This is a genomic window from Anabaena azotica FACHB-119 (genome assembly GCF_014697625.1).
In the GTDB taxonomy this organism is placed as follows: domain Bacteria; phylum Cyanobacteriota; class Cyanobacteriia; order Cyanobacteriales; family Nostocaceae; genus Trichormus; species Trichormus azoticus_A.
The window spans coordinates 1-115,343 of sequence record NZ_JACJSG010000017.1; the positions used below are offsets into that span (position 1 = coordinate 1).

86 protein-coding genes, 1 other RNA gene and 1 pseudogene (1 of these 88 running past the window's edge) are annotated in these 115,343 nt (G+C 40.5%); 40 read left to right on the plus strand and 48 right to left on the minus strand.

Annotated features, from left to right (window positions below; translation table 11 throughout):
* Positions 1-92: 92 nt before the first annotated feature.
* From H6G83_RS36400 to H6G83_RS13970, 3 genes and pseudogenes are all read right to left on the minus strand, one after another.
* A pseudogene (locus tag H6G83_RS36400) lies at positions 93-137 on the minus strand (hypothetical protein); the annotation flags it as partial.
* A 108-nt stretch (positions 138-245) separates the two neighbouring features.
* Positions 246-614, minus strand: coding sequence for a four helix bundle protein (locus tag H6G83_RS13965; RefSeq protein ID WP_190473043.1), 369 nt, complete (start codon positions 612-614; stop codon positions 246-248).
* Between the two features lie 45 nt (positions 615-659).
* Complete coding sequence (locus tag H6G83_RS13970; RefSeq protein ID WP_190473046.1) at positions 660-2,102, minus strand: RecQ family ATP-dependent DNA helicase; 1,443 nt, start codon at positions 2,100-2,102, stop codon at positions 660-662.
* Positions 2,103-2,575: 473 nt separating this feature from the next.
* Here H6G83_RS13970 and H6G83_RS13975 point away from each other — a divergent pair, with 473 nt between their 5' ends.
* Positions 2,576-3,235 carry a PEP-CTERM sorting domain-containing protein gene (locus tag H6G83_RS13975; protein WP_190473048.1) on the plus strand — a complete coding sequence of 220 codons (660 nt, stop codon included), beginning with the start codon at positions 2,576-2,578 and terminating at the stop codon, positions 3,233-3,235.
* A 959-nt stretch (positions 3,236-4,194) separates the two neighbouring features.
* Here the strand turns inward: H6G83_RS13975 and H6G83_RS13980 are convergent.
* Both H6G83_RS13980 and H6G83_RS13985 read right to left on the minus strand, forming a co-directional pair.
* Positions 4,195-5,790, minus strand: a complete 1,596-nt coding sequence (locus H6G83_RS13980) for a 2-isopropylmalate synthase (protein WP_190473051.1) — start codon at positions 5,788-5,790, stop codon at positions 4,195-4,197.
* Between the two features lie 89 nt (positions 5,791-5,879).
* Positions 5,880-6,401, minus strand: a complete 522-nt coding sequence (locus H6G83_RS13985; RefSeq protein WP_011318899.1) for a LabA-like NYN domain-containing protein — start codon at positions 6,399-6,401, stop codon at positions 5,880-5,882.
* Positions 6,402-7,159: 758 nt separating this feature from the next.
* Here H6G83_RS13985 and H6G83_RS13990 point away from each other — a divergent pair.
* The gene (locus tag H6G83_RS13990; protein WP_190473053.1) at positions 7,160-9,493 is read left to right on the plus strand and encodes a CHASE2 domain-containing serine/threonine-protein kinase; all 2,334 of its coding nucleotides are present in this window, start codon (positions 7,160-7,162) and stop codon (positions 9,491-9,493) included.
* A 187-nt stretch (positions 9,494-9,680) separates the two neighbouring features.
* On the opposite strand, the gene H6G83_RS13995 is transcribed toward H6G83_RS13990, so the two are convergent.
* Positions 9,681-10,400 carry a rhomboid family intramembrane serine protease gene (locus H6G83_RS13995; protein ID WP_190473057.1) on the minus strand — a complete coding sequence of 240 codons (720 nt, stop codon included), beginning with the start codon at positions 10,398-10,400 and terminating at the stop codon, positions 9,681-9,683.
* Between the two features lie 488 nt (positions 10,401-10,888).
* Here H6G83_RS13995 and H6G83_RS14000 point away from each other — a divergent pair, with 488 nt between their 5' ends.
* The 4 genes from H6G83_RS14000 to H6G83_RS14015 all read left to right on the plus strand — a co-directional run bounded on the left by H6G83_RS14000 (position 10,889) and on the right by H6G83_RS14015 (position 23,369).
* Positions 10,889-11,509, plus strand: a complete 621-nt coding sequence (locus H6G83_RS14000) for a tetratricopeptide repeat protein (RefSeq protein WP_190473060.1) — start codon at positions 10,889-10,891, stop codon at positions 11,507-11,509.
* A 570-nt stretch (positions 11,510-12,079) separates the two neighbouring features.
* A complete protein-coding gene (locus H6G83_RS14005) occupies positions 12,080-16,735 on the plus strand; it encodes a WD40 domain-containing protein (protein ID WP_190473063.1) in 4,656 nt (1,551 codons plus the stop codon).
* A gap of 318 nt (positions 16,736-17,053) precedes the next feature.
* Positions 17,054-18,355, plus strand: a complete 1,302-nt coding sequence (locus H6G83_RS14010; RefSeq protein ID WP_190473066.1) for an ATP-binding protein — start codon at positions 17,054-17,056, stop codon at positions 18,353-18,355.
* Positions 18,356-18,488: 133 nt separating this feature from the next.
* Positions 18,489-23,369 carry a WD40 domain-containing protein gene (locus H6G83_RS14015; protein WP_190473069.1) on the plus strand — a complete coding sequence of 1,627 codons (4,881 nt, stop codon included), beginning with the start codon at positions 18,489-18,491 and terminating at the stop codon, positions 23,367-23,369.
* A gap of 175 nt (positions 23,370-23,544) precedes the next feature.
* On the opposite strand, the gene H6G83_RS14020 is transcribed toward H6G83_RS14015, so the two are convergent.
* Entirely contained in the window at positions 23,545-24,909 is a 1,365-nt protein-coding gene (locus tag H6G83_RS14020; RefSeq protein ID WP_190473072.1) for a cytochrome P450, read from the minus strand.
* Between H6G83_RS14020 and H6G83_RS35925 the strand changes: the two genes are divergently transcribed.
* Together H6G83_RS35925 and H6G83_RS14025 are read left to right on the plus strand one after the other, a co-directional pair.
* Positions 24,908-25,030 carry a hypothetical protein gene (locus H6G83_RS35925; RefSeq protein ID WP_277876339.1) on the plus strand — a complete coding sequence of 41 codons (123 nt, stop codon included), beginning with the start codon at positions 24,908-24,910 and terminating at the stop codon, positions 25,028-25,030. The genes H6G83_RS14020 and H6G83_RS35925 overlap by 2 nt on opposite strands.
* A gap of 33 nt (positions 25,031-25,063) precedes the next feature.
* The gene (locus tag H6G83_RS14025) at positions 25,064-26,362 is read left to right on the plus strand and encodes a cation:proton antiporter (RefSeq protein WP_190473074.1); all 1,299 of its coding nucleotides are present in this window, start codon (positions 25,064-25,066) and stop codon (positions 26,360-26,362) included.
* 118 nt (positions 26,363-26,480) lie between these two features.
* Here H6G83_RS14025 and H6G83_RS14030 read toward each other — a convergent pair whose 3' ends face one another.
* Positions 26,481-27,419: an NAD-dependent epimerase/dehydratase family protein gene (locus tag H6G83_RS14030; protein ID WP_190473077.1), complete on the minus strand. Its 939-nt coding sequence runs from the start codon at positions 27,417-27,419 to the stop codon at positions 26,481-26,483.
* A 293-nt stretch (positions 27,420-27,712) separates the two neighbouring features.
* Here H6G83_RS14030 and H6G83_RS14035 point away from each other — a divergent pair, with 293 nt between their 5' ends.
* From H6G83_RS14035 to H6G83_RS14055, 5 genes are all read left to right on the plus strand, one after another.
* On the plus strand, positions 27,713-28,858 hold the full coding sequence (locus H6G83_RS14035; protein ID WP_190473080.1) for a glycosyltransferase: 1,146 nt from the start codon (positions 27,713-27,715) through the stop codon (positions 28,856-28,858).
* Positions 28,859-28,967: 109 nt separating this feature from the next.
* Complete coding sequence (locus tag H6G83_RS14040; protein WP_190473390.1) at positions 28,968-29,726, plus strand: sugar transferase; 759 nt, start codon at positions 28,968-28,970, stop codon at positions 29,724-29,726.
* Between the two features lie 818 nt (positions 29,727-30,544).
* On the plus strand, positions 30,545-31,624 hold the full coding sequence (gene gmd, locus H6G83_RS14045; RefSeq protein ID WP_190473082.1) for a GDP-mannose 4,6-dehydratase: 1,080 nt from the start codon (positions 30,545-30,547) through the stop codon (positions 31,622-31,624).
* Between the two features lie 22 nt (positions 31,625-31,646).
* Entirely contained in the window at positions 31,647-32,591 is a 945-nt protein-coding gene (locus H6G83_RS14050; RefSeq protein ID WP_190473085.1) for a GDP-L-fucose synthase family protein, read from the plus strand.
* A gap of 219 nt (positions 32,592-32,810) precedes the next feature.
* On the plus strand, positions 32,811-33,389 hold the full coding sequence (locus tag H6G83_RS14055) for a 5-formyltetrahydrofolate cyclo-ligase (protein ID WP_190473088.1): 579 nt from the start codon (positions 32,811-32,813) through the stop codon (positions 33,387-33,389).
* A gap of 234 nt (positions 33,390-33,623) precedes the next feature.
* On the opposite strand, the gene H6G83_RS14060 is transcribed toward H6G83_RS14055, so the two are convergent.
* Positions 33,624-34,373 (minus strand): cupin domain-containing protein, encoded by a 750-nt coding sequence (locus H6G83_RS14060; protein WP_190473091.1) that lies wholly within the window; start codon positions 34,371-34,373, stop codon positions 33,624-33,626.
* Between the two features lie 382 nt (positions 34,374-34,755).
* Between H6G83_RS14060 and H6G83_RS14065 the strand changes: the two genes are divergently transcribed.
* Positions 34,756-35,595 (plus strand): carbohydrate ABC transporter permease, encoded by an 840-nt coding sequence (locus H6G83_RS14065; RefSeq protein ID WP_190473094.1) that lies wholly within the window; start codon positions 34,756-34,758, stop codon positions 35,593-35,595.
* Here H6G83_RS14065 and H6G83_RS14070 read toward each other — a convergent pair whose 3' ends face one another.
* Positions 35,596-36,303 (minus strand): sugar transferase, encoded by a 708-nt coding sequence (locus H6G83_RS14070; protein WP_190473097.1) that lies wholly within the window; start codon positions 36,301-36,303, stop codon positions 35,596-35,598. It abuts the gene before it with no gap.
* 1,160 nt (positions 36,304-37,463) lie between these two features.
* On the opposite strand from H6G83_RS14070, the gene H6G83_RS14075 reads away from it, so the two are divergent.
* Positions 37,464-38,744: a serine hydrolase gene (locus H6G83_RS14075; protein WP_190473100.1), complete on the plus strand. Its 1,281-nt coding sequence runs from the start codon at positions 37,464-37,466 to the stop codon at positions 38,742-38,744.
* A 265-nt stretch (positions 38,745-39,009) separates the two neighbouring features.
* Here the strand turns inward: H6G83_RS14075 and H6G83_RS14080 are convergent, their stop codons facing one another.
* Complete coding sequence (locus H6G83_RS14080) at positions 39,010-40,068, minus strand: DUF1350 family protein (protein WP_190473102.1); 1,059 nt, start codon at positions 40,066-40,068, stop codon at positions 39,010-39,012.
* A gap of 684 nt (positions 40,069-40,752) precedes the next feature.
* Here H6G83_RS14080 and H6G83_RS14085 point away from each other — a divergent pair.
* Complete coding sequence (locus H6G83_RS14085) at positions 40,753-40,980, plus strand: hypothetical protein (RefSeq protein WP_190473104.1); 228 nt, start codon at positions 40,753-40,755, stop codon at positions 40,978-40,980.
* A 450-nt stretch (positions 40,981-41,430) separates the two neighbouring features.
* The gene (locus H6G83_RS14090) at positions 41,431-43,344 is read left to right on the plus strand and encodes a GTPase family protein (RefSeq protein WP_190473107.1); all 1,914 of its coding nucleotides are present in this window, start codon (positions 41,431-41,433) and stop codon (positions 43,342-43,344) included.
* A 13-nt stretch (positions 43,345-43,357) separates the two neighbouring features.
* Here H6G83_RS14090 and H6G83_RS14095 read toward each other — a convergent pair whose 3' ends face one another.
* The 6 genes from H6G83_RS14095 to H6G83_RS14120 form a co-directional block, all read right to left on the minus strand.
* Entirely contained in the window at positions 43,358-43,690 is a 333-nt protein-coding gene (locus H6G83_RS14095) for a Txe/YoeB family addiction module toxin (protein WP_190473109.1), read from the minus strand.
* A gap of 146 nt (positions 43,691-43,836) precedes the next feature.
* The gene (locus H6G83_RS14100; protein WP_190473112.1) at positions 43,837-44,115 is read right to left on the minus strand and encodes a type II toxin-antitoxin system Phd/YefM family antitoxin; all 279 of its coding nucleotides are present in this window, start codon (positions 44,113-44,115) and stop codon (positions 43,837-43,839) included.
* 78 nt (positions 44,116-44,193) lie between these two features.
* The gene (locus tag H6G83_RS14105; RefSeq protein ID WP_190473117.1) at positions 44,194-44,439 is read right to left on the minus strand and encodes a Txe/YoeB family addiction module toxin; all 246 of its coding nucleotides are present in this window, start codon (positions 44,437-44,439) and stop codon (positions 44,194-44,196) included.
* The gene (locus H6G83_RS14110) at positions 44,426-44,791 is read right to left on the minus strand and encodes a type II toxin-antitoxin system Phd/YefM family antitoxin (protein ID WP_190473120.1); all 366 of its coding nucleotides are present in this window, start codon (positions 44,789-44,791) and stop codon (positions 44,426-44,428) included. Before H6G83_RS14110 ends, H6G83_RS14105 begins: the two co-directional genes overlap by 14 nt.
* Before the next feature lie 259 nt (positions 44,792-45,050).
* Positions 45,051-45,290: a hypothetical protein gene (locus H6G83_RS14115; RefSeq protein ID WP_190473123.1), complete on the minus strand. Its 240-nt coding sequence runs from the start codon at positions 45,288-45,290 to the stop codon at positions 45,051-45,053.
* 155 nt (positions 45,291-45,445) lie between these two features.
* A complete protein-coding gene (locus tag H6G83_RS14120) occupies positions 45,446-46,033 on the minus strand; it encodes a hypothetical protein (RefSeq protein ID WP_190473126.1) in 588 nt (195 codons plus the stop codon).
* A 1,116-nt stretch (positions 46,034-47,149) separates the two neighbouring features.
* Here H6G83_RS14120 and H6G83_RS14125 point away from each other — a divergent pair.
* On the plus strand, positions 47,150-47,389 hold the full coding sequence (locus H6G83_RS14125; protein ID WP_190473129.1) for a hypothetical protein: 240 nt from the start codon (positions 47,150-47,152) through the stop codon (positions 47,387-47,389).
* A gap of 98 nt (positions 47,390-47,487) precedes the next feature.
* Here H6G83_RS14125 and H6G83_RS14130 read toward each other — a convergent pair whose 3' ends face one another.
* On the minus strand, positions 47,488-47,631 hold the full coding sequence (locus H6G83_RS14130) for a hypothetical protein (RefSeq protein WP_190473132.1): 144 nt from the start codon (positions 47,629-47,631) through the stop codon (positions 47,488-47,490).
* Between the two features lie 176 nt (positions 47,632-47,807).
* Between H6G83_RS14130 and H6G83_RS14135 the strand changes: the two genes are divergently transcribed.
* Positions 47,808-49,991 carry a DNA cytosine methyltransferase gene (locus tag H6G83_RS14135; protein WP_190473135.1) on the plus strand — a complete coding sequence of 728 codons (2,184 nt, stop codon included), beginning with the start codon at positions 47,808-47,810 and terminating at the stop codon, positions 49,989-49,991.
* 99 nt (positions 49,992-50,090) lie between these two features.
* Here H6G83_RS14135 and phoU read toward each other — a convergent pair whose 3' ends face one another.
* The 3 genes from phoU to H6G83_RS14150 are packed head-to-tail and all read right to left on the minus strand — an operon-like array spanning position 50,091 to position 52,925.
* Positions 50,091-50,759, minus strand: coding sequence for a phosphate signaling complex protein PhoU (gene phoU / locus H6G83_RS14140; RefSeq protein WP_190473140.1), 669 nt, complete (start codon positions 50,757-50,759; stop codon positions 50,091-50,093).
* A 49-nt stretch (positions 50,760-50,808) separates the two neighbouring features.
* On the minus strand, positions 50,809-52,113 hold the full coding sequence (locus H6G83_RS14145) for a sensor histidine kinase (protein WP_190473143.1): 1,305 nt from the start codon (positions 52,111-52,113) through the stop codon (positions 50,809-50,811).
* A 59-nt stretch (positions 52,114-52,172) separates the two neighbouring features.
* Positions 52,173-52,925: a winged helix-turn-helix domain-containing protein gene (locus tag H6G83_RS14150; protein WP_190473146.1), complete on the minus strand. Its 753-nt coding sequence runs from the start codon at positions 52,923-52,925 to the stop codon at positions 52,173-52,175.
* Between H6G83_RS14150 and H6G83_RS14155 the strand changes: the two genes are divergently transcribed.
* From H6G83_RS14155 to H6G83_RS14170, 4 genes are all read left to right on the plus strand, one after another.
* Positions 52,918-53,070 carry a hypothetical protein gene (locus H6G83_RS14155; protein WP_190473148.1) on the plus strand — a complete coding sequence of 51 codons (153 nt, stop codon included), beginning with the start codon at positions 52,918-52,920 and terminating at the stop codon, positions 53,068-53,070. The two genes, H6G83_RS14150 and H6G83_RS14155, sit on opposite strands and share 8 nt — an antisense overlap.
* A 451-nt stretch (positions 53,071-53,521) precedes the next feature.
* Positions 53,522-54,505: a coiled-coil domain-containing protein gene (locus H6G83_RS14160; protein ID WP_190473151.1), complete on the plus strand. Its 984-nt coding sequence runs from the start codon at positions 53,522-53,524 to the stop codon at positions 54,503-54,505.
* A gap of 52 nt (positions 54,506-54,557) precedes the next feature.
* On the plus strand, positions 54,558-55,637 hold the full coding sequence (locus H6G83_RS14165; RefSeq protein ID WP_190473153.1) for a hypothetical protein: 1,080 nt from the start codon (positions 54,558-54,560) through the stop codon (positions 55,635-55,637).
* A 56-nt stretch (positions 55,638-55,693) separates the two neighbouring features.
* Complete coding sequence (locus H6G83_RS14170) at positions 55,694-55,837, plus strand: hypothetical protein (protein WP_190473158.1); 144 nt, start codon at positions 55,694-55,696, stop codon at positions 55,835-55,837.
* Between the two features lie 34 nt (positions 55,838-55,871).
* On the opposite strand, the gene H6G83_RS14175 is transcribed toward H6G83_RS14170, so the two are convergent.
* The 4 genes from H6G83_RS14175 to H6G83_RS14190 form a co-directional block, all read right to left on the minus strand.
* The gene (locus tag H6G83_RS14175) at positions 55,872-56,627 is read right to left on the minus strand and encodes a class I SAM-dependent methyltransferase (protein WP_190473161.1); all 756 of its coding nucleotides are present in this window, start codon (positions 56,625-56,627) and stop codon (positions 55,872-55,874) included.
* A 54-nt stretch (positions 56,628-56,681) separates the two neighbouring features.
* A complete protein-coding gene (locus H6G83_RS14180; protein ID WP_190473162.1) occupies positions 56,682-58,247 on the minus strand; it encodes a metallophosphoesterase family protein in 1,566 nt (521 codons plus the stop codon).
* 87 nt (positions 58,248-58,334) lie between these two features.
* Positions 58,335-60,167 (minus strand): ABC transporter ATP-binding protein, encoded by a 1,833-nt coding sequence (locus tag H6G83_RS14185; RefSeq protein ID WP_190473165.1) that lies wholly within the window; start codon positions 60,165-60,167, stop codon positions 58,335-58,337.
* A gap of 138 nt (positions 60,168-60,305) precedes the next feature.
* Complete coding sequence (locus H6G83_RS14190; RefSeq protein WP_190473167.1) at positions 60,306-60,818, minus strand: hypothetical protein; 513 nt, start codon at positions 60,816-60,818, stop codon at positions 60,306-60,308.
* Between the two features lie 823 nt (positions 60,819-61,641).
* Here H6G83_RS14190 and ndhL point away from each other — a divergent pair.
* From ndhL to H6G83_RS14220, 6 genes are all read left to right on the plus strand, one after another.
* The gene (ndhL, locus tag H6G83_RS14195) at positions 61,642-61,854 is read left to right on the plus strand and encodes an NAD(P)H-quinone oxidoreductase subunit L (protein WP_190473170.1); all 213 of its coding nucleotides are present in this window, start codon (positions 61,642-61,644) and stop codon (positions 61,852-61,854) included.
* Between the two features lie 25 nt (positions 61,855-61,879).
* Complete coding sequence (locus tag H6G83_RS14200; RefSeq protein ID WP_190473173.1) at positions 61,880-62,188, plus strand: DUF3007 family protein; 309 nt, start codon at positions 61,880-61,882, stop codon at positions 62,186-62,188.
* A gap of 217 nt (positions 62,189-62,405) precedes the next feature.
* Positions 62,406-63,206 (plus strand): tryptophan synthase subunit alpha, encoded by an 801-nt coding sequence (gene trpA / locus H6G83_RS14205; RefSeq protein ID WP_190473176.1) that lies wholly within the window; start codon positions 62,406-62,408, stop codon positions 63,204-63,206.
* A 241-nt stretch (positions 63,207-63,447) separates the two neighbouring features.
* The gene (locus H6G83_RS14210) at positions 63,448-64,098 is read left to right on the plus strand and encodes a heterocyst differentiation related protein (RefSeq protein ID WP_190473179.1); all 651 of its coding nucleotides are present in this window, start codon (positions 63,448-63,450) and stop codon (positions 64,096-64,098) included.
* Between the two features lie 475 nt (positions 64,099-64,573).
* Complete coding sequence (locus H6G83_RS14215; RefSeq protein WP_190473182.1) at positions 64,574-66,799, plus strand: WD40 repeat domain-containing protein; 2,226 nt, start codon at positions 64,574-64,576, stop codon at positions 66,797-66,799.
* A complete protein-coding gene (locus H6G83_RS14220; RefSeq protein ID WP_190473185.1) occupies positions 66,762-69,092 on the plus strand; it encodes a COG1470 family protein in 2,331 nt (776 codons plus the stop codon). The genes H6G83_RS14215 and H6G83_RS14220 overlap by 38 nt, the downstream gene beginning before the upstream one ends.
* A 40-nt stretch (positions 69,093-69,132) precedes the next feature.
* Here the strand turns inward: H6G83_RS14220 and H6G83_RS14225 are convergent, their stop codons facing one another.
* Complete coding sequence (locus H6G83_RS14225) at positions 69,133-70,479, minus strand: lipid-A-disaccharide synthase-related protein (protein WP_190473188.1); 1,347 nt, start codon at positions 70,477-70,479, stop codon at positions 69,133-69,135.
* Positions 70,480-70,845: 366 nt separating this feature from the next.
* On the opposite strand from H6G83_RS14225, the gene H6G83_RS36235 reads away from it, so the two are divergent.
* The 5 genes from H6G83_RS36235 (at position 70,846) to H6G83_RS14250 (ending at position 76,512) form a co-directional block, all read left to right on the plus strand.
* The gene (locus H6G83_RS36235; protein ID WP_190473192.1) at positions 70,846-71,094 is read left to right on the plus strand and encodes a hypothetical protein; all 249 of its coding nucleotides are present in this window, start codon (positions 70,846-70,848) and stop codon (positions 71,092-71,094) included.
* A gap of 98 nt (positions 71,095-71,192) precedes the next feature.
* The gene (locus H6G83_RS14235) at positions 71,193-71,705 is read left to right on the plus strand and encodes a hypothetical protein (protein ID WP_190473194.1); all 513 of its coding nucleotides are present in this window, start codon (positions 71,193-71,195) and stop codon (positions 71,703-71,705) included.
* A gap of 7 nt (positions 71,706-71,712) precedes the next feature.
* Entirely contained in the window at positions 71,713-72,135 is a 423-nt protein-coding gene (locus tag H6G83_RS14240; protein WP_190473196.1) for an NUDIX domain-containing protein, read from the plus strand.
* Between the two features lie 466 nt (positions 72,136-72,601).
* The gene (locus H6G83_RS14245) at positions 72,602-76,039 is read left to right on the plus strand and encodes an HD domain-containing protein (protein WP_190473199.1); all 3,438 of its coding nucleotides are present in this window, start codon (positions 72,602-72,604) and stop codon (positions 76,037-76,039) included.
* A gap of 146 nt (positions 76,040-76,185) precedes the next feature.
* The gene (locus H6G83_RS14250) at positions 76,186-76,512 is read left to right on the plus strand and encodes a hypothetical protein (RefSeq protein ID WP_190473404.1); all 327 of its coding nucleotides are present in this window, start codon (positions 76,186-76,188) and stop codon (positions 76,510-76,512) included.
* A gap of 198 nt (positions 76,513-76,710) precedes the next feature.
* On the opposite strand, the gene H6G83_RS14255 is transcribed toward H6G83_RS14250, so the two are convergent.
* On the minus strand, positions 76,711-78,783 hold the full coding sequence (locus tag H6G83_RS14255; protein ID WP_190473202.1) for an SPFH domain-containing protein: 2,073 nt from the start codon (positions 78,781-78,783) through the stop codon (positions 76,711-76,713).
* Between the two features lie 304 nt (positions 78,784-79,087).
* Between H6G83_RS14255 and ssrA the strand changes: the two genes are divergently transcribed.
* The 4 genes from ssrA to H6G83_RS14275 all read left to right on the plus strand — a co-directional run bounded on the left by ssrA (position 79,088) and on the right by H6G83_RS14275 (position 83,114).
* Positions 79,088-79,475, plus strand: a transfer-messenger RNA (tmRNA) gene (gene ssrA, locus H6G83_RS14260).
* Positions 79,476-80,593: 1,118 nt separating this feature from the next.
* On the plus strand, positions 80,594-81,280 hold the full coding sequence (locus tag H6G83_RS14265; protein ID WP_190473206.1) for a hypothetical protein: 687 nt from the start codon (positions 80,594-80,596) through the stop codon (positions 81,278-81,280).
* 102 nt (positions 81,281-81,382) lie between these two features.
* The gene (locus H6G83_RS14270; protein WP_190473210.1) at positions 81,383-82,549 is read left to right on the plus strand and encodes a hypothetical protein; all 1,167 of its coding nucleotides are present in this window, start codon (positions 81,383-81,385) and stop codon (positions 82,547-82,549) included.
* A 163-nt stretch (positions 82,550-82,712) separates the two neighbouring features.
* On the plus strand, positions 82,713-83,114 hold the full coding sequence (locus tag H6G83_RS14275) for a carboxymuconolactone decarboxylase family protein (protein WP_190473213.1): 402 nt from the start codon (positions 82,713-82,715) through the stop codon (positions 83,112-83,114).
* Positions 83,115-83,209: 95 nt separating this feature from the next.
* On the opposite strand, the gene H6G83_RS14280 is transcribed toward H6G83_RS14275, so the two are convergent.
* The gene (locus H6G83_RS14280; RefSeq protein ID WP_190473215.1) at positions 83,210-83,851 is read right to left on the minus strand and encodes a class I SAM-dependent methyltransferase; all 642 of its coding nucleotides are present in this window, start codon (positions 83,849-83,851) and stop codon (positions 83,210-83,212) included.
* Between the two features lie 128 nt (positions 83,852-83,979).
* Between H6G83_RS14280 and H6G83_RS14285 the strand changes: the two genes are divergently transcribed.
* Entirely contained in the window at positions 83,980-84,441 is a 462-nt protein-coding gene (locus H6G83_RS14285; RefSeq protein WP_190473217.1) for a DUF1392 domain-containing protein, read from the plus strand.
* Positions 84,442-84,481: 40 nt separating this feature from the next.
* Here H6G83_RS14285 and H6G83_RS14290 read toward each other — a convergent pair whose 3' ends face one another.
* The 10 genes from H6G83_RS14290 to H6G83_RS14335 all read right to left on the minus strand — a co-directional run bounded on the left by H6G83_RS14290 (position 84,482) and on the right by H6G83_RS14335 (position 94,621).
* Positions 84,482-85,417, minus strand: coding sequence for an ABC transporter permease (locus H6G83_RS14290; protein WP_190473220.1), 936 nt, complete (start codon positions 85,415-85,417; stop codon positions 84,482-84,484).
* 293 nt (positions 85,418-85,710) lie between these two features.
* Positions 85,711-86,763, minus strand: a complete 1,053-nt coding sequence (locus H6G83_RS14295) for an ABC transporter permease (protein WP_190473223.1) — start codon at positions 86,761-86,763, stop codon at positions 85,711-85,713.
* A gap of 98 nt (positions 86,764-86,861) precedes the next feature.
* Entirely contained in the window at positions 86,862-87,083 is a 222-nt protein-coding gene (locus tag H6G83_RS14300; RefSeq protein WP_190473394.1) for a type II toxin-antitoxin system RelE/ParE family toxin, read from the minus strand.
* Between the two features lie 242 nt (positions 87,084-87,325).
* Positions 87,326-87,547, minus strand: a complete 222-nt coding sequence (locus H6G83_RS14305; protein WP_190473226.1) for a hypothetical protein — start codon at positions 87,545-87,547, stop codon at positions 87,326-87,328.
* A gap of 95 nt (positions 87,548-87,642) precedes the next feature.
* Entirely contained in the window at positions 87,643-87,840 is a 198-nt protein-coding gene (locus tag H6G83_RS14310; protein ID WP_190473230.1) for a hypothetical protein, read from the minus strand.
* The gene (locus H6G83_RS14315) at positions 87,833-88,408 is read right to left on the minus strand and encodes a zeta toxin family protein (protein ID WP_190473234.1); all 576 of its coding nucleotides are present in this window, start codon (positions 88,406-88,408) and stop codon (positions 87,833-87,835) included. Before H6G83_RS14315 ends, H6G83_RS14310 begins: the two co-directional genes overlap by 8 nt.
* Positions 88,409-88,410: 2 nt before the next feature.
* Positions 88,411-89,886 carry an ABC transporter ATP-binding protein gene (locus H6G83_RS14320; RefSeq protein ID WP_190473238.1) on the minus strand — a complete coding sequence of 492 codons (1,476 nt, stop codon included), beginning with the start codon at positions 89,884-89,886 and terminating at the stop codon, positions 88,411-88,413.
* Between the two features lie 102 nt (positions 89,887-89,988).
* Positions 89,989-91,038 carry a BMP family protein gene (locus tag H6G83_RS14325; RefSeq protein ID WP_190473241.1) on the minus strand — a complete coding sequence of 350 codons (1,050 nt, stop codon included), beginning with the start codon at positions 91,036-91,038 and terminating at the stop codon, positions 89,989-89,991.
* Between the two features lie 52 nt (positions 91,039-91,090).
* Positions 91,091-91,519 carry a hypothetical protein gene (locus tag H6G83_RS14330; protein ID WP_199328434.1) on the minus strand — a complete coding sequence of 143 codons (429 nt, stop codon included), beginning with the start codon at positions 91,517-91,519 and terminating at the stop codon, positions 91,091-91,093.
* A gap of 45 nt (positions 91,520-91,564) precedes the next feature.
* A complete protein-coding gene (locus H6G83_RS14335; RefSeq protein WP_190473244.1) occupies positions 91,565-94,621 on the minus strand; it encodes a HEAT repeat domain-containing protein in 3,057 nt (1,018 codons plus the stop codon).
* 255 nt (positions 94,622-94,876) lie between these two features.
* Between H6G83_RS14335 and hetI the strand changes: the two genes are divergently transcribed.
* Positions 94,877-95,584 carry a 4'-phosphopantetheinyl transferase HetI gene (gene hetI, locus H6G83_RS14340; protein ID WP_242044588.1) on the plus strand — a complete coding sequence of 236 codons (708 nt, stop codon included), beginning with the start codon at positions 94,877-94,879 and terminating at the stop codon, positions 95,582-95,584.
* Positions 95,585-95,620: 36 nt separating this feature from the next.
* Here hetI and H6G83_RS14345 read toward each other — a convergent pair whose 3' ends face one another.
* The 10 genes from H6G83_RS14345 to H6G83_RS14390 form a co-directional block, all read right to left on the minus strand.
* Positions 95,621-96,484, minus strand: coding sequence for an SDR family NAD(P)-dependent oxidoreductase (locus tag H6G83_RS14345; protein WP_190473250.1), 864 nt, complete (start codon positions 96,482-96,484; stop codon positions 95,621-95,623).
* A 743-nt stretch (positions 96,485-97,227) separates the two neighbouring features.
* Positions 97,228-97,380 (minus strand): hypothetical protein, encoded by a 153-nt coding sequence (locus H6G83_RS14350; RefSeq protein ID WP_206758990.1) that lies wholly within the window; start codon positions 97,378-97,380, stop codon positions 97,228-97,230.
* Positions 97,381-97,630: 250 nt separating this feature from the next.
* On the minus strand, positions 97,631-99,151 hold the full coding sequence (locus tag H6G83_RS14355) for a thioester reductase domain-containing protein (RefSeq protein ID WP_190473257.1): 1,521 nt from the start codon (positions 99,149-99,151) through the stop codon (positions 97,631-97,633).
* Positions 99,152-99,319: 168 nt separating this feature from the next.
* Entirely contained in the window at positions 99,320-100,978 is a 1,659-nt protein-coding gene (locus H6G83_RS14360; RefSeq protein WP_190473261.1) for a PfaD family polyunsaturated fatty acid/polyketide biosynthesis protein, read from the minus strand.
* Between the two features lie 124 nt (positions 100,979-101,102).
* Positions 101,103-104,462 (minus strand): PfaB family protein, encoded by a 3,360-nt coding sequence (locus H6G83_RS14365; protein WP_190473264.1) that lies wholly within the window; start codon positions 104,460-104,462, stop codon positions 101,103-101,105.
* Positions 104,463-104,553: 91 nt separating this feature from the next.
* Positions 104,554-105,903 (minus strand): beta-ketoacyl [acyl carrier protein] synthase domain-containing protein, encoded by a 1,350-nt coding sequence (locus H6G83_RS14370; RefSeq protein ID WP_190473267.1) that lies wholly within the window; start codon positions 105,901-105,903, stop codon positions 104,554-104,556.
* 348 nt (positions 105,904-106,251) lie between these two features.
* Entirely contained in the window at positions 106,252-107,976 is a 1,725-nt protein-coding gene (locus H6G83_RS14375; RefSeq protein WP_190473270.1) for an SDR family NAD(P)-dependent oxidoreductase, read from the minus strand.
* A gap of 133 nt (positions 107,977-108,109) precedes the next feature.
* Positions 108,110-113,383, minus strand: a complete 5,274-nt coding sequence (locus H6G83_RS14380; RefSeq protein WP_190473272.1) for a type I polyketide synthase — start codon at positions 113,381-113,383, stop codon at positions 108,110-108,112.
* Positions 113,384-113,643: 260 nt separating this feature from the next.
* A complete protein-coding gene (locus H6G83_RS14385) occupies positions 113,644-113,922 on the minus strand; it encodes a hypothetical protein (RefSeq protein WP_190473275.1) in 279 nt (92 codons plus the stop codon).
* 896 nt (positions 113,923-114,818) lie between these two features.
* A protein-coding gene (locus H6G83_RS14390; protein ID WP_190473278.1) for a ParB N-terminal domain-containing protein crosses the window boundary here: on the minus strand, positions 114,819-115,343 show its 3' end. It continues 804 nt past the right edge of the window; the window shows 525 of its 1,329 coding nt (coding positions 805-1,329); its start codon lies beyond the right edge, outside the window; its stop codon occupies positions 114,819-114,821.

The window sequence follows — 115,343 nt, forward strand, 5'->3', positions numbered from 1 at the left end:
TTGGTAATTGGTAATTGGTAATTGGTAATTGGTAATTGGTAATTGGTAATTGGTAATTGGTAATTGGTAATTGGTAATTGGTAATTGGTAATTGGTAATTGGTAATTGGTAATTGATTTTTTACTATTACCTATCACCCATTAACCATCACCCATTAACTATTACCCATTAACTATTACCCATCACCCATCACCCATCACCCATTACCCATTACCCATTACCTATTACCAATTACCTATTACCTATTACCTATTACCACCCCTTATTGAGTTTAAGTAAGCATTCAGTTTAGGTGATAGTTCGTCAATGATTGGTTTAAGAATATTCACTTGCTCAACAGTAAAAAGGTTGCGAGCATAAGCCAGTCGCATCCAATGTATTGTTTCGTACATTGAGCCTCTAGCAATTTTTATAAAACGTTTATTATCTTGATAATTATAACGCCCGCGACCTTCAGCAATATTAGCACCAATACTATCTGCTGCACGGATAATTTGCTTACCAATTGTATTTTTGGCAATATATTCCCAAGTCATAACTATTTTCCAAATTTCATTTGCTAATTTCTCTGCCAACTTATAGACTTGCAACTCTTCAAAATCAGGTCGGCTCATTCCACTCTCCAAACCAATTACCAATTACCAATTACCAATTACCAATTACCTGCAATTATCGCAATGTCCGCAACGCCAGTTAGCAGCTTCTTGTGTAAAACCAAAGGCGTTTAATAAAAATTGCCAACGACATTGTTTAGTATTGAGATATTGAGTCATTTGTTGAGTAGCCTGTAATTGTGTAGATGGCTGACTTTTGGCTTTGTGTTCTATTTTGTAGTTGAAAGGGTCAAGCCAATTTAATTGCCCGCTACTATGGAGTAAAGCTAGAGCGATCACACTATCGGGGAATTGTTTAGTTACAGCGTTAATTTCCCCTTGTTGTGGCAGTTTTTTGATTAATTGCTGGGCTTTTTGTAGTTGCGATCGCATTTTCTCGTGAAAAAATTCCTGTCTTTGTTTATCCTCTGGATCTAACCAACCTGTAGGTTCACTTACCAATGTCAGCGCCTCGGCTGGTTTACCATCCCGTCCCGCACGCCCGATTTCTTGCACATATTCAGATAATAGATGTGGCGCATGATAATGGATAACCCAGCGCACATCAGGCTTGTTTATCCCCATCCCAAAAGCACAGGTACACACCACAAAGGGGATTTTTCCACCTAACCAGCTATTTTCCACCTCTCGACGTTCTGTCGCGCCCAAACCTGCGTGATAGCTAGCTGTGGCGTAACCCATCTGGGACAACCAAGCGGCTAAATCTTCACTATCTCGTCTGGTACGGACGTAAATTAAGCCAGCTTGTTGGGGTCGATTTTGGATAAATTTGATTAATTGCTGTTTCCTACCCCTTGGTGTCCATGCGATGCGGACGGTAGGATGTAAATTAGGACGATAAGGATTAAGGCGGAATATTTCCGGTTGCTGTAATTGTAAAACTGTTTGAATAGTTTTTTGCGCTAGGGGGTCAGCCGTGGCGGTAAATGCGGCGATACTGATTTTGGTTCCTGGTGGCTTATGTTGAAGTAATGCAGGTCTAACTGCCCCTAATCTGCGGTAAGCTGGGCGAAAGGTTTCACCCCACTGCACTAAACAATGGGCTTCATCCAAGATTAAGCCGTTGATTTGCAATTGCGGCTGACATAATCTTTCCCAAACGGGCGGACTTAATAGTGTTTCGGGAGATAAATATAGTAATCTTAACTGTTGTTTTTCTAATGCTTGCAGTGTCGCACGGCGTTGAGATGATGATAGTTCACTGTGCAGTAATGCAGCTTTTTGCTGGCGTTGGCGTAGTTCTTGTACTTGATTTTCCATCAATGCTACCAACGGGGAAACTACCAAAGTCAAACCTGTTTGTAGTAGTGCGGGTAGCTGAAAACAAATTGATTTACCTCCTCCTGTAGGCAGAATTATTATGGTATCTTTTTGGGATAATAAACTGTTGACTATTTCTCCCTGGGGTGGACGGAAATCCTCATAACCCCAAATTTGTTGAAAAGCTGCACGGACTTCTTGCCAAGATTTACTTACAGGTTGATTCATAATATATAGTTAATACACGGTTTTTTTTTGACTACATAATATATAACCTAGTAATATGAGATAAAAGTTCAGTACTTTTATCCATTACTGCAATTACTGCTCTGGTAATTTCGCCAAAATTACTAAATTAGGGAATTAATTCTATTAAGTAAATACACGTAAAAGCAAGAAATTCGTGATATAAAAATTGACTTATAATTTACGCTAATTCACCAATTGTTTATATAAAAGCCAGCAATAATCCGCTAATTTGATATTAAGCGGTTAGCAACTGTAGGATTCCTGCACTGTATGAATGAAATATCTGGTATCTTGTCATTCTGAAGTAATACTTGATGTTTTGTTTGTGTCAATGGGTAATTCCTATGCAGACTCAGAAATTGACATTGTTTGTTTACAAGCTATGTCAATTGAGAAACGCCATCTTTAACTGATACAAATTGTCAACAAATTTATCCTTAACGGAGACAACAATGACTATTAACAAATTAGGTCTGGGATTAGCGTTAGCTTGTGGTACTTTGGCTGTAGGAGCTAACTTTGCTGCACCTGCTCAAGCGGCTAAACTAACAGGAACCGTCAATATCACTGGCGTATCAGATTTTAAAAGCACAAGCTTCGTACCACCTGCAAATGACGTAGTAACATTCAGTCATGCTAAAGTGCAAGCTAGTTCAACTGGTATTTTTTCCAGCTACATCGGACAAGGTGTAACTTTATCTGACATAAAACTTACTTCGCCCACCAATGTCTCGATCACTCCTCAAAAAACACAAGCAACCTACGTCGCCTCAGCACCTAACCCATTTATTACATTTAGCGATGATCTAAAATTTATTGTTGACAACCCATTTGAGTTTCAAAGAACAGCCACGAGGTTATCTGGTGTGAATATCTTAACAGGCAGCGCTGTATTCAGTGGACTCTTTCAGAACGCATCTGGTAAAAATGTGGGCATAGGTATTGTAAGTATACAGGAAATCAAAGAAAATGGTAGCTTTGCACTAACTTTAGATGCAACTTCAGTTCCCGAACCTGCAACTGTGTTTGGCTTAACTACTGTTTTAGCGGCTGGATACTTATCTAGAAAGAAGCTAGTCAAAAAACAACTCACACAAAAAACACACCCTTAATTACTCAGTCTGCAAGGACAGACAAAAGTCGGTGTGTTTAAGTACTTAAATTCAATATGATTATCATAGCATACAATCTTTGAATGTGTGTTATGTGATAAAGTCATCACAAAACCAACTGTAGGGTGCGTCAGACCCAACAATTTCTTACAAATTAAGAAATTTGCCACATCTGACGCACTCCACTAATGTGCCTGCTAACAATTTTCCCTTGTGGTAGACGGAAATCCTCACAACCCCTGATTTTTTTAAAGTTAGCCTGAACTTCTCGTCAAGCTTTTATACTTTGAAGATTCTTGAACAGTAGTAGATAGGATATTTTGGAATTGACACTCTACTACCTAAATATTGGGTAATTATAGCAGGGGACAGGTGATAGGTGACTCTTGACAGGGCTGAAAGCCTTTGAAACTAAAGGTTTTAAAATTGTATGATGCCCTAACCTATCAGACGACTGCTATATCTCATATATTGTTGAGTCTATCTAGTAACTGTATGGTGCGTCAGCCCCCATAATTTCGTACAGATTCAAGGATTTTCCAAATCTGACGCACCCTACCCCAAGTGCCAGTTGCGAAAGTCCTGTATTGTTGAGTCCATAGGATTACTACTTGATTTTTGAAACATACGTAGTGGCTTGTCTAGGCTAAAAGGTTGCAAAAAATTTTCTTGTGGTGTGGGCATCCTGCCCGCACTGGACGGGCAAGATGCCCATCCCACAAGAGTTTGCTAATGCAACATTTTAAGCTTGCCAGTCCAGTAGTGGCGTGGCAAGGCTAAAATAGTGCAATAAGTTTCCTCTCTAACCTCTGTGTCTCTGTGCCTCTGTGGTTAATTAATGCAACATTTTAAGCTTGCCACGCTAGTAGGCCGATGCACTGCTCACCCTACAGGTACTACAGTATTTCACGAATAGCGAAACTGCTATATTTTCAATAGAGTTGTGTTTTGTTTAGTTTCTATGCAGTGACTTCTGTTTGCTTGTCTTGAGTCTGCAAGGCTGCATATAAACGGTTCAGCGCGTTAACGTATGCTTGCGCGGAAGCGACGATGATATCTGTGTTAGCTGCATGACCGGAAAAAACTCTCGATTCATACCTTAGACGGATGGTAACTTCACCAATTGCATCTATCCCGGCTGTTACTGACTGCACAGAAAATTCAATCAATTGGTTAGGTACATTGACAACGCGATTAATTGCCTTATACACTGCGTCTACTGGGCCTGTACCAATGGCTGCGTCTGTGAGTTCTTCGCCGTCTGGGGTGCGGAGGGTGACTGTAGCAGTGGGACGGGCGTTGCTACCGCAGGAAACTTGTACCAATTCTACCTTAAATAAATCAGGTGCTTGTTGGATTTCATCGTTGACGATCGCTTCCAAGTCCCAATCAGAAATTTCTTTCTTTTTGTCAGCAACTTCCTTAAATCTCACAAAGGCTTTATTTAACTCAGTTTCTGATAGTTCAAAGCCTAATTCTTTCAAGCGGGTACGGAAAGCATTCCGCCCAGAATGTTTACCCAAAACTATTTGATTGTCTGTTAAACCAATCAATTGGGCATCCATGATTTCGTAGGTGAGTTTATTTTTTAACACCCCGTCTTGGTGAATACCTGATTCATGGGCAAAGGCGTTAGCACCGACAATTGCTTTGTTGGGTTGGACTAACATTCCTGTGAGGTTAGAAACCAAGCGGGAGGTTTTATAAATTTGCTTGGTGTCGATATTTGTTAGGGGTTCTTCGGAATCTGCTGCTCTACCTAAGAAAGGATTAAAATATTGACGGCGGACGTGTAACGCCATGACTAATTCTTCTAAGGCGGCATTTCCTGCCCGTTCACCGATGCCGTTGATGGTACATTCTAATTGTCTTGCACCATTTTTGACTGCTTCTAAGAAGTTGGCAACCGCCAAGCCTAAATCGTTGTGTCCGTGAACGGAAATAATGGCTTGGTCGATGTTGGGGACGTTTTCTTTAATGCCCTGAATAATTGCGCCAAATTCGCTGGGTGTGGTGTAACCAACGGTGTCGGGAATGTTAATTGTTGTTGCACCTGCGGCGATCGCTCGCTCTAAAACCTGATACAAAAATTCAGGGTCGGAACGTCCGGCATCTTCTGGGGAAAATTCTACATCATCGGTGAAACTCTTGGCATAGGCTACCATTTCTTCGGCGATCGCCATCACTTCTGGTCTGGTTTTTTTCAGCTTGTACTTCAGATGAATATCCGATGTGGCAATAAAGGTGTGGATTCTGCCTTTAGCGGCTGGTTTAATCGCCTCGGCGGCTGCTTTAATATCATCATGCCTTGCCCTAGCTAAACTGCAAATTACGGGGCCTGTTTGGGTACCGACAGTTTGGGCTATTTTGTGAACAGCTTCAAAATCTCCAGGGCTAGCAAAGGCAAAACCTGCCTCTATGATATCTACACCTAAACGGGCTAATTGTTTGGCGATCGCTAGTTTTTCATCTATGTTGAGTGTTGCCCCTGGACACTGTTCACCATCGCGGAGTGTTGTATCAAAAATAATGATTCTTTCTGGGTTTGTGGTCATTTTGCTTATTTGTTTAGAGGGACTTTTGCTTAAAATATCTAGAAACTAAGTTTTTGTAGTTTTAATCTTGTAAATAACTGCTCAGGATATTAACCTTCAGCTTTTTCTATTCTGTCTCTAATATCATTTAAGTCTATATATCTGTCCGTAGCATTACGCAATTCTCTGGCAATCATTCCTTCCGTTGATACTACTGTAATATGTGTATTTTTGGAACGTAATAATTCAATTGCCCTTTCAAAATCCCCATCACCACTAAATAAAACTACTCTGTCGTACTGGTCAACCGTATTAAACATATCTACAACAATTTCAATATCTAAATTAGCTTTTTGTGAGTAACGACCGGAGGAATCATCATAATATTCTTTCAGTATTTTCGTCCTGACCGTATATCCTAAGCTGATGAGCGCGTCTCGAAAACCTCGTTGGTCTTGTGGGTCTTTTAAACCAGTGTACCAAAATGCGTTGATTAGTGTTGTTTCTGATTGCTCATTTTTGAAGTATTCTAAAACCCGTCTGGGGTCAAAAAACCACCCATTTTTTTGTTGAGCATAGAACATATTGTTTCCGTCTACAAAAATAGACAGACGATTCATTGGGGAACCCATAGAAAAATACACCTAAATAATAGTAAAGAAATTAGAATGGACAATAGATTATAGCAATACTCAGTTGATAAATTGACTAATAGTGCTAGCGTAACTTTTCATGTATAGCTTTTATCTTACCTCTGACAATGCCTAAAATTAGTGGCAATATAGGAATTTATTTGCTGGTTGTTAAACATTTTAACTCCCAACACTATGAGAAACACCCTGTAATCAAAATCTACCAATAAAATCGATGCAGTAACAGGATGATTGATAATCCATCTATCAATTTTACTTCTAAAGAGGTAAAACATAGGTCTCAAGATAGGAGGTTGCGTAATTACCATATATCGGTTTTGCAATTAACAATTAAGTTTAGTGAAATATACGAGTTTTGTATAAGCGGTGTAAGCAAGAGGCTAGAGGTTAGAGGCAACAGACTAGTATTCTTTACTCGATATGAGCTAGGTTAACAGCAATTTTCCTAGTTAGCCATTGAGAGAAGAATCCTCTATCTCAGCATGAAAAACTCTCTCTTCTGGCTGGAAACTAGGCAGTAGGGAGTGGGGAAAGAAATTTTTAGTTTCTCATCCCTGGCCCAATCGCTGCTCTATTACCTTGACATAGTTGAGATTGTTTAACACAAGTTCGGCGCACAATAAGATTTTGATTACAAATGTATAAGATTATCATCTAAGTTCTGATTTGAAGATGGTTGTAGTATAAATGAAACTAAATAAATAAAAAAAAGTACTTAAACTAATTATTAACATGATATGGCAGATGAACCTACAAAACACGAAAATAAAAAATATGAGTCTACTGCCAATATAGCGTCTACTAAAACAACAAAAGCCTCTCTAACAGCAGCTTCCCGCCAGTCTCAGCGTTTGCTGCGCTTAGGAAACCTACTCACCATTGTGCTAGCAATGGGTGCGGCTTTACTGACAAGTTCTGGCTTAAGTTTAGTGCAATTGCTGGAAAATCAAGTGCTGAGTGCATTTTTGCAAATACGCGGGCCGCTTGTTCCTCCAGAAGACATAGTAATTTTAGCAATTGACGATCAGTCCATATCAGTACCCGAACAATACTATAAAACAGATCCACAGAAGTATGCCTACCTAAAACCACTGAGTAAGTTTCCTTTTAAGCGTACTGCCTATGCCCAAGTAGTGCAAAAATTGATGCAGGCTGGAGCTAAATCTGTCGCTTTAGATGTGGTTTTTGATTTACCTGGTAGCTATGGTGAGGAGGACGATCGCCAACTGCAAGCAGTATTACAAAAATACGGCAGCAAAATCACTTTAGCCGCAAAATACGACATTTCTCAATCCCACCAGGGAGTATTTACGCAGTTAATATTACCCTACGAAAAATTTCGGAACACAGGAGTATCAATCGGAACGGTAAATTTTCCGGTGGAGGTAGATGGAAAAATACATAGTTTAGCTGGGGAATTTAACAAGTTATTGAGCGAAGATGATAGTCTGGCAGATAAAGTACCTCCTTTTGAGGAAGCAGTATTAAGGGCGGCGCAGGTAAAATATCCACAATTGGCAGGTGGAGGCATCAATTTCTGGGGGCCAGCTGGTACATTTGAAGCTATTCCCTTGTGGTATGTGCTTGATCCGCAAAACTGGCATAATTATTTGCAGCAAGGCAAAGTATTTGAAGACAAAATTGTGATTATTGGCGCTACTGCTCAGTTGGCTAATGATTATCATCCGGTAGCAGTGGCTAATAGTTGGTTGGCTACCGAAGAGATGGCGGGAGTAGAAATTCACGCCAATGCGATCGCCACTATTATGGAAGGTAAAGCGATCGCGCCTGCAATTAAAAGTCGATCTCTGCAAGGTTTATTTGTGTTGCTGTTGGTTGGGGGAACATCTGGGTTGATTACCAGAAGCAAAAGCGGCTCCAAGAGATTTATGCTGAGTATGGCGGTTGCTAGTGTTTGGGGCAGTATAAGCTATATCAGCTTTGTATATGCACATAGTTTATTTCCTACCGCTATACCGATATTGGCGATCGCATTTTGTGGACTCTCTTATTTAGGGACAGAAATAGCTAGAGACAAAATTAGAACTCAGCAAATAGTCGATGTTTTTCAGAAGTATAAAACTTCTCCTGTTGTGCAAGAAATTATTAGTCAACAACAGGAATTACAAGACTTATTACAACAACGAGACATAGCAGTAGCCGGAAAAATCCTCACTGGACGCTACAAAATAGTCAAAGTGCTGGGTTCCGGCGGATTTAGTGAAACCTATATCGCCGAAGACACCCAACGTCCAGGGAACCCCCAATGTGTGGTGAAACAACTAAAACCAGCCAACACCGAAGCCAAAGGCTTGGAATTAGCTAGGCGTTTATTTCGTTCCGAAGGACAAACATTAGAAAAATTGGGTTCCCATCCGCAAATTCCCCAGTTGTTGGCTTATTTTGAAGAAGATGCAGAATTTTACCTAGTTCAAGAATATATCATCGGTACTCCTTTGAACCGGGAGTTACCATCAGGTAGAGGCATCAGCGAGGCTGAGGTAGCAGCAATTGTCAGAGAAATATTACAAATATTAGTATTTGTTCATGAAAATGGTGTCATCCATCGAGATATTAAACCCAGCAATATCATTCGCAGACAATCAGACGGCAAACTAGTATTAATTGACTTTGGTGCAGTCAAAGACATTTCCTTACTGCAAACAGAAAATCAAGAACCATCCCCTTTTACTATCGGTATTGGAACTAGAGGTTACGCACCCAGCGAACAATGTTTTGGTCGTCCTCAGTATAATAGTGATATCTATGCAGTCGGAATGATTGCAATTAAAGCCTTAACAGGTATCGCCCCCCATGATCTTCCCAGAGATGCTAATGAGGAAGTGAAATGGACTCATAAAATAGTCGTCAGCCAAGGCTTCGCCGAAATTTTAAGTATCATGGTGCGGGATGACTATAAACAAAGGTATCAGTCGGCATCAGAAGTTTTAGCAGCCCTTGATCAATTAGCCAGTGAGTCAAATAAAAGCTTACTACAACAAGGTGACTCATCAATGAGTACAGAAATCTCCATAGATGAGTCAGATTTGCCTACTAGACGCTGGATTTGATTTAGGAGGGGACTGGGGAGATGGGGAGATGGGGGAGATGAGGGAGTGGGGGGAGTGGGGGGAGATGAGGGAGTGGGGGGAGTGGGGGGAGATGAGGGAGAAAAGAAACAACTGTCAACTGATAACTGTCACCTGTCACCTGTCAACTGATAACTGACAACTGACAACTGATAACTGTCAACTGCCGCTAACTATACCAAGTTTCTTCCCTTGCTTTATCGCTAAATAAACCCAAAACAGGGCCGAGAAGTGCGCCGAAGATAAAACCGCCAGCGTGCGCCCAGTAGGCGATACCGCCACTTTCCATGCCGATGTTAGTGCGGGTTTGTAAACCAGCAATTCCGTAGAAAGATTGTTGGAGAAACCAGAAACCTAAGAAGAAGTAGGCGGGAACGCGGAAAGTTGGGAAGAAGAAGCCTAAAGGGACTACACCAATAATTTCTGCTTGGGGAAAACGCAGAATGTATGCACCCATCACACCAGCGATCGCACCACTAGCACCTAAAGAAGGAATGCTAGAATTTTGTGAGAAATACCATTGGGTGAGCGACGCTAAAACACCACAAGCTATATAAAATATAAAATATCTAATATGACCCAATCTATCTTCAACGTTGTTACCAAAAATCCAGAGGAACAACATATTACCTGCTAAGTGCAGAAAACCACCATGCAGAAATTGGGAAGTAATTAAAGTTATCCATTCTGGTACAGGCTGATGCACAGACACACCAGCAAAGCTCAAGCTAAGTTCTCGCGGAACCACAGCCGCTAAATGTAAAAAGCCATCCAATGCTTGCGGAGGTAGGCTAGATTCATATATAAAAGCAAGCACATTAGCAGCAATCAGCCCATAAGTCACATAAGGCGTAATTGTTATCGGGTTATTATCTCTAATGGGAACCACTGGCGTTTTTCCTAATTTTTAAATCACTAGACTCAACATTAGTGAATTTTGCTATAGTTTTCTTCTATCTGCTGGATAAATGTTGCTATCTCTTCGAGGAGACAGGGGACAGTAAGTATTAAGTAGGGTGTGTTACGGCTATGTCAGAATTTGAGCGTTGGCGAAATTATGAACTAGCCGTAACGCACCAGCAAATACGGTGCGTTAAGCGCTGCTTTAACGCACCCTACAATTTAAGGTTTACTGTTCTACTTAAAATCAAGTAACATCAAGTTCGGCTAATTACTTATAATATGGTTGTTTTGGTCGGTAATGGGTAATAGCTAATAGGTAATTGTTTTCTACCATTAGCAATTACCAATTACCAATTACCAACCCCGAAGATATGATAAGTGATTAAGCGGACATGATATAACATATATCAACCTTAAAACACTTCTCCAGTCTGAATTTAATATTTTGAATGAGCGAATTTTGAATTATAACTTATGTGGTTTGCCAAATCTTTAGAAAATCAACTCAAGCAATGGGACGAAGTTCTTCGTAAACAACCTAATCACCCTAATGCTTATATTCGCCGGGGTATGGTGAAATTTCAGCTAGCGAAAATTAATGAATCTATTGATGATTTTGACATAGCCGAGAAACTAGATTCAAGGCTGAAACCATACCTATGGCAAAGGGGTTTATCTTATTATTATGCCGATAGATTTGCCGAAGGCGCTCAACAGTTTGAAATAGATTTAACAGTCAACTCTCAAGATGTGGAAGAAACAGTGTGGCGCTATCTGTGCATGGCGCGTTTAGTAGGTGTAGCAGAGGCGCGTCATCAATTATTAACTGTGAAAAATGACCCCCGGCGAATTATGCTTGCTGTCTATGATTTGTATGGGGGGAATTGTACAGTAGATGATCTGTTGAATGTGGGGAAAGCAGAAGGTGTTAAAGGTTTATTTTATAGCCATCTTTATATAGGGCTATATTATGAAGCTGAAAATAACATCGATTTGGCTCAAGAATATATAGTTCAAGCTGCTAATAAATACAAACTTGATGATTATATGTGGTCTTTAGCGCGGGTACACAAAAGCCTGCGGGGTTGGGCTTAGTTGTGATTTCTTCCTTACCAATAGAAAACTTAAGTTAAATAAATCTTTGATCAGTAATTTCCAATTATTGGTGATGAGATTTGTATAATCCTCAAATATAGGACTATTATCAGGCTAGTTTAGGATAATTGTTGATGAAGTTAGATGGCTCGGTTTTTTTCTGGCTTGTAACCCTAATGAGACTTTGGCTGTCAGTAAAGCGGAGAATAGACAATCTTATAGGACTTACGTACTAAGGTTGTCTGTTGAGACTGAGTGTAAGACTATCACAACAACTGCATAAACTGGCGATCGCTCAACCTAAATCATAACGTATAGCAGTAGCCACATAGGTTAGGACAATCTCTGAATCATCAAATCTTTACTGCAAGAGCTTTCTCTTGCCTATCCCCTGTAACCTATCACCTGTCCCCTGCTATATCACAAGATTAGTCATCATTATTGACAATCTTCACCGTATTGATAATTCGTTAAAGCCAAGCTTTGTTAATATCAATGCGATTTTGGCAAAAACTAAATAATTTCAATTTCCCAAATCATTGTAAATCTTCTCCCCAGCTTGCTTACACTATGACTAATCAACCTAATGCTCATCATTTAATGCCGGAAAACGAAAAATCATTACAAACCCTATTGCGGGCAATTACCCTATCTCAGGGAGAATTTTCTTTAATTTTTTTGCGTTGTAATTATGCAGCTTTACGTAAAAGTATTACACAACGACTCCATCAACTCTGTCCTGTGAAAATACATGAAATAACCTTAGATGAATCAGTTATCACAGTTTACACTAATATTCATGAACAATTAGGATATAAACACCCACCTGCATTAATTGTCTTTGGGCTAGAGTCTGCCAAAGATATTGATACAGCTTTGATTGCAGCTAATCGAGTCAGAGAAGAGTTTAGAAAAAATTTCCCTTTTCCTGTAATTTTGTGGGTTAATGACAAAGTTATTCAAAAGTTCATCAGATTAGCAACTGATTTAGAAAATTGGGCGACTACTATTCATTTTGAAAGTAGTAATCATGAATTAATGAGCTTTATTCAGAAAAAAACTGATGCAATATTTTTGGGTGATACCATTCCTAATTCTCAGATATGCTGGGAATTAGATAGAGCTATCCAAGATTTGCAAAGCCGAGGAACAGATTTAAACCAAAGATTACAAGCTAATTTAGAGTTTGTTCGAGGCGTACATAATTATTTACAAGATAATGTAGATATTGCTTTAGTTCATTACCAAAATAGTTTAAAATATTGGCAAATCAACAATAATATAAAAAAACAAGGTATATTATTATTTAATATTGGTTCTGCTTATGTGCGACAGGCACAAAAGAATCAGGTAGACAATCAGGAATATTATCAACAAGCTAGAAGATATCTTCAGCAATGTATTGCGATTTTAGAACAAGGACGATTTGACAGTTTAGTTGCTAAATATATTAATCGACTGGGTGAAGTGCTGAGGCAGTTAAATGCTTGGTCAGATTTAAAGAATCTTGCTATCAAAGCTTTAAAGCTACACAGAACTCATCATAATTTGCCACAATTAGCCCAAGCCTATGGCTTTTTAGCTGAAGTTGCTTTAGAAAACGCTCAATATGATGAAGCTAAACTACTGGCTCAAAAAGCCCTACAAAGACTGAAAAATATTTCTCAGCAAAAAATTCATGAACGGAGTTTATATTTATTCATTTTAGCTCGTTCTCAACAACAGTTAAAAGAAATGACAAATGCTATTACTAATTTAGAAATAGCTAAAAATGAAACTCATGCTTCTTATAATCCTCAGCATTATATTGATATTTTAGAAATGCTCAGAAACCTCTATTTTGAACAAGGTCGGTATTTAGCAGCTTTTCATATTAAACAAGAGCAACTCCAAATTGAACAACAGTATGGTTTTCGGGCTTTTGTTGGTGCATCCTATCTTAATCCACAACGACAGGTAATTAATCCCTTACAACAAGTAGATTATAAAGGAACAATTGCTCAAGAAATTACGGCTTCTGGTCGAGAAATAGATGTTCAACGTCTACGAGAGAGAATTAGTAGTACTGAACATAAGCTGACTGTAATTCATGGTCAATCAGGAGTAGGCAAAAGTTCTATTTTGCAAGCAGGCTTAATTCCAGCTTTGCAAGAAAAGCCTATTGGTGAACGTGATGCTTTACCTATATTATTGAGAGTTTATACAGATTGGGTAGGAACATTAGGACAGAACTTAACTCAGGCTTTTGAGGAAGTTAGGGGCTACAAATTATCTGTTAATCTTGATTCAGCAGTAGCCATAAGAGAACAATTACAAAGAAATTCTGAACACAATCTTTTAACAGTGTTAATTTTTGACCAGTTTGAAGAGTTTTTCTTTGTTTATACAGACAAATATCAAAGAAAATATTTTTACGAATTTTTACATTTTTGTTTAGATATTCCTTATATCAAGATTGTGCTTTCTTTGCGCGAGGATTATTTACATTATTTACTAGAATTAGAACGGCTGTTTAATTTAGGAGCCATCAATAATAATATTTTAGATAAGAACATCCGTTATTACTTAGGTAATCTTTTGCCAACAGATGCTAAGGCAATTATCAAAAATTTAACAGAAAAAACGCATTTTTATTTGGAACCTACACTCATTGATAAGCTAGTTGAAGATTTAGCAAGCCAGTTGGGAGAAGTGCGTCCAATCGAATTACAAATTGTAGGAGCGCAACTCCAAACAGAAAAAATTAATACTTTGCAGCAATATTGTCAGTTTGGGACTAAAGATAAATTAGTTGAGAGATTTTTAGAAACGGTTCTGCAAAATTGTGGTCAAGAAAATGAACGTATGGCGCGGTTGGTACTATATTTACTCACAGATGAAAATGGTACTCGTCCTCTAAAAACTCGTACTGATTTGGCATCTGATTTAACGCCAGAGGCAGAAACACTAGATTTAATATTAGAGATTTTTGTGAAATCTGGGCTAGTGTTACTTTTACCAGAAGTACCAGCCGATCGCTATCAATTAGTGCATGATTATTTAGTACCCTTCATCCGTCAACAGCAGGGGAATGAGTTATTAGCAGAACTCGAACAGGAACGCCAACAAAGAAAACAGATTGAAAAAGAGTTAAAACTTGTAGAAACCATACTGGTGCAAGTAAACACAGAATTAGATAAACAACAAGTCGCTCTTAAAGAAGCGCAAGAAGGTACAAGGCTAGAACAGGAAGGCGTTAGCGCTTTACGACAGTTTGAGTTTACCCAATTAGAATCACTCATATCCGCAATGCACAGTGGCAAAGCATTGCAAGCTTTAGTCAAAGATGGTCGCCCTTTAGTCAAGTACCCAGCTACTAGTCCTCTGCTGGCTTTGCAGACTATCTTAGACAACATTCAAGAACGCAACCAATTCCAAGGGCATCAAGGCTGGATTAGGACTGTAAGTTTTAGTCCTGATGGTCAGTATATTCTCACAGCTTCTGATGATTGTACAGCCAGATTATGGAACCTCAAAGGCAAACAATTAGTGAAGTTGCAAGGACATGAAGATACAATTTGGTGTGCCAGTTTGAGCCAGGATGGTAGATATATTGCCACAGCTTCCTCTGACCAGACAGCTAGGTTGTGGAACTGGCAAGGTCAACAATTATCGATCATTACAGGGCATCAGGGCTGTGTGCGGAGTGTCTGTTTTAGCCCTGATGGTCAGTACATTGTTACGGCGGGTGATGACCGCACAGCTAGGTTGTGGAACTTTAGCGGTCAGCAGCTAGCGCAATTTTTGGGACATCAAGCTACAGTCTGGAAAGTGAGTTTTAGTCCCGATGGTAAATATATTGCTACGGCAGGTGATGAGCGCATAGTCCGGTTATGGAACATCAAGGGTAAACTACTGGAGCGCTTTTCTGGGCATCAAGACTGTGTATGGGATGTGGCTTTTAGCCCCGATGGCGAGTATATTGCAACTGCTTCCTCTGACGGTACAGCCCGGTTATGGAACCTGGGCGGGGAACAGCTAACTCGCTTCCGGGGACATCAAGATGTGGTTTGGGCTGTGAGTTTTAGTCCCGATGGTAAGTATATTGCTACAGCTTCCTCTGACCGCACAGCTAGACTATGGAATTTGAATGGTCAGCAACTAGCTCAATTCTCAGGACATCAGGACTATGTGAGGAGTGTGAGTTTTAGCCCTGATGGTAAGTATATTGCGACTGCTTCCTCTGACCGTACCGTTCGCTTGTGGCAGGTTGACAAGCGGCAGTTTCTCAAATTTAGCGGACATCAAAGTACAGTTAGGAGTGTAGCTTTTAGCCCTAATGGGCAACAAATTGTTACAGCTTCTGATGACCGTACTGTCCGCCTGTGGAATATCCAGGGCGAGGAAATTAGGCAGTTCCTTGGTCATCGGGGAAAAGTCTGGACTGTGAGTTTGAGCAAGGATGGCAAATATATCGCCACTGCTTCCTCTGACCGGACTGTGAGATTATGGGATATGACAGGGCAGTTGTTAGGGCAATTCCCTGGACATCAAGGTACAGTTTGCCATCTCAGTTTTAGCCCTGATAGCCAGTATATCGCTACAGCCTCCTCTGACCGGACAGCGAGATTATGGCAACTCGACGGTGAGGAGTTGCGGCAATTTCAAGGGCATGATAAATGGGTGAGGTATGTCAGTTTTAGCGGTAATGGTAAGTATCTTGTCACTGCTGCTGATGACTGTACCGCCAGGTTGTGGAATCTTCAAGGAGAGCAACTTGGGCAATTTTTGGGGCATCAAAGTAGTGTCTGTAGTGCGAATTTTAGTCCTGATGGTCAATATATTATTACGGCATCGGAAGACCATACAGCTAAATTGTGGAGTTTGGATGGACAGTTACTGACCGAATTTAGGGGACATCAAGCCCCGGTGAGCTGTGCAGTTTTTAGTCATGATGGACAGTATATTGCTACTAGTTCTGATGACCGGACAGCTAGGTTATGGAACTTAAATGGACAGCAATTAGCACAATTTAAAGGTCATAAAGGTGCGGTCAGGTGCATTAGTATGAGTCCTGATGCTCAGTATATTGCTACGGCTGCTGACGATCGCACCGTCAGACTATGGCCCATAGAAAATCTCGACCAACTACTGCGGCGTGGGTGTAATTGGCTACAAGATTATCTAGAAAATAATCCTCATGTGCATGAGAGCGATCGCCGTCTGTGCAATATAGTAAAGTGCTGAATAAGTAAATATAGTTTTATCCCATTTACGATTGACTGCACAACAGGTTTTTGCGTCTGAACAGTCTGGTAAAAATTAATCTTTTATAATCAATTACCCAGTAATTATACTAGTAATATCAAGTTCGGCTAATTACTTATAATATGGTTGTTTTGGTCGGTAATGGGTAATAGCTAATAGGTAATTGTTTTCTACCATTAGCAATTACCAATTACCAATTACCAACCCCGAAGATATGATAAGTGATTAAGCGGACATGATATAACTGTATTATTCTGAAATAAGCGTTAATTTTATGCTGATTTCCGGTGCATTATTATGAAATTAAATTTTAATAGTTTTTTTCAAGCTTGCAACCCCAGTAAAACTCTCATTGTCGGGAAACCAGAGGATAAACAATATTATATTGATTTTTCCAAGGTGCGGGGCGGCAAGATTATCGAAGAATTGAAGCGCACAATTAACCGACTTTCACCAGAACCAACCTGTCAATTATTTAGTGGACATATTGGTTGTGGCAAATCTACAGAACTACTCCGTCTCAAAACCGAGCTAGAAGAGCAAGGATTTCATGTAGTGTATTTCGAGTCTAGTCAAATGTTTGATTTGGCTGATGTAGATGTCACAGATATTTTATTAGCAGTAGTTAGGGAAGTAAGCCAAAGTCTAGAAGCAATTAAAATTAACATCAGACCAGGATATTTTCAAAATCTCTTTAAGGAAGTAGTTGATTTTTTGCAAACACCCCTAGATATTGGCGTAGAGGCTGAATTGTCTGTGGGTATTGCCAAAATCACAGCCAAGACTAAAGACAGCCCTAAACTGCGTTCTCAATTGCGGCAATATTTAGAACCGCGTACCAATGGAATATTAGAATCTATCAATCAAGAACTGCTCAAACCTGCTAATGAAAGACTAAGAGAAAAAGGGAAAAGAGGCTTAGTAGTTATTATTGATAATCTCGACCGCATTGATAATACCTTAAAAGCTTCCGGTTATTTTCAACCAGAATATTTATTTGTAGAACGAGGCGAACAATTAAACCAGTTAAATTGTCATGTTGTCTATACAATTCCCTTAGTATTAATATTCTCCAATGCTTTAGGTAGATTAACAAATCGTTTTGGCATTGACCCCAAAGTTTTACCAATGGTTCCGGTACGGCTGCAAGATGGGAACGCATTTGAGGAAGGAATTACTCTACTACAACAGATGGTAATGGCGAGGGCCTTTCCTGGGGTGAGTTGGGAAGGGAGCCAGCATTTAATTACACAGGTTTTTGATAGTCCTGAAACCTTGGAGAGACTTTGCTTAGTTAGCGGTGGTCATCTGCGGAATTTACTGATGTTATTGTTTCGCTGTCTGCAACAAGATGACCCACCAATTTCACGCGACTGTTTAGACAAAGTGATCAAAAAACGCTCCAATGAACTCAGTTTGGCAATTACTCCTGATGAGTGGGAAGTCCTACAAGAAGTAGCCCAAGGCAAAAGCTTGAGAGGTCATGAAAAATATGACCTTCTACTCCGCAATATGTTTGTATTTGAATATCGAGATGAGGACGGTTCGTGGTTTGATATTAATCCCATATTGGCGGAGGCGAAGGAATTTCGGTTATAAATAACACATTCAATAGGTTGTCATTGCTACCCCTGCCAACCTCTGTGCCTCTGTGGTAAAAATTTATTAAACCACAGAGACACAGAGACACAGAGTTAAAAGGTTACAAAACTACTGCCACACAATTCACATTATGAATAATCACCATGATGGAGAAATTTTAACGCCAGAAAACGAGACTGCATTACAAACTCTAGTCAGAGCAATTACCTTTTCTCAGGGAGAATTTTCGCTGATTTTATTACGCTGTAATTATACTGATTTACGTAGGCGAATTACCAGAAGACTCCACGAACTTTGTCCTATAGAAATACGGGAAATTACCTTACAAAAATCAGTGACAACGCTGTATACCAGCCTAGCTGAAAAATTAGGTGAAGAACAGCCACCAGCGTTAATGGTGTTTGGTTTGGAGGAAGCGGAAGATATTGATACAGTACTGAATGCAGCTAACCGGGTACGAGAGGAGTTTAGAAATAACTTTCGTTTTCCTGTTTTATTATGGGTAAATGACCAAGTTCTGCAAAAGTTGATTCGGTTAGCCACTGATTTAGAAAGTTGGTCTACTACTGTCGTATTTGCAAGTTCCACCTATGAGTTAGTTGATTTAATTGAACAAATCACCGATGAGATATTTCATGGTGATATTATCCCTACTGTTCAGGTTTGTTGGGAATTAACACAGGCTAACCAAGATTTACAGCATTGGGGAGTGGAATTAAACCCAACTTTGCGAGCTAGTTTGGCATTTGTAGAGGGTTGGTATGAATATCTACATGATCATATAGATGCTGCTTTAGAAAATTATCAACAGAGTTTAGAGTTTTGGCAAGCAAATCATCATTTAAAAAGGCAAGGTATTTTATCATATCATTTGGGTTTGGCTTGGGAACGTCAGGCGCAAAAGCAGCAGGTAGGTTGGAAAACAGCTAGAGATTATTTCCAAGCAGCTATTACAATATTAGAAGCAGGACAATTTAGCAATTTAGTTGCCAAGTATATTAATAAATTGGGTGAGGTACTGCGACATTTGCAAGCTTGGGATGAGTTGCAAATTCTGGCACAAAAATCTTTGCAGCTACAGCAAAATTATGGTTCAGCCTTGCAGGTAGCTCAATGTTATGGCTTTTTGGCTGAGGTGGCTTTAAATAAATTGCGGTGGTATGAAGCGCAGAAATTCGCTCAACAAGCATTACAAAACAGTGAAAGTATATCTCATGAGCCAATTAATGAGCGTGGTTTGTATCGGTTGATTTTGGCAAGCTCTCAATATGGTTTACAACAAATTGGTGAGGCTATTACTAATTTAGAGTTAGCTAAAGATGAGAGCAATCATCAATATAATCCCAGGCTTTATATTAAAATTTTAGAAACTTTGCGTCGTTGGTATTTTGATGCAGGCGAATATCTCAAAGCTTTTAGGTTGAAGTTGCTGCAATTACAAATAGAACAACAATATAAGTTTAGAGCATTTGTTGGTGCTTCTTATCTGAATCCCCAACGTCAAGAGATTAATACTGCACAGTTGTCAGGCATAAAGGCAGAAACAATTGCTGATGAAATTAGGGCTTCTGGGCGGGAATTAGATGTTGATGGACTAAGAAATAAGATTAGTAGTAATCAACATAAATTAATTGTGATTCATGGTCAATCTGGGGTAGGTAAAAGTTCAATTTTACAAGCGGGTTTAATCCCTGCTTTGCAGCAAGAATCTATACAAGCGCGAGATGCTTTACCTGTTTTGGTGCGGGTTTATTCAGATTGGGTGGGAGTGTTGGGACGGCGTTTGTCAGAGGTTTATGAGACGTTGCGGGGAGATAAGTTAGCTGTTGAGTTAAACTCAACCGCAGTGATGATTGAGCAATTACACCAGAATAATCAACGCAATTTGCTGACAGTGTTAATTTTTGATCAATTTGAAGAGTTCTTCTTTGTTTATCAAGATAAAGCACAACGGCGAGACTTTTATAAATTTTTGCAGATTTGTTTAGATATTCCTTTTGTGAAGGTTGTGCTGTCTTTGCGGGAAGATTATTTACATTATTTATTAGAGTTAGAACGTTTATTTGATTTGGGTGCTGTTAATAATAATATCTTAGATAAGAGTATACGTTATTATTTAGGTAATTTTTCGATAGAAAATACTAAAAAAGTTATTCAAAGTTTGACTGAGAGAACCGAGTTTCATTTAGATGATGGACTGATTGAGCGATTAGTTAGTGATTTAGCAGGGGAATTGGCAGAAGTCAGACCGATTGAGTTGCAAATTGTGGGGGCGCAGTTACAAACTGAGAATATCACTACTTTAGAACAGTATCGGCGAGCAGGTACTAAAGAAAAACTGGTTGAGCGATTTTTAGAAGATGTAATTAAAGATTGTGGTGTGGACAATGAACGGGCTGCGCGATTAGTTTTATATTTACTTACAGATGAAAATGGCACAAGACCGCTAAAAACTCGTGCTGAGTTGGTAGATAATTTGGCGGCAGAAGTTGATAAATTAGATTTGGTTTTAGAGATTTTTGTTCAGTCTGGGTTAGTATTGTTGTTACCAGAATTACCTGCTGACCGTTATCAATTGGTGCATGATTATTTAGTGGCTGTTATTCGGCAGCAGCAGGGGAATGAAATATTAGAAGAGTTAAAGAAAACACAAGCGCAGTTAAAGCAGGAACAAGAAGCAAGGCAGATATTAGAGGAGGCTAAAAAAGAAGCTGAGGAGAAAATTAAGCAAGGGCGTAGGAGTTTAAAAGTAAGTTCTAGTTTAGCAATAGGTTTGTTGATATTTGCTGGTTTAGCTTATGTGTATGCGGTGAATCAGGTTAATCGGGCAAATGATGCTAATGCAAAATACAATACAGCAAATACAAGCTTACAAGAAACGAAAAAGCAACAAGAAGAATTAATAAAGAATGCAAAAAATTTAGAAGATAAAAAGAAAGATGCAGAAGCAAGGTTGACAGAAGCACGGAAGAATACACAAAATGCAAATTCAAATCTAAAAGCTGCTCAAGCAAAATTGGATCAAGAACAGCAGCAAGCAAAAAAATTAAAAAACGATAACGCCGAAGCGAAAAAAAGAGTTGACGCAGCCCAGTCAAATGTAATAGAGGCTAGAAAGAAAACAGAAGAGGCACAAAGACAGCAACGAGATGCAGAAAATAAAGCTAAACAAGCTAATGAAACCTTAAAAAAAGCAAATTTAGCATTGAAACAGGCGCAAGCAGCCCAACAGGAAGCACAGAAGGGAACAGAACTAGAACGGTCGGGGGTAAATGCTTTAAGACAGTTTGAATATGCAGAGTTGGAAGCTTTGGTGTCGGCAATGAAGAGTGCTAAAGATTTGAAAACATTGGTTAAAGATGGTCGTTCTCTGGAAAAATACCCAGCTATTAGCCCGATGTTTGCCTTGGATAGTATTTTAAGCAAGATTCAAGAACTCAATCAATTGAAAGGGCATCAGGGCTGGGTCAATAGTGCGAGTTTCAGCCCCGACGGCAAAACCATCGCCACCGCCTCCTCTGACAACACAGCGCGGTTGTGGACAGCCCAGGGGCAACTGTTACGCGAATTGAAAGGGCATCAGGGCATTGTCTTAAGTGCGAGTTTCAGCCCCGACGGCAAAACCATCGCCACCGCCTCTTCTGACAAAACAGCGCGGTTGTGGACAGCCGACGGGCAACTGTTACGGGAATTGCAAGGGCATCAGGGCAGTGTCTATAGTGTGAGTTTCAGCCCTGATGGCAAAACCATCGCCACCGCCTCTTCTGACAAAACAGCGCGGTTGTGGACAGCCGACGGGCAACTGTTACGGGAATTGCAAGGGCATCAGGGCTGGGTCAGAAGTGTGAGTTTCAGCCCGGACGGCAAAACCATCGCCACCGCTTCCGATGACAAGACAGCGCGGTTGTGGACAGCCCAGGGGCAACTGTTAAGGGAATTGCAAGGGCATCAGGGCATTGTCTTAAGTGTGAGTTTCAGTCCCGACGGCAAAACCATCACCACCGCCTCCTCTGACAAAACAGCGCGGTTGTGGACAGCCCAGGGGCAACTGTTACGCGAATTGCAAGGGCATCAGGGCTGGGTCAATAGTGTGAGTTTCAGCCCCGACGGCAAAACCATCGCCACCGCCTCCGATGACAACACAGCGCGGTTGTGGACAACCGAGGGGCAACTGTTACGCGAATTGCAAGGGCATCAGGGCTGGGTCAATAGTGTGAGTTTCAGCCCTGACGGCAAAACCATCGCCACCGCCTCCTCTGACAAGACAGCACGGTTGTGGACAACCGACGGGAAACTGTTACGCGAATTGCAAGGGCATCAGGGCAGTGTCTATAGTGTGAGTTTCAGCCCCGACGGCAAAACCATCGCCACCGCCTCCTCTGACAACACAGCGCGGTTGTGGACAGCCCAGGGGCAACTGTTACGCGAATTGCAAGGGCATCAGGGCTGGGTCAGAAGTGTGAGTTTCAGCCCCGACGGCAAAACCATCGCCACCGCCTCCTCTGACAACACAGCGCGGTTGTGGACAGCCCAGGGGCAACTGTTACGGGAATTGCGAGGGCATCAGAGCTGGGTCTATAGTGTGAGTTTCAGCCCCGACGGCAAAATCATCGCCACCGCCTCCTCTGACAAGACAGCGCGGTTGTGGACATCTGACGGGAAACTGTTACGCGAATTGAAAGGGCATCAGGGCAGGGTCTATAGTGTGAGTTTCAGCCCTGACGGCAAAATCATCGCCACCGCCTCCTCTGACGGGACAGCGCGGTTGTGGACAGCCCAGGGGCAACTGTTACGGGAATTGAAAGGGCATCAGGGCATTGTCTTAAGTATGAGTTTCAGCCCCGACGGCAAAATCATCGCCACCGCCTCCTCTGACAAGACAGCGCGGTTGTGGCCTGTGGAGAGTTTAGACCAGTTGTTGCTGCGGGGTTGTAAGTGGTTGCGATATTATGTGAAAAATCCAACTGCGAGTGAGGAGGATAGAAAATTGTGTGTGGGAATTACGGAGTAACCCACCCCTAACCCCTCCCAGGAGGGGAACTGGAGATGAGGGGGATGAGGGAGATGAGGGAGTAACCCACCCCTAGCCCCTCCCAGGAGGGGAACTGGAGATGAGGGGGATTTTTTGTGGTTTTGTGAGCGATCGCACCACATGAAATAATAGATGCGATCGCCTACACCATCAACTACACCTCAACAGGATTTTTGGTTTTTTGATGCTGTGCAGTAGCAATTAACCATTTACCGCCAGAAGGTGCTAAGGTGACACCTCGGCGGATGGGTTTGACTGGATAGTTATCCACTAATGCTAAATCTAGATTTTTTAGCACTGTCGCCAACACCAATTTCATCTCATACAAGGCAAAAGCCATTCCCAAACAGCGCCGATTACTGCCCCCAAAGGGTAGATACTCGTATAGGGAATACTGCTTTTCTAAAAACCGTTCTGGCTGAAACTCTTGCGGTTGGGGATATAAATCTGGTCGGCGGTGCATTAAATAAATGCAGCCTACAAGCATTGTTCCCGGTGCAAATTCATAACCACCTATTTCTAGAGGTGTCTTGACAATACGCGGAATAGTAACCATCGCAATGGGGTAAATGCGTAATGTCTCCTGACATACAGCCGTTAAATAAGGTAGGCGAGTGAGTTCGTTTAAGTCGCCTTCACCAAAATTATCTAACTCAGCCACAAGTTTTTCACGCACTGACGGTAGTTTGTGAATCCAGTATAAAGCCCATGTCAAAGCTGAGGCGGTGGTTTCATGACCAGCGACTAACAAAGTCATCAATTCATCACGTAACTCGACATCGGTCATGGGTTCGCCATTTTCATCCCGCGCCGCCATCATTAAGGTCAGAATATCAGTCCGCGATGGGTCTGGATGATCTCTGCGGTCTTGAATTTCCGCATAAAGCAGTTGGTCGATTTCCTCTCGTTGACGCAAGAAATTTCCCCAAGGACTCCAGCGACCTAAATCTACTTGTAATGCAGGGAAAAAGGACAGAGACGCACGCAAGCCAGAAGCAGTTAAATCTAAAATGTCACACAAGCGTTTTTCTAGTTTGGTGTAACGTTCTCCTGCACTTAAACCAAAAACTGCTTGTAAAATTACCCGCAAGGCGATTTCCTGCATGGAATTACGCACAGAGAAAGGTTGACCAAGTTTCCAGTTACTGATAACTTCTGTGGTGATGTTAGTAATGATATCACCGTAAGCTTTCATCCTTTCGCCATGAAAAGGTGGCGTTAATAACTTACGCTGACGTTGGTGAGTTTCTCCAGACAGCAACAGTAAAGAGTTTTCCCCTAATAAAGGTTGTAAAATTTGCGCTGAAGCTCTAGCATCTAACTGTTCTAATGGCGCAGTAAAAAGTTGCTGTACTGCTTGAGGATTACTTAAAAACACCATTGGCTGTTGATTAGTTAGCCACAGTGTAAAACAATCACCGTGAGCTTTGGCAGATGCTTCCATTAATTGCAATGGCTGATAAATCCACTGCAATAGCTGTATAAATTTTGGGCTTTGTGGACTATCTGGAAGTTTCATGACAAATGCTCCTATTGGCACTATCTCCACTAAGCTAACAGAAGTAGAAATAACTGGAAAATTTATTGATAAAATCTATCCCTGGATATTTTGGATTAATAGGCGATCGCCACTAGAATAACCTAGTTAATTAAATTTTTTATACCTAATTTATATGGTAGACAGTTATATTGTTGAACTATTTGTAATTGGTCTACTTTTGCTAGTCGTTACATTAGGCTCTGGTTGGATTTCGCGTTTACCTCTATCTTTTTCGCTGATATATTTATTTGTAGGTATAATTCTTGGCCCTTACGGCTTTAATTTAATAAGATTACGGCAAGATGATGTATTTAATGCCTCATTACTAGAGAAGATTACAGAATTTGTGGTTATTGTTTCCGTCTTTAGTTGTGGATTAAAAATTATCAATCCATTTAGACGTGGTGTTTGGGATATTACAAGCCGTCTCATCGGCTTTTTAATGCCTATTTCCATTGTTGGCATCGCCCTTGTAAGTAGATTTTTATTAGGTATGGGTTGGGGAGAAGCTATATTATTAGGAGCGATTCTTGCCCCTACAGACCCAGTATTAGCTTCAGAAGTTCAACTAACAGATATTAATGATAAAGATGAGTTACGCTTCGGTTTAACTTCCGAGGGTGGGCTAAATGACGCTTTAGCTTTTCCCTTTGTTTATTTTGGACTGTTTGCCATTAAAGATAACAATTGGCACAACTGGTTTAAACAATGGGTGGCAGTTGATTTAATTTGGGCGATCGCTGCTGGTTTGGTTATGGGTTTTATTGTCGGTAAAGCCATAGTTTGGATTGACCAGAAAGTGCAAAATCGCCGTTCTGCTGATGCCTTGATGGAGGATTTTGTCGCTATTAGTGCAATTTTATTAACCTATTCTCTCACGGAAATTGTTAATGGTTATGGATTTTTGGCGGTATTTATTGCTGGTTTAGTCGTCCAAGATAGTTATAGCAACCCTGAAAGACCATTAGCACAATTAGAATTTGTCGAACGATTAGAAAAACTCTTAGAAATTGGGACAATTTTATTATTAGGTTCAATATTGTTATGGCAACCTATAGTTAACTATGGCTATCAGTCATTCATCATCATGATTTTCCTATTCTTAATTATTAGACCTGTGGGAGCCTGGATCAGCACCATTGGCAAACGTCCTTTAGACTCCCACCGCCGCAACTTCCATCCGGGAACCCGTTGGTTATTTGGCTGGTTTGGGATTCGTGGTGTTGGTTCCTTATATTATCTTGCCTACTCTTTAGGTAATGGTTTAAAAGACGAAGCAGGCGAACAAATTGCTTGGATAACCTACACCACAGTGGTAGTTTCTGTGATTATACATGGCATCTCTACTACGCCCTTAATGAATTGGTACGAACGCAGCATTGCAAAAGAGAAGAAAATTGCTGCACCGGAAACTTTGAGTGAGGTAGAGTAGGTTGAGTGCTGGGGACTGGGCTAAATAGAGGGGTTTTTCAGCCTCTCTCCTTTTAGGGGAGAGGTTTGGAGAGGGGTCAAATCTTATCTATCGAACTCACATGAATACTCAGCACTCCTTACTCAGCTTGGAGAATTTCCTCGTCTACAGAAAAATCTATTTCGGCTTTATCCCGTCCATTTGCTAAATAATCGTTTTCAAAAGCGTCAGCTAACCCGGAAATTAAATCGTATTGGGGTTGCCAATTTAACTGGGTTTGTGCTTTGTTGACTGAGGCAAAGAAATGTTGTACACGCATGGGAAAGGCTTTGCGTTTGCCAAAGTCAAATTTTTTCGGGTCGTAATGGATAATTTTAATCTCATCGGGTGATTTGCCTGTTGCTTGGGCGCAAGCACGGGCTAAACCATCAAAGGTGACGTAGCGATCGCCAGAAACATTATACACCTGTCCAATCGCCTGTTGATTCCCAATCACTTGCGACATTGCCTGGGCTAAATCTTTGACATGACCAAGTTGAGTGATATGTAAGCCGTTACCGGGAATAGGAATTGGGCGATCGCGTACAATTCGATCAAAAAACCAGCTTTCTAAATCGTTATAATTAAGCGGCCCGTAAATGTAGGTAGGACGAATCGAAGTAAAGGGTAATCCTTTTTGTTGTAAATAGGCTTCCGTCTCATGTTTACCCTTGTGGCGGCTTTTGGGGTCTACCTGATCACCTTCGATATGGGGTAATTGGTCAGATTTGAGGTAAACCCCCGCAGAACTCATATAAACAAAATGCTGCACCCTATCTTGAAAAATTTCCGCCAGTGGTTGAGTATCGCTTAACTCCCGCCCGTTATTGTCAAAAACCACATCAAAATTTTCTTGTGACAATTTATCTTTAAGCTGCGTGGCATCGGTGCGATCGCCTATAATTTGTCCTACTCCCTGTAAAACTGGTAGCGGTCGATTACCACGATTAAAAAGTACTACTTCATGTCCTTGTTCCACAAGAATTTGAGTAAGATAAACACCAATGAACCTAGTACCACCGATAATTAAAATTCTCATACGTTACCTCTGTTAGGGACTGGGGACTGGGAACTGTTAGGGACTGGGGACAGGGGACTGGGGACAGGTCATAGAAAATCACCTGTAACCTGTAACCTGTAACCTATAACCTGTAACCTATTCCCTCTCCCCAATCTGAGGTTATCAGGTTGCTGTATCCCTCTGGAACCTCTCCTCGAAGAATTACGTCTTGTGGTTTTATCTGGGGGCTTCCCATGTCTTGGTCACAAAGGGAAACTTTGCAGTTAACCTCACACATTGCTTAAGTTATCTTCTACATCTTAAAGTTAGCTGTGCCCTTGAAATATGCTCTTGTTCATGAGTGGCTGACACCAAAAGCCACTGGTGGTTCAGAACTCGTGGTGCGAGAAATCCTGAATCACATTGATGCCGATTTATACGCCCTCATTGACTTTGAGTCCATAAACCCTGAAAGTTATTTATATCAACGTCAGATTGGCAAAACTTTTCTCCAACACTTTCCTTTCGCCCGTGAAGGTGTCCAAAAATACCTGCCATTTTTACCTTTGGCGATTGAACAATTAGACTTACGCCAGTACGACGTAATTTTGTCTTCATCCCATGCAGTCGCCAAAGGAGTCCTAACTACTGCTGACCAATTACATATTTGCTACTGTCATAGTCCCATGCGTTACGCCTGGGACTTAACCTTTGATTATTTACGGTACAGCAAGCTAGGGAGTGGCGTAGCTGGCTGGATAACCCGATATTTGCTGCATCGTCTCCGCCAATGGGATGTATTAAGTGCTAATCGAGTGGACTACTTTATTGCCAATTCTCACTACACAGCCAAGCGGATATGGCGTTGCTATCGCCGGGAAGCCGCAGTTATTTATCCCCCGGTAAATGTAGCAGAGTTTCCCTTTTTACCAGAGAAAGAGGATTTTTATCTAACAGTTTCCCGATTAGTGAGCTATAAACAAGTATCTCTAATTGTTAAAGCGTTTAATACATTACAAAGACCATTAGTAATTATCGGTACAGGTTCACAGATGCAAGAGATTCGCCAGCTAGCTAACTCTAATATTCAAATTCTGGGATGGCAACCTGATGATGTAGTGAAAAAGTATATGGCAACAGCCAAAGCGTTTGTCTATGCTGCCCGTGAGGATTTTGGCATAGCTTTGGTAGAAGCACAAGCTTGTGGGACTCCAGTAATTGCTTATGGTATGGGGGGTGCAACGGAAACTGTTAGGGATGTACGATTTTATAAAGATACAGGAACAGGTATATTTTTTAAAATGCAAACAGAAGCAGCTTTGGTGGAGGCAGTGGAGAAATTTGAAATGTATCAAGATGCTCTTGACCCTGAGTATATGCGATCGCACGCTGCTGAGTTTTCCCCGCAAAACTTTGCCAAGCGCTATCTAGATTTTATCGACCAGTGCCATCAACAAAAGCCTAATTTAGCAGGTTAGGCAAAATTTTTTTAATTGTTTTGTATGCTTTTGGCAATTTAACCCCAGAAGCACCTCCTTTTGGCTTTAAGATTGGGACTATGTGTGGTGTGGATTATTAAGGAGTATGATGACTGCCCAGAGTTCACTCCTCTCCGGCAAGCGACGCTTACAGCAAAATGCTAGCTCGTCTATGCGTTCTACTGTCAAGCGTGGTCAAAAAACAAAGACACCTAAAATCAAACCCAAAGGTTTGTCTTTGCAAGGTATCAACGGAGAGTTTGCGAAAAGACTTTTCGATATTGTGTTTTCGTTATTGGTGTTGATTCTCTTCTCACCAGTCTACTTAATTTTGGCCTTGCTGATTGCTTTAAGCTCCCAAGGCCCAATTTTTTATGTCCAAGAAAGAATCGGCCAAAACTACAAACCCTTTAATTGTATTAAATTTCGGACAATGGTCAGCAACGCTGACGAAATCCTCGTGCAGATGATGGAAACCTCACCACAGTTGCGACAGGAATTTGAAAGCAGCTTTAAGCTCAAAAAAGACCCAAGAATTACGAAGATTGGTAGATTTTTGCGAATCACTAGCTTGGATGAATTTCCCCAATTCTGGAACGTTTTAAAAGGGGATATGAGTGTTGTTGGCCCACGTCCCCTAGTTGAAGAAGAATTACCAAAATATGGTCATCATATTGAGCAAGTCTTGACAATTAAACCGGGGATCACTGGATTATGGCAGGTTTCTGGACGTAATGACATTCCCTATCCCCGACGAGTGCAAATCGATTTACATTACGTTAAATCTAGAACTCTTTGGTTGGACTTATGGATCATATTGAAAACAATTGATGTGGTAATTATGCCCAAAAACAACGGAGCGTACTGACAAAAACGTTTCTTTTTGCTAGGGGCATTTTTTGCCCCTTAAGAAAATTCATATCATGTGCATTTGATAATAAGTCATAGAAAAATATCTACCTACCACCTATTACTATTATCAAATATATATCTTTAACTAATTTGAACATCATAGCTGCCAACTAAAATCAAATAATATTTATGACTCATATCAAGTTCGGCTAATTACTTATAATATGGTTGTTTTGGTCGGTAATGGGTAATAGCTAATAGGTAATTGTTTTCTACCATTAGCAATTACCAATTACCAATTACCAACCCCGAAGATATGATAAGTGATTAAGCGGACATGATATCATTCCTGATTTTATCAGGACTTATGCAACTGGCGCTTGGGGTAGGGTGCGTCAGATGTAGAAAATCCTTGAATATGTACGAAATTATTGAGTTAATTTGATGATGACACTTGCGTAAGTCCTACTATAAATACATTTCTACCTAGTTTCTTTGCCGACCTCTGTCCCCTGTTGATCAGAAATCAAGCTAAATGCTTATATGAATTAATTTCCGCTTAATAAAACTGGCATCTGTGTAAAGTTTTAGCAAAGAAAAATATCAGTCAAATCTTAGAGACATAGGTAAGAAGCCCCAAGTAGACTAGCTTGTCCAACTCAAGCCTTAACTTTTTTGGTAAAAATAGCTCTATATTAAGTAGATTTATTTACGATACAATCCACGTATTCATTAAAACACGTAAGTTTACCGTTAGGTAATTTAGTGATTACCTGTTAGGTTGTATCAATTGACCTGCAAAATGTCATCACAGCAAAAGGAAATACACAAAGTATGAGCCAAAATAAGCGAGCATTAATAACTGGTATCACTGGTCAAGATGGTTCATATCTAAGCGAATTTCTATTAGAACAAGGTTACGAAGTACATGGTATTATTCGCAGAACTTCTACCTTCAATACAGACCGCATCGATCATATTTATGAAGACCCCCACAAAGAAGGGGTACGCTTATTTCTACACTACGGCGATTTAACCGATGGTACGACACTGCGCCGGATTTTGGAAGAAGTTAAACCCACAGAAATTTACAACCTGGGCGCTCAATCTCATGTGAGAGTCAGCTTTGATTCACCAGAGTATACAGTAGATGCTGTAGGCATGGGGACACTGCGGTTATTAGAAGCAATTCGTGACTATCAGCATCGTACAGGTACTGAAGTACGCTTTTACCAAGCTGGTTCTTCAGAAATGTATGGTTTAGTACAAGCCGTACCTCAAAGCGAAACTACACCCTTTTACCCCCGTAGTCCTTACGCTTGTGCTAAAGTATATGCTCACTGGCAAACAGTAAATTACCGTGAATCTTACAATTTGTTTGCTTGTAATGGTATTCTTTTTAACCATGAATCACCCCGTCGAGGGGAAACTTTTGTTACCCGCAAAATAACTAGAGCCGTGGCTCTAATTGTTGCAGGTAAGCAGAAAAAAATCTATATGGGTAATCTTGATTCTAAGCGAGATTGGGGTTATGCCAAGGATTATGTGCGGGCAATGTGGTTGATGTTGCAGCAAGACAAACCAGATGATTATGTCATCGCTACAGGCGAAACCCACTCTGTACGTGAATTTTTAGAATTGGCATTTAATCATGTAAATCTTAACTGGCAAGATTATGTAGAGTTTGATGAGCGTTATCTCCGCCCCGCAGAAGTAGATTTATTAATTGGTGACTCCACTAAAGCAAGAGAGAAATTAGGCTGGAAGCCTTCTGTCACCTTTGAGGAACTGGTGGCGTTAATGGTAGAAGCAGACCTGCAAGCCCTTGGTCAGACTTCACCTAATGGTCATGGTTCATTGCTGCCACAGGATCTTGCTACTATTCGTCAAGAACTGGGTGTACTCCACTTCTGATTAATCTGCCAAGGATGAAAATATGACTTCCTTAGAACTAAAAAATAAACGAATTCTCGTCACTGGTGGGGCTGGGTTTCTGGGTCGTCAGGTAATAGATCAGCTGTGTCAGGCTGGGGCTGATACAGCTAAGATTACTGTACCGCGATCGCGCGACTTGGATTTGCGTGTCTGGGAAAACTGCCAACGCGCCGTTGATCAACAAGACATCATCATCCACCTAGCAGCCCATGTCGGCGGTATCGGACTCAACCGGGAGAAACCCGCCGAGTTATTCTACGATAACTTGATCATGGGAACTCAGCTAATTCATGCAGCCCATCAAGCTGGAGTAGAAAAATTTGTCTGTGTAGGGACAATTTGTGCTTATCCCAAATTCACCCCAGTACCCTTTAAAGAGGATGACCTGTGGAATGGTTATCCAGAAGAAACCAATGCACCATACGGGGTGGCGAAAAAAGCTCTTTTAGTCCAATTGCAATCTTATCGTCAGCAGTATGGTTTTAATGGTATATACTTGCTGCCAGTAAATTTATATGGGCCGGAAGATAACTTTGACCCCGGAAGTTCTCATGTTATCCCCGCATTAATTCGCAAAGTTTATGAAGCCCAAGTCAGGGGTGACAAACAACTTCCCGTCTGGGGTGATGGTAGTCCTACCCGTGAGTTTCTCTATTCTGAAGATGCAGCGCGGGGCATTGTCATGGGAACTCAATTCTACAATGATTCTGAACCCGTGAATCTGGGAACAGGTTATGAAATTTCTATCCGTGATCTAGTCACTCTCATCTGTGAATTGATGGAATTTGACGGCGAAATCATTTGGGAAACCGATAAACCCAACGGTCAACCCCGTCGCTGTTTAGATACCGAACGGGCCAAGCAAGCTTTTAATTTCACCGCCCAGGTAGACTTTAAGCAGGGATTGAAGAATACCATTGATTGGTATCGGCAAAACGCTAATTAATCAGTTATCAGTTATCAGTTATCAGTTATCAGGTGATGTTAACTGTTCACTGATGACTGTGAGGCAGTCGGAGTCTTTTCTAAGAGAAGCTGCGCCTTCCCTACGGGACGCTTTGCGTTCACGAAATGTCCCATAGGGAAGGCGGTTTCCGTCGAGTCCGAACTGCCGAACCCTCTGGGTTAACTGACAAGCCTACTCCCCAGTCCCCAGTCCCTAAAATTGAACCAAGCAAGTAACTATCAAAAAAGTAAAGTAGAACTACGTCGGGGTTTAATTCAAACTCGGCGGTCGATGTCTGTTGGGGAATGGCGAGAAAAAAGCGATCGCATCTGTACTCTCTTGCAATCTTCCCCGCTTTTTACCCAAGCAAAAACTATACTTGCCTATTTCAGCTTTCGTCAAGAACCAGACCTCAGCCCTTTATTTGCCACCACTACGCACCGTTGGGGCTTTCCTCGCTGCGTTGGTGAATCCCTATACTGGCATAGTTGGACACCTGGAGAACCTTTAAATACAAATGCCTACGGTATCAAAGAACCATTACCGCAAGCACCAATTATCAATTCTCTTGAAGTTGATTTAATTCTCGTTCCCAGCGTTGCTTGTGACCATCGAGGCTACCGTTTGGGGTATGGTGGTGGCTACTATGACCGTCTGTTGAGTTCTCCAGAATGGTCAACAAAGCCAACTATCGGCATTATCTTTGATTTCGCTTATTTGCCACAACTGCCTGTAGAAACTTGGGATCAGCCTTTACAAGCAGTCTTGACAGAAACATCTTCTTGTGTTTTCTGTTAACCTCTGACAGTTATAGCAGTCTTCTGATAGGTTAGGACATCATACAATTTTAAAACCTTTAGTTTCAAAGGCTTTCAGCCCTGTTATATCATGTCCGCCTAATTAGTTGTAATTCGGTGCATCTGTGCAAAAAGGTGAAAAGTCTTTCTCCCCCTGCCCCCTGCCCCCTTGCAGTCTTAATGATAAGTCTTTTACCGGACACGATATTACCTGTCACCTATCACCTGTCCCCTGCTATAACTTGTCTTCACCTACCTGTTGAAAATCCTCGCCAACAATAAACCTCTTTGTGTTATCGGCAGGATAAGTCTTAACATAAATAAGACAACCATCTTTTGAAGCAGGGCTATAAGGGCAATTTGGTGAATAACGCACCCAACTGTAAAGCGGATAATCCCCTAACTCATCACTCCAAGTTCCTTGAATCACAAAAATTTCTTTAACCTCAGTCTCGACGACATCAGATAAACTAGTACCAGGCTGCCACTGTTCAATCCAGACTTTCTCTGAGTAATCTATCTGCTCATAAATTGGTTTAACTTGAATTTCTGGAATAACTCCAGGTTGCGAGGGCAACTCAAAAATATTTACTCTAACTTGCTGACGAGTTTTTCCGCCATGTTGGCGTAATTTCACAAAGGTTAAACATCCTTCATCGCTGTAGGGACGGTGGATAAAACCCTCCGGGTTTAACATATAAGTTCCCGGAGGATGCACGCCAATTTCGTCTTTAAAAGTACCGTCAAGAACCAAAATTTCTTCTCCACCTGGATGACCATGTAGCTCAAAAAAGCCCCCTGGCTCAAATTTAGTCAGCATTGTCACTGGATGCTCTTGAACTTCTTGATCAGACTCAAAACAACCAAATAAAATCCCAGTATAAACTGTGGGATACCAAGTTAAAGAATTGTATAAAACTGCCGTGCGACTGAGTAAATTTTCATTAATTTTTTGTGGTTGCCACTGAACTGAAGAAGATGCCATAGTCAGATTTTAGTTGTACTTAAGAGCAGCGATTTGAGAGTATTAGGTAACTGCTGTATTAATGCGGATAAATTGTCCATTTATCCCATAATCAACAGTACATAAATATTTTACAGATAAATACTTTAAGCTATCAAGTTGCTAGTTTTTTACGTATTTTTACGTAAAAAAAGCTATTTAGTATCAAAATTTCTCGTATTCTGCAAGTTATATAAGACTTGGAGCGTTTTTGGTAACGCACATTGTTTTTAAAATGTTGCCAACAGAGCAGTAGCAAATGAGACAGGACGCAAACAGTTAGTGCTTGCAGAAGTGTTGGTACTTCACAAGCATCATATCTTAGCTAAACTTGGGTGGAGGTTGGTTTGTAATACGGAAGTTGATGAATTGGAAAATGCAAAACTCAAGGTGGCGAATTCTGGTAATGTATGGTTTATTGGGTGCGATCGCTCTACTCACACTTTTCCCGCTACTCTGGCTCATCAGCACTGCTTTAAAATCGCCTACAGAAAATATCTTTCAGTCGCCACCGCAGTTGATCCCGATGCAACCGACTGTAGACAACTTTCTTCAGGTCTGGAATGCTTTACCCTTTGCCCAGTACTTATACAACAGTACCTTAGTCGCAGTGCTGACTGTCGGCTTAAATCTCTTATTTTCGGCTTTAGCTGCTTATCCCTTAGCAAGGCTATCATTTCCGGGGAGAGATTGGATTTTTATTGCGATCGTCTCTACGATTATGATTCCCTTTCAAATCGTGATGATTCCACTGTACATTTTGACGGTACAGTTAGGATTACGTAATACTTATCTCGGCATGATTTTTCCTAGCTTGGCTTCTGCTTTTGGCATTTTCTTATTAAGGCAAGCTTTTATGAGTGTCCCCAAGGAAATAGAAGAAGCAGCCAGGATGGATGGTAGTTCTGAGTTGGGTTTGTGGTGGCACATTATGCTACCAGCAGTTAGACCAGCGATGGTCACTCTAGCTATTTTCGTCTTTATCGGCTCTTGGAGTGACTTTTTATGGCCTTTGATTGTAATTCAAGATGAGAACTTGTATACTTTGCCTTTGGGTGTAGCGAAACTGGCGGGGACATTTTCCCTTGACTGGCGGTTAGTCGCTGCTGGTTCAGTAATTGCGATCGCACCTGTGCTAATACTATTCCTCATCCTACAGCGTTACATTGTAGAAACAGATATTGGTAGTGGTGTCAAAGGTTAACTAACAAGCACCGTTTTTTCTCAACACCACCCAGATAGTTTTCAATATCAGATTCAGGTCATAAGCTATAGACCACTTACGCTGATAATCTAAATCCATCTGCACAATAGTTTCAAAATCTTTGATGTTAGAACGACCCTTAGTTTGCCATTCTCCAGTTATCCCTGGCTTAACTCTTAATCTTTGCCAGTGATGTGGCTGATAATGAACCACTTCATCAGGTGTAGGCGGACGGGTTCCCACCAAACTCATATCTCCTAGCAAAACATTCCAAAATTGGGGGAACTCATCTAAACTGGTACGACGTAAAAATTTACCCATAGGGGTAATACGCGGGTCATTAATCGCTTTGAAAATGTGACCTTGAGCTTGGTTTTTCACCAAATGCTTGATTTTATCTGCATTTACCACCATAGAACGGAATTTCCAAATACGGAAATGTCTACCGTTGAGACCACAACGAATTTGAGAATAAAATATTGGCCCTGGATCATTAATAATAGTAAATATTGCTATGGGAATTGTGATTATGGCTGTAATTATCAACCCTACAATAGCCCCTAAAATATCAATTATTCTTTTGATAACGCTAATAGTTGAAGGGTGTAAAGACTGTTGTAAAAACCTTGCACTCATGGGATAATTCACAACAGCTAATCCATCCACTACAAAATTATTCGGTGTAGGATTCAAATCAGGTAAAGACATAACTATAAATTATATTTTAACTGTTTGGGTGAATATATAATCTCCTGTCAAGTATAAATATACACAAAAAGCCTCATAGAGATAAAATATGTTCCTCACAGTTCATTAAATCTTTTAATTTAACTGTGGCATTTTAAGCTTTGGTAATTTTTTAGTGAAGCTGAGTGAAAAAATGTTGTAGGTTTCGCTCTCGCAGGAATGAGGAGAGTGGGGTGCGATACCCACAGCAGTTTGCAAGTAAGTGAGGTACAAAAACAAGACTTAATCTTAGGTATCAAGATTTTATAACTCCTGCCTCCGGTTGGTAAGCGCAGCCTTACCACTCTGTGGAAGCAAGCTACGCGCAGCATTAGGAGGGAAAGAGAACCTAACTTTTCACGTTATGTGGAAAAGCCAACGTCAGACCTAACCCCCCAGCCCCCTTCCCTACGTTCGCGTAGCGTGCCGTTCGCGGTAGCGTTGCGTAGCAAAGGCAGGGAAGGGGGAGAAATCAAAGCCTCTCTCCTTGTAGGAGCGAAAAGTCTGATCGGAGGCTTCCTCCAATCAGAACTTTTCAAGAGAGAGGTCTTCTAGATGCCGTGAAAAGTCAGAAAGAGAACCACTCTAGTTGGTGAATCTCGACTCCAAGGTAGTTTCGACTACGCTCAACCACCTTGGAATCGAAACTCGATCACCAGGTAGCGATGCGCTGAGTGCAGTCGTACCACTTTGTGGAAGCAAGCTACGCGATAGCGTCTGTCTACGACACGCTTAGGCTCACGCCGCTATATTGATTAATATTAGTCAAAGTTAACGGCTCAAACTCATGAGGTTGAAAGAGGACTTTCTTCTGGCGAAAAGTTTCTTGTAAAAATCAGGGATTTTCTCATTTACACAGTCAAGGTTCATTGTCATCTTGATAGGCAGAGTTTTTGTCTTCTTCGTTTACCACTGATGCCTTTACAAAAAGTTGCTGACACAATATATTGATTTACTATTGACCAATCGTTACTAACAAGGTTAAAGTATCAGCTTTAATTCCTTGAGTTTGCAGTGGAACCATCTGAATCTGTGAACGTCTCGATGTCAAAAAATAGCCATAACCACCGTTTTTCCGGAACAATTAAAAAAGTCCCGGAAATAATGCAAATAATCTCTGTAGCTCCTCACAACTCACAAGCATGAAGTCACCTTTCCTCTTACTCGGTTTAATCAGCACAATTCTTTTATCTACTCCTGCAAACGCAGCTCGCTTAGAATCATGGAAATTTGATCCTAATCGGAATCAACTAAATATCACCACTGACTCAGAAGTTAAACCCAGAGCCTTTTTAATTAGTAACCCAGACAGAATTGTTATTGACCTTCCGGGAACAAGTTTCCAAAACAATACTCAGCGTCGAAATTTTGGAGCCGCAGTGCGGGAAATTCGGATAGGCAAAGTTGAGAATAATACAGCCAGAATTGTAATTGAGTTAGCACCCGGTTATACAACCACCCCCGACAAATTAGTAATTAAAGGGGATTCTGCCTCACATTGGATTGTCAACTTCTCAGCCATTAGGCAGGAAGCGGATAGTACTACAGTATCGAGCGAAGAAAAAGTTACCATTCCTGTAAATCAAAATTTAGAATTTGCGGGAGTCGTGCCTTTAAGTAGAGAAATATCCCAGCTAGATTCAAAAATTAAACAATTGATGAATCGCTATAGTTCTCTTTCCCCTGGTATGTTTTTCTTAGATATGGAAACGGGTGAATATCTAGACATCAATGGCGAAAAAACATTTGCCGCAGCCAGCACAATTAAATTCCCGATTCTCATTGCTTTATTCCAAGAAATAGATGCTGGCAGAATCAACCCGAATGAAACTTTAGTCATGCGCCGCGATTTAATGACAGGCGGTTCGGGAACAATGCAATATGCAAAACCAGGCAGAAAATATAGTCTGATGGAAACTGCCAGCAAAATGATGATTATCAGCGATAATACCGCCACTAACATGATTATCGATCGCTTGGGTGGTAAAAATGTTTTGAATCAAAAATTCCGTAGCTGGGGATTACAAAACACCATCATTCGCAATTTGCTAGGAGACTTTAAAGGAACTAACAAAACCAGTCCTAAAGATTTAGTCCGGTTAGCGGCTTTAATTTCCAACAATAAGTTACTGACTGCTAGCAGTAATGCTCAAGTTATGGACATTATGCTACGTTGTAAAAACAGAAGTTTATTACCTGCTGGTCTTGGTAAAGGAGCAACAATTGCTCATAAAACAGGAACTTTAGGAAGAGTGTTAGCCGATGCGGGAATTATCCAAACCCCCTCTGGTAAACGTTACTTAGCAGGAATTATGGTAGCCAGACCCTTTGGTGATGCTAGAGCCAGAGCTTTCATCAATCAAGTTTCTCGCTTAGTATATGGGTATATAGATCAACCAACATCAGCCAGCAGAAATTTTTAATAAAATCTTTTACTCAGGCACTTGCAATTGAAAAAATATCCAAAATGTAGAGTGCGTCAGTAAAATAAACCCTAACCATACCAGGAAATTTTTCATACTGACGCACCCTACTAACTAATAGTCAATTTTAATAAGTTCGTAGTAAGGACTTTAGTCCTTATTCCTGAAGCACTAAAGTGCTGACTACAAACTAACATCAAAAGCCAAGAATCAGATAGTTTTTATCTTGACTCTTGGCTTTTTAATTCTGTATTGCCTACAAATCCTATAATGACCGTTCTTGTTCTAGAACCTGAAGTAATTTACCTACATACATTTCCAACTCAGAATTTCGTCTTTGTGGAGATTCAATAATCGGCCAACTATCAGGAAAATTCACAACAAATTTACCTAATTGAACACCTAACGGTTTTAAATGACCACCTACTAAATTCTGCTGTAAATCTGTTGGTGGCTTTTTGAAAGTATTGATAAACCAATCACAAGTCGATTTAGCAAGATTATCTGATTTAAAACTAACCAATCCCAGGAGATTAAAGAGATTAGTAGCCTGAATTAAAGCATAAGTTTCTTCAGGAGTAGGCTTAACACCCCACCCCAATTTATCAACAAACCTAGCTAAAAATTTGGGAATGGCACTATCAGTACCACTGTTGACAGGAGCTAAAAGTATAGAGGTCTGTCCTTTAATGAAGAGGCTCTTAAAGAAAGTTTTATCAATACTTGGGTTGTCAATTCTGTCCCAATAAGTATCTTGCTCTTTTCCTAGATAATATTTAATTAATTGAGTGGCTCTAGCACGTTTTTGTTTAAGTTCATTAATCAGGTATTCTAGATTTTGAACTACAGTTTGAATCTTGCGTTCATTTTTGTCTTTCTCTGATGGATTTGATGTTTTGGTTATTATGTCGCGAATAACTTGTTCTAGTTCATCCTGTTCCCTTGGTAAGGCTGAAAATGCTTCTAAAAGAGCAACATACTTACAGCCAATACTATGACCCATCCATGAGAATTTGCGACTATTTAAATAAACATCATAATCATAACCAGCAAATTTTGCCATCCTGATGATCTCAGGGATAACTTCGTACTCTTCCTTTATCAGAAAACCTGCTTCTACATAATGATCAAAAGTAAAGTTAAAGGGTATGAGAATAATAGTATAGCCGCTTGCAAATAAATATCGCAGCAAATAACGATAGAAGAACATCGGGCCGAAAGTACCGAAGAAAGCGCCACCAATAAATTGAATGACACCTTTGGGTTTTGGATGTAGAGCAACCCAACTATGAGAAACAGGTTGGAATCTTAGTTTTGTTGTCATAATTGTCTATGCCTGATAAATGCTCTGTGTATAAGTGGTTATACAAGAGCAGAGTTTAATTTTCCCAAAATTAGTCAATTTAGAGATGATTTATCAAGTAAACCTGAAATTGTCGGGTGCGTTAAAGCAGCGCCTAACGCACCGTATTTGCTGGTGCGTTACGGCTAATTCTTCTTACATAGCCGTAACACACCCTACTTAATATTTACTTTATAAATAACCTCTTAAGCACGAAAAAGGGCTAAAGCTTGGCTACTCTTTGACTCTGTGGTCAAATAAATATTTTTTAATCAGAGAAATAACTACCTTACCTTCAACTCACCCTAAAAATCCGACTGGAGAGCAAGGGGAAAATACAATTGATATATTAATAGGACTTACGCAAGTGTCATAATCAAACTAACTTTAGGGTGCGTCAGCCCCAATAATTTCGTACAGATTCAAGGATTTTCCACATCTGACGCACCCTACCCCATGTGCCAGTTGCGTAAGTCCTGATTAAATTAGGTTTGTAATCGATAATGCTGAATCTGCTGAAATATGAATTAATGCAAAATATTATTAAATTAATTTAAAACCTAACTAGCTATGTCCAAAGTAAGAAGTTGAAAATGTTGCCGTTATTCACAATAACAGGAGTGTTTTTATGTAATATTCTACTTAAACTCAAAAAGAACTAATTCGATGCTGAGTAATTATTCTATCTCTAACGAAGAAAAAGAGAGATTATTTCACCTACAGTTAGTCAAATATGGGGTGAAATATGAAAAAGCAGCTAAGGTAGCTCAACTGATGGTATCTAAGAGATTAGACAATCTGACAGACCAAGAACAACAATTAGTAACGGAAGCTTGCCAAGAGTGGTTCAAAGCAAAGAAACGCTGTAACAACATAGACTCAAGCTGCAAATAATCCTGTCTACTTGGTGATATATGCAAAATGCACAAGCTAAAGTATGGCGTTTCTAGTCTGAGTGAGGTAAATTTCGTTAAGGTTATAGGCTATGTAGGATGTAATTTATATAAGTGGAAACTGCTATAAGATTTCGCTCATATTAGTATTTAAATTAACTAAGAAATACAAAACACTTAAATTTGTATGACGATCGCATCAAGGTAAACATCCAAATAAATTAACAAAAACTGAAAAGCCACATTTCAACAATAATAATTGTTATTTTTATATAGGAATCCGATTTGATTTATGTATCCCTTACGGGAGCGTAGCCAAAAAATCTCAGTATATGTAGTATCTATAGGGTGGGCAGTGCAACGCCCTACGTATATTTCAAAAATAAAGTATGAGTCCTATATTTAGTGATTTTATTGCTTAGATTTTACTTTTAATGGTAGGTATGGGGTAATGGTGCGCTTAAAACTGTGGCAGTGGGTGGTCTTAGCAACGCCGATCGCCTGCATAATAATTTTCTTGCTAGTATCCGCAGGGATACAGATTCATCAGTGGGGGATTAATTGGGTTTGGGGGGTGTTTACTCTGCTATTTGTGGCTTGGCGTTGGTTGCTGGTCAGGTGGACAAAACCAGCTATAGAGCAAGTAGAAGCTGCTTTAGCCGAGGTGAGGGAAGAACTGAAATCTGCGGTGGATGATACGACTACACCCAAACTCAGCAGTGATACAACACAACAAGTAGAAGCTGCATTGCAAGAAGTTCTCACAGCCGCACAAAGCGATCGCCCAATTTGGGAAGATTGGAACACATTTTGGCAACGTTGTCAAGATTTAGTGCGAGCGATCGCCCTGATTTATTACCCAGAGGCGCAATATCCCCTACTAAATATCTATGTTCCCCAAGCTTACGGCTTGATTCGGGGAACGGTGGATGATTTAGACCAGTGGATGCAGAAGTTATCACCAGCACTCAATCAGGTGACAATTGGACAAGCATACCAAGGATATGAAGTCTACCGCAAACTAGAACCATCAGCGCGGAAGGTTTGGCGGGCTTGGAGTTGGGCGCAGTGGTTGTTAAATCCTGTGGCGGCGGCGGCTAACCGGGCGACTAAGGGGACGACTAGTCAAGCAAACCAGCAATTATTGGTGAATTTGGGGCAATTACTCCGGGAAGCTGCCTTAAAAAACTTGTGTCGGCAGGCGATCGCACTTTACAGTGGGACTACACCACCTATTCCCACCACCACCGTTTCCACACCAACCTTACCCAAAACCAAGACTCAGACATTAGAAAGCATCCTCGCCCAAGCCGAACCAGTCGAGAAGGTAGAACAGAAGCCAGTCAGTATTTTACTGGTAGGAAGAACGGGGGCGGGAAAAAGCAGTTTAATTAACACCATCTTTCAAAGTAATTTGGCGGAGGTGGATGTATTACCAAGTACCGCAGAAATTCAAAATTACCATTGGCAAACCCAAGATGGCGAAACCTTGAATCTGTTGGATACGCCTGGATATGAACAAGTTAAGCGGGGTGACTTACGAGATTTAGTCCTCAACTACGCTACTGAAGCCGACTTGTTACTATTAGTTACCCCTGTACTTGACCCTGCTTTGCAAATGGATGTGGACTTTTTGCAGGAAATCAAAGCCACAGGTGCAGATATAAGCGCGATCGCAGTTGTTACCCAAGTAGACCGTTTGCGTCCCATCCGTGAATGGCAACCGCCTTATAATTGGCAAGAGGGGGATAGACCGAAGGAAATTGCCATCCGAGAAGCGACAGCATACCGTGCTGATTTGTTAGGAGACTATTGTAATTTAGTTCTGCCTGTTGTTACCAGCGATACCCAAACAGGTAGAACGGCTTGGGGAATCGAGGCTTTATCATTGGGATTAATCGAGGCGATCGCACCAGCAAAACAACTGAGACTCGCCCGTTTCTTGCGTAACTTAGAAGCACGTACCGTAGCCGCCGCCAAAATCATCGACCATTACACCTTCCAAATGGCAACTACCCAAGGACTGACTGCATTATTAAAAAGTCCTGTGCTGCAGTTTATTTCTACAATTTCTACTGGTTCCCCAACCTTGGCTTACCTGCTAGCAGAACAAATTCCCGTAGAAAAGTTACCCATCGTTATCGGTAAACTGCAAATGGCTTATGATTTATTTTCGCTGTTAAAAACAGAAGACTCTAACACCAACTTTGATTTATTATCTTTGTGGCCGCTATTGTTAGAAAACCCCACTACCCCAGACCGCAACGCCTGGGCTTTTGGTCATGCAGTGGTGGAATACTGGACTCAAAATTTAACAGTTGAACAATTGCGGCAGCGTTTCGACTATTATTTACAGCAGGTTTGAGGATAGGTGAAAATTAGCGATCGCTGTAATGATAACGAGCTTGAATAAACTCAATCCGGTTATCACTAATTACATAAACAATCCGGTCAGTTTGATTAATACGGCGCGACCATACATTGGCATCCCGATATTTCAATTGCTCAGGATTGCCTGTTCCTTTAAAGGGATTACGCCTAATCTCTTCTACTAAAGATAAGACGCGCAGAGCAGTCTTTCTATTTGTTTCTACCCAGTAAGTGAGGTCTTCTAGAAATCTTTTGTCAAATACAAGGTCGCGTTCTGAATTATCTTCTGAAGAAGTTTCAGATTGAGAAAATGCTTCTGGTTCTAAATTATCCGCAGACATTAATTTCCTTACTCTTCCTCATAAACAGGACTTACGCAAGTGTCACAATTGGTGGTTGGTGCGTGGCGCTACAAGTCTGATTACTACGTTCAAATATTATCGCCAGTCACACACCCTACAGAAAAAATATGCTAGTTGCGTAAGTCCTAATAAAGCCCAAATTCCTGGCGGAGTTCGTCTATAGTTTGTGGTTGATTAGTTTTAGCTTTCACTCGCTGTAAAGCATCTAGAAGTCGTGCAGCATTTTCAGGTGATTGAAATAAATATGCTGTTTCTATAATGCTATTTAGTTCCGCAGTAGGAATTACCGACACACTTTCAGCACCTTCACGATTAACAGTTACAGGTTCACGGCTATTAATAGCTTCTTCGTAAATCTTCTCAAAATTTTTGCACGCCTCAGTGTAGTTTGTTTGGCTAGACATCTTTTTTTCCTCAAGTTTTTTAGGTACTGAAGAACCATACATAGTTTTCTTTCTGTGCGAGTAACTATTTTGGAATAATTAATAATGATACCGAGCTTGTAAAAAATTTATTTCCTCGTCTTTAACGAGGTAAACAATTCTATGTTCCTGTGTTAATCGACGAGACCAAGTATCACTATCCAAATATTTTAAAGGTTCAGGTTTGCCTTTACCTTTAAATGGATCTCGGCAAACCTCCTCAACGAGATCCAAAGCTTTTAGAGCTACTCGCGGATCAGTTTCTACCCAAAATTTTAAGTCTTCTATAAATTCAGGTTGAAACACTGTTTTTCTTTGTTTGGGAATTGCTGGAGTTTCTTTTTTTGATTGGCTTTTGGGATTCTTCTTTTTCGGCAAATCCTAACTCCTGACGCAAATCATCCAAACTTTGAGATTCCACAACACCTGATTTAGCTCGATTTAAAGCTGTTAAAAGACGTTCAGCATTACGCGGTGAACGTAAAAGATGAGCAGTTTCCAAAAGGCTGGAAAGCTCATCAACAGGTATTAAAGCTACACTTTCAGCATTCCGACGTGTAATAACTACGAAATCACGTTCTGAAGTGACTTTTTCGCACAATTCAACAAAATGCGCTCGTGCTTGTGTGTAAGTGTAAGTGGTGTTAGTGGAAACCATAAGTATTAAAAGCTCCCTTGTTGTACTTTTAAAGCAAGTACATTGTTGCTCAATTTGTACAGAAACACTGTACAGTTTGATATTTTGATGATAGCACAAAAAAATCATTTAGTCCCTCAAGGGGTTTTACCTTCGTGATTTTAAAGATATAATTCCCCTATAAGGGATTGAAGCGCCTAACACACCTGATTATGTAGCGGTGCGTTAGTCTAAACCCTTCACACACCCTTCTTAAAATTTACTCAATCTTTTGTAGTTTTTACTTTCTCTGCATTTCTCTAAGGAACTTGTCCACTATTTGCCTCAATATAAGCTTCGCCATTCCTTGATTATCTTCCAGTGGTGTTCCGATACCTGATGGAACTGAAGTATAAGTGGTTTCAGTTCCATACTCAGAACTTACAGTAAGCAACTGTTTTTTAATGTTAACGGTGTATCGTCCTTCATAAGTTGTTCCATCAATTTCGATACTTACATTTGCTGTTAATGGCTGAGACATGATATTACATCCTGTTTGCAATTAATTTAATATAGAGCTTACGCAAGTGCGATCGCATAACTGCTGTGGGCGATCACCTAATGTCTTTATAAGGTAAATAATTTATACAAAAGTATTACTGTCTTACAGAAGATAGGGAATAAGTAAGGCGATTTTCATTTTGATTTAACAGGTACAGAAACATCTCCATTTGAATCAAAAATAAAATTCTTTTTGATAGAATATCCTGCAACTAAACAACCGATAAGCCTTTGAAATACATCTTTGAGTTTTTTAGCTTCTTCTGTTAATTTATTAAAATCTTGATATGTTTTCTCAAAAACTTTAGGCTCATTACTTGTTGAACTTTTATAATATTTCATTCCATACGCAACTGAAAAATCACTCTCAGTTTCACTACCCCATCCTATAAACCATGTACTGTGTACAATATCATTTCGTTGTTTAATTAATTTCTGTAATCTATCAAAAATATTTTTAATAATTTTCTTTTCAGTTTCATCTAAATCGCGTAATTCATGGATCAGCGAACGCAGCATAGATTGAAGTGGATCAGCCGTTAGTCCTGCAAGAATAATATCAGGAATCCTTTGGTTTTTTAGCCCATCGTTATGAAGTATAAATTTAATGTTTAGAGAAATTGCATGACAAACTTGCTCAAACTCAACTATAAACTCACCTATTGCAGAATAAAGCTCATTTGTTTGCTCATTTAGCTTTTTTTGTAGTCCTTCTTTGTCCATATTTATTTGTTTTAAAATAAGCTAAAAATTTACGAGATAATCTTACCATAACCCTATTGATAATAAATAACAGTATATTTACCAAAAAATAAATTAATTATATTCAATATAGACTGCAATAAATGTATTAATTAGTTAGTAGGGTGCGTCAGTATGAGTATCTTCTTTGTTTAGCTAAGGTTTTTCGTACTGACGCACCCTACATTTTGGATACTTTTTGATCTGGAAGTCCCATTACCGTTAGCTAAAAGCGATCGCCTAATTTTTCTCTTTTGATAAAAAATCCATACAACAATATTGTTAGCTGTCAAAAGCAACGGTAAGGCAAAGCGATCGCACTATATAAGTAGGGTAAAGGAAATACTCATTAGCAAGCCACTTTAATGGCCTCATGTCGATGTGTTGTTAACTCTAAATCAATGTAGTCTTTTTTGCCAGCTTCAACTTGATTTAATACCAATCACCTGTTTACTATAAAAGATGAGCAGGAGTAAGAGTATTTTTACTTAAAAATTAAGTGAATTTATTTAACACTAAACATCAATAAACGTTTTAACAAAAAATAACCTTGAAAATCATGTAAATTGAGAAAATTTACATCAAAACAAACAAAATCAACAAAACTTACCTGTTGAAAAATATTTTCAACCTAAAAAATACAATCAGGCAAACAGAACTAATACAAAATATTATTTTTCCATTCCTCAAATCTCAATCTTCATGTTCTTTACACATTGCTGATAAAAATACGTTATTTACATGATTTCAAAGCATTACTAGTATTAATAAAGTAAATAACTGACGCAGCTATTTCGTTAATCATGATAAACATTATCATGATTCATAGAAGGAGCATCTACCGAAAATTATCAGAAGCTGTAGGTCTAATATCATCCGCAGCTATGTTTAACACATCATTACTTAGTTGCAACAACATCAAAATTACTCAATTGATATTTGCAGAGTTTTGCCATTTTCATCGGTATTAATGGCTCAAAATTAGTCCAGCACTTTAGTACCCAAATTGCTCTGATATCAGCAAGCGGTATCTAGAACTGTTGAATAAATCTACCAAATACATCTAATGAATTAATTAATATTTTTGGAAGTTACGCTATGTATTTAACAAAGATAAATCCGCTATACATGGGATTGTTAACAATCCTGTGTGTGTGTACATTTGGTACTGTTAAGCAAATTTCCCTTATTTTGTCACCCTCATTTTCGGCTGTAAGTAGTAATTCGTTTCAAGCCACATCAATTCCTTGGATCACTAATCAATCTGAATGTGAATATAGCGGTCGTAATTGGCATGATAACCAATGTTGGGATGAAGAACATAATCCGATGTTTTAACTGCTGACAGCAAAAATCCCACCCCTTGACAGGGATGGGATATCACTAAATATTTCCATAATTAGGAGCGTAGTGATAAAATTAGCAATCTCTGACTACTACTTGTAATCTGCTAAGTGCGATCGCATAACCACCGTTGGCGATCGCTTGTTATGTCTATAGGGCAACAATTTATACAACAATATGTTTAACTTACAGAAGCTAGGGAATAGATAAAGCGATCGCCTAAATATTCTCAGCATAATTAAGAGCGTAGATACAACATCATTTTTGGCTTACACTAATAAAGATAAACGAGGATAAGTCAGCGCATTTTCATTGTTAAAAGTATTTTTGTCACTTCATTCTAAAAAAATATTATATTCTGTTATAATGTTTAACTTGTTGTTTAAGCAAATAAAAGAATTAAATATATTTTATGGAGGACAAAAGACTTAAATTTGCTGATTTGTTCGCTGGTATTGGAGGCTTTAGATTAGCTTTTGAAAAAGCAGATTACGATTGTGTATTTTCCTGTGAGATTAACGAGGCTTGTCAAAAAGTTTATTATAATAATTTCGCAGAAACTACCGCAAATGATATTAGGAAAATTAATGTTCAAAGTCTACCATACTTTGATGTTTTAACTGCAGGTTTTCCTTGCCAACCTTTTAGTATTTGTGGGCGACGAAAAGGTTTTCAAGATACTAGAGGAACCTTATTTTTTCATATTTGTGAAATAATTGAGTATATTCATCCTCCCGTAGTTGTACTCGAAAATGTTAAGCACCTATTGCATCATGATAAAGGTAGAACATTAGAAGTTATATTATATTCTTTAGAAGACTTAGGATATATAGTTAATTATGAACTGCTAAACTCTAAAGATTTTGGATTGCCACAAAATAGAGAGAGAGTAGTATTTGTTGCTACTAAAGATCAAAAGTTTGATTTTACTCTTCTCAAAAAAACTGATCCATTTCCTAATTTAAGGACATTTTTATGTACTTCAGGAAAATTTGAATACTTGAATCCCCAAGAATATACACTTATAGATAATCCAAAACAACAGTCATCTGGTTTAATTTTTGTAGGATATCGTAATAAAAATATTTGGAAAACAGGTATTAGACCAAACACAGAACATTTATCTAGAGTTCATCACCAGCCCAATAGAATTTACTCCATAGATGGAGTGCATCCAACAATACCTTCTCAAGAGACTTCCGGTAGATTTTTCATTTACATACCAGAAGAAAATAAAGTTCGGAAATTAACACTACGTGAGTGTTATAGGATTATGGGATTTCCTGATAGTTTTAAAACCCACAGTAATTTAGCTGAGTGCTACAAACAAATAGGTAATTCTGTTGCTATACCAGTAATGTATGAACTTGCTAATCAGATTAAAGAACAAGTATTTTTGCATAAAAATATAGAAACAGAAATAATTAAATTTAATAAAACTTCTGGTTTAGAGCAACCTATCCAATTAGAAATACCTTTAAGTATGAATCATAGAGAAAAACTTCTGCAAATTTATCAAGCTACATCTGACATAGAAATTAATCAAATTCAACTACCCGAAGAATACCAAAATTATGTTGCAGAAATTGCTCAAAAGTGCTTTGCAAGAAAAGCAGTTCATACAGTATTGATTACTCTTTTAGTACATAAAATTTTAAATCCATCTCAAGATATTAGATATCACCAAACTGATATGCCCGGTGGTTTCTCAGGGAGAAGTATAGATACAAAGTACATTACTCCTACATTGACAGAATTGGGTTTACCTGCAATGGCTGAAAGTGGGTGGTTAACTCGCTCTTTTGAACAACCTTATCCTTATACTTTAAATTATAACGGAAATATAACACCTAAATCCCTAAAAACAGCATTTCTCAATATTGTTGATTTTGTACAGACACATCCTGAAAAATGCGAAGATGTATTAAAATTACTTATAAAATTAATTACATCAGCCAAAAATGATAATTTGGTTGAAATCGTTAAGCTAACAAACCCTGAAAAAGTAGATATAAGAAATGTAGTCAATGCTTTAGATGAACATTTTAATTATAACTATAAAACTGATGGAGGTTCAAAATTACCCGTTATTGCTTTTTATGCTATATATCAAATTTTAGTCAGAGAAATTTCTAGATATAATTCATGTACATTGAAAACATTAGGCAGCCATACCGCTTCCGATAGAACTTCTAAAACTGCTGGAGACATTGAAATTTTTGATAAAAATAGTCATCTTGTTGAAGCTATAGAAGTAAAACATGGTCAAGAAATAACTTTACAAATGGTATATCGGGCTAAAGGCAAAATTATTAAACATAATCCTGGGAGGTATTATATTTTTGCGTCAAAAGATATTAAGCAATCAGAAGCAGATAAAATTGATGACTTGGTTAAAGAAATTGCAACTGAACATGGATGTCAAGTAATCCTCAACGGAATCATTCCGACAATTAAATATTATTTAAGATTAATTATGTCTATCACAGACTTTATTGATGGCTACTCTAAATTGATAGAGTCAGATAATGAAATACAAAAAGTTCATAAAGAAAAATGGAATGAAATATTGAGTAGATTAATAATTGATAAATAAAAAATTAGGTCGTCCCAACTCCTATACTACACACCTAGAACTAAAAAAATCCCACCCCTTGGTAGGGATGGGACATCGCCTAATATATTCCCAATATCATTAGGAGCGCTGACCGGTTACAATATATGCTACTCGTTGACCGATGTTAGTGGCATGATCTGCCATCCGTTCTAGACAACGAATTGCCAAGGCTAGGAGAATAATAGGTTCTACCACACCTTGCACATCTCGTTGTTGCGCGAGAGTTTGATAAACGCGGTCATACGCATTATCCACAGCATCATCTAGGTGCTTAATACTTCTACCCCCAGCTTCATCCAAATCCGCCAAAGCTACTAAGCTAGTTGCTAGCATAGCTTGGGCATGGTGTGCCATAACAGCAATTTCCGGTAGAGATGGGTGAGGCGGATAAGGAAAGATTTTCACTGCTATATCAGCTAAATCTTTAGCATAGTCTCCTATACGTTCTAAATCTCGGACTAACTGCATAAACGCACTCAAACAGCGCAAATCTTGAGCTGATGGTGCTTGTAAGGTCATGATGGAAGTACAATCTGATTCTATCTGTCTATAAAAACGATCTATTTTTTTATCTAAGCGGGGAAGTTCCTCAGCTGCTGTTAAGTTACGGGAAAATAAAGCTTGGTGGCTGAGGCGGAATGATTGTTCTACCAAAGCGCCCATGCGTAACACATCCCGTTCTAAGCGCCTAATGGCGCGGGCTAGCTGGGGGTTTTCCGGGTTGGGACTATAAACGGGGGCTTTCACACTTGTAGTCTCAAACGTGAAGATAATTTTAACTATAGTCTTGGCTTTGTCAGTTTGCCACCACTTCAGGTATATGTATTTGTATCCATGCACCACCTGTTTGGGGATGATTCATGGCTTTGATGGAACCACCATGAGCTAAAATAATCTGCCTGACGATCGCTAAACCTAAACCATTACCTACAATCTTACTATCTTGCAAGGCTGTATGCGTCCTGGCTTTATCACCTCGATAAAATCGCTCAAACACATGAGGTAAATCTTCATCCGCAAAGCCTTCTCCAGCATCGATCAGGTTGATTTCTACAATTGGCGGCAAAGAATTATCTCCATGATTCTTTTTAAAGGTTAAAATTTCTGCTTCAATCTTAATAATAGTATTGGGTGAACTGTACTTGATGCTGTTATCGAATAAGTTGAGGAATACCTGATATATCCGGGCTGAGTCGGCTTTAATTAATAGCTTTTCTGGGACAGAATAGGAGATAGACAAATTTTGACGCTGTGCAAGCGGTTCTAGGGTTTCCCATACGGAAGCAATGAGCGATCGCAATTCTACCGTTTCCATGTTTAGCTGCATGGTGGGGTTTGCTTCCATTTGCGTCAGTTCTAGCCAGCTTTGCACTAAACTCACCAGCCTGTCAACTTCCTGCATCAAACGGTCTACCCAGCGATTTAGGGGCGGTTCTAGGCGATTTTGCAGGGTTTCCACCACCAAACGAATTGAGGTTAGGGGTGTGCGTAATTCATGGGCTAAATCAGAGAAAGACCTCTCCCGCACTTGATTCATATCTAGTAGGGGTTGGCGATTTTCTAGGAAAACTCCAACTTGTCCATTGGGTAGGGGTAGGCTAAACGCCCGCAACATTAAGGATTTGATGCTAGGCATTTCTGCCGCATTGTCACAGGAAGGATGAAATACCCATTCTTTGGTTTGGGGTTTTTGGCGATCGCGTGTTTGCTCAATTAAGCGGTCAAGTTCGTATGAGCGTACCAATTCTAGCAGCAAACGCACCTGCCCTGGTTGCCATCTTTGTAAATATAAGATTTCCCTGGCTAGCTGGTTACACCACAGCAGTTGATTTTCCTCATCGACTTGCAGATAACCCACTGGCGCAACGTCGAGTAGGTCTTGGTAAGTTTGGAGTGACTGCTGCAAATCTTGCCTATGCTGCTTGAGGGTGGCGATTTTGCGCCGCAGACGGGGAAGCAACGGCAAAGCCACCTTCATTTTATCAGTAAGAGATGGTGCAGGTTGGGCGACTTGCGTCAGGTAACGGTTTAATTGTACCTGTTGCCAAATCCAAAACCCCAAACCTACCGCTAAACCCAGAAAAAATCCCAATAAAAGCATTTGCGGAACGAGTTGTTAGTTGCGGGTGATTATTAAAAACTAACAACTATCTCCATAGCTTATCCGAATCGATATCCAAATCCTCTTACAGTCACAATATATTCTGGATGGCTGGGGTCTAGTTCGAGTTTCTCCCGCAACCACCGGATATGGACATCTACAGTTTTGCTATCACCGACAAAATCAGGCCCCCAAACCTGGTCTAGCAATTGTTCTCGCGACCATACCCGCCGCGCATAACTCATGAACAACTCTAGTAAGCGGAACTCTTTGGGTGAAAGATTTACCTCTTGACCCCTGACTAGCACGCGACATTCTTGGGGATTTAATGTCACCTCTTTATATTTCAGCACTGGTAGTTGGGGTAACGTACTCAGGCGCTGACGACGGAGTAAAGCGCGACAACGTGCGACTAATTCCCGCATACTAAAGGGTTTAGTTAAGTAGTCATCTGCCCCTACTTCTAAACCTAACACGCGATCGGTTTCGCTACCCTTAGCACTGAGCATTAAGATGGGTACTGGGTTGCCTTGATGACGTAGCAAGCGGCAGATATCCAGCCCGTTGATTTGGGGTAACATCAAATCGAGAATAATCAAATCGAAGGGAAAATCCCCGCCGTTAGGTTCAAAACTTTTGAGATACTCTATAGCCGCCCGACCATCAGGCGCTGTAACTACTCCATAACCTTCCTCTTCCAATGCTACTGCTAGCATTTCTTGGATGAGTTCTTCATCTTCTACTACCAGAATCCGACTGGTTTGACCAATCTCTGTTCTAGCCGAATACTTGATTGATTCACTTGTGTACATTGATATCACAAAAGTTCAAGCCCTGTGGTTGTATCAATATTGGGAGATTGAGTTGATTTCTCGTAGCATTTTGGCGATCGCAAGTGATTGCCTACGTAATATCTGTAACATTGCCAAATATACCATAAATCATTTTAGCTACTAGTTCACAATAATTTTTATGGTCAAATAGCTCTATACAAAATTTAAAATACACCACCTGGGGTTCCCGGCAACGCAAAATTCCAAAAGTCTACAGATTCGAGCTTCATGAAAAAAGGTTAAATAAAATCCTAAATTGCTTGACAGGGGTTGACAGGCTTGAGTATAATAACTAGTACATAAGTACTAAAGGCGAAAAAACATAGCAAACAAGCAATCAAGGGTTGCCACTGCTTACCTAGAGTAGGAGACAGGTAATATACCTATCTTACAAGAAAATTTGTCATCTTTTCAATTTGGCATCATTTTTGGGTGCAAGTAAGATTCATTGCTTGATTCCCGTATTTACACTGCGCCGAAACAGCCAACTCCAAAGCTAATCTGATATCTGCATGGAGTAGTTTTCGGTATTGCTTGTTATTTAAATCATCATCATCTATTCAAGGAGTTGAAATATGACCACAGTTGCATCAAAAGATAGCAAACAGCAACTAATGCAGGCATTTCAACAAATTCTAGCAGAACAGAAAAAGCTAGAATCTAAAATCGCCACCAAACAAGAAGAAGCAGATAAGGTAAAAAATCAAGAGATTTTAGCAGTAGCTTCCACCTATACTGTTGATAGCATCGTCAAAGGTTTAGCAGATTTACAATTAGAATTTGGTAGTACGATTAATTCCCTTTCTGAGAAATTAGCCAAAGAGAACTCGAAATTAGATGAATTAAATCAAGCAATTGAAATTGAAACTAAGCATTTACAAGAACTTCAGAGAATTAGAATCGTTGCCGATGCTTTGGATATCTTGACACAGGAACACCAAGAAAAGTTAAGAACCTTAGAACAGGATATCGCCAGTAAACGGGAAACTTTAGAAAAAGAGATCACAACCAAACGGAAAGATTGGCAGAAAGAACAAGCCGAGTATGAAGAAGCGCTACAAGCATACAATGATTTGTTAGCTAAAGAACGCCAGCAAGAACAAGAAGAATATCAATATCAGTTAGAAACTACTCGTAAATTGAATACAGATTCTTACGAATCGATAAAACGCAATTCGGAAAGAGAGATTCAAGAAAAAACGCAACAGAAAGAGAAAGATTGGGCGGAAAGAGAAAAGATTGCGGCTGAACGTCAAACTCAGTTTACTGAATATCAACAAAAAGTGGCGACATTCCCCGCAGAGTTGGAAGAAGCAGTCAAGAAAGCTAGAGAAGAAGCCATTAAAGATACCAGCCAGAGAGCGAAGATTGAAGCTGATTTATTCGAGAAAGAATGGGAAGCAAGCAAGCAGAGTTACGAATTGAAAATTAAATCATTGGAAGAAACTATTCAACGACAAACCGAACAAATCGAAAGTATCTCAACACAACTGCAAGCAACCCTGAAACAATCACAAGATTTAGCAATGAGGGCTTTTGGTAATTCTGCCACTAAATAAGCATTAGTTTGGTCATATCTGCAAATAGTTGTGGGAGTAAATAGAGAAAATTATGCCAGTAAAAAAGTTAACCGACAAGAACACAAAAGCGGAAATTTTGCAAGCCTATGAAGAGTTAAACAAAGAAGCCGCCGCCCTGAAATCGCAACTTAACCAAGCATCCAAAGAAGCTGCATCTGTTAATAAAGAAAAACCCAAATCAGAGCCAATTACAATTATGAATCAGTCTGCTAATATTCAACAAAAGATGAATTATACAATTGAGAGTTTAGCAAAAATTCAGTTGGGGTTTGGAACTGCGGCTAATGAGTTATCAAATCAATTGACTACCCAGGCTTCCAAGTTGACAGGTATTACAGAAGGGGTAGCAACAGAAGTTGAGCAATTACAACAGTTACATAGTTTAGAGGTAGATGATGATACCTTAAACACGCTAATTACTTCCTATGAAGAGAACGCCAAAGCTTATCAAGAGGAATATAGCCAACGCTATGAATTGCTTTCCCAAGAAATTCTAGCAGAAAGAATTACTTGGCAAAAAGAACAAGAAGAACATCAAAGAACCATTAAAGAACGCAACGAAAATCTCAATAAAACTCGCGAACGAGATAGTTCAGAGTATAAGTATGATTTAGAATTGCGTCGTAAATTGGCAACCGATGAATATGAACAACAGCAAAAGGCTTTGTATAAACAATTAGAAGAGTTTCAACAAGAGATAGAAAAACAGTGGACGGAACGAGAAAAGGTAATTGCGGAAAGAGAGAAGCAATTTGAAGAGTATAAAGCCAAGGTAGAAGCATTTCCCAAAGAGAAAGAAGCAGCTATTAAGAAAGCTACCGAAGAAGGTAAAGGTATTGCCCATTACCAAGCTAAAGTTAAATCTGATTTGTATGCTAAAGAAGTAGAAGGACAAAAACGTTTCTATGAACAAAGATTGCAATCTTTAGAACAGACAATTAGCAATCAAGATGCCAGGATTCAAACCTTATCTAAACAACTTGATTCTGCACTCAAACAAGTACAAGATTTAGCAGTTAAAGCAATTGAAGGTACTGCTAACGTCAATTCTTACCAAGCAATTAAAGAAATAGCACTAGAACAGGCAAAAAGCCAAGTGAAGAATAAATAACCGCTTAAACACTTATCATATCTTGGGGGTTGGTAATTGGTAATTGGTAATTGGTAATGGTAGGAAACAATTACCTATTCGCTATTACCCATTCCCAACTAAACCAAGCATATCGTAGGTTTCTAGCCGGACTTGATGTAATACCCGTTGACAATACCTCTATTATCTCTGTGCTTCTGTGTCTCCGTGGTGAAAAATAATTTATTTAACCACAGAGTTAAGAGGAATTTCTATTCACTGTGACATGGCTAACTTTTCAAACACCATTAAATGCTGTTGAGGTAAGATATTTTTAGTTTCTCGCCAAGTTAACCCAACAGCAGCCATTTCTTGACGGACTTGCTTTTGCGTCATCTTGTGCAGACGCTTAATCATAATAAAAGGATTTTCGCCTCGGTACTCTACCAATACAACCCTACCACCGGGTTTGAGTGCTTTGACAATCCCTTGTATGACTTCTCGCGGATACTCAAATTCATGGTAAGCATCCACCATCAACGCTAAATCTATACTGTTTGGAGGAAGATTCGGATTATCTGGTGTTGCTAAAATAGGATCAACATTGGTGATATTTTTCTCTTGTTGAAAAAACTGCAAAATTTCCAACATTTCTGGCTGAATATCTACAGCAAACACTTTTCCCTCTGTCAGCAAAGGTGCAATTTGCAAGCTAATGTAACCTGTTCCCGCACCAATATCTGCAACCACATCATCTGCTTGTAAATTGAGGCTATTAATTAACTTACTCGGCTGTTCCTCCGCTTCCCGGCTGGGTCTTTCTAACCAACCTGCACCCGTATGTCCCATGAATTTGGCAATTTCCCGCCCCATATAATATTTGCCAATACCGTCTGGACTATGAATAGCTTGTTGTTCGTAAATATTGGAGGATGAAGGGTTGGCTAAGGCAAAAGCAGTACCATCCGCCAGCCAACATCCTAACATTAAGCAAACAATTGCGAAAAAATGCCACAGTCTATAAATCATCATTAACACCCAACACCTCTGTTCCCTGTCCCCTATCACCTGTCCCCTGTCCCCTTCCTAAATCACAAAATGTTCCAACTCACCTTGACTCCACTGTTCACCAACCCTTTCTGCAACCAATGGCCTGACAATAAACTTAGGTGGATGACCATCTTTAACATCAATTCGCACACCAGAATAGGCTAGTCGCTTTTGGAGATTTTGTTCACTGCGTCCCACATAGAGGAGTGAGTCTGCAACTTTCCGCAGAGAACGACTATTAAAATCTTCAAAAATTTCCATTAACTCTGTCCCTTCTGGTCGCTGCCGACGGGGACGGCGACCGCTACCACCAGAGATGATACAATTTATGTGCGAGTCGGCATAGCCTGTATCAACTGTGCGAAGATATTCTAAACAGTGGGCATGACCGTTAAATATGATATCAACTATGGGGCGTTCCTTGACTAAAGTACCAAGGGTTTCGGCAACTTGGTCGAGTACCCAACGCAAGCGGTGACGCACAGCCAATGTTTGCGCTTGACTCCACTTGGTCGCCTCTGTGACGTAGGGGGGATGGTGGAAAAAGAGGACTCTTCCCCGGACTTCCTTGGTGTTCCAAGATTCGATTAATCTTTGGCGTAACCAGTCTAGTTGTTCAAAGTCGATATTTACGTCGTGGGATGCAAGTTGTTTTTCAATGTCGAGTTTGACTTCATTAATTTGGTCTAACTTGGCGCTGAGGTCGTCGAGTTGTTCGGCATCGTCGGGGTTGTCTGGATTTAAGCGATCGCAATCTGCTAAAATCTGTACTTCTTCAGTATCTATTTCCTGACGGCGCTTTTGCAATTCTCGGCGGTAAATATCGCCAGCTTGGGTTGTAGGTAAGGGTGAAGGTTCATTCCAAGTATTAGAGTCAAGGGCAAAAAAATCAATACCGCCGTAACGAAAATTATAATAACGGTGGGGTACACGGGTAAAAATTCCCGGTAAATAACGCAGACAGCGACCCGTATCAGTTTTCCCAGTGTAATGTAAATCTAAATAATGAGGTAAATCTTCAGGTGCGATCGCTGCGAGATAATCAATAAAAGCTTTAGCATAAGCATCACCTTGATTGGAACCATGCCAACCAATCTCAAAATCCTTGTAACGTAGCATCCGCCGTAACCGCAACGTGCTACCAGTCAACCAGCGATATATTTTAGGCACATCATAATAGTCGTGATTGCCCAGGACTGGTAAAAACGGTAAATTAAAAATCATGCGATCGTAAGCAATATGTGCAGGGTTCTCACCCCCAACCAAAAATTCCCGGTAAGGTTCGATAAAATTGGTCGGGTAATATTCATGGGAACCCACCACATAAATTACATCACCAGTGTGTAACACAAAACGGCAATCATCCTTATGCGCCAACATCAATTCTGCAACTTTTCTTTGGGGATGATGTCCGTAATGTGGCTTAGTACCACTATCACCAACTACCATAAATGAAAATTCCGGGTCATCATCCCGACCATCATCTATGACTAGACTAGTTTGGTCAATTCCTCGCTGCACCAAACTCGGATGCTTCCACCGCACCCTATCCTTCATCTTTTGAATTTTCACAGGAATTGATGGTTCAGAAATCAGTTTCATAGATAAGTCCTACTAATCATTTTTTAAACGCAGAGGAACGCAGAGTATTTCTCTGTGTTCCTCTGCGTTGAGAAAAAAATCTCCTCCTTATTGATAACCTGCGGCTTGCAATAAAAACAGCCTGGCATAATGTCCACCATCTGCAAGTAACTCCTCATGAGTTCCCTGTTCTACCACTTCCCCATTGTCAATTACCAGAATTTTGTCAGCCATCCTCACAGTCGAAAAGCGGTGGGAAATCAAGAATACCATTTGATTTTGAGTTACGGCACGAAAATGGTTAAATATCTCATACTCAGCTTGGGCATCTATGGCTGATGTCGGTTCATCTAACACCAAAATATCAGCTTGAGTCCGCATAAAAGCACGGGCTAGGGCGATTTTTTGCCATTGTCCCCCAGATAACTCTTGCCCTCCCTTAAACCAACGCCCTAGCTGCGTCCCAAAGCTTTGGGGTAATCTTTCAATAAACTGTTGTGCCATACCTTTTTGGGCTGCTACTTGCCAACGCTTGCTATCGTCGAGATTTTCCACATCACCCACACCTATATTCTCGCCTACTGTGAACTGGTAGCGGACAAAGTTTTGAAAAATCACCCCAATACGGCGGCGTAATGCGTCCACATTCCATTCTTGTAAGTCCACTCCATCTAAGAAAATTCTGCCAGAGTCTGGTGTGTAGAGTCTGGTGAGGAGTTTAATTAAGGTAGTCTTACCAGAACCGTTTTCACCGACAATTGCTAATTTTTGCCCTGGTTTTAAATGCAGGGATATATTACGCAACGCAGGTTTAGAACTCCCTGGATAGGTAAACGAGACATTCTCAAAGCGAATACCATCTTGGGGTTTGCTACCTCTGGTAACGTTCCCCCAAGGTTGAATAACTTTCTCTTCTAAAAATTCGTACAGGTTGGAAAGGTACAAGTTATCTTCATACATCCCACCAATGGATGTCAGGGCGCTGGCAAAGGTAGACTGTCCTTGACGGAAGACGGTGAGATACATTGTCATGTCTCCCAAGGAAATTTTACCGAAAACGGTTTCTATGACTATCCAGGCGTAGGCGACATAAAAGGCTGCTGTACTCACCAAACCTAGCAGATATCCCCACAACCCCCGGCGGACAGTCAAATCTCTGTCCTCGCCATATAGTTGATTAAATACATTGTGGTATCTGCCCAACAGCATTTCACCCAGTTGATAGAGTTTGATTTCCGTGACATAATCTTCTCTACCAAGTAGGTTTTCAATATATTGCTGCTGACGTGTTTCTGGCGCACGCCAACTAAATAAACGAAAGGCTTCGCCCGCAAATCTAGTTTCGGCTATAAATGCCGGCATAGCTGCCACAATTAACGCTACCACAGCCCAAAGTGAGAATTTGACTAACAAAACGCCGTAAGTTACTAAGGAAAGGGCATTCTGGACTAAGCCAAAGGTGCGGTTAACCAAAGAAAGGGGGCGTATTGATGCTTCTCTGCGAGCGTTGGTGATTTTATCATAAAACTCGGAATTTTCAAAATGAGCCAAATCTAAGGTTAGAGCTTTTTCTAAAATCAAGACATTGACTCGCTGACCCAGTAACACCCGCAGTAAAGATTGACTGATAGTCAACCCTCTTTGACTAGCTGCTAGTAAAGCTACGGCGATCGCTTCCAATCCCACATAAAATAATGGTGGATAGATATTGACAAAACTATCACCACCTGCTTTACCTTGGGATGAAGCCACCACCGCATCCACAATTAACTTACCGATATAGGCGATCGCCGCAGGTAACAGCCCAGCCACTAGAGTTAAAGTAGCCAGAATAATAGTCATAGTGCGGCTAGTAGTCCACACCAAGTTTATCGCTCTGCCGCTATAGCGAAAAACCGCCAGTGATTGGCGCAGGGTATTTCGTCGCTTTTTACTCTTCATTATTCATTTTATAGCGCGAATACACCAGCCTTGGCTGTGTCTGCTATAACTGGGTACTGGGTACTGGGGACTGGGAGATGAGGGAGAATAGCTACTATAGACTATGGACTGTTGACTATTGACTATTGACGAATATCCTCAATCCCACCAATAGGTAACAACCACAGCATCACTAACCTGTGAAAAATCTTCGCCCCTTAGCGCCGCTTCTAATCGAGTTCTCAGTCGCCGCTTCAATCGTAAACCGTAGTCCTCATTCGTACTATCACTTACTTCTACAGAGTCAGCACGCCATTTCTTGCCCAAATCCAAAAGCTGAGATACTTTTGTATCTTGGTTCTCTGTCAAAATGTATAAAGTATCCGCAGGATAAGCAACAAAATGAATAATACTTGTTTCCGGCATCGGACGATAATTTGCCATCGCCAGCAAAGTATCAATTACACCAATAAAACTTAGACAATCTTCATCTGGTGCAAAGATTGGTTTTGTAAACAAAAAGCTTGCCCATAAATCATTGTGGGCGCAAAGGCCAGCAATTACCTCTTCGCCATTAAACTGATTAAAGCGACGCTGCCAAACCAGGGCTGCAAAAAGCTCTTGAGGAGAGTAAGATTGAGCAATGGATTGAATTTTAGCCAAATCAAGCATCACCACTCCTCGCTTATTCAGTTCGTAGTAAGGACTTTAGTCCTGTTCACCTTAACATCAAGTGATAAATCACTCACTACAAACAAAGCTGTTAAGCCTCTTACTCTTCAAAATTTTGAATGAGCGAATTTTGAATTTAATTATGGGGGTGGAGGGACTTGAACCCTCACGACCGTTTAAGGTCAACGGATTTTCATTCTCCCGCAGCTTTCGCTACTGCCTAATGGCTTTGAGAATTGGACTCTCTCTTTACCCTCGCCTTGACGTTAGGGTAGCTCCCGTCGAGTCTCTGCACCTTCCCAAAATTTTGTAAGTTTTGGGCTTGGCTCAGGATTGCCTTGTCTGTTAACAGATTTAGGTTTCCCTGAGTTTGAGAGCATCCACTTAAAGAATTTCTTCTTTAAGGCTCAATTTATTTAAGTCCGTAGCGTCTGCCATTCCGCCACACCCCCCCGTTTTATTGGGGTTATTTTGTAGAGGTGGTAAATACCTCCTCATCTATTTCACCAGTAAATGCGTGTTTTGTCCAACAAATTGAAAAATTTTTATCTTTGTTAGGAGATTTGCTGTTTCTAGCTCGGACTTGCTTTTGCTTCCTCCTACTAGCTAGCTTTAGCTTCTTCAATCTTGTTTAACAAGACCGTTGCTTTTTTACTGCCTTTGTCATTGTAGCATTGTTTTCTTATTTTTACCAGTAAGAATCAGGAATTTTTTTTAGACTCATTTAAAAGCCCAATAGTTAAGCTTCCTGTCGGCTTCCAGTTCAGCCTATGATGGAAAATAGATGCACCAATTGATCTAATCCACCTAAAACAAAGGATTTATGATTGTACCCCTGCTATATCTGGCTTTAGCCGGAGCCTATTTATTAGTTGTGCCAGTTGCTTTACTGTTTTATCTCAACCTGCGCTGGTATACGGCTAGCTCTGTTGAGCGCACCTTGATGTATTTTGTGGTATTTTTGTTCTTCCCTGGGCTGTTGGTTTTATCTCCATTTATCAACCTGCGCCCCCGTCCACGCAAAATCGAAGTTTAATTAAAATTGGTAGGTCATAAATCTCATGCGACGTATTGACGCTATTGGAATTGGCTTGGGCATTTTCATTATCGGTGGCTTGGCGTATTTAGGATTCCAAGTATTTGGTTTAGATGGTCAACAAGCTGGTATTTGGAGCCAAGTTGTACTTGTCATCGGGTTGATTGGCTGGTTAGCAACCTATGTCTTACGTGCGGTGGGAAATAATTTGACCTACCACCAACAACGAGAAGACTATGAGCAAGCTTTCTTCCAAAAACGCCTGGAAGAACTTTCCCCTGAAGAATTAGCGAAAATTCAAGCGGAAATTGAGCAAGAGCAGCAAAGTCATTAGTCATTAGTCCATAGTCAACAGTCAACAGTCCATAGTCAACAGTCATTAGTTTTTCTCCTCTGCTCCCCTGCTCCTCTGCTCCTCATCTCCCCCCACTCCCTCATCTCCCCCCACTCCCCCATCTCCCCCCACTCCCTCATCTCCCCACTCTATCGTCTGCGGTGGTCGGTTGTTTGATACTATTGACTACTGACCACTGACCACTGACTACTAACAAATGACTGCTATTGCCGATCGCTTCCAAACCCTGAGACGGAATCAAGAATGCGCTTTAATTCCGTTTATTACTGCCGGTGATCCTGATTTAGAAACTACAGCCGCAGCTTTAAAAATATTAGATAGCAACGGTGCAGACTTTATTGAGTTGGGCGTTCCCTACTCCGATCCTTTGGCAGATGGGCCAGTAATTCAAGCCGCCGCTACCCGTGCTTTACAAAATGGCACAAATCTGGAAAATGTCTTGTCAATGTTACAAGCCACTACTCCCAGTTTGCAAGCGCCAATTATTTTATTTACCTATTACAACCCGATTTTGCACCGGGGAATTGACGAGTTTCTCGAACAAATCGCCTCTGCTGGTGTCGCTGGCTTGGTAGTGCCTGATTTGCCCCTAGAAGAAGCCGCAGGACTACTTAAAAGTGCCAGCGACAAGGGGATTGATTTAACTCTGTTGATAGCCCCTACAAGTTCATCCGAGAGAATAGAAGCGATCGCTCGTTCATCACAAGGGTTTATCTATTTGGTCAGTGTCACAGGCGTTACAGGGATGCGGAGTCAAATGGAAAGCCGTGTATCTGATATATTAGGGCAAATTCGCGCTCTTACGGATAAGCCTATCGGTGTAGGTTTTGGTATCTCCAACCCAGAACAAGCAACCCAGGTGAAGCAATGGGGGGCGGATGCAGCTATTGTGGGGAGCGCCTTTGTCAAACGGTTAGCTGAAGGAACACCAGAACAAGGACTCAGTGCGATCGCCGAGTTTTGTCAAAGTCTGAAAGCAGCCATCAAAACATCTTGATGATTCAGACAAAGTAGATTAAAAAGTATAACAGTATAGTTTTTTTATTCCTGTCGTGGTGGACAATTTCAAATTTATGGTCTTGAATATTAACATCGGATACTAGGCAGTAAAAAACTAGCTGATACAACAGCTTATATTTTGGGTATTATGTGTATTAATTAGGCTAGAAAAACTATGAGTGTGAGAGTAAGTCAGTCAAAAGTTATGAAAGTTACATCGCAGATGAGAGGTGAAGGCGATGAGTGAAAGTATGGCATTTATCGGCGGTGTAGCCGTAGCTGGACTGGCGGCTCTCTTAATGCTCAAGGGAACTAATACAACCCTACAGCCTAACTTTGGTGTTGCTTCACAAATGCCAGCAACTGTAGTAGCGCCCCAAGTGATGCCGCCACAGTATCAACCACCTTATGGGCAGCCAGCATATAATAATCCGCAACCAACAGCGCCTAATCCTGTGCAGAGCGTGGAATTGGAACGTTTGAAAATGGATCTTGAGCGCTTAAAGAATGATAACGAGCAACTCAGAGCGCAAAATCAACAACTCCAGTTCCAATTCCAAAACTGGAACAACGCCCAACAGATGCAGTTAGCCCAACAAAATACTCAAAGAGTAGCAGCTGCTGCGTTACCCGCTCAAGGCAATTGGTGGTCTTCCCCCATTGTTTGGGCTGTTGGCGGTGCGACTTTAACTGTTGGCGGTGGTATCGTGGTTGCTGGCGTGTTATCGTTATTCGCCGAACGTCCACGTTCTGCCCGTACTGTCCAAGTTATTCATCCCTATCCCAGCAATACACAACCTTTGGTTCCTGTACGTCGGGCTGAGTTTCTACCCCCCGGTGGTATGGAAACTAGACGAGTGGAAGCTCACGAATACGATGAAATGAGATAAGCAAGCGAAATAGTTGGTGAGAAACCGCTTGTACGTTAGTTAAGCCTGTCTATGCAGGCTTAATTATTTATATGTGGGGTACAGTTACTAGATACCCCAGATTCAAGACAATTTCTACAAAATGCTGTCCGAGAATCAATAGCTGCATAAGTAAGCGGTCGAAAATAAATCAAACTATGTTAAGTAATGTAAAGTTATCAAAATTGATTTCGTAGTAAGGACTTTAGTCCGGGGAAAAGGACTAAAGTCCTTACTACAAACCTTGATTTATTTCTATCGTCACCTGAAGAAATCACCCTTCACATCGTCGTAGAAATTCCAGCATTGATGGACGATGGGGTTGTTGCTTGTGCGATCGCGCCATTATTCAAGAACATATATATACTTTGCACCTTGAGGAATATCTCCTTGGCTATACTTAGCTATGCCTGTTTTTTGAACTAGGAAAAAATAGGCGAACTGGGGATTAAATAGTATGGAACATAATTCAATAAGTGCCAGCCTGTCTACACAAAGTCTTACCTTTAGACCAAACTCTAATCCTGCCTCTTTTACAGTCACGGTCAACAATGACAGTAGCCAATTTGCTAGTTTTCAAGTTGATATTACAGCCGCAGGAGAGCAACGGAATACAGAATATCGTTGGTATAAACTTGAACCAGAGTTAGCGGCAACTAAACCGCCGGGAAGTAGCACTGAGTTTCAAGTATTTATATTGAATACACCAATTCCCGGTTTTGTCGGCGCTGTTGATTTAAAGGTGAGAATTTTTTCGCCACAGCTAGGACAAGAACGTAGACTCATGCTGCGGTTGATCATCGAACGAGACAATCAACCTACAGTTTTGAGTGTAGAATTACCTGTACGCGCATTCCAAGTTTATCCTCGCAATACCTTAGATATACCAGTGCGGGTGCGGAATTTAAGTCAACAAACGACTAATGCTACATTGCGTTTTGTCGGGGTTGATTCATCTTGGTTGAATGGTATAGAAAGACAATTTCCTTTAGAGCCTGGTGGCTATGCAGAGGCAATTTTTCAATGCCAACCTCCCTCTGTTGTGCAATCACCTAGCCAAAATTATCCCTTCACTATCGAAGCTACAAGTAACAATGGGTATCCCGCAAGTGCCACCGGGAATATAGAAGTTTTACCTGTAGGATTTGTGGAGTTTCATGTAACCCAAAATTGCCAAAAAATTCCTAGTCAAGCTGCATGGTGGCCTAAGTTAAAATCTGATACAGCAGCCTTTGAATTAGTCTTCAAAAATGCTAGTAACCTCTACCAAGAGGTGAATGTGAATGTCCAGGGTAGAGATTGGCGAAAATGTACTTATAACACTATTCCCGAAACAGCCAATTTGCATTTAGGGGAAACTAGTCAAGTTATTCTCAATGTGAAAACAAATCGTCCTTGGCTGGGGATAGGTAAGACTTTGCTACTAGAAGCTAAACCTGACTTACTTGACCAACGTTTGGGGACTACAGACCCAGCAACGCAGACTCTAGAATTAGAGAGTCTACCTATGATTCCCCTGTGGTTACAACTGGCGATTTTAGCACTTATTGCCTTGTTGTTAGCTTTGCTATTGATGCGATCGCCAGTTATGCACACTCGCACGGTCAACTCTGTCGCTTTTAGTGGCAATGCTTTGTTGGCTCTGAGTGGCTCAGATGATTGTACATTAAGACTGTGGAAAATTAACAATGGTGAAAGTTTACAGCCAGCAGATATTAAGTATAATCAAAGCCCTGTAGCTTGCGATCGCCGACAAGAACCCCAAGGACTGTTAGCAATTACCGATGATGCGGTGCAAGTTTCCCGGTTTATGCCGGTGGAAAATAATCGTGTAGCGATCGGGCTAGATAGTGGTGTAATTGAACTTAGGAATGTCCCGACCGGAGAAACAACTGAACAACTGCAAGACCAACAAGACCCCAAAGCTAGAGGTGATAGAGTCTTTGATTTAGCATTTACAAAAAATTCCCTATATTTATTTAGCGGTTACGGCAGTGGTAAATTAAGGTTATGGTCAAGAACATCTGTTAATAATAAATTTCAGGCGCAACCAGCAGTTATCAACCTGCAAACTCAACTTAATTTATCAGGCTTTCAAATCCGCGCTTTAACCCTCAGTCCCGACGATCAAACTCTCGTCATCGCAGGTAACTTTAAGCGCTTTTTATTATGGTCATGGAACACCACTCAGGTTGATAATAAACAGCAGAATCTAGCGGTGCAAACCTTAGCAAAGATAGATCCCAGAACCGGGAATACAGATTATGTTTGGGGAGTAGATTTTGCCCCCAACTCAGCAGGGAAAATTTTAGCAACTTCCGATTCTGCGGGCTACATTACTATTTGGAATTTATCTCAATGCCAAACCCTCAAAAATGCCAGCCCTGAGAATACAATTCCCGAAGTTGATTGTCCGCCTATAGATAGTTGGCAAGTTATGTCGAAAACGCCAGTCAGGACTCTAAAATTTAGTGACGATGGTAATTTACTCGTCAGTGGTGGAGATGATGGACGAGTGATTGCTTGGTATTTAACATCAGAATACAAGCTCGACAGGACAAAAGCAGCAACAGGTCAAACAATTTACCAAAGTCCCAAGGGAATCAGGAGTGTTGACTTGAAAAACAACATGATTCTCAGTGGTGATGAAGATCATCAAGTCAAACTACATCGCATCAAGTAAGGAATTTGCGGGTATGCAGGTCAGTCCATTACAAATTATTGTTAAGCCTTCTGAACTCCAATTTGCCAGATCAGGAGAGACTATTGAACTGTATGTTATCATCTTTAATCGCGGCAATCAAAGTGCGGTTATTAATGTAACTTTTATTTATGGTGACGAATTTAAAAATCTCACAGGTTGGGCTATTTCTCCTCTAGCAAGTTTGGCAATAGACCCGCAACAAGCTAGTGATGAAATTAAATTTGATTTGCCAATTCCTGTTGATGCTTTACCTGGAACCTATGACTATACTTTAGTTGTAGATGCTCCTGTACATTATCCTGAAGATACTCCGATTAACGTTCCCCTGCAACTAAAAGTTCTGCTGCAAGAACAGACAGTTGTGCGGGTAAATGACCCGACTTTTTCCATTAAACCTAGCAGTAATGCCAATAGACCTCTACTATTCAATGCGAATGAATCTTCTTTACCTGTGCAAGTAATAGTAGAAAATCGTTCTAACCGCGTAGACCGTTTTCGCTTAACTTGCCCAGATTTGGACGAAGAATGGTTTACTATCACTTATCCTACAACTGGGGCTGAGGGGTTGGGATTATCGGAAGTAGCTGCACTCGGACTTAACCCTAATTCGCAAGGGCAAATATTGCTCACATTTCACCCACCAGGTGATACTTTGGCGGGAATTTATTCACCCACTGTTCGCTTATATTCAGAAAATTCTCCTGAGTTGGTGCTGTTAGATTTGGTTTACATCCAAATACCGACAATTTACCGTTTAGATGCTAATGTACAGACCTTATTGGCACAAGTAAGTCGTAGCCCTGCCAAGTATGAATTATCATTAATTAACCAGGGAAATGTAGTCCGCCAATTGACTTTTAGCTTAACAAGTCGGGATGAGGAACAATTATATACTTATCAATTTCAGCCTAGTGAAATTAGGTTGTTACCTGCTAAAAGTTCTGTAACTAATTTGCAAGTGAAACCTCAACCTGGATGGCGCAGACCTTGGTTGGGTGGCGGGTTAATAATTAACTTCCAAGTCAACCTCCTAGACCAAGAAAATTTCCCTCTACCTAATACATTACCTCAACTGAGTTTTGTTTGGAAACCCCGCCCTCTGTGGCAATTTTTACTATTAGTTTTGGTTTGTTTGGGTTTATTGGGGGGAATAGGATTCATCGTTTGGCGACTGTTACACCCAGACCCAGCAAGAATAGAAAGTTTTGCAGCTAATAGCCCGCAAATTGTGGAAGGTGAAGAGGTAACTTTAGGGTGGAGAATTGATAATTATCAACAGTTAAAAAGATTAGAGTTGACTATTAAAGGTCAGCAACCAATTCAACCAAAAATATATGACTTTAGTAATGGGATTCCCCAAGAATTAGTTAATAACAATGTAAATACAGCATCTCCATGTACAACAATACCACAAAGAAGAGAACTAATTTGTAATAATATTAAAACAGGCATAAGAGCCACAGGAAAATATAACTTTGAATTAAAGGGTTTTTATCGTCAAGGTAGACCTTTTTCTTCCCAAATTGCTCAAACTTCCGCTCAACCAGTGCAAGTGGAAATTAGCGAGAAACCAATAGCTCAAGTTGTAGAGTTTAAAACAGATAAATCACAGTATAGAAAAGGTGATAATATTAATTTAAGTTGGAAAGTTAATAACTTTTTGCTGCTGCGAGAAGTGCGGATAACAGGAAATGCAGAAGATGGGACATTACTAAGTCAACCGTATGTTTATAAATTTAATCAAGGTGCGATCGCAGACCCGCGTTTCCAGCAACAATGTAAGGAAATAGAGAATCAACAACTCAGGTGTGATAATATATCTATACCTGCATCAAAAGCGGGAAAATATACTTTTGAGATGAAAGCTTTCTCTAACAGTGTAAACAACAGAAATAGTGCGAAAAAGACAGATTCAGCTATTGAGATATTACCAAAACCATTTAGAATCGTTTCTTTCACACTCAATGGTAGTGACCAGCCCAATCAGGAGTTAAAAGAAGGAACAATAGCTACTCTCTCTTGGCAAGTAGAAGGAGAAGATATTCAAGTCAAGCTTGATCCAATTATCGGTGATGTACCGCGAGTTGGCTCACAAAAACTATCAGTTAATCAAGCCTTCCCATCGCAAATCAAACTGCAAGTTACTGATAAATCGGGTAAACAGCAACCACAAGAAAAAGCATTTGCGATCGCAGTTCTCACACCACCTCCACCTACTCCTACGCCTACCGCCCCTGTACCCCAAATCACCCCTGCTTTCCCTGGGCTTTAACAGTTATCAGTTATCAGTTATCAGTTATCAGTTATCAGTTTTAAATTCCCAATTTCTCAACTAAACAATCAGCAATGCGCCTAGCTGCGCCTGGTTTACCCATGCGGCGGACTCCATTTTCCCTGATGATATGTAATGTGTCAGGGTTGGTGAAAAGCGATCGCACTACTTGCGCTACTTGTACAGGTTGCTCAACTAAAATTAAGGATAAGCCTAACAGCCGACTTTGGGCTTCCGCAAAGGCTGGGGTATATTGCGGCCCCTCACCAGGAATTGCGATCGCTGGTTTACCTAAACCGATAAACTGTTCTGTAGCTGTACCCGCCATGGCGATCGCCACATCGCCCCAATGCAAACATTCGTTATATGATTGTTGGGTTAAGACTAAATGGGCGTTTCTTTGCTTAAATATCAAAGCATCAGCATCTGGAAAAGGTAAGGGTAAATCTAGGTGAGTCTGCCAACCTTGAGATTCGACAGTTTCAGCCAGTGTAGTTAAATCTAAACTCGGTGCGATCGCTCCCACAAATACCACAGTACCAGAATTGGGTAAAAATGAATCTCGCTCTTGAAAACTCGCCATTAACGCAGAGACAGCCGTCATAATTACCTGCCAATTATTATAAGCCTCCGGCGCACGAGAACCAGGGAGGAGGGTAATTACCAAAGGTCTATCCATCTCTTGATATCGAGCATTAGCCATGTAAAATAATTGTGGTGAAACCTTTGGTTGCAAACCATCCATCATGGGATTACCCACATCAAAAGCGGGAATTGACCAATTTTGTAATATTTGCGTAGTCAACCCATCTCTAGGAAACACCGCCCGACAACGACGGCGACTCATTAACCAACGTTCCCACGGGTGATAAATGGAACCGGAAAAGTTTTCCCAACGGGCTGCTTTTGATTTCCTGGGGAGTAGCCCCACTTCATCACGCACATAGTATTCTGACTTCGCCGTCCCCACAAAAGCGTAGTTAGCACCACTGATAAAGGCAAACAACAATGGCACAATATCGCCAACCGCGAGAATGGCTTGTTTATTACCTAACTTCTGTTGCGAACTCACCCAACGCCGCATCGCTTGAATTTGACTCCAGGTAAGTTGCAATAAACCCCCGCGTACATCCCGCGCTAACTGTCGTCCATCCATATAGATAAAGCCACCAGAAGGCATAGTACGCACTGCACCAATGAGGGGAATATTTAAGTTTTGGTAAGCGCGTCCTTCGCCTACCAGGGGTAACGCATAAATATCCGGTGGGTTTGCTAGTTGCAGCAATTCCTGCAAAATGCGGACAGCAATTATATCTTCACCGTGACCATTACTTAGTACTAGTAATTGTAACCGAGAGGTTGGAGATAAACGGGACACATCACTCATGAGAAATAAAATATTAATATTAACTGTCTAGTTTAGTAATTAGAGTTCGTAATGACGCTATGCGGACTTAAGTTGTTTATTTATATAAGAATTACACAAGTAGGGCAAGGAATCTTTATTCTTATTTGCGGGAAGTAGTACCATTAATATTTTGTATTATATGTAACCGTGTATGTCTCGCCAAAGCGATCGCGGTACAATAAATCACTAGCTATAAGGTCTGACTTTTCACGTTATGTGGAAAAGCGCTCCGTCAGACCTAACCCCCCAGCCCCCTTCCCTACAAGGGAAGGGGGAGAAATCAAAGCCTCTCTCCTTGTAGGAGCGAGGTTTGGAGAGAGGTCTTCCAGATGCTAATGGTGATTCTTGAATTGTTGTGGCGAGCGATCGCCAAATGATTTTTCGTCTTCATACGTAAGTCCTATATTCCTCACTCCCATCACCACATTAGAGCCTCTTATTTTTGTGCTGCAACAGCAGGAAGCGGTTCACCAAGAATTTTGGCAAACCTATGTAAATAGAAGTTTACAGGATTTGCTACTGTTTGAATTGAGGAGCGATCGCGCCAGAGATTCCACCATGTCTGCAACCGAGGTGTTTCTGCTGGGAGTGTAAATCCTGGGAATTGTTCTCAAAGTGGTATACGTTCAAACCAAGGATAGAAGAGGTAAACTTGAAAGACGATGATTTTTCAGGGAGGTAAAGTAGCAAAAATGTCTAAGGATACTCAAACTAATCAATATATAGATAATCAAGATGATAATTCAAATAACACTGATATTGTTCAGGAATTTTACTTAGAAAGATATAAATACATTCTTCAAGAGATTCGTGCATTGAATGAGAACATTCATAAGTATCTCTCTTTGTTTCAAACACTAGCTACTGCTATTTCTACCGCCGGAGTTGCACTCTTTGTAGGACGGCAGCAACTTAATTTGACTGCTGACATCACTAGGACAGCACTTCAAGGTTTGCTAGGGTTGCTGGTAATTTTAGCTGCATTTGTTATATTTTCAATTATTGCAGGTATATTTTCTTGGTTAGATTATAGAGCCGACGAAGTGGAGCTTTTAAATAAAGTTGTTGGTGTTGGTTTTCGTAAGTTACCCAAAAAGACTAATTTTTGGCGTTGGCAGGAAACTTACGTTATTCTTTTTATTTTAATTGTCGTGGTAGCCATTATTATATATGTACAAAGTAAAATTATTCCTCTAATAAAATAAAGTAACTATGATTGAAGGAGTTGATTATATCGGGGTTGGAGTAGGATCTATCATAGTTAATGATCAAGGATTGTTGTTTCTGGCAAAACGAGGTCGTGCTGCCAGGAATGAGCGGGGAATGTGGGAGTTTCCTGGCGGAAGTGTGCAGTTTGGTGAAACACTTATCGAAGCAATTAAACGGGAAATATTTGAAGAATATGGTTTAGAAATAGAGATAAAAGAATTATTAGGAGTGTTTGACCATATCTTGCCAGAAGAAAACGAACATTGGGTTTCTATTACATATATAGCTTCTCTTATTAGTGGCGAAGCGAAAATTTGTGAGCCAGAAAAATGTGAAGCTATTGGATGGTTTTCTAGAGAAAGTTTGCCACAACCACTTTCAAAAATTACTCAGTTAAATTTATATAAATTCAATTCGGACGTTTGATATATACAGCGTATTCTTTATCTTGTATGCTAGTTCTCATACATTAAAATATTTTTTGTGATTAGAGGTTTATATAAATTAACGTGAGTTCGACCAGCGTTGTTTTGACCTCACCCCCAACCCCTCTCCTACGAGGAGAGGGGAGTAAGAGGGGGATTTTTTCGTTTCTCCTCCCTCTCCTGACGGAGACGCTACGCGAAGGCCTTTTAGGAGAGGGAGGTTGGGAGGGAGAGGTTCATCGAACTCACGTTAAATTAATAATTAGTGAAAAGCTTTAATTTTATGTAAATAATCAAGTAGTTTCTCTGGTAAGTATAGAGAAACTACTTCTTATTATGTAATTGTGTGTCTAGTTATTAAGTTTTAATCAGAAATATTTCTGCTGTAATTTAGTATTTTACTCAGGCATTTACTGTTAGTAAAATTAATAGATTAGTCTTTATACAAGCAATACAAAAGGAATAAGATGAGGATTCCCACTCGGCTGGATGAGAAGATTAGAGAATTGTATGAAGTACAGGCTTGGGTAAGTGGTGCGATCGCAGATTTTGAACCTTGGCTAAAAGATAGTAAATGTGTCTTTTTCCCAGACTATACAGACCACGGTAATGATCATGTAGAGCAAATTCTCATCACAGCTTCTTCAATCATTCGTGATGAAGCTTGGGAAGTCATGACTCCTGAAGATGCAGGAATACTTGTCATTGCTACCTTGTTACATGATTGTGCAATGCACTTAACCGAAGAAGGTTTTCTGCGCTTAATTAAAGGTGAAACTCATCAAGAAGCAATAAAAGATTTCAATGATGCTTCATGGAAAGACCTTTGGAAGCAATTTATCTCTTCAGCGAAACGCTTAGACAAAAAGCAATTGCAAGACAAGTTTGGCAATACTGAACCTGTTGAAGACCCAGCAGAAAAAGAACCAGATAAAATGACTAGGCTAGATAGAAAGGTAATTGGGGAGTTTCTTCGTCACTATCATCCCCGCCTAGCGCATGAAATTGCCTTACTTGGTGTCCCTAGTCCCGACAAGCTAAAGCCAGGAGAAGAACCCCTACAACTACCAAAAAAATTAGGTGATGATTTTGCCGATATTGCGGGTTTAGTAGCACGAAGTCATGGTATGCCCTTGCGAGCTACATTTGAATATCTCAAGAGATACGATTTACGTGAGTATGGGAAAGTTCATGCAGTATTTTTGATGGCTGTACTGCGAATTGCTGACTATCTGCAAATTCAAGCAGAACGCGCACCACGTCAAACCTTGCGTGTTAAGGATATTCGCAGTTCGATTTCCCGCCGAGAATGGGATGTGCATCAATCAATTCGCGGTATCCGCAGCATTGGCGATGATCCTGAAGCAATTTTTATTCAAACTGAACATGGGAAACCAGATAACGTCAACACTTACCTGCGGCTGAAAGAATGGTTGAACGGTATTCAAGGTGAGTTGGATGCTTGTTGGGCGGTATTTGGTGAAGTTTATGCTAGAACAAACCTCCAACCTTTAGGTTTAATGCTTCGTCGTGTACGTTCTAATCTTGATAATGAAGAGCAATTTGTCAAAAGTGTGAAGTATGTTCCAAAAAAAGTAAGATTTGAGGTTGCTAGAAATGAAGTTTTGCAACGCCTGGTTGGGCCATTGTATGAAAATAAAGTAGAAGTTGGCATTCGGGAATTGATACAAAACTCGGTTGATGCAGTACGGGAATTAGAAGATAGCTTAAGGAATGATAATAGCAAACTCCAAGTAATAAAAGGTATTAACTTAATAGAAGAGTTAAAGAGAATTGGACTGTTAAATGTAGAAATAAATAATGATGATAAGGAAATTAAGAATGATGAGCAAAAAGAAGATAAACGTAAAAAAAGAATTAAAAGTTTTTCTGAAATTAAAGATGCAGATGTTCTTGTTTTAGTGCAGGAACCAGAGGATGAAAGGAAGAATGGTAAACTCATAGTTTGCGATCGCGGTTCTGGAATGACAGAAAAAATCATCACAGACTATTTTCTCAAAGTTGGTGCTTCTCTCCGAAATAGTGATATTTGGGCAGAGCAACATGAAGATGAGTCAAAAAACGAAAATGCAGAACGCAAATCTAGAGTTGCACGTTCTGGTTATTTTGGTGTTGGTGCTTTAGCAGCTTATTTATTAGGTGATAAAATCAAAGTTTATACAAGACATTTTAATGAACAAATAGGTATAGAATTTGAAGCTAGATTAGGCGATGAAGCTATAGAGTTACGTTATTCTCAAAGAAAATTACCAATTGGAACAATCATAGAAATTGACATTACACAAGAAACTTTAGACAAATTGAGATCAGATAGTAAATATTACTATATCGAATTTATAGACAGATGGGACTGGTATTGTTTAGATGAACCAAAACTTATTCGATTGTTTATAGATAAAAATAAAAACTTTTATTCTTTAAAACAAAACACAATTATAAAGCTCAAAGATAATAATGTGCTTACAGAGGGATGGCATAAAATCAAAAACACAAGATTTGAAATAGCTTATATTAATATCCTAGACTCTCATAGAGATAGAAGTACAATAATATGCAATGGAATACGAGCAAATTATTCAAGAAAAAATAAGGATTACAATGTTATTAAAATATCATGTAATCCAAAAATTTTAGTTTTAGATACAGATAGACAATTAGAGTTTAACCTAACTAGGTCTTATGCAGAATTAGGAGTAGACCTAGAAGAAAAAATTTATGAAGAATTATTCAAATATTTTTTAGCAATAGTATTTATAAATTCGCCTAAATTAACAACTTCTGATGGGTCTAGATCATATGTATTATTATCTCCATATAAAGATGATTCATATGGAGATGAGTTAAGACTAAATACTAATAAAACTTTTTCCATTATAAAAATCACACAAAAAATTAAAATAACTATCTATGCAAGAGGAAAGCAAAGTTTAATTTTATATACATCAAAAGGAATATTAATAAATGATATTTCATTGTCAATAAAACTGAATGTAAAAAAAATGTTGGTAGTTTATTTACCAATATTAAGATTTACAAGATTAGGCAATTGCCAAGTTTATGATAGAAAGGAACATGGAACATATTTTGATCAAAAATGTAGTGAATTTTCTTCAAAAGGTTTTTTTAAAGTTAATTATTTCAATTTGTTGGCAATATCAGATTTACAGTTAGGAAATGATGTGATATCAGTTGATGTTATACCAACATATCCAAGTAAATTTACTTCTTTAGAAGGTATACAAATCTGGATTTATGAGAAAATAGTAGAATATAAGAAATATTATAAAAATTATATACAGAGTATAAAGTTTATTTGCTTAACCAATATTGTAAGTAATCATCAAGAAGAAAAAATAAAAAATAATTTTAATCGGTTTCTAGATATAACAAGAAATAAGGATAAACAACAAGACTCGTATCAAATAGAAATAATCAATTGGATTCAAGGAAACTTATATATATATATACAAGGAGAGCAAGGATTAGTTACATTTTGCGTTGGGGAAAACTTAAACACTGAAACAAATTTTCAACCATTACATACAAAAATTCAAGAATTGTCACAAGATCCAATTTATGTTAATAGTTATAGTTATAATCATAATTATGATAATAGTTATGAAAATTTTTTAAGTGAAAATTTGCTTAAAATAGATCAAGGGCAAGAGAATATTCAAGACATAATTACTGTTGAAATTTCTTTTAATGAAAGTTTATCTATGCCTGAAAACCAAGATGAAAGTATTGTTAAATTATGGATCCAGGCTTTTGGTGAAGAGGTAATTCCCTACAAGGATACACCAGAAGACAAATCAAAAATAAATAGTGACAATATTCCCGTACTGAAAGAATATATAGAAGAATTGAAAAAAATAAATTTTTAGAGGATGATGGAAGATAGTAAACAATATTTTCTTCATTTTCCTCAGAATAATTATTAAATCAAATAACTAAAAGTGACGCAGTTACAGGTGTCTATTCCCAACAAAAATCTATGGTTTTATTTCTGAATTTTGCATTGGTATAACCCATGTGGCTCGTAAACATAGCCGTCATCCCTGGACATTCCACCCCAGAACAATACCTCCGTGAAGTCACTCTAGCTAACGATGGTATTCTCAACCAGCAAGCCGTATATCAAACAGGCAAACTAGGTTACGAAGTCATCCAAGAATTAGAAAACTGGGGTGTGATAAGCTCTGACTTTTCACGTCATGTGGAAAAGCTAACGCTAGACCTAACCCCCCAGCCCCCTTCCCTACTAGGGAAGGGGGAGAAATTAAAGCCTCTCTCCTTGCAGGGGAGAGGTTTGGAGAGGGGTTTTGCAGATCCCGTGAAAAGTCAGGTGATAAGCTAGGGTTAAGTCTTGTTGCTGTAGCCAATCAAGAAAGTTAGGACTTACGCACCGGGATTTTACACCCCTATACCCCTCTACCCTTGCCAAAACCCTTGATTTTTCGTTTTCATGCGTAAGTCCTAAAAGTAAGCGAATTTTGTCGATGATCAGCAAATATGAGAGGATGATTTGCTTCTAGAACAGGTATTTGGGGATAGCTTATTTATCCTTTGGTAATTCCACAAGTAACTGAGAATTACCATTTTGTGATGCTGGGGGAGTTTTGGCTATTGTTGGAGGTGTGACTTCGCCTGTTTTATTGGTTTGATTCCACAAAATCATCGAGAGTAACCCATCAACTAAACCATTGGTGCTACCATTGCTACCACCAACTAGGATATCGGGAATTAAGCGGACATTGCGATCGCCTATAATCTGCATCAGTTGCATTGCTGTATAACCCTGTGTACCCAAAGCATCCACACCAGTGCGATAAGTCTCAGCCTTGGCGTTACCAGTCGCCCGGATACCTTCAGCCTCAGCCATTGCTTTGAGTTTTGTCGCCTCAGCTTCACCATTCGCCTGCTTAATTTGCGCTTGGGCTTTCAGTTCCGCAATTTGGACACTCTGTTCTGATTTCACCATCTCCTGTTGGATATCAGCCAAAGCTGTTTCCCGCACCAGTTGTTGACGTTGAGTTTGCGCCATCTGCTGGACTTCGTAAGTTTTGCGTTCTTCCTCAGCAATTTTCCTATCTGTTTGTGTCTGCATCAACGAAGCTGGCGGTTGGATATCACCAATCAAAGTATCGATCGCCTGCACATCATAAGCCCGTAAAGCTGCTTTAATATACTCAGATGCTTCCACTTGCCGTTCACTCCGGGCGTTCAAGAAGTCCAATACAGTGTAATCTTGTGCCGAGTTACGGAAATAGTTACCAATACTTGGTTCCAAAACATTATCCACCAAGTTCTGCATAGAACCGACGCGAGAAATCACCTTGGGCGCATCCAAAGCACCGACGTGAATGATTTGCGACACTTCCAAGTCGAAAGCGAAACCATCTTTAGAACGCACAGTCAATGCTTCCAAATTGGCATCATATTTGTGCCGTTCAGTACGTCCCGACCAGTTCAACACTATATTAATAGTTGGGACTAACTCCACTTTCATAATACGGGTGTTGAGTGGATGTTTACCTGGATACAAAGCTTCCACCCATACGCCCTTATGACCAGGGTTTACTAAGTTACCGTGGGTAAAAGCTGCACCACTCACATCTTCCTGGGCTTTACCGACGAAAGAAATCACCACACCGACATAACCAATGGGTATTTCCGTCATCGGAACTTGTTCCACATTGACAAACCAGGGGTTCAAATTCCAAGAACCGGATAATAAAATCTGTTCTTGTAAACCTCTGCGTCCACCGCCATCAAGAAACTTCTGACCGTTTTGGAAATTATCATGTCCAGTAATTACAGGCCCAGCAATTTCACCCGCCGAAATCGGCATACCATCTAAGGTAGTGACAATACCCACCTTATCAGAAGCCACCGTATACACCCGCAACTGTTCAGTACTCATGCCATGTTCCTTGGCACTAGCTGACATAATCACTTTAAACAGTGCAGTATTAATTCGGTAAGTACCTGCGGTGAGGAAACCCATTTGTCGCCCTTTCTCCCCGCCATGCGTCAAGAATTTTCGGGCATCTTGGAAGTTATCACAATCAACGATTTTACCTAAAATTCGCTCTGGGGGGATAGATCCGCCATCAGCCGCAACTATCAAGGCAATTTCACCTTGCGACACAACTACCACAGCCTCTTTACGCACCGAGTATTGCCAAGGCCAGTAACCCCAATGCCAACCAGGGGCGAGAGTATCAGCTTGTAAACCCGCCTCACCATTGAGGGCTATTAACTGTCCGGCTGGTAGCCCTTTGCCAGAAATGGCAAACTTCTTGACGACAATACCAACTTCACGTTCGCCAATAACTACCAAACCACCGAAAAACAGAGGAACGAAGATCACCAAACCGCTAACCAGCACGACGGGGATGAGTACAAATGGGTCAACTGCTGCCGCTTGATACTGAGGAACGGTTGGTTTTGTTGGTGCTACTTGAACTGAGGCGGAAGTAATTGCTTGTGCTGTCGATGTTTTTAAATTAGTGGCATTAGCGGAGTTAATACCGCCTGCTAAGGCCATTGTTGCTATTAATGTAGTTGCAAAGCCAGCTAATTTATTTTTTTTAGTCTTACCAAAGGAGGAAGAAAAAAGTTTCATAACTTGCGCCCTTCTGGGCAACTAATTATCTAAGTTAACACTTCATCTCTATTAGGCAGGATTTCTTAAGCTTAGTGTAATTTTTTGTTGACTGTTGACTGAGGACAGTAAAGATAGCAGGACTTACGCAAGTGTCACAATTGGTGGTTGGTGCGTGACGCTACAAGTCTCATGACTACGTTCAAATATTATCGCTCCTCACACACCCTACAGAAAAGATCTGCTGAGGACAGTAAAGATAGTTTGCAGAGAAGTCAGGCAACACATTTCCCAAACAGCACGCTATAATAGGGACATATCACGAGGGTCCGTAACGGTTTCGACAGGTTGGCGAACGCTACTCTGTGATTCAGGTCGAGAGTGAGTCGTCTCTCGCAAATCAAAGGCTCAAAACAAAGTAAATGCGAATAACATCGTAAAATTTGCTCGTAAGGAAGCCCTAGTAGCTGCCTAATAGCCTCTTATAGGTTCGAGCGTCTTTAGTCCGACTCCGTTAAGGGCTAGAGACCAACCCCAACGGATGCTCTAGCAAGTGTTCTCTGGTTGGCTTGCTAGCTAAGACTTAATCAGAGTATCCTACGTTCGGGATAATGAACGATTCCCGCCTTGAGGGTCAGAAAGGCTAAACCTGTGAATGAGCGGGGGGTCAATACCCAATTTGGACAGCAGTTCGACTCTGCTCGGATCCACTAAATATAGTCAACAAGTCCACTTCTGATGAGGTGGACTTTGTTTTTTAGAGATATATTGGCGCGGGTAAGAGCGTTGAAAGGTTGGCTCGCGGTTAGAAGTATTTTATAGCACAGGAATTACGCAACTGGCACAGTAGTAGGGTGCGTCAGATGTGGAAAATCCTTGAATATGTACGAATTTATTGGGGCTGACGCACCCTACAGTTAGTTTAATTATGACACTTGCGTAAGTCCTAAGCAAAAAACTTTTAACTCTGTCCCCTGTCACCTGTCCCCTGTCCCCTGTTATGTATGGCAGTAGTCACATAGGTGAGGACATGGATGAATCACAAAATCTGCCTAGTAAGCGGCTTAATCACCTGTCTCTTTACATAAAATTTATAATTGTACTTAAAGATTTATAAAATTTTTATAAAATTTTATATGTATATGCTTACTTTTGTAATCATAATAGATTCTTACGAATAGCTATACAAGATTAATTACATAGTTATTCCTGGTGATTAGCTGCTTCATCAATCTCATTAATTGGTAGCGATCGCTAATTATCTAACTGATTAGAGAGATATAAATCTATATTGTGAGATTCTTAAAGTTTTATATGCTAATCTTGCGTTCTAACTTGCTGATGTTAAAATTACTGCAAAATTGAAAAATCAATGTTTCATGCTTCCACCCAAATGAAAAAACAGAGTTATTTAGGCAGAATATATGTAAGACCAAAAAATTATTCCAGACAAAACCATATAGGTTAAGATAATTTATCAATATACTCAACGAAAAGCAGAGAATATCTTTCATGAACTAACGTATAATTCTCAATTAGTTTCTTTGACCGCCAAGAAACTTTTTCAAGCAAGTTACATACTGATGCTAAAGTTTCAAAATTTAACTGTACTTAAAAATATCAATATTTTTTAACCATTAAACTTTTGCTTGGTTATTTCAATACTTTATTTTGACACATATATAAAGTATTGAAAAATGTCATGACCTGCTATTATAGCTTATTTCAAAATTAGTAAATTTTTCTTAAAAATGATTTTATTTAGCCAGATAATATAAAATATTTACCAGACCATAAATCAGTTAATTACTACTGCAAACAAAGTGAAATAATGAAATCAATTATTTTTCTGTCCCAATTGGTTACTCTTTCTATATTGAGTTTAATATCAGTTCCTAGTGTTGTACTTGCACAGCAAACGCAAACGCCATCTGAGCAAAATCCTACGCAGAAGATTTGTTCTTCAGATCCGGTAGAAAACTTGCTTCCTCCATTACCAGGGCAAGCAAGAACTAATAATTCTCAACTGTCTTATCTAGCTAATCAAGGCTTTACCCAAAGTGAGGACGGCTCTTGGGTATGCTATGTGAATGACTCCAAAAAAGAGGGACGTTACTATACTCTATTTAAAGTTCAAGAAGTCAATGGTAAGCTGATTGGTAGTTCTTTCCTTGATGGTGGTAGCTTAACTGCCGGACAAGACAGCCGCAGTCTGAACTTCTTCATGACTCTGATTGAAAATCATACAAATATTAATCCAGAGAATCGTCAAAGTATCCGTAGATATTTAGAAGCATTCATTAATTTAGTAGAGGAAGGTAAAATACAACCTTCTCGCCGTGGTTTCGTTTTCGATCAGCCCAACCGTGCATTAGTTATTTATCACAAACTGACAACTGGCGACCTTAAAGGTACTGCAATCACACTCAATCTGCAAGCGGCAAATAATTCTCATTCCGGTTCTTTACAAAATCGTCTACCAGCTTCTCCAAAAAATACTTTGCAACCAAATCAATAATTAATCACGCCTACAAGGCGATTTTTTGTGCCTAATTAGTGTTGTGTCGTCTACCAAGCGTTTATGAAGTTTGTTCAAAATATATTTATCCTATTGTCATCTGTGGCAACAGTATTAACTGTATGCCAAACTGCGAATGCAGGTAATAACGGGTTGAATGTTGGTAGTGGGAGAATTACGCCAGGATTGGAAAAACAATATCTTCAATACCAATTACAGAATAATGGTAATGGTTTAAGACAGATACGAGTAATTCCTGATAACTGTGCTGTGGGATTTGGTTTGCGCTGCAATAAAACAGGAACAGTTCTGGAACAAATTGTTGAATCGAATGGCGGCCCTACATACCAGCAAATGTTAATGAGAGCGGCTGGTGGAGAGGATAATTACAACAGATTTGCTAAATATTTCGGCGATCGCATCGACAACGCGCCCTATAATTCTGTCTGGAGAAATCACTCTGCCACAATTCTTGATGCGGCTCAATATAATTTGGGAAAACCGTTAAATTCCAATCCTCAAGCAGGTTTAAGAGATATAACTAAAAATTTCTTTTGGCAACCTTTACCGGGAGGAAACCAACGTGATGATTTTGTCAATTTTAAATACTCCTACGGTCGCGTTCTGTTAGAAGAAGTATCCAAGATACCTAATATTAGGCAACAAATTCTTGAACTTCCTCTAGGGGAAAGTATGAAGGAGTTTTATGAAAGGCAAATTCTGAGTGGATTAAATGCTTTACAGACAGGAGATAGTGAACAACTACAACAAAATATTTTATCAATACTTTCTCGTCCTTACTCTCCAACATCAAGCAATGATCCTTGGTATGGGCGTGAAGAAATCACTGCATTACCTACAGTTGAAGAGGGAGAAACACTGACTGCTAATGTCTTGGATACATCAACAGTGTTACTAGGAGGTGAAGATTTCACAGGGTTAGGAGAAATTCCCGGAGAAGAAACATCTATTGTTCAGGGAGGATCTGTTTCTACCACGTTCCTATTTTTACCTTTGTTAGCTTTTCTGTTTTTCCTGGGTGGCGATAATGGTTCTTCTAATAGTGTTCCAGGGGGAAATACAATCAATAATGGTGGTACAGGATTTATTTGCTCTTATGGAAATAACTGTGATCGCATAGAAAACGGACAACGCACAAGAGTAGATGAACCTTCAGTAAGTAATGCTCTTGTCTTGCTGACTTTGATGTTGTGCTTACTCGGTTATCGGAAGAGATACGTAACAAAACCACTGACAACTGATAACTGACAACTGACACAAGCAGTACAAATAAAAATCTCTCAGCCGTTCACTGAGAGATGTTGCTTTTTAATACTTTTCACATGAAATATATCCCACTCTCATAGCATATCTATACTTTTAAAAGTGATTGTGCCAAAATGCCTAATTGTTGTGTGTCTGAGAAAAAAGCATGACTAAGCTGATTGAATACGACCAAGCCAGCGCAGAAGTAAAGGCAGTATACGACGATATTCGCGCTACTCGTCAGACTGAGTATATCAACAACTTCTGGAAAGCGATCGCTAACCATCCTCCCACCTTAAAACGAACATGGGAAACCCTCAAGGAAGTGATGGTTAGTCCAGGGGAAATTGACCCATTGGTACGGGAATTGATATATATTGCTGTGAGCGTTACCAATGGCTGTGATTATTGTATTGCATCCCATACAGCCGCCGCCCGTGGCAAAGGTATGAGTGATGCTATGTTTGGTGAACTTTTAGGAATTATCGCCACGGCTAATACAACTAACCGTCTTGCCAATGGTTATCAAGTTCCTGTGGATGAGATATTTAAGATAGGGGACAGGTGATAGGTTACAGGTAACAGGTTCAAACACTGGGGTTTGCAGTTAGGAGTTTAGTTTTGGGGAAAAGGCTAAAGCCTTTACTACGAACAAACTTTACTTTAAAAGGCTTTTATCCCTGTTCCCTGTTCCCTTTTAGTAGCACATCCCATGTACATATGAGCCATTAAATCTGGTAGCTTTTTCGGTGTGAAGCGTTTTAGCTTTATATCATCAAAACTTTGTTCTATTAATTGCTGTATATTTCGATTTAGGTGACAGCCATCACCGATAACTTTTTGCATGGGTGTGAGTCGATTTTGCCAGACTTGGACTTGAGGTTGATCACTGAGTCCATGTTCTAAAAAAAAGAACTTACCACTAGGTTTTAATACTCGATAAACTTCTTTTATAGCTTGTTCCACATTGGCAATACTGCATAAAGTCCATGTGCTGACGATGCTATCAAAGGTATTATCTGCCATAGGGAGATTTTCACCTGATAGTAGCAGTTGTTCAACTTTAATACCAGACGCATCAATACGCTTTTGTGCTAAAGCATTCATCCCAGGATTGACATCTACTGTGGTAATTTTGTGGATATGGTCAGGATAGTAAGCCAAATTTAATCCAGTACCAAAGCCTATTTCTAATACTTCCCCTGTTACTTGTTGTAATAGTTCTTGACGATATTTAGCTAAGAGGGGGTTTGACATACTCCAGTCTAGAAGGCGGGGGAAAATTACTTGTGAATAGATACCCATAATTTGCTAACCTCTACAAGTTAATTGATGTGTAAATTTTGTTGTTGTGTTAACAACATATGGAATTATGTTCCGGATAACTGTAGTACAAACAAGTCTATGTATAAAAAGAGAAGACCAAAACTGTTATGATAAATGAAATTACCGCTTTAGAGTCCTGTTGGCACATTTCTCCCCCTTGGGGTGAAACTATACCTTCATTAGCTGTGCAAATCAGAGAGAAAGTATTTTTACCTAGCTTTAATTTGCCTGGCTATTGCTGTGGTGTGCATTGGGAGGAGGAATGGGTTTATGCGATAGTTTGCCATAATGAAACGCTCTATCTTCGTGATGATGAGTTTTTAGCAACAAATGTGTTTGGACGTAATACTGCTACTCCAGCTTTTAAGTTAGGCGATGTAGTGGAAGTTGATTTTAGTGAGCAACCTAACAAACGTATTATTCAAGGTATTTTTAGTTTAAAACACAATTGGCTTTATGCGGTGGAATGGCGATCGCCAATTCTGCCAGAAAAGACATCGGCTCAAAGTCGGCTCATCTGGCTGGCTGATATTGACTTAGTGAAGCTCAGTGTCAGTAATATGGGTTAGAGGTTAGGGTTAGGGGTTCCAGCCTATTCCCTGTCCCCTGTCACCTACTAAGCTTTTCTGGCGAGTAAGCAACGCCTAAGCCTTGGGGTGGTTGAGATTTACCTGCTAATCCCACTAATGCAAAGATGGCGATCGCATATGGTAACATGGCAAGAAACTGATAGGGAATGTTTGCACCCAGCGCTTGAATGCGTAGTTGTAAAGCTTCGGTAGCACCAAATAACAAGCAAGCCAGACTACTACCTAAAGGATGCCACCTACCAAATATTAAAGCAGCGATCGCAATAAATCCTTTACCCGCACTCATATTTTCTGAGAAAAATCTGATCTGCACTAAGGCGAGATCAGCACCGCCTAAACTGGCAAGACAGCCACTAATGACTACTGCTAAATATCGCACTTTTGCTACTGATACCCCAGTCGTCGCCGCCGCTTGGGGATATTCACCCACTGCACGCAAGGTTAGTCCAAAGCTAGTATGAAATAAGATATAAATACTGACAGCAACTATACTTAACAGTAAATATACGAGGATATCTCGCTGGAATAACAAAGTTCCCAGTATCGGTATATTTGCTAGTACAGGAATGTTGATAGGCTCAATTCCTGGTAATCTTTGGGTGCTACCACTGTTAAATATTAATCGCGCTAAAAATGATGTTAGCCCGGCGGCTACTAGATTAATGGCTAATCCTGAGACTAATTGATTGACGTATAAGGAGACACATAAATAAGCGTGGATTAAGCCGATTAATCCGCCAACAATCAGGGCTGAGAGAATACCTAACCAAGGGTTGTTGGTGTAAAATGTGGTTAGGGCGCTGGTGAAAGCACCTGTTAAGAGCATTCCTTCTAGGGCAATGTTTAGCACTCCTGAGCGTTCTGAATACATTCCACCCAGGGCGGCATATGCTAGGGGGACAGCTAAGTTTATACTGGCGATGAAGTAGTCTGAGAGGAAATTGAGGTTATTCATAGAGGTTTTCTTAACGCAGAGGTACGCGGAGGGAGAGAAGCTTGATGTATAGCAATAGTCACATGGGTTAGGACATTAGACCTCTTGCATAAATACTTTGGTGTTGCTGACAATACTATTGAAAAGCTCACGCAAAGACGCAGAGGCGCAAATAAGAACGCAAAAAATTAACTCGTGAAGTTTATATATTCTGGTTGTTCCTCTATTTGTGCAAGAGGTCTATTGATAAATCGTAAAATGTTGATGGACAGCAACTTTTGAGCCTGTCACCTTTCCCCTGCTAAACTTTGGCGTTAAAGGTCGGTGTTCCTCTGGGTTTTGAGTTGTCTTTCTACGGCTAGGCTGATGGCTATGAATAATACAGTTAAGCCTTGGATGGCGTAAACTACAGTTACGGGTACACCAGCACTACGTTGCATGACATTAGCACCACTACGTAGGGCGGCGAAGAATAAGGAGGTTAAGACTACACCACTAATAGTACCGCGACTGAGAAAGGCGATCGCAATGGCATCGAACCCATAACCAGGCGATACTTGTTCAAATAGGCGGTATTTTAAACCCATGACTTCGGATGCACCTGCTAAACCAGCTAAACCACCAGCTAAGGCCATGACGAGCATGATAGTATTTTTGACGGAAATTCGGGCATAATGGGCGGCTGTGGGGTTAAAACCAACGGCGGCGATTTGGTATCCTAGAGGCGATCGCACTAACAACAACCACAATAGTCCGGCGGCGCTTAAAGCTAGTAAAATACCCGCATGGGCTAAACTTTGGGGTAAGATAATCGGTAATTGTGCAGATTTAGCAATCAATGGTGAATAAGGACTCGGTGCGTTTGCTGCTTTGAGGGGGTGCTGTACCAAGTAGCTAACTAAGTTGACGGCGATGTAATTGAGTAAGAGGGTAGTGATAACCTCATTCACTCCCCGCACCGCTTTCAGATAACCGGGTATCCAACCCCATACCGCACCAAACCCAAACCCAGCGACAAGTGCTAAGGGGATGTGGATAATAGCAGGTAAACCTTGCAGATATAAACCAATTATAGTGCTACCCAAAGCCCCAAGGTAAATTTGTCCTTCCCCACCGATATTAAATTGACCAGCTTGTAATGCTACGAGTACCCCTAAACTAGTAAATAGGAGGGGTGTCATTTTGGTGAGGGTATTACCAAACCCAAAATAAGTTGAGAGAGATTCTTGAAATAAGGCGGTGTAGGCGTTGATGGGATTTGCACCTGCGAGTAGGATGAGGATAGCACCGACGATGAGGGCAGATGTTATAGCAACTAGCGGTGATAAAATTGGTAGCAAGGGTTGAAAGACTTTATTTGTGGCCATGATTCAATAATTGCTACCTCTCAACCTCAAAAAATGAGTATCGACCAATATCTTACATGGGAACCGTTATTTTTAGACGCTCGCCTTTCCTTTATTGCTTAATAAACTTCATCATGAGTGCCAATATCAATTAGCACAATCATATCCTCATTTTCATCAGGATTTGGCTCAAATTTATAAATAATACGGCAATCATACTCAACCCAGCAAGCCCAGAAACCTGCTAAATCACCTTTTAACTTATGTGATTTTAAAGTAGATGTAAATGGATCAGTGACAAGTATAGGACTTACGCATTGACAGAGAAGCCAAAATAACAGGTATAGTTTTCAAGGCTTAGAGCTAAATTTTTCCACAATATTTTGGCGATCGCAAGCAATCAAGTGTGATTGACAAAAGCCTGAAACAACCTATTTACTGTGATACACAATATAGTTATTTTGTACAGTGCGTAAGTCCTAAAGTAATTCCAAGACTTCAAAAATTGTTTCTTCTAGTCGAGGGTTTTTCCGAATAACTCATCTAAAAGCACGCTTGAAACTACTATCCCAAACAATAAGTCTCATTCTTCACTTAACAAATCATTTCGCAGATCCTTAAGCGTACCACGCTTGGCTGTACCTGTTCTCATTGCCTCCAGTGTTTTTGCAGCGTTGACGGCAATTTCTTTACGCCGTTGTTCAATGCGTCTTTTAGAAATTAATTCGACTAGTAAATCTTGCTCTTCGATGGAAAGAGCCTCTACATATTCGATGACTGTTTGAAAAGATATAGAGTTACTCATTGGTAGCTTTTATATAAGGTTTTGAAGCTCAGATTTTTGAGTTAAAGAGAATGGTGCAAGATATAAAATGATATATTACGGTAAGGCGATCGCTCTCATGAAACTTGCTTGATATTATTTTGTTGATTCTGAATCTCTGGAATTTCACCAGCATTTAAGGTGACAACTTTCCCATCCTGCATAATACTAATCGATTGTCCAAGCTGACGATGCCTTTCTATCGCAGCAGCAATTGCGGCTTTAACTCCAGCATCAATTTTGCTATGTAAATTTTTCATTTCTTCTTCAGTCATTTCCTACCTTTGTGATTTGTTTCCAGATTTGATCTATATAAATTATAGGTTGCTGATTAATTATACGTTCAGCAACGAAAAGGGGTGATGAGGTTGAATTATCATATATCATCCAACCATCGCACAAGGGTAAATATAAAGAAAGCAGATTAACTCTCCCTCTCGCATACCGTCTACGGATAACATCTTCAGGAATTGAATGTCCACCGCTAGCAACTCGTTGTGCTACCCGTTCTACTGCCAAATCAGCACTTTGTAACCAAAAGTAAATTAAATTAATCACGTAGCCTTTAGTTTTACATTCAATTATAAAAGGTGCAAAGGTTCTCGCTGCTAATGTAGTTTCAAAAGCAAAATCACTACCTGAATTAGATAAAGTTCGTAGCCTTTGAATCATTAATCTTCCGGCTTCAATAGCCATTGACTCAGGATTTAATGGAGATAAACCAGCAGCAATAGCATCTGCATTTACATACTCAAAACAGTCCAAAAAATTTGGTAATAAACTCATGGAAACAGTGGTTTTTCCTGAACCATTCGCACCACCAATAATATACAAACTCGGCATTTTTATCCCTTAGCTATTCCTCCAGCCATCAACAAACCAATTTCTTCCAATGTTGCCGTTTGTGCGTCTAAAATGGCGACAAACTCACCTCTGTAGATTACCGCAATGCGATCGCTCATTGCCATCACTTCTTCTAACTCAGTAGAAATATACAATATTGCCGCACCGCGATCGCGTTCTGCTAACAACCGCCCATGCACTGCACTTATCGCCCCCACATCTAACCCCCTTGTGGGTTGCATTGCTATAATTAAATCTGGTTCTCCCGCCAATTCTCGCGCCAAGACTACCTTTTGTTGATTTCCCCCCGATAGTTGGCTTACCTTGATATCTTCCCCAGTCGCCCGTATATCGAATTCTGTCATTGCCGTTTGGGCATGATTTTTAATTGTTGCTGATTGTAATAAAAAGTTACGACAAAATGGCGATTTTTTAAAAGTATTTAAAATCAAGTTTTGGGCGATGCTAAACTGCAATACTAAACCCATTTTTTGCCTATCTTCGGGAATGTAACCTATACTTTGATGATTCCTAGAGTTATGCAACTCAATTTTACCATTGATGATGGGTCTTAAATTGGCGATCGCATCTGCTAATTCTCGCTGTCCATTCCCATCCACACCAGCAATTCCCAAAATTTCCCCACCTTGCAATTGAAAGGAAATATCACGGACAGTTACCACACCTCTATCATCAGCCACTTGCAAATTCTGCACAGATAATATCATCTTCCCCGGCAAAGATACAGATTTATTCACCTGTAAATTTACTTCCTTTCCCACCATTAATTGGGCTAATTGCTGAGGCGTTACTTCTTGAGTTCTCGCTGTCCCTACTACCTGACCTCGACGCAACACTGTTACCATATCGCACAGATTAATTACTTCTTCTAATTTATGACTAATAAAAATAATTGTATTGCCAGCCGCCGCCAATTGACGTAAAATATTAATTAATGATTCTACCTCTGTAAGTGTGAGAACAGCCGTTGGTTCATCAAGAATTAATAGTTTAGCTTGGCGATATAAAACCTTGAGAATTTCTACACGCTGTTGTGTTCCCACAGGTAAATCTTCCACTTTAGCTGTCGGGTCAATTTCTAAACCATAAGCTTGAGATAACGCTGCTATTTCTTGTTGTTTTTGCCGCAAATTTAACCGCCAACTCTGTTGAGTACCCAGGATGATATTTTCAGTTACAGTTAACTGAGGTACAAGCATGAAATGTTGGTATATCATGCCTATACCTAATCTTATCGCTGCATTTGGCGAAGTAATCTTTACTTGCTCATCATTTAGATATATTTTTCCAACATCAGGTTGATATAGACCACTAATAATATTCATCAAAGTGGTCTTACCTGCACCATTCTCACCTAAAATTCCATGAATCTTTCCAGCCTCAACACTCAGGCTAATATTATCGTTAGCTAGGAATGAATTAAACCGCTTGCTAATATTTTCTAAACGTAAATACATTTATATTTATTGGCTTTGATGTTGGACTGATTTGTGTAATTAGGGAGTAAGAATAATGGAACGCAGATAAACGCAGATGGACGCAGATGAATGCAGATAAATTTATGCTTTTTTAACGCAGCGTGTATTTTTACCAGCTTCTTGACAACTTTCAAAAGCAATCTTTTTAGTAACTATATCCTGTTTTGCTTTTAAAGCACTTTGTTTTACAGCCTCCGGTACTTCTGCGCCAAATTTACCTAATGTTAATATATCTTCTCTTTCCAAACCAATAGAATAAATCTGCCCTTTGAGTTGTTTTTGCTGTGCTAGTTCTGCTAAATAAGCTATGGCTATATCCAAGCGTTTAACGGCACTTGTTAACACGGCTTTTGGGGCAACATCTAGCTGGTCTTTGGTATTGCCAAAAGCGTAGACTCCTTTATCACTAGCAGCTTGTAAAACTGCGGGGGAAGCGGTATCTAACCATTGATAAATCACATCTGCACCAGATGAAATTAAAGCTAGAGTAGCTTCCTTTGCCTTAGCAACATCATTCCAATCTCCGGTAAATGTAGAAACAATTTGCATATTAGGTTTAACAGATTTTGCCCCTAATTCAAAACCTCGGAGTTCTTCTTGGGTAGCAGGAAATTCTTGTCCAGCAATATAAGCTAATTTATTCGATTTAGTCATAGCAGCGCCAATAATGCCGCATAAATAACTACCTTGTAAATGGTCAATTCGCAAAGAGGCGATGTTTTCTCCCTTCGTATTACCATTTACACCTACAAAAAATGTATTGGGAAATTGCGGCGCGACTTGTTCGATGGCTGCGTCAAATTGTCCACCGTGGGCGAATACAAGATTATAACCCCTGCGCCCAAAGTCTGTTAATGCTTCTGTTTGGTCAGCTTGGGCGACTTGTTCCACATAGGCGACTTCTGCATTTAGCTTTTGTTTAGCTAGGTTTAAGCCTTCATAACCAGATTGATTCCAAGCTTGATCTGTGATGACTCCAGGGAGTGCGATCGCTATTTTAAACCCTCCCGCACCACTACTAGCTGTTGGTGTGGAAGTTTGATTACTAGCGCAAGCCTTCAGCAATAGACTAGTAGCAAAGGTAGCAGAAGTGTATAAAACAAATTTACGCCGACTCAAATTTAGCTGCATATACTGCTTTTCAGGATTGAGAGAGGGATTTTTACAATGAGATGAACTCACGCTATTGATTAACTTTAGCTGTTTCTAGCCACCGTTTACCCATTTCAATAGGAATACCCAAGGGAGGGCAAAGTATTTTAATCAATTCAATTCCCCCAGCTAACAGCACTTCTCTAATGCGGAAATTGGTTCTCACTTTTTCATCAAATCTCTCAACAAATGTTTGTTTATCTGCTGCTGATTTAATTGGGTAAGTTGGTGCAACTTCTTTTAAGTTATTGAGTAACTCTTGCTGATTGGCTGTGGTTATACTTGGGTGAGTTTGAGAAAGTTGATTTAATAGGTCTTGTATTTCTTGTGCGGCTTCGGCAAGGGTTTGTTTTTGTTGGGAAACATTTTTACCGATGACAGTACCATGATTAGTTTCAACAATCTGTACAGTTTCCGGGTTGCCAAAATTGTATTTAGATGATTGGGGTTTATCTGACATATTTCTCCTTAATTAAGTTATCAAATTTAAATTGATTGTTTTGCTTTATTTACCGTATATTTTACCATCATTCTTTTCAATGATTTGTACTACCTCTGCTTTTATATGGTATTTACTATCGACATCATTTTCTTTTTGTTCTTCTCTTTGTGGAGAGTGGAAAATATCATAGTTATAAAACTTACACCTCTGTTGAATTTTTAAAATTATATCTTCTGTTTGATATGTGCCATCCAAAAGTAAATTCCACATTTTATTAATTTGGTCTGCGCCTGCAATTCTTCCTAATGCCTCTGCGGCTCTCCGACGAACAAATAAATCTTCATAATTTAAAGCATCAATCAGCGCCGCTACTGCCCTTTCGTCGCCGATTTTTCCTAATGCCAATGCGGCAATCCTACCAACAGATGAATCTTCATGATTCAAAGCATCAATTAGCGCCGCCACTGCCTTTTCACTGCCGATTTCTCCTAATGCCTCTGCGGCACTCCAGACAACAAATAAATCTTCATAATTCAAAGCATCAATTAGCGCCGCCACTGCCTTTTCACTGCCGATTTTTCCTAATGCCTCTGCGGCACTCCAACAAACATCTGAATTTTCACCATTCAAAGCATCAATCAGCGCCGCCACTGCCTTTTCACTGCCGATTTCTCCTAATGCCTCTGCGGCACTCCAACAAACATCTGAATCTTCATCATTCAAAGCATCAATCAGTGCCGCCACTGCCTTTTCACTGCCGATTTCTCCTAATGCCTCTACGGCACTCCAACGAACAAATGAATCTCCATAATTTAAAGCATCAATCAGCGCCGCTTCTGCCCTTTGGTTGCCGATTTTTCCTAATGCCAATACGGCACTCCAACCAATATCTAAATCTCCATCATTCAAAGCATCAATTAGCGCCGCTTCTGCCTTTTCACTGCCAATTTTTCCTAATGCCTCTGCGGCACTCCTACGAACATCTGAATCTCCATAATTTAAAGCATCAATCAGCGCCGTCACTGCCTTTTCACTACCGATTTCTCCTAATGCGGATGCAGCACTTCTACGAACATCTGAATTTTCACCATTCAAAGCATCAATCAGCGCCGTCACCGCCTTTTCACTGCCGATTTGTCTTAATGCCAATACAGCACTCCTGCAAACATCTGAATCTCCATAATTTAAAGCATCAATCAGCGCCGTCACTGCCTTTTCACTGCCGATTTCTCCTAATGCCTCTGCGGCATTTTTACGAACATCTGAATTTTCACCATTCAAAGCATCAATCAGCGCCGTCACTGCCTTTTCACTGCCGATTTGTCTTAATGCTAATACAGCACCCCAACGAACAGATAAATTTTCATCCTTCAAAGCATCAATCAGCGCCGTCACTGTCTTTTCACTGCCGATTTCTCCTAATGCGGATGCAGCACTCCAACGAACATCTGAATCTTCATCCTTCAAAGCATCAATCAGCGCCGTCACTGCCTTTTCACTGCCGATTTCTTCTAATGCGAATGCAGCACTTCTACGAACAGATGAATTTTTATCCTTCAAAGCATCAATCAGCGCCGTCACCGCCTTTTCACTGCCGATTTCTCCTAATGCGGATGCAGCACTCCAACGAACATCTGAATCTTCATCCTTCAAAGCATCAATCAGCGCCGCTACTGCCCAATTTGAACGAGTAATATCTAATAATGTAACTTCTAAAGATTTAGATAATTTTTTATTTAAAATCAATTTTACAGTTGCTTCTTGAAAATCAGGTTTCACCTCGCCCGCTAACCGCGCACCTAACATTAAATCCACATCCAACGCTAACTGCACCACTAACATAGCCTGATTTTTATATTCAACTAATGCTAACATTAGTGCTAAAGGTTCAGTCCATTTCAACAAATTCAAATAATCACGCTTTAATATATCCTTGCTGATACTTGGTAATTGTCTCAGTACGTATTCAGCAGCATAATATTCTTGTAATAACTGGTGGCGAAACTCAATATTGTCCCCACTCCCCACTTGAATTAAATGATGGTTGAGTAAATCTTCTAACCAACACTTTGCTTTCTCACGGGGTTTATCAAATTTCTCTTCAGTTAAATATTCAGTAAAAATATCTTCTACTTCTCGCTTGGGAATTGCCACCCGAAATTCTGTTACAGGTTCTCCCTGCATCATCTTAAACGCTAAATATTCCAGTAAATCCTGCCACGAACGGCGAGATTCTGCGGTAACTGGTACACTCCGCTTCCAATTGTCTAAGTTTTCATAATTTCGGGTAAATGACCTAAATACCATCCCCAAGTTAGGCGGAATTTTCCCCGTCTGCCGAAATAAGTCGCACAACATCAACAGCAACAAGGGTGTTTTACCAAACTCCTGCAATCTTTCCCCTAAACGCCGCAACATTTTCTCACCCTGTTGTGGTAGATACGCCATGACAAACTCGCGCATCTGCATTTCACTCAGGGGTTGCATTTCCAGCTTTTTCTCAATTCCTAAATCACCACCCACACCCAAATCCCTTGTTGTAAAAATCATTGGTGTTTGGTGGTATTGTTTACGAAAGTCTAAAACTTTCTGCCGTGCATCTTCTGAAGGAAGCTCATTTACACCATCAATGAGCAGTAAAAATTTACCTTGCGTGAGTAGACTATCTAAAGTTGCTGTATTTATATTTAGGTTTGCGTCTTGTTGTTTCAGAAATGCTTGAATACGTTCAAAAACTGATTCTTGCCAATAACGTAATTCTACAAGTATGGGAATGGTTGCGTTATTTACCCCATTTTGTGATTCTTCCAACAGCAACCTTGCTAAAGCCGTCGATTTACCAGAACCCGGTTTTCCTATAAGTAAGACATGATTACTAGCATACTTACGAATACCCTTCAACACAGGTAAACGTTCTGTTTTCTCTTGTTCCCGCCTTTGTTGTTCTGGCTTTGGCTGCAATGTTTCCACCACCAACCCAAAATCAAAATGCCCTGGCTGTTCATTTTCCCGTTCGTTACCTTCCGCATCCGTGAACGTGTAAAGCTTCCGCCAGTGTTTATACTTGTCACTGATGGATTTTAGATAGGTTTGAAACTGTGGATTGTTCAGTGTTGTCACGCACAGGTGTTAGGAAGTTTCAAATCAAATCATAACAGATGACTTAGGTAGCAGGCAGGGTGGTTTCATACAAGGAGAGAAAAAGGAATAATGTGTTTCAAAGCCTCTCCCCCCGTGGGGGAGAGGTTTGGAGAGGGGTCAAAATCTCTGCTACAAAACGAGAAATCACCACTATCAAATCAAAGTGTTTTCTTACGATTCAATTTAGATTACTATATTATAGTAAGAATTACTTTATTTCATTTTAATTGTGAATTGTTCCAGCACAATTGGCTACCAAAACCCCCAAACTTAACTTTATTTCCAGATGAAGTTCATATCTGGCGCATCCCCCTTGACCAGCCAGAATCACAGATACAATATTTAGCTACAATTTTATCTAGTGATGAATTGGCGCGTGCTAATAGATTTTATTTTCCCGAACATCGGCAACGTTTTATCGCTGGTCGTGGTATTCTCCGCAGTATATTGGGGGAATATTTGCAGATTGAACCACAACAAGTCAAGTTCGATTATGAACCCCGTGGGAAACCATTCTTAGCAGATAACCAGAGTGGTTTGCAGTTTAACTTATCACATTCACAAAATCTGGGTTTGTGTGCAGTTAACTACACCCGGCAAATTGGCATAGATTTAGAATATATCCGCCCCACATCTGATTTAGAATCTCTTGCCCAAAGGTTCTTTTTACCAGGAGAATATGAATTATTGCGATCGCTCCCCCATGACCAAAAACAAAAGATTTTTTTCCGCTACTGGACTTGTAAAGAAGCTTATCTTAAAGCAACGGGAGACGGCATCGCTAAATTAGAAGAAATTGAAATAGCACTAACTCCCACAGAACCAGCTAGTTTACAGACATTTCCAGCTTGGAATCTTTTAGAGTTAGTGCCAGATAATAATTGCGTTGCTGCTGTTGCCGTGGCGGGCTTTGACTGGCAGCCAAAGTTCTGGCAGTATTGATTGTATCAATGCCTCATTCCCTAAGCAACTGTAGTCTCATGGACGCTTAGAGCCGACAGCTACATAGCTTTGCTTGGCTCTATTTTCTGCACGTCTTTGGTTGAACTTCACCACACCCAACCAACGATAAATTGTATCAACCGAAGTCGGAGCAATTTGCCCGAAAGACAACATCAGTTTTGTCAAACCTTCCATGATAGGGTTTTGATTGACAATGACTTCGGCTTTGTTGTATTTGATAGCGTTAACAATAGCATTAGCAACAGTCTCCGGTGCAGAAATACCCGCCAGTTTCGGCGCACTTACAAGGGGGTCAACAGTCATACCCGTTTCTGAGACATAGCCGGGACAAACCACCGTAGCTTGAACCCCAGTACCAATTAATTCCTGACGCAAAGCATCAGTCCACATAATCAAACCTGCTTTACTAGCTGAGTAAACGCTGTTGAAAGCAACTCCCTTTTTACCAGCCAGAGAAGCAATATTAACAATTCGACCACTACCCCGTTCCATCATGTTGGGTAGTAAAAAGCGTGTTAATTCCATAGCAGCCAATAGATTAGTGTTGAAGATTGATTGAATTTCCGCTAGAGAGTAATTCGCAAAATCTGAGTTAATTTCTATACCAGCATTGTTAATCAAGACATCAATAGGGCCGACAATATCTTGAGCCTGCTGGGCAAGACCTGATAATTGTGATATGTTGCACAAATCAAAAGGGATTGCGATCGCACTACCACCCGCAGCTTCAACTGCATTACAGGTTTGTGCCAATCCTGCCCCAGAACGAGATACACAAACTACCCTCGCCTGTTCCTTTGCCAAAGCAAGAGCAATGTAGACACCAAGACCGCGTGAAGCCCCGGTCAACAGTACTGTCTTACCTGTGAGAGTTGTCATTATAACCTGCTAGTCTCCGAACTCTGAGCCGCAGGATTTACGCATTGATATACTGGAGGCTGGGGACGAATCAATTCAAAATTCAAAATTCAAAATTAAGAATTTCTTATGACTCAGCACTTGCACCTTCAAATCATCAAACTACCCACCTATTCACAACTAAATGCGATAAAGACAGCTACACTACACAATTGCTCATAGACTTACGCACTTGGACTGCACCCTTCCGCCAAAAATTGTCATAATGCACTCATAACAGAGTTAATCGCTTCTGTTGCAGAACAGGCTTAATTCAGTTATCAGTTATCAGTTATCAGTTATCAGTTAATAATTGGGGGAAACAGTACACAATTTGTTATAGGTTGCGTCGCCGCTTTAAATCCCCTACTATAGCCCCGGTAACTGTTCACTTTTCACTGTTGACTGGTTTCATTCAAGGGTTTGTTCAACGAGAATAACCTTATAATCCACCTACATTTATAGCATTTATTCAGGTGGGGTAGTGTTATTGATAAACCTTATTTAATATCATGTCAGATCATGTCCGCTTAATCACTTATCATATCTTGGGGGTTGGTAATTGGTGATTGGTAATTGGTAATTGCTACTTAGACTTATCTTTCCTATTACCCATTCGCTATTACCCATTACCAACCCTAGCAACCATATCGTCAGTAATTAGCCGGACTTGATGTCATAGGAAAAACCCAGTTTCTTATAGAAACCGGGTTGGACGCATGAAATCAAAATTTTGGGGACTGGGGAGTGGGGAGAGATGAGGGAGTGGGGGGAGTGGGGGGAGATGGGGAAGCAATTTTAACTACCTTGTCTTCTACTCTGTAAGAAGCTAAAGCCACATCTGTAGCGGATTGCAATCGGATAGAATACAGATTCATCTGCGTCCATCTGCGTTCATCTGCGTTCAATCATTTTTTCTGTACCTTACTGGGCGTTGCTGAATCAAGATATGAATTTGTCTCACGCAAAGGCGCAAAGGCGCTAAGTTACAAAGAAAAAGGCCGGTCATTTTGCGATTTCATATTCTAATTCAGCAACGCCCCTTACTGACTTGAAAACCGCTATAACTCTCCCTCATCTCCCTCATCCCCCTCATCTCCCTCATCTCCCTCATCTCCCTCATCCCTCCTAAGCCAATGTTAAAAAGCCGGTTTGAATCAAGTAGGCTGTGTAGGTCATGAATAATTTACCGTCGATAGGTGGACAGCTAATAGGACTATCTGCTAGCGCCTTCAGGGTGTCTTGACAGCTTATGTAGGGTCTTCTAGCTTTGAGGTATAAATCGGGAATGGTGAGTTGTTCATCAGACCAGCGTTCTAGGAGGAAGGGACGCAGGGTGTATAAAGGGTTATCTACAGAAGTAGCATTTTTAATTAACTCTGCTTGCCATTCTTCGTAGGGGAGGGTTTTGATTTCATAGCCAAAAGAACGTACCCAGTCAACCAAAACACTTAAGGATACTGGTTCGGGGTGTTGTAAGTGGAAAGATTTACCTAGCGATCGCTTCTGCATAGATAGATAAACGATCGCTTTGCTGACATAATCTACAGGAGACATATCGAGCATATATTCCACTTCCGGGAAGCATCCCATTTGCAGACAACCCTTGACCATGAGATTAATGAAGTCGTGGGTATTACCGATACCTGTCTGACTGTCGCCAGCAATTAGGGGGGGTCTATGAATGGTAACAGGTAAACCGCGATCGCTCGCAATCTTCACCAACTTCTCCGCCACCCATTTAGTTTGAGAATATCCCAGGAAAATACCTTCCCAATGGCTAAAATTATCATCTTCCTTCACCACCTTACCAGCGTAAACAGGTGATTCAAACACCGCCACGCTAGAAACATAATGCACAGGCTTAACTTTAATTTGACAAGCCAATCTTAAAATTTCCTGAGTTCCCAAAACATTCGCCGCCTTCAAAGCCGAGTAAGGGAAAACATAATTTAGCAACGCACCACTATGATAAATAGTGTCAATTTCCGCCGCTAAAGTTTGGAAATTTGTGGCACTTAAACCCAACAAAGGTTCAGCCAAATCACCAATCACCGGAATAATTCTTGCTGCGTATTCATCCTGCCAAATTGCATAACCTTCCAGATTATTTTGCAATTTAGCTTTACCCGCTACAACATCAGCAGCACGTACCAAACAATAAATATCAGCCTGAGTTTGCTGTAGTAATTCTCGAATTAGGAAAGCACCTAAAAACCCAGTCGCACCAGTAACTAAAACTTTCTTAGGTTGAGTCACAGGAAAATCAACAGGAGTAGCACCACCAGGGTGAATTGTTGGGTCAAGAACTACCTCAGCTTGCAAATCCAAAACAGGCGCATCATTAGCCAAGCTAGAAGTATTAGACTCTGTATCTTGCCCCTCTGATTGTTCTTCCACTTCCTCCGCTAATCGCCCAGACAATGATTCAATCGTGGGATAATGCCACAACAACAAAGGTGATGGTTGAAAACCCAACAATTTCTCTAGTTTACTAACTAGCGTCATCGCCTGCGCCGAATCTAAACCATAACTTTCCAAATTGATAGTAGGGTCAATTTCCTCAGCATCTACCCCCAACAATTCAGCCAGGTTAGATATCATCCAAGCTTGAATATCTGCCGCACTATAAGTTTCTTTTAGACTCATCTTGAAAACTCCAAATTATTTAATTACGAACTTGGTAATATTGGCTTTAGTAGGGTGGGCATTGCCCACCATCTGCTAATTGAGAAAGTGCAAGATATTAGATAATCCAACTTGCCAAAAATATCGATATCGTTTGGTAATGGTCAATATGTTTTCACCCATTACCCCTTAATACCGAACAGGCTGATACTGACTATAGAAATCAGTAATTTGCAGCCCTTGAATTTTTAAACTTTGAATACGATATAAAAACGCCGCACCATTCATAATGTGATGAGCAACATCAACCACAAGCCGATTTTGTGGTTCTGCTAAATAAGAACCACGCACCCAGTCATTAAAACTCCCCATTGCCGGGCCGCACCAAATTTGATAATCAACTTCTCTACCTTTTTCCCCAGCACTAGACCAACGAGAAGACAACCCTAAATACCAACGAAAAATTAACGCCATTTTCAACTTAGGATTATTCACAGCCTTACCCAACTTCTCAGGATTCTTCTGTGATAAATAAGCGGCTGTTCCTTCCCAAACCTCGGCAATTGTCTTGCGAAAAACTTGTTTTTCTAACTTATCTTTTTCTGCTTGGGGAATAGCTTCAATCGAATCATAACTGCGGTATAATTCATACAACTTTTGCGCCCGCATCGCGAACATTGTACCGCGTTTGAGAACTTGTAACTTCACTCCCATTTCAAACATATCGGCGGCGGGAGCCATAATGACATCAGCCATTTCCGCCTGTGCTAATAACTTTTTAGTATGTTCACAAGCACCAGATTCAATACAAGCTTGATTCACCGAACCAGTAACAACATAAGCAGCACCCATCATAAAAGCTGCTAAAGCAGATTCCGGTGTTGCAATTCCCCCAGCCGCACCAACTCTCATAGGTTGCGGATAATGATATTTAGTTTGAATTTCATCCCGCAAAGCAATAATTGAAGGTAGCAAACAAACCAAAGGACGATTATCTGTATGTCCGCCAGAATCAGCTTCCACAGTAATATCATCCGCCATTGGCACCTTTTCCGCCAACTTCGCTTGCAACTCAGTAATTAAACCTTCTTCCAGCAATTCCTTAATAATTCTGGCTGGTGCTGGCTGCATAAATTTACTCGCAACTTCCCGGCGAGAAATTTTGGCAATGACCTTATTTTTGATTTGAATTTGATTAGCATCATTTAAACTTAAACCCGCCACCCGATAATAAACAATGTTGGGCGTTAAATCTAAAAATGCCGAAGCTTCTACCGTTGTCACCCCATATTTGAGGTACAAATCCACAGCACGGCGTTCAATCGCCATTTCGTTGGGGCTGTGAATCAAATTGAAGGCGTATGGGCCATGAGGTAAAGCTTGCTGAATACGACTAATAGCTGCTTCTAAACGTTCTGGAGGTAAACCACCCGCACCAAAGGAACCTAAAATTTTCTCTTTACCTAAAGCAATGATCATTTCTTCCGACGCAATACCGCCAGCCATTGCTCCAGTCATATAGGCAGACTTTACGCCATAAAATGAGAGAAAACTAGGGTCGCCTAACTGTTGAATTTTGATAGGTGCTAAAGATGTTAAAAGTTCTACCTGTCCTATTGCGCCAATTTCCGCCGGAGACAAATAACCGTCATTTGTGACACCGATGTTATCAGCAACCTTAACAATGTAACAAGGTTTATCTAGGGTGAGTAATTTGTTTTTTATAGCTGTGGGTTCAAAAGCTATGCAGTCTAAAGAACCCTTCCAAACTAAATTTTGATATGAGTTATGGGCAGAAAAACTCAGACCATTATCATATTTATTTATCAGCGCTTCCACAGTCGTCACAGTCGTTCCCTCGCACGATTAGCAATGAATTACTAACTTTTGGTAATCGGTAATCGGTAATTGGTAATGGGAAACAAACTATTACCTATTACCCATTACCCATTACCACCCTAAAGAAAATTAACTACTTCACTTCCTCATTCAATAAATCTTCGGCGCAAGCCATTTGTAATTGAATGATTTCACTCATCTGCTTACTAAAATCTTGTCTGGCTTTTAAGAAAGCTGTGTGATTTTGCGTAATTCGCTCATGATTTGCATTCAGCTTTTGATACTGAGCCGTATTTAACTCCAACATATGGATGATGGTTGCAAATTCGCTGTCGGTGGTGGTTGATGGGAGAAAATCTTCTGGTGTAGCTGGTGCAGTTGCAATTAACTCAGACGATTTTAATTGTTCTTCTGGCTGGAAAACGTGTTCAATGATATTTTCCGCAGAAAATTCTCCTTGAGGTACAGTTTCAGTATTAGTTGGCTGTGGTAATTTGAGTGAATTTATACTTAAAAAATCACTGGCTAGAGGAATATTATGCTGACGTTTTGCAGCCCGTTCCTTTTTAAATTTATCAGCGATTTCTTGAAACAGTTTACGGTTTTCTTCACTCAAGATTTTGCCAGTAATTGAGTCACCACCTAAAGTTATAGTCCGCAGCATAGCTTTATTTAGCTTGCTAGTTTCTGTAATTGGGCTGTAAAGTGGTGCTAAATTAACATTCACTCGATGGCTGACAAGTTTAGCTAAGGCTTTAACAAATGAAGTATGGTCATCAAGACCCCGACGATTTAGGGATACGGTAATGTGTTCTTTATCTTCCAAGATTTTATCAATCCAGCGAGAACAAACACTACCCGCACCAGCTTCCACAAATATTTTCGCACCGTCGTCGTAGATGCGGTTAACTAATTTGGGAAAATCTAATTCTTGAGATAACCCTGTGGCGATACTACGGGCGATAATCTCACTTTCTAATGTGATAGTTTGATATTCGGCAGCAGAATAGAATATTGTATCGGGAATGTTTTGTGTTGGTAAAGTATTTAATTTGACCAACTCATCAAACTCCGATCGCATGGTTTGACAATGAATCACATGGTCGAAAGGAGCCGGGAAAGCATTACACCCAATGGTTTTTATCACCCTTTGACAAGCCGCCGGTTCACCTGCTATCAATACTTCTTCTGGTGTATTAATTTGTGTCAGATAAACACGGGTTTCATTTCTCACAGCATCCCGCACCTGGACAGGACTAGCCATCAGCACATAATTAGCCCATAAATTATCACCCGAAGCTGACGCAGCTTTTGGTAAACCCCAATACTCACGCACAGCATTTTTCGGCCCGGATAACCTATCGCCAAACAAAGCCGAGGAGTTGAAGGAATTACTCCCTTCATAAAAGTTACTCCATACTCCTTGAGCAACCATCATACTAGTTTCACCCAAGCTATACCCAAACACATATTTAGGACGAACTTGAAAATCATCCCGAATGATGGTTGTTAGCAGTCTGGTGCAAAACATTTCTGCTTCAAACATGGCTAAAGAATCATTGAGTAATTTCTTCTCTAGCTGTTCTAGCTGTCTGGTAGTTAATTTACTTAAACTTCTAGGAAATACTAGCCTCTCTACATCCGCAGCACGTTTGTAAATACTCTTCACGAAGGGGTTGTCATGAAGTTTGGGAAAGAGGCGGAAAAGATGGCGACCAATACCTATATAGGAGTTCACCGCAGCCGGATAAACGTAAGCAACTTCACCCTTTTTACCCAATGGGTTGGCTGTGAAATAACTACCTACAGGTGTTTGCCAATCTGTACCTTTGTCAAAAGCTACATTAATTCCTTTGCGTGCAGATTCAATTTCTCTGAGGAGTTCTTTCTTGTTACGTCCGGTAATTGATATGGCGTAATTAGCTTGAGTTTGTTGTTGAAAACTATTGAAGGTTTGGCTAGCACTATTGGATAAACAAGCACTTTCTCCAATACTTTTTTGTAGCTGATTTAATGCTTCTAACAAACTTGTTTTGTCATTACCAGCAACAGGGAACAGATAAAAAGGCATCTGTTCCAAATACCTATTTGGACGCTCTTGTTGATTAGTTTCTTCTGAGAGAATGATATGTGCATAACTACCATCACAACCCAGTCCATTAATTGCGGCGATGCGTCGGGGAGCATTCTTACTCAGGAACCAAGGTCGAGATTCTGTCGCCACATAGAAAGGACTACCTTCAAAAGCTTGGGGTGTCTTGACACCAGACCAGTTAGGGGTGGCGGGGATGTATCTGTAGTACAGACACAAGGCTGTTTTGATTAAACTGGCAATTCCTGAAGCCACGAAGGTGTGACCAATGTTTGCTTTGACACTGCCAATAGCACAGTGCAAACCGTAACCTACTGATGGGTATGCTTGCACTAAACCAGCAATTTCGGCTTCATCTTCTTGAGGAATCCCACTAGCGCAAACTTCTACATAATTAACTTGGTCTGGCTGTACACCCGCCATTTGAAAAGCTTGCTGACAGGCTTGGTTAATGCTTGCCCCATCTAAGGTTGTGTAGGTTTGACCGATACTGATAGCATCAATTACGGCATAGATGCGATCGCCATTTTCTATCGCCACATCATGACGCTTCAGCACAACTACACCCGCACCTTCTCCTGGTGTCCAACCGTTGGCTTTTTGGTCGTAGCTTAAGGTATTAATGCCAGTATTAATCTTAGCCTCTTGACTACGTAATAATACGTTTTCAACACCACCAGCCAAATCGACTGCACCAACAACCACCGCATCCACTTCGTTAGTCATAAGTAGCATTTGTGCCACTTCCAACGCCTTGAATGCAGAACTTTCCACAGCCGTTAAGGTGAAGGAAGGCCCGGTAAAATTCCACAACGAAGAAATGCGACTCGCCATAATGTTGGCAATATAGCTTAAATACTCACCAATCTCTACTTCATGGTGAACGCTATCTTTAACGATGGTTTCCAGTTGCGAAACTTGTTCTGGCGCTAGAGTGATTTCTGCCGCATTTAAACCATCTTTAACTTGCCAAGATGAATCCCAGCGTTGTTGTAGTTGATGTACAGATAACTCCGTTTCTGTGGCGATAATAACTGCAACATTACCACCTTCGGGAATTTTCGCATCTTTCAGGGCGCGATCGGCCACAGTCAACAGTAGCAATTGTTGAGGGTTGAGTTTTTCAACTTCGTTAGGAGGAATCTTATAGGCAAGAGTATCAATATCAAACTCTTGGATATAAGCACCTATAGGCGCATTTCTATCTACTAAACCATACTCTTGCAATAAGTCTTTTTGCTCATCAATACCGTACCATCTTTTCGGCGGTAGGGAGATGAAATGCTGCTTACCTTCATAAATACTACGTTCAAACGCATCTAAGCTTTTGCACTCACCAAAGAAGGCATCCATGCCTACAATTGCGATTTTAGCTGTGTTGTTATTTTCTGTTTCCAACATCACTCTACTATTCTCAAGGTTAAAGTTTTTATAAGTTCGTAGTGAGGGCTTTAGCCCTCATTTACTAAGGGCTAAAGCCCTTACTACGAACTTATTTTTCTAAAATCAGATGGGAGTTTGTACCACCAAAACCAAAAGCACTTAACGCCGCGTATTTAGTTGAATTATTTTGCGGCCATTTTGTTCGACTACGCACAATATTTTTGGCAGAAATCACATGATTTTCCGAACTTATGGGATCATTTACGTTAATAGTCGGCGGAATCTCACCATGATTCATACTGTAAATTGCTTTTGTCAAACTCACCATTCCCGCAGCTACTAATAAATGACCCACATTAGCTTTAGCTGAACCTACTAACGGTTTTGCTTGATGTTTGCCAAAAAAGGTTTCTATCGATTCAAGTTCAGTAGTATCTCCCAGTAAAGTACCAGTAGCGTGACATTCCATATAATCGATAGCTTTGGGGCTGAGTTGGGCTTCTTGATAAGCACGTTCAAAAGCTAGAACTTGCCCTTTTGTATTAGGACTGAGTAAATGCTTACCTTTACCATCATTAGAAAGCCCATTACCGCAAACCGTCGCCAAAATTTTATCTCCATCTCTAACGGCATCACTGTAACGTTTTAACATTACCATTCCGATACCTTCGGAAGTAATTAAACCCCTTGATGCCTTATCTAGAGGTGAACTGATAGCGTTTTCTGGATAGCCTTGAACACCAGAGAACAACATCCGCAAATATAGAGGATCTGAACAACTGATAGCACCAGCTAACATGACATCAGCTTTGCGCGTCCAGAGGTAGTGAGATGCTAACTTAATAGAGTAGAAGGCAGAAGAACAAGCAGCATCTATACACATATGAATACGTGATAGAGAAAAAGCCTTAGCTATTAACGCAGCTGGTAAACCACATATCATGGCATTGTGTGTAGCTGGTTTAGTAGCTGTGGGTAAAGCCGCTAGATGGAAATCTTGATTTTGTAAAAGTTCTGCAACAGCCGGTTGGATAGTTTGACGATAAATTGGTGCAATGAGTTGATTAGAAAGCTTTGTGGGGAAAGCTAGGGTTCCTAAAATTACTCCACATTTAGAAAGAACCTCTTTATTTCCCCAATAACCACTATGTACAATTGCTTGTTTAGCAGCGTATAGTGACCATTTGCAGGTGTTATCTAAGCTTTCCACATATTCTGATGGCAGATTGTATTCACCGGCATCAAATTTAAAATTGCGAATAAACCCACCTTTGAGGAAGTAAAATTTTTCCGGCTTGCCTTTTACAGGGTCGTAAAATATTGTGGGATCTACACCTAATTCTTCGACAGTTACAGATGATGTCGAATCTTTTTGTTCGGTGATATTTTGCCAAAATTGCTCAGGATTGTTAGCATCAGGAAAGAGGCAAGATAACCCAATGATGGCGATTTTTTCCACTACTAATTTCCTCGTTAGGGTATAACGAATTACTACTTATTGGATTTACGCTATTCCCCTCTGTGTCTTCGTGTCTCTGTGGTGAAATAAGATGTTTCTAAACGACAGAGGCACAGAGGCACAGAGAATTAATTAGGATGGATTTACAGTTATTCGCAGACGAGCAAGGATGTAAGGCTGATTAATATCGGCCTACTATAGCAATCCTAATTTATTTAGGATGTTTTGCGAGGTTTGTTTTAAGAATTGGGGAGTGTCAGTGAACAGTTATCAGTGAACAGTGAACAGTTATCAAACGTATAGTAGGCTACTTATACCATTCCACTGATAACTGTCAACTGTCAACTGTTACTTTGGTTTGTGTAGATTCATCGGTGCAATAATTGCTTTCGCGGCTAGGATGCGTGAATAAAGTTTGCCTTCGTTGTCGTGGAGGAGGAAGTTGGCGGTTACGCCTGTGGCGGTTTTGTTGATAATTTCACAAGACACGTAGAAGGGTTCATCACAAGGGATGGGTCTAAATTGATCTGATTGGGTTAACTGTCCGGGTAAGCATACTTCTTGATGCACATGGCTTAACCATAACCACAAAGGTTGTGTACTTAAATCGGTGGAGTAGGGATTGTACCATCTGACAGGGAATTGTCCTTGGACTTCTTCGGGGATTTTAGCCCAGAAGCATTCGACTGTGATTTTCTCAGAGTTAATGTTCAAGACTCTGGTGATTTTTTGAAATGCAGGGCCGTGAAATAATGTGGAATCTCCATTTTGATAAAAGTCTTTACCAGTTGTGCTGATAATGTTATCTTCTTTGAGATTTATACCTTCGTAAATTGGCGCTTCTGGCGACTTTTGCACGATGGTAACATGAGCGCTGAAGTGATAATGGGTTTTACCTTGGGGAGTTTTACTGTAAATTGTGGTCTGAAATTCAACAGACTCAGAACCATGTTTGGCGAGTTCTTGTATTTCTAAAATATGTTCGCTGGCTAGAACATGATTGAAGGTGATACCCTTCAAAACTTTAAAGTCTTTGCAACTGTAATATTTGTAACCTGGATAACGTTCTTCGCAAGCGTTAATCATCCAAGACATGGCACAGGTGGCTGGAAGGACGGCTGTACCTGCAATTACGTGGTCATGTAGGAAGGGGTTGGCCTCTAGTGTGAGACGGCGACGCAGGCGATAGCTACGTAGTTGCGGATCTAGGGGTGTGGGTGGGGGGATGATGGGGCTACCAATTACCACTTGGGTAGAATCTCGGTGGCTGGGATGCAGTTCGTTAACCAACATTTTTGTCCCCACATCCACAGGGATGATATCAATTCCTCGTTCCGCAAAGGCTTTCTTGAGTTCTGGTGTTACCATTCCACTGTCCCAACCGCCCCAGTTGATGGCGACTACGTGACAATGGGGATTGTTTTGCTTGATGAGATGGGCAGATTTGTTGAGGATTTCATTGGCGATCGCATAATCTGATTGTCCAATATTCCCATAAAACCCAGCCACGGAGGAAAACAACACCAAATGCTGCAATTGTTTGGCATCAATGCAAGTCAGTAAATTCTCTAACCCTTGCACCTTAGCTGTATAAACTTTTTCAAAATCCTGGTCTGTCTTCTTCTCAATCAACTTATCAGCTAGATTACCCGCACCGTGAATTATCCCGGTAATAGTTCCCACCCGTGCAGACACAGCCGCTAACTTTTGCTGTAACTGAGTAACATCAGTCACATCAACATCAAGATATTCTACCTGGGAACCTGTAGCGGCGATCGCTGCCAAAGTCGCTTTAATTTCTCGACTAGAAACAATCTTCTGATAAATCTTCTGCACCGCCATCGGCGTAGGCTTCTCACCTTGACTGAGGAGATGCTGCATAATTGCTTTTTTTAAAGCCGACTCCTCAACACAGTCACGAGCAAATTCCGGCTCTTCCATCACTTCCGACCGACCGAGGAGAATAAATGTACAAGGCTGGTGCTTTGCCAATTCAATTACACACTGCGCTGTAATTCCCTTAGCACCACCACTTACAACAAAAACCGAACGAACCAGAGTCAATGTAGCCATATTATCAAACACTTAAATATTATACTTGCGAAAATCTTTGCGCCCTTCCTTCTTTGCGCCTTTGCGCCTTTGCGTGAGGTAATGAGAGTATTTTTTTCAACGCAGAAGAACGCAAAGGTTAGCACAGAGTTAATTACTCAAAAGAACTGACGAGAGTGAAGCGTCCTTGAGAATTGTGGGCGACTTCAGTGATGTAGAGGTTAGGATCGAAGAGTTCCTCAACTATATGTTGTGCTGACTGTTGAGGGTTGAGGGTGGGGCTGAGGTCAATTCCTCTGGTGAATACATTCGCCCATTCCCATCTCAACGTCTTGACTAGTCCAAATAAACCACCTGCGATCGCACCAAAGTTGGTGTTATGCTCAAATCCAAAGGCTCCATCTAACCGGGTAACAGTGCAGAAACAACTGCGATCGTAACGTCCTGCTTCGGTGAGAGATTTCTTCAAGTGTTTCGCCATGAAGAATACGTGCTTGACAATTTCTTTTTCTTGTGGTATGTACAACCCTTGATTTTGGAATGTAGGGTGGATGTGGATAAAAGCGCCGATTGAGCCGTAGTTGGTAGCGATCGCAGATAATTTGTATTGGAGTAGTTCTTCGCTCATATCTGCGAGGGTGACGCGGTTGACGCTGGCGGGTAATGGTGATTCTTGGGAGACTAAGGATTGGGGGAAGCTTAAGACTACCACTTTCCAACCGCGTTCTGTGAGGGACTGGGCTACTTGGGAGGTGGTGAGGGAACCATCATCGGTAATTAAACAGATGTGTCCCTCTGGTAAAGAAAAGTCCAAGCTATCCGGTGCGGGGAGGTATTTGAGTTTGGCTGGACGGCGTTGGACGTTCTCAATTATGCGGACAGGCTCCCACTCGCGCTTAGGCTGAGACTTTTTTTTTTCACCTCCCACCAGCTTTTGCAGGTAGTCTACAATTTGACCGATGGTGCGGAGGTCGCCTAATTCTTCGATGTTGGGTTTGGGTAGATTGGGGTATGCTTCTTGCATTGCGCCCAGAATTTCTACCCGTTTGATGGAGTCGATACCCAAGTCGGCTTCCATGTCCATATCTAGTTCCAGCATTTCTACTGGGTAGCCAGTTTTTTCACTGGTAATGTTGAGCAGGGTTTGCGCCAAGTCTGCGTAATCTGAGGTGTCTACAGCTTCCGGTGCAGGAGTTGCAGGAATAACTACAACTTCAGGTGTAGGTATAGTTGCAGTGACTACGGGCGCTACCATCTCGGCTGCTTGTTGCGCTTGTTGAATTGCAACTTCTACGGTGTGGCTGATAGCGGCGTTAGCTTGCAAGTAATCAACAATTTGCCCGATGGTGCGTTTTTCTGCTAGTTCTTCTAAGTTGGGCTTGGGTAGGTCGGGATACAATTCTTGTAATCCACCTAAGATTTCTACCCGTTTGATGGAGTCAATACCCAAGTCCGCCTCCATGTCCATTTCCATTTCCAGCATTTCCACCGGGTAGCCAGTTTTATCGCTGATAATTGTCAGGAGGTTTTTACCCAAGTCAGCAACATTAATTGCTGGTGCTACAGGTGCGGGGGTAACTTCAATAACTTGCTTGACTACGGGTGCAACTACAGGTGCTTCCACTACTGGCTCAACGGTGGAGATAACAGAAGCGGGTGCGGGTGCTTCAACTACAGGTTCAGCTTGAATTTGCCAAGCTGTAGGTGCGCTTGTTACGGGTGCATCAACGATGCTGAAGTTATTTTTGACGACAGACTCAGGTTGAGGTGCGACGGGGGTGGGAGTTACAGGCGTTGCAATTACGGGTGTTTCGATAGTGAAAGCGGGAACTTCCTTAACTGGTGTTTCGCTTACTGGTGCATTCACCTGAGCAGACAACACTGTAGAATATTGTTGTTGAATCAGTTCAAAGAAATTTCTGGCGTATGCTACCTGTTCCTGAAGGTATTTTTCATGGATGCGGAGGGTTTCACCTTGTTGAGAGTGAAACTGCATCATGCTGCGCTCTAAGCTTTCCATCACAACTAGCTTTAGCTGGGCAGCTTCTTGAGAAGATTTGGCGTTAGCAAACAGGGCATTTTGTTGGTGCATCAGTTGGAAGAAGGCTTTGGTATATTCCATCTGATGGTTGAGGTAAGTACCATGAACTTGTAAGTTCTCAGTTTGGTTTTGCTGGAACTTGGTCATCAGGTACTCTAAGCTTTCTAGCACTCGCTTGTAGTTATCCAGTTTTTCTGGTGTTTGCATTGTCTTTTCTTCGGCTAGTTGGGGTGAAACGATCGCAGAGTTCATTTCAGGTTTGGGATTGGTAAATTTTTCTAATTTGGGTAGTTCGGTGAGTTTGTGGTGTCCGTTACCGTTGGTTTCTTTGGGGACTGGGGACTGGGGACTGGGGACTGGGGAGGAGGAAATTTTGAAGCCGTCGTTTAACGCATCTTCCCAAGCTTTTTTGCTCTTGTCGGAGACATAGTTGATACCCCGTAAGGTGACATTCAGACCTTTCTTTTTCTCGGCTGGGGGTAGTGCTGGTGGGGCTTGGTATGGGTCGAGATTTTTCAACTGCATACCTAGCACACGCATTTGTACGACTGCTTCCCGCAGAGAGCGATCGCTATTTTTCTGGGTGCTGGGGTTCAAGGATATGGTAGTGTGGGGGCGATCGCCTAAAATATCTTTCACCAAGTTGGTAAGAATGCGCTTCGGCCCAAATTCTACGAAACAAGTACCGCCAGCAGCGTAGATATTTTCAATCTCCTGCTTAAACAACACCGAGTTAGCTAGGTGAGTTTCGAGGATTTTTTGAATCGCTTGGGGGTCTTTGGGGTAGGCTTTACCTGTAACATTGGTGAATACAGGAATTTTCGGCTCTTGGAATTGTACTGATTTTGTGGCGATCGCAAATGATTTCTGCGCGAAAGCAATCAGAGAGGTGTGGAAAGCGGCGGAAACTGGTAACTGTACAGCCGCATAACCATGACTTTGTAAAGCTTGACGCACTTTCGCAATTTCGGCGGTCGGCCCTGCCAAAACCACCTGGGTGGGAGAATTGTAATTAGCGATGCTAACTTGGGGAAACTGCTTAATGATAGGTTCAATTTTGTTGATGTCTTCCTTCACCGCCAACATTGTCCCCGCATCATGGTCTGGGTCTTCTGGCGCAGCCATTGCTTGACCCCTAGCTTTCACCAGATACATATAATCTGCGTCACTCAACACACCCGCCGCCCACAGTGCAGTAATTTCGCCAAAGCTGTGTCCAGCTACAAAGTCAGACTTAAATCCAGCTTGTTTGAGGATAGCGTACAGCCCCGCACTAAACGCCCCAATCGCTGGCTGTGCATATTCTGTGCGTTGCAATGCAGCAACTTGAGCATTTTTCTCTGCTTCCGAGAACACAGGGTTGGGGAAAACAATCTCTGACAGAGGGCGTAAGTTATCTTTGAGTAACAACCCATCCATATAACCGAACAGACGACGCAGAATGGGGAAGTTCATCACCAGTTCCTTACCCATTTCTAGGTATTGGGAACCTTGACCAGAGAACAGTGAGACAACCTTACCACCTAATTCCCACCCAGAGGCGCGATAATAAATACCTTGGGGATGTTCCCAGTTAGCCGCACCAGCCTTATGCTTGAGCCAGTCGATGCTGGTTTGGAGGAATTTGCAAGCTTCTGGTAAATTCTCCGCCACAAAACCCACTCTCGCCGCATTCACAGGAATTTCTCCCGCTTGACTCAGTTCTTGCAGCAATTGCGAGTAATGTCTATCACCAGCTTCTGATTGCAACTTACCCAGAACTTCCTCACATTGCTTGAGGAGTTCCCCAGGGTTGGATGCAAACAGTAAGATTTCCTGGGGTGTGCTGTGTAAACGGTAGGGACGGTTTTGTTCTGCTTCGTACTCTTCCAAAACTACGTGGTAGTTCGTCCCACCGAAACCAAAGGAACTTACCCCAGCGCGTCTTGGTGCTTCCCCTTCCGCCCGAATCCAAGGTCTAGTTTCGGTGTTAAGATAGAAAGCAGATTCTTCAATTTTCAGCTTAGGATTAGGCTCGGTAATATTAATTGTTGCTGGTAATACTTTATGATGCAGTGCCAAGGCTGTTTTAATTAGACTTGCTGCACCCGCAGCCGCTTTGGTGTGACCAATTTGGGATTTTACACTACCTAAAGCGATATGCTGCTTTTTGTTGTCCTGTTCAGCAAAGAAATCTCTTAAAGAACTGAACTCGGTGGGGTCGCCAGCCATTGTCCCTGTACCGTGGGCTTCCATCAGACCGACGGTAGCGGGAGAGAAACCTGCATCTTCGTAAGCGCGGCGGAGGGCGTTGACTTGTCCTTCCTTCCGGGGCGCATATATACTCTTGTAGCGTCCATCGCTGGAAGTACCAATACCTTTGATGACTGCATAAATGCGATCGCCATCTCGTTCTGCATCTTCCAAACGCTTCAACACCAGCATACAGATACCTTCCCCCAGCATCATCCCATCAGATTTAGCATCGAAGGGTTTGACGTTCTCGCTAGGAGATACGGCTGGGGTTTTGCTAAAGGAGATGTAAGCCATGATGGTGTTATCTGTATCCACACCCCCAGTTAGCATCATGTCGGCGCGATGTTCCACTAATTCGCTAATCGCCATTTTCAACGCACCAAAGGAACTAGCACAAGCCGCATCCACAACGCAGTTCATCCCGCCAAAGTTCAAGCGGTTGGCGATACGTCCGGCGACAACGTTAGCTAACATCCCAGGGAAGGCGTTCTCATCCCACTTGACGTAAGCGCTTTTGATTTTATCAACGATTTTCTTGGTGTCTTCGTCAGAAAGTCCACTGCTTTTGAGAACTTTTTCCCACACTGGATATTCCAACCTTGCAGACAATGGCATACCCAATTGTTTCGCCATCGCCACACCTAATATTACACCCACAAACTCGCGGTTAAATTCACGAGATTCGCCATAACCTGCATCTTCCATCGCTTCTTTCGCAACTACTAAACTTAATAGTTGGGAAACGTCTGTTACTTCCAAAATGCTAGGAGGAATACCAAATTCCATTGGGTTAAAATCAACCTCTGGAATAAACCCGCCGCGTTTACAATAGGTTTTATCCTCCGGTGTTCTGGGGTTGGGGTCGTAATAATCTTCCACACTCCAGTGGGTGTCAGGAACATCAGTAATACAATCAATTTTATTAACTATGTTTTGCCAATACTGCCGTAAATTTCTCGCTTCTGGTAGTAGGGAGGCCATACCAATGATGGCTATAGGATTATGTTGTAGTTGTCTGTTAATTTTGTTAATGGACATGGGTTTTTCTGATTTCATTTTTTTTTCCTCAATACACCTCAACAAAGCCTTTTCGCAGTTATTTATTTGGGCTTCTAACTCCGCTAAGGCAGTATCAATTGGATTAGCAGCCATAGGACATATACTGTTCTGGAGTACTGTGGATATTGCAGCTACAGTAATTTCTGTTGCTCAGTTAAAATAAGCGCAAGTTAGCAACTACCTATCCTATGTGCGTTTCTAGGTCAGGCTAAATGCTGGTAATACCAATTCAAAATTCAAAATTAAGGAATTTTGAATTGGTCTAGATGTAAGGAAGTGAGGGTGTAGGGTAAAAGATTTATGTAACATACACCCCTACACCCCTATACCCCTATACCCTTAATCAAAAGATGTTATCCAACATTTGATTCGTGATATTGTGGTAATAGGTCAATAACGTTGTTGAAACTGGTAAAATAATCTTGGAGAGCGATCGCAGCTTGACCAGTAAATTCTATCCATTCATGATGGTAGAGGTTTTGAGCAATTGCATCCCTGTGGGACGATGGAAACTGAGGAGTAGCTATTAAAACAGAAACGCTATTTTCTCCCAAACTATTTTCATTATCTAGCTTCACCGCAGCCACGTAGCTGGTATTAATGACAACGTTCTGTATCTTAATGAATGCCATAGCTAGTTTCAGCGTCCAAGATAATATATTTTATGGGATTTAACCCGCAAAAGTTGACAAGTTCGTTACAGAAGAAACATCACCTTTACTCCGAAACCACACCGATAATTTGCACAATTGCCTAACCATATAAAAGGTGATGGTGATGCAGTGTTTTGAAGGCAGAAGGCAGAAGGCAGAAAGTTGGGTATGCTTTCAACTTAATAGTTATTTCTTTCATGCTCTATTGTGTTTAGTTGTTGCTGTTACACGCAGGATTAAATAACTAAATTGCCTTGCCTCTTATAAGAATTGAATTAATACAAACAATAGCATAGTTCATAGAAACTAAATCATTTCATTAAACTATTTTTATAAAAAAAATAGTTGTTTGTTGATGAGTGATTAAGATTAACCATAGTCTAATAGTATAACTAATCACTATAAGTTAATAGTAGGTAAGTAGCCCGCTCAAGGCTGTAAGCATAGCTAGATATGGATGCAAAAGGCATTCAAGTTATTTACGTTAACAGTAGTCAATGTACAAGCAAATAGATTTAATTACTAGGCTGCGAAAATTTCCTATTCAGGATAATCTCACAACCAAAGCCATCATTTTGATGATTTTTTAATATAAACGACTTAGCATAACCAAGAAGTAGCTATCCAGCAAATAATTATTTTATATATTGTGCATATTAAACAAATAATCCCTTTGTGATGAATTCTCAAAATTCATAGTCAGATAAATTAGCGTCTGACAAACAAGTTACAGAAGAATTTGACAGGTGACAGGTGACAGGTGACAGGTGACAGGTGACAGTTGACAGTTGACAGTTGACAGTTGACAGTTAAGAGTTATCATTAGTTTCTTTCCCCTTTCCCCTTCCCCTTTCCCCTTTCCCCTTTCCCCCTCCTTAATACCTATTGAGTTTTTGTGCTTGTTTATTTGTCCATTTTTGCCATCTACCAAGTCCGTGACGAACTAATCCTGAATTGCTGTCACCAATAAAACAAATTCTTCCCATTCTTTCACAACTAACTAAAATTTCACCATTTCCCATAAAAGGAGCAATCACAAAATGATGAGGATTGCTGTACAAATTGAGCAAATAATTCACAATTCCTTCAATTTCTCCAATATTTATGGCTGTTTGGGGTTTAGCTATTTCTTGATGAGAGAAAATTCCTACATAAAAATTGCCTAGTAATAATTCATATTGAAATGGCATTTGACTACGCTGATAAAATTCATAAATATTACCCTCAGAACGGATGACAGCGACAACTTTGGCTTCATCAACTAAGTAATCATGTTCCCAGGTAGAGGAAAGGGTAGCGATCGCCAGCGCCGCATCAGAAGGTAACATATTTCTAAACTCGGATTTATTAGCTGTATCACCGCAATATACAAGGTGTCTGCCTAATATCCATTCATCACC

Coding starts and splice junctions, on each gene's coding strand:
- H6G83_RS14060 (WP_190473091.1), bottom strand. CDS start 34,373: ATGGCATCTTCTTCAGTTCAGTGGCAACCACAAAAAATTAATGAAAAT.
- H6G83_RS14075 (WP_190473100.1), top strand. CDS start 37,464: ATGAAGTCACCTTTCCTCTTACTCGGTTTAATCAGCACAATTCTTTTA.
- H6G83_RS14380 (WP_190473272.1), bottom strand. CDS start 113,383: ATGGCTGCTAATCCAATTGATACTGCCTTAGCGGAGTTAGAAGCCCAA.
- H6G83_RS14350 (WP_206758990.1), bottom strand. CDS start 97,380: ATGAATCTGTATTCTATCCGATTGCAATCCGCTACAGATGTGGCTTTA.
- H6G83_RS14220 (WP_190473185.1), top strand. CDS start 66,762: ATGAAGATCATCAAGTCAAACTACATCGCATCAAGTAAGGAATTTGCG.
- H6G83_RS14385 (WP_190473275.1), bottom strand. CDS start 113,922: ATGGCATTCATTAAGATACAGAACGTTGTCATTAATACCAGCTACGTG.
- H6G83_RS14160 (WP_190473151.1), top strand. CDS start 53,522: ATGACCACAGTTGCATCAAAAGATAGCAAACAGCAACTAATGCAGGCA.
- H6G83_RS14210 (WP_190473179.1), top strand. CDS start 63,448: ATGAGTGAAAGTATGGCATTTATCGGCGGTGTAGCCGTAGCTGGACTG.
- H6G83_RS14355 (WP_190473257.1), bottom strand. CDS start 99,151: ATGAGTCTAAAAGAAACTTATAGTGCGGCAGATATTCAAGCTTGGATG.
- gmd (WP_190473082.1), top strand. CDS start 30,545: ATGAGCCAAAATAAGCGAGCATTAATAACTGGTATCACTGGTCAAGAT.
- H6G83_RS14065 (WP_190473094.1), top strand. CDS start 34,756: ATGAATTGGAAAATGCAAAACTCAAGGTGGCGAATTCTGGTAATGTAT.
- H6G83_RS14030 (WP_190473077.1), bottom strand. CDS start 27,419: ATGAGAATTTTAATTATCGGTGGTACTAGGTTCATTGGTGTTTATCTT.
- H6G83_RS14280 (WP_190473215.1), bottom strand. CDS start 83,851: ATGGGTATCTATTCACAAGTAATTTTCCCCCGCCTTCTAGACTGGAGT.
- H6G83_RS14085 (WP_190473104.1), top strand. CDS start 40,753: ATGCTGAGTAATTATTCTATCTCTAACGAAGAAAAAGAGAGATTATTT.
- H6G83_RS14005 (WP_190473063.1), top strand. CDS start 12,080: ATGACTAATCAACCTAATGCTCATCATTTAATGCCGGAAAACGAAAAA.
- H6G83_RS13985 (WP_011318899.1), bottom strand. CDS start 6,401: ATGGGTTCCCCAATGAATCGTCTGTCTATTTTTGTAGACGGAAACAAT.
- H6G83_RS14145 (WP_190473143.1), bottom strand. CDS start 52,113: ATGCTTTTATTGGGATTTTTTCTGGGTTTAGCGGTAGGTTTGGGGTTT.
- H6G83_RS35925 (WP_277876339.1), top strand. CDS start 24,908: ATGACAAATGCTCCTATTGGCACTATCTCCACTAAGCTAACAGAAGTA.
- H6G83_RS14290 (WP_190473220.1), bottom strand. CDS start 85,417: ATGAATAACCTCAATTTCCTCTCAGACTACTTCATCGCCAGTATAAAC.
- H6G83_RS14110 (WP_190473120.1), bottom strand. CDS start 44,791: ATGGTTTCCACTAACACCACTTACACTTACACACAAGCACGAGCGCAT.
- H6G83_RS14275 (WP_190473213.1), top strand. CDS start 82,713: ATGACTAAGCTGATTGAATACGACCAAGCCAGCGCAGAAGTAAAGGCA.
- H6G83_RS14095 (WP_190473109.1), bottom strand. CDS start 43,690: ATGTCTGCGGATAATTTAGAACCAGAAGCATTTTCTCAATCTGAAACT.
- trpA (WP_190473176.1), top strand. CDS start 62,406: ATGACTGCTATTGCCGATCGCTTCCAAACCCTGAGACGGAATCAAGAA.
- H6G83_RS14020 (WP_190473072.1), bottom strand. CDS start 24,909: ATGAAACTTCCAGATAGTCCACAAAGCCCAAAATTTATACAGCTATTG.
- H6G83_RS14310 (WP_190473230.1), bottom strand. CDS start 87,840: ATGACTGAAGAAGAAATGAAAAATTTACATAGCAAAATTGATGCTGGA.
- H6G83_RS14375 (WP_190473270.1), bottom strand. CDS start 107,976: ATGGCTACATTGACTCTGGTTCGTTCGGTTTTTGTTGTAAGTGGTGGT.
- H6G83_RS14225 (WP_190473188.1), bottom strand. CDS start 70,479: ATGAGTGATGTGTCCCGTTTATCTCCAACCTCTCGGTTACAATTACTA.
- H6G83_RS13990 (WP_190473053.1), top strand. CDS start 7,160: ATGGCAGATGAACCTACAAAACACGAAAATAAAAAATATGAGTCTACT.
- H6G83_RS14115 (WP_190473123.1), bottom strand. CDS start 45,290: ATGTCTCAGCCATTAACAGCAAATGTAAGTATCGAAATTGATGGAACA.
- H6G83_RS14000 (WP_190473060.1), top strand. CDS start 10,889: ATGTGGTTTGCCAAATCTTTAGAAAATCAACTCAAGCAATGGGACGAA.
- H6G83_RS14250 (WP_190473404.1), top strand. CDS start 76,186: ATGTGGCTCGTAAACATAGCCGTCATCCCTGGACATTCCACCCCAGAA.
- H6G83_RS14320 (WP_190473238.1), bottom strand. CDS start 89,886: ATGTATTTACGTTTAGAAAATATTAGCAAGCGGTTTAATTCATTCCTA.
- H6G83_RS13970 (WP_190473046.1), bottom strand. CDS start 2,102: ATGAATCAACCTGTAAGTAAATCTTGGCAAGAAGTCCGTGCAGCTTTT.
- H6G83_RS13965 (WP_190473043.1), bottom strand. CDS start 614: ATGAGCCGACCTGATTTTGAAGAGTTGCAAGTCTATAAGTTGGCAGAG.
- H6G83_RS14255 (WP_190473202.1), bottom strand. CDS start 78,783: ATGAAACTTTTTTCTTCCTCCTTTGGTAAGACTAAAAAAAATAAATTA.
- H6G83_RS14175 (WP_190473161.1), bottom strand. CDS start 56,627: ATGATGATTTATAGACTGTGGCATTTTTTCGCAATTGTTTGCTTAATG.
- H6G83_RS14150 (WP_190473146.1), bottom strand. CDS start 52,925: ATGTACACAAGTGAATCAATCAAGTATTCGGCTAGAACAGAGATTGGT.
- H6G83_RS14295 (WP_190473223.1), bottom strand. CDS start 86,763: ATGGCCACAAATAAAGTCTTTCAACCCTTGCTACCAATTTTATCACCG.
- H6G83_RS14120 (WP_190473126.1), bottom strand. CDS start 46,033: ATGGACAAAGAAGGACTACAAAAAAAGCTAAATGAGCAAACAAATGAG.
- H6G83_RS14365 (WP_190473264.1), bottom strand. CDS start 104,462: ATGTTGGAAACAGAAAATAACAACACAGCTAAAATCGCAATTGTAGGC.
- H6G83_RS14170 (WP_190473158.1), top strand. CDS start 55,694: ATGGTAGGAAACAATTACCTATTCGCTATTACCCATTCCCAACTAAAC.
- H6G83_RS14345 (WP_190473250.1), bottom strand. CDS start 96,484: ATGACAACTCTCACAGGTAAGACAGTACTGTTGACCGGGGCTTCACGC.
- H6G83_RS14330 (WP_199328434.1), bottom strand. CDS start 91,519: ATGTCAGATAAACCCCAATCATCTAAATACAATTTTGGCAACCCGGAA.
- H6G83_RS14190 (WP_190473167.1), bottom strand. CDS start 60,818: ATGCTTGATTTGGCTAAAATTCAATCCATTGCTCAATCTTACTCTCCT.
- H6G83_RS14040 (WP_190473390.1), top strand. CDS start 28,968: ATGACTGCCCAGAGTTCACTCCTCTCCGGCAAGCGACGCTTACAGCAA.
- H6G83_RS14315 (WP_190473234.1), bottom strand. CDS start 88,408: ATGCCGAGTTTGTATATTATTGGTGGTGCGAATGGTTCAGGAAAAACC.
- H6G83_RS14245 (WP_190473199.1), top strand. CDS start 72,602: ATGAGGATTCCCACTCGGCTGGATGAGAAGATTAGAGAATTGTATGAA.
- H6G83_RS14305 (WP_190473226.1), bottom strand. CDS start 87,547: ATGAGTAACTCTATATCTTTTCAAACAGTCATCGAATATGTAGAGGCT.
- H6G83_RS14215 (WP_190473182.1), top strand. CDS start 64,574: ATGGAACATAATTCAATAAGTGCCAGCCTGTCTACACAAAGTCTTACC.
- H6G83_RS14090 (WP_190473107.1), top strand. CDS start 41,431: ATGGTGCGCTTAAAACTGTGGCAGTGGGTGGTCTTAGCAACGCCGATC.
- H6G83_RS14125 (WP_190473129.1), top strand. CDS start 47,150: ATGTATTTAACAAAGATAAATCCGCTATACATGGGATTGTTAACAATC.
- H6G83_RS14010 (WP_190473066.1), top strand. CDS start 17,054: ATGAAATTAAATTTTAATAGTTTTTTTCAAGCTTGCAACCCCAGTAAA.
- H6G83_RS14130 (WP_190473132.1), bottom strand. CDS start 47,631: ATGCTGAGAATATTTAGGCGATCGCTTTATCTATTCCCTAGCTTCTGT.
- H6G83_RS14015 (WP_190473069.1), top strand. CDS start 18,489: ATGAATAATCACCATGATGGAGAAATTTTAACGCCAGAAAACGAGACT.
- H6G83_RS14165 (WP_190473153.1), top strand. CDS start 54,558: ATGCCAGTAAAAAAGTTAACCGACAAGAACACAAAAGCGGAAATTTTG.
- H6G83_RS14025 (WP_190473074.1), top strand. CDS start 25,064: ATGGTAGACAGTTATATTGTTGAACTATTTGTAATTGGTCTACTTTTG.
- H6G83_RS14200 (WP_190473173.1), top strand. CDS start 61,880: ATGCGACGTATTGACGCTATTGGAATTGGCTTGGGCATTTTCATTATC.
- H6G83_RS14050 (WP_190473085.1), top strand. CDS start 31,647: ATGACTTCCTTAGAACTAAAAAATAAACGAATTCTCGTCACTGGTGGG.
- H6G83_RS13975 (WP_190473048.1), top strand. CDS start 2,576: ATGACTATTAACAAATTAGGTCTGGGATTAGCGTTAGCTTGTGGTACT.
- H6G83_RS13980 (WP_190473051.1), bottom strand. CDS start 5,790: ATGACCACAAACCCAGAAAGAATCATTATTTTTGATACAACACTCCGC.
- H6G83_RS14285 (WP_190473217.1), top strand. CDS start 83,980: ATGATAAATGAAATTACCGCTTTAGAGTCCTGTTGGCACATTTCTCCC.
- H6G83_RS14100 (WP_190473112.1), bottom strand. CDS start 44,115: ATGTCTAGCCAAACAAACTACACTGAGGCGTGCAAAAATTTTGAGAAG.
- H6G83_RS14080 (WP_190473102.1), bottom strand. CDS start 40,068: ATGACAACAAAACTAAGATTCCAACCTGTTTCTCATAGTTGGGTTGCT.
- H6G83_RS14135 (WP_190473135.1), top strand. CDS start 47,808: ATGGAGGACAAAAGACTTAAATTTGCTGATTTGTTCGCTGGTATTGGA.
- H6G83_RS14070 (WP_190473097.1), bottom strand. CDS start 36,303: ATGTCTTTACCTGATTTGAATCCTACACCGAATAATTTTGTAGTGGAT.
- ndhL (WP_190473170.1), top strand. CDS start 61,642: ATGATTGTACCCCTGCTATATCTGGCTTTAGCCGGAGCCTATTTATTA.
- H6G83_RS14180 (WP_190473162.1), bottom strand. CDS start 58,247: ATGAAACTGATTTCTGAACCATCAATTCCTGTGAAAATTCAAAAGATG.
- H6G83_RS14185 (WP_190473165.1), bottom strand. CDS start 60,167: ATGAAGAGTAAAAAGCGACGAAATACCCTGCGCCAATCACTGGCGGTT.
- H6G83_RS14235 (WP_190473194.1), top strand. CDS start 71,193: ATGTCTAAGGATACTCAAACTAATCAATATATAGATAATCAAGATGAT.
- H6G83_RS14325 (WP_190473241.1), bottom strand. CDS start 91,038: ATGCAGCTAAATTTGAGTCGGCGTAAATTTGTTTTATACACTTCTGCT.
- H6G83_RS14265 (WP_190473206.1), top strand. CDS start 80,594: ATGAAATCAATTATTTTTCTGTCCCAATTGGTTACTCTTTCTATATTG.
- H6G83_RS14240 (WP_190473196.1), top strand. CDS start 71,713: ATGATTGAAGGAGTTGATTATATCGGGGTTGGAGTAGGATCTATCATA.